Origin of the sequence: Bacillus sp. AFS015802, from assembly GCF_002561455.1 — a bacterium.
Taxonomy (GTDB): domain Bacteria; phylum Bacillota; class Bacilli; order Bacillales; family Bacillaceae_B; genus Rossellomorea.
Map to the genome: position 1 here is coordinate 1 of NZ_NTUP01000003.1, position 115,343 is coordinate 115,343.

Sequence of the window (115,343 nt, forward strand, 5' to 3'; positions counted from 1 at the left end):
GAAAATTAAAAAAGGTGAATTTGAGCACCCTCAAATTCACCTTTTTTCTATTAGAGACTAGTTTTGTCCCAGCCTCTTTCGCTTTTTTTATCTATCAGTTTTTGAAGATCGTTTCTAATTCTTTCATGTCCCTTGTCTCGGAAAGGGCGACCATTAATTTAATTCTTGCCTTCTGTCCATTCAAACCGTTTGAGAAGATGACCCCATTCTCCTTCAATTGTTTCCCTCCGCCGGAATATCCGTAGATGTCCTGCACGATCCCGTTGAAGCATCTGGAAACCAATACGACCGGTATATTTGCTTTTAGAAGCTCATCGATGCCTGTCACTGTTTCCGGGGGAAGATTCCCTTGACCCAATGCTTCAATAACCACCCCATCGTACTGAAGGTCCTTTATGGCCCTCAGTAAGCCTGAATCCATTCCGGCATATGCTTTGATAAGTGTCACTCTTTTAGATATGTCGCACACTTGGTAGTGCTCGGTAGAGGTCGGCTGGTGATGGAAGAGGACCCCTCTTTTCGTCACGATCCCGATCGGTCCGTACTGTGGACTCTGAAAAGTGGATACATTGCTTGTATGGGTTTTGGTGACATTTTTCGCTGAATGGATTTCGTCGTTCAGGACGACTAAAACCCCTTTGTTCTTGGACTTTTCATCCGCTGCGACCCGGACGGAGGAAATCAGGTTATATAAACCGTCCGCACCGATCTCATTGCTTGATCTCATCGCACCCGTCACCACGACGGAAACGGGAAGGGTGAGGGTCAAGTCCAGAAAATACGCCGTTTCTTCCAGTGTATCTGTCCCGTGGGTGATGACGACCCCATGAAATGCCTTTTCGTTGAAATTTTCTTCAATGATTTCTTTAAGCTGCTGCATATGTTCCGGCGTAATATGAGGAGAAGGCAGATGGAATGCTTCCACAACCCTCAGGTTCGCGACATTCGAAACGATGGACGTCTGAACAGAGAGCGGATTTTCCTTTCCTGGTGTTACGGCTCCTGTTTGTTCGTCTTCCATCATCGAGATGGTGCCGCCAGTATGTATGACTAAAATATCTTTCTTCATCATTCATTCCTCCAACCATTTAAATTCCTATTTCCAATCCTACATTAACATGATACGATTAAGAAAACCGAAAGAAAAGAGGACTTTTTTATGCTGGTGATTTTATCAGCGGGTATAGCACCAGGATTAGCATTGCTAAGTTACTTTTATCTACGTGATCAATATGAGGCAGAACCCATTACCCTAGTGTTTAAAACGTTTATGTACGGGGCCCTTATCACATTTCCGATCATGTTTTTACAATATGTCCTGGAAGTCGAAGGGATCATTGATTCCAATTGGTCCACGGCCTTCATTTCCTCAGGATTCCTAGAAGAATTCTTTAAGTGGTTTATTTTGATGTTTGCGATCTTCCAACACGTCGATTTTAACGAACCGTATGATGGGATTGTCTACGGAGCCGGTGTATCATTGGGATTTGCGACAGTTGAAAATATTTTATACTTGATTGCCAATGGTGTTGAGCATGCATTCGGCAGGGCGATACTCCCGGTTTCAAGTCATGCCCTCTTCGGTGTCATCATGGGCTACTATCTGGGAAAGGCTAAGTTCTCCTCGAAAGAAGAACGGCATAAATGGCTTTTTCTTGCCATATCACTGCCTATCCTGTTACACGGTACCTATAACTATATTTTCCTCGCAGAGAAAAACTGGATCTACTATATGGTTCCGTTTATGTTTTTCCTGTGGTGGCTGGGGTTAAAGAAAGTAAAAAGTGCCCACAAACTTACAGAGAAGAAGTACAAAACCGGATTAAAGAAAGAGGTCATTTAAAGGCGCTCCCCGTGGTGACGTCTTTTATATTGAACCTGTAATGAAGCAAAAACCCCGCCATGGCGGGGTTTTTAGTTCATTTATAAGCGGCTGCAAGATCAGTTTTAGGGGCTTCTTTCCGCTTCACTTCGTCAATTTTGTTCACAAACATCTGGAAGACTTTTCGTTTTTCGTCCAAGTCGCGTATGTATTCCTTCAGTTCACTATACTTCTCTTCAAATGGCTTATGATACATTTCACGGATGCTTTCAATGATCTCTTCGTTCACTGTGGATTGGATGACTTGCTTTGTGATTCCGTACTTATAGGAATAGACCTTCAATTCTTTCTTTACATCTTCATAATCACTATTGATCTGGTCCAATACCTCAGAAATATCCTCTTTCCATTCGTCCAGAGATTTTGCTAAATAATCCTCCATCGTGACCCTCCCGTTTGAATTTTATGAATGATCTATCACTCCATTATAACCCTCCTTGTTTACATCCCTTTTGCTGAGACATTACAGTGTGGTATCAGAAGGGCTTCACTTAAGTGGGGCTTTTTTAACGTTTTCATATTTTTATCATTCCACTTGTATAAAATGGGAGCCTCTACAAAAACTAGAGTTAATGTTAATTGAAGATATGGAGGTTAAAGCATTATGAATAGTCGTTTCAAATGGGTTTATACTTCAGTCGTCATGGTGCTTATGTGTTCTCTCTTTATGATTTCTTCTGACGGGGAGAAAGCAGACGCTTTTACAAATCAGGTGATACAGCATGGCGCAACGGGTGAGGATGTCATCGAACTTCAATCCAGGCTTCAATATATCGGCTATTATAACGGTGATATTGATGGAGTGTTCGGATGGGGGACCTATTGGGCACTCCGCAACTTTCAATATGAGTTCGGGCTTCCAATCGATGGCCTTGCAGGTGCGAAAACAAAAGAAAAACTCGTCAAGGCATCAAAGTACAATAAGGAATTTGTGAAAAATCAAATCGAAAAAGGCAATGACTTTAGCCATTATGGCGGAACGGATTTAAATAAACAAAAGGGATCGACAGGTGGAGGAGGGGGAAAAGGCACTTCTCAAAATAATCCAGCCCCAAAACCGGCACCGTCCAAGCCTACTGCAGTGAATACACCAAACGGTTTCTCTCAAAATGACATCCAGCTGATGGCTAATGCTGTCTATGGTGAGGCCCGTGGTGAACCGTATGAGGGACAAGTCGCTGTTGCCGCAGTCATTCTTAATCGGATAGACAGCTCAGCTTTTCCAAATACGGCGGCAGGGGTGATCTTTGAACCTGGAGCTTTTACGGCCGTGGCTGATGGCCAGATCTGGCTGACGCCAAATGAAAGGGCGAAAGAAGCGGTTTTAGATGCTATAAATGGCTGGGATCCGTCATCCAGTGCCCTATATTACTTTAATCCTGTGACGGCAACAAGCAAGTGGATATGGTCGCGTCCACAAATCAAGAAGATTGGAAAACACATATTCTGTAGTTAAGAGGTGAAGAAAATTGCTACGTGTCATTCTAATTACGGTGCTCGTCCTTGGTGTAGCAGGAACCGCTTTTTGGGGGTACCAGGAACATCAGGAGAAAAATGCGATACTAATCAATGCGGAAAATAACTATCAGAGAGCGTTCCATGAGTTAACCTATCAGGTGGACCTGCTTCATGACAAAATCGGGACGACGCTTGCCATGAACTCAAGAAAATCATTGTCACCGGCCCTTGCCGACGTGTGGAGATTGACTTCACAGGCACACAGTGACGTAGGTCAGCTTCCCCTTACCCTCCTGCCGTTTAATAAAACGGAGGAATTCCTAAGCAATATCGGTGATTTCAGTTATCGTGTTGCCGTAAGGGACTTAGACAAGAATCCATTGACGGATAAAGAATACAAGTCATTGGAAAACCTGTATAAACAAAGTGCAGATATCCAGAATCAGCTGAGGAAAGTGCAGCATCTTGTCATGGAGAACAATTTGCGGTGGATGGATGTAGAGCTTGCTCTGGCATCAGGAAATGAACAGGCCGATAATACGATCATCGATGGCTTTAAAACCGTCGAGAAAAATGTATCGGGCTACGATGAGGCGAATTTTGGAACGACCACCTTCGTCAACACAGAGAAAAAAGATCAAAACTTCAAGAAGTTAAAAGGAAAAGAGATTTCCAAAGAGGAAGCAGTCAAGATTTTACGCAAGTATTCGGGGATCCCTAAATCAAAGGATGCGAAAGTATCGAAAAGCGGGAAAGGCTCCGATTATAAATTCTATAGTGTCTCGATCGGAAATGGGAATACAGAAGCGAGTATGGATGTCACGCAAAAAGGCGGATATCCGATCTGGTATATCAATAATCGTGAAATCAAGGAAGCAAAAATCAGCTTGAACCAAGCGGCGGATAAAGCGACGGCTTTCCTAAAGGAAAATAACTTCCAGAAGCTCGAGATGTTTGAGAGTGCCCAGTATGATAAAATCGGTATTTTCACATATGTGACAGTCCTGGATGGAGTGAGGATTTATCCTGATTCAGTCAAAATAAAAGTAGCACTCGACAATGGACAGATTGTAGGGTTTGCCGCGGAAGAATACTTAAAGAATAATCACCAAAGAGAAATCCCTAAAGCTTCCATTACAAAAGCAAAAGCGAAAGAAACGACGAACCCGAATCTGAAAGTGATGGAAGAGCGTCTGGCTGTGATCGTGAACGATTTGAACGAAGAAGTGCTGTGTTATGAATTCTTAGGGATGCTGGGTAAGGATACCTATAGAATATTCGTCAATGCAAACACAGGGGAAGAAGAAAAAGTGGAGAGGCTCAAAAATGCAGAGCCCATTTATGAAGAAGTCGTATGACATTGAGGGAGGGACCTCCGCATTCGGAGGTCCCTCCCTCTCTTCTTATTGGAAAATTCAGAATCAAGGTAAAAAGGTATGGAAAGGTGGGGGATCTCGTGACATAATATAGATACATAATATGGGAAAGTGGGAATTTCGAACTATGATAAAAGCAGGTACCACATTGCAATTGGAACCTATACATAATGAAACATTTGATAAATATAGATGCAGGGTGGTCGAGTTTTCCCATGAAGGGATTTATATTGATTACCCCATTCATACCAAAACGGAAAAAGCCATTTTTTTAATAGATGGTACACAGCTGAAGGCGAGCTTCACTATTAATGAGCAAACGGTCCTGATGTTTGAAACGGAAGTGATGGGTCGGAAATTATCCAAGATTCCGATGATCCATCTGCATTATCCCGGGGATGAAGGATTGGTAAAAGTTCAAAGGAGGCAGTTTGTCCGTGTTGAGGCCACTACGGATATCTCATTGAAGATCGATGATCATTTTTATCCGACCATCACCGAAGATCTCAGTGCAGGAGGCTGTGCCGTCGTGGTGAGGAAAGGGATGGAACTGAAAAGTGGATTAAAGCTGACAACAATCATCGTACTGCCAACGCAAACTGGAGAATGCCAGTATGCTGAGATTGAAGGAAGGGTGATACGCGTCTGGGAGAAGGAACATAAACAGATTGCAAGCATCGAGTTTGTTCACTTATCTGAAAATCAGAGACAACTTATTTTAAGGTATTGTTTTGAAAGGCAGCTCGAGCTTAGAAAAAAAGGATTACTTGAATAAAATGTAAAAATATACACATACTTTTTCTTAGAACGGAAAAAGGGTGATCCAGGTGAAAACGGTAGAACGAATCTTAATTAAATTAGCCATCATGCACTTTATATTATTAATTGCGGTCCAGTTTGTATTTCATCAATTGAATATCCTTCCTGAACTTCATAAAATCGTTTTCTATGAAGGGGTGGATAAAATGGAATACAGTGAAATTGTAGAAACCATTTCTCGTAGAGCAGGAGATTGATACCTGCTCTATTTTTCTTGAAGGCCTTTTTTCTCGGAAGAACATCCTTAAAGAAAGAATCTATAAACGAAAACGGAGATTTATGTTAAAATGGGAAAGAAAATTATTAGGAAATTAAGTAGGTGGATGAATTGAAAAAATTAAGAATTGCGATCGATGGTCCTGCTGCAGCAGGGAAAAGTACTGTTGCAAAAATAGTGGCAGGAAAATTATCTTATCTTTATATTGATACCGGGGCGATGTACCGCTCTTTAACGTATAAAGCTTTGACCAATAACGTAGACTTGCATAATGAAAGTGAATTGAATCATTTATTATCAGAAACGACAATCGAACTTGAACCTTCTGAAGAGGGCCAGCTGGTTTTCCTGGACGGGAAAGATGTAACGGACGAAATCCGCCAGGCTTCTGTGACCAATTCAGTGTCCCATGTAGCCGTTCACTCCCGGGTAAGGGAAGAAATGGTAAAGAGGCAGCAATTACTTGCAAAAGAAGGCGCTGTGGTGATGGACGGAAGGGATATCGGTACCCATGTTATTCCGGATGCCGAAATCAAGGTATTCTTACTTGCAAGTGTGGATGAAAGGGCCCAAAGGAGACATGAAGAGAACCTCTCAAAGGGATACCCGACTGATCTGGAACAATTAAAAGAAGAAATTGCCCGCCGCGACAAAATTGATTCAGAAAGAGAAATCGCTCCTCTAAAAAAAGCCGGGGATGCAACGGAAATAGACACCACTTCCCTGTCCATATCAGAAGTAGTGGATCAAATTATGATGTTAGTAGAAAGGAAAGGTTAAAGTGAACCTATATACCTTTGCCAGAGGTCTCGTAAAGTCGGTTCTTTCACCTTTATACAGAATAGAGGTAAAAGGGTTGGAACATTTCCCTAAAGACGACGGAGTCCTGCTTTGTTCCAACCATATTGATAATCTGGATCCACCGGTTGTCGGGATTTCAGCACCAAGACCCGTGTCCTTCATGGCTAAAGAAGAGCTGTTCAGCGTGCCTGTATTAGGAAAACTTCTGCCGGATTTACGCGCTTTCCCGGTGAAAAGGGGAATGAGTGACCGGGAAGCACTCCGAAAGGGATTGCAGGTCCTGAAACAGGGCGATGTTTTAGGATTGTTTCCAGAGGGTACAAGAAGTAAGACAGGGCAAATCGGCAAGGGATTGGCAGGTGCCGGCTTCTTTGCACTCCGCTCTGAAGCTTACGTTGTTCCCTGTGCCATCATCGGGCCATACAAGCCATTTAAGAAATTGAAGGTTGTTTTCGGGGCACCAATCCCGATGGAAAGTATTCGTGAAGAAAGATTAAATGCGGAGAAAACAACGGAAATCATTATGCAGCATATCGAAAAACTGATACTTGAGCATCAATAATATAAGGTTTCCCGCTTGACAAAAAGTAGTATTTATTAGAAGTTAGTAGAAAGAATATTTTAAATTGCGAAGTCTCACAATAATCAAAATCTTTGCAGTCATGGATTAAGGAGGAGTACATAATGGAAGACATGAATGGAATTGAAGTGAAAAATCTTGAAATTGGTGAAAAAGTGAAGGGGACAGTCACTAAGGTTGAAGAAAAACAAGTCTTAGTCGACGTTCAAGATAGTAAAGTGGATGGCATCATTCCAATTAGTGAACTCTCAAGCCTTCATATCGAAAAAGCTTCTGATGTAGTCAGTGAAGGGGATGTACTTGAGTTAATCGTGACAAAAGTGGAAGAAGAACTTCTTGTTCTTTCCAAGCGTAAAGTGGATGCTGAAAAGGCATGGGAAGAAATGAAGGTCCGCTTTGAAAATGGCGACGTCTTCGAAGCCGAAGTGAAAGATGTTGTCAAAGGCGGTCTTGTAGTCGATCTTGGAGTAAGAGGGTTTGTTCCCGCATCTTTAGTCGAAGATTATTATGTCGAGGATTTCTCGGACTATAAGGATAAAACATTAACGTTTAAAATCGTTGAACTGGATCAGGAGAAGAACCGTTTGATCCTTTCCCATCGTGCAGTAGTAGAAGCAGAAAAGCAGCAACAAAAGAAACAGCTGCTGACAGATATCGAGTCAGGTGCCGTTCTTGAGGGCACCGTTCAGCGCATTACGGATTTCGGCGCATTTGTGGATATTGGTGGGGTAGATGGGCTGGTCCACATTTCCCAACTCTCACATGAACATGTAGAAAAGCCTTCTGACGTAGTAACAGAGGGACAGAAAGTACAGGTGAAGGTACTGAGTGTCGATCGTGACAACGAACGTATCTCTTTATCCATTAAAGAAACACTTCCTGGACCTTGGAGTGATATTTCCGAGAAGGCTCCTAAAGGCAGCGTGCTGGACGGGGTCGTAAAACGCCTGGTATCTTACGGTGCATTTGTAGAAGTATTACCTGGTGTTGAAGGACTTGTTCATATCTCTCAAATTTCACACAAACATATCGGTACTCCACACGAGGTGCTCTCTGAGAACCAGGACGTGAAAGTGAAGGTACTCGACGTGAACGAAAACGAACAACGCTTATCTTTAAGCATCAAGGCTCTTGAAGAAAAAGAGGAAGAAGTAACGGATTACGAAATGCCTGAAGAAAGTACCGGCTTCCAATTAGGCGAAATGATTGGAGACAAACTAAAAGATCTTAAGTAATGGTGATGAATTGTGACGAGAGCTCAAAGAAAGCAAGACCATATTAATTATGCTTTATCAACCGGTCAACAGCGAAAGACGGGTTTCGATGAAGTGGCTTTTGTCCACCAAAGCTTACCAAATATAGCAGTAGATGAGACTCATCTGCAGACTGAAATTGGCGAACTTAAATGGAGTTCGCCAATTTTCATAAATGCTATGACTGGTGGTGGTGGAGAGACCACTTCGAAAATCAATGAAGAATTATCGACCCTTTCCAGGGAAACGGGCCTTGCCATTGCTGTAGGATCCCAAATGTCGGCTCTGAAAGACCCTGCTGAACGTAAAACGTATGAAATCGTCCGGAAATACAACCCGAATGGTATGGTTTTCGGGAATTTAGGCAGTGAGGCTACGGTCCAGCAGGCAAGGGATGCCGTTGAAATGATCGAGGCGAACGCCCTGCAAATTCATTTGAATGTGATTCAGGAATTGACCATGCCTGAAGGAGACCGAGACTTCAGGGGGGCTTTGGACAGGATCATGGAGATTGCTGACGGGATTTCAGTACCTGTCATTGTGAAGGAGACAGGGTTTGGTATCAGTAGTGAGGTTGCTGAATCCTTATCCCACTCAAATATTTCTGCCATCGATGCAGGGGGATTTGGCGGGACGAACTTCTCGAAAATCGAAAATCAACGACGAAAACGGATGTTGGATTTTTTTGATGATTGGGGCATCCCAACGGCCATCTCGATTGCTGAGAGTCATGCTGCGTCCTTGAAGCCTATCCTTGCTTCAGGTGGTATCCAGAACAGTTTAGATATCATTAAGTCCCTCGGCTTAGGGGCTTCGGCTGTCGGGATGGCCGGCGTCATTCTTAAACAGCTTCTCGAATCGGGTCTTGAGGATACCATTGAAGAAGTGAATCAGATTCATACCGACATACGGTTTTTGATGAGTGCACTAGGGTGCAGACGGATTGAAGATCTTCATCGCGTACCAATGGTCTTATCTGGCCACGTATATCATTGGCTGGACGTTAGAGGGTTGAATCCCGGAAGATATAGCACCAGAACGCTTGATTAGTCAAAAAAGAACGAATTCTCAGATTTGAGGATTCGTTCTTTTTTTGTTGTATGATTTGTGTTTGATTGTGAACTAGTGTTACTTCTTTCCTTTTTCCGGTCCTTCCACGCTTGTTGCTCCGTTGTAATGCATGCCCTGGTCCCGGTCTGATTCTACTCGTTTGCTTTGTTTCAGCTTTTTTTCTTGACGGTCTTTACCCATTCGAAAACACCTCCCTTCTTTATTTTTTCTTTGAAAAGTTTATTCATACATGAATGAGATACATAAAGATTTTCCATAATGTAGATAATAGGAGGGAGAGATTGTCGGGTGGATGGAATTTTATATTTATGGTTGCTCTGGGGGATCTGGATTTATACAACGTTTCTGTTGAGAAAGTCCCATCCTGATCGTTATCGTTATGCCTTTATGAGTTTGGTGCTCATTTGTGTATTTCCATATGGAATAAAGTTCGGCACTGTGGAGGTAGCACTGCCGGTTATCGTACTTGCACTCATTTGTATTCTTTACATAAGGAATTTTGCTTTGAGAGAAAAGTTATACATGCTCATCGCTGTTCTCACGATGGGAATGCTTTATGCAGGCATTGGATGCCTTTCGATTTATGATCCGGTCCTCATGTTTATGAATCGGGATATCATCATTTCTTTGTCGTTCGTTCTCGTCAGTATTCTGTTCTATAGTCATTCTTCCCTTTACAGGCTCCGCGTCATCGCGATTCTTGGAAGTAGTGTGGTTGGTGATATTTTTCTGAGTATTCCTTTGAATAAGATTGGTTTTTCCTATGCCATTGGAAGTCCTGCATACCTGGATATCCTGGCTTTGTCCGTCGGGCTGCTACTTGTCATCAAGATACTGGGAGAATTAAATCAGATCGTAAATCTTAAATCACAAACAAATAAGGGGGAAATGAGAAATCTATGAATGTGTATGTGTATCCGGTGATCTTTGGCGTGGTTGTGGGGACCTTGACGAGAATTTATATGCTCCGCACAGACTATCGCCAATATCCAACTTATCTGCACGGAAAGATTATCCATATTGCCCTTGGGTTCATTGCGGCAGGGCTAGGTACCATCGCCATTCCGGCATTGCTTGAGGAGAATTTTACGGCGATTACATTCTTGACCGTTGCGGCCTCACAGTTTCGGGATGTGAGGAATATGGAGAGAAACACTTTGACAGAGCTGGATGCTTATGAACTCGTCCCAAGAGGGGCTACATACATTGAGGGGATTGCCGTTGCCTTTGAAAGCCGTAATTACTTAGTCATCTTCACCTCTCTTCTTGCCACGATCGCCTACATCGTCATTAATATATATGCGGCTATATTGATCAGCGCGATCTGTATGGTATTGGCTCATAAACTGATGGCCGGCGGACGATTAAAGGACATTGTTGACATTGAATATGTGAAGCCGCGTTTTGACGGAGCGGGTTTATATGTTGATAATATTTACATCATGAATATAGGTTTGAAAGTAAGGCAGGAGGAGATCTTACGGTATGGGATGGGGTTCATCCTTTCGCCTAAATCCTTCGATGCCAGGTCGACGCTCGCCAACCTGGGGCAAAGACAGGCTATTTTACATGATATGTCTACCTCCCTGGGGATCTTTAAAGACTCGGGGACACCTGCATTGACTCCACTTGCCAAGAGAGATTTAGATGATGGCAGGATCGGGGTTTTCGTCCTTCCACAGCGTAAGGATGTAGAAAAGGCGATCGCCATCCTTGGGCAGGTTCCGACCCTGGAAAATGCGATAAGGATGCCGTCTGAGTCGAAAGCGAATCAGAAGGGGAGTAAATTGAAATGAGTACAACCATACAAAAATTCATCCTTGCAACGGTGACGACCACACCTGAAAAAGTACCGGCTGGAACAAGCGTCTTTTATTGTAAAACAGATGAAGAATTACAAAAAATATGTGCGAACCTGGAGGCAATTCTTGATGGGATTGCCCACGAAATCGATGATGGACTTTTCATCATTGTAAAACACTGATTGCCAGTTGATTCGTTTATTGATAAAATAGTAAAGTTAGGGGGGACTGTCCCATAAGGAAATACCTTAAGGGCCAGTCCTTCTTATGCATAGCTCAGGTTAGATTGAAAGGCTTAAAAAGAGGAAATGTAAGAACAGGACAACTTCTTACAGAAAGGGTGAATAATGTGACTAAACCAGTAGTAGCAATCGTAGGGCGTCCGAACGTCGGAAAGTCCACGATCTTTAATAGAATTGTTGGAGAAAGAATATCCATAGTTGAAGATGTACCTGGTGTAACAAGAGACCGTATATATAGTTCTGCAGAGTGGCTGACGCATGAATTCAATATCATCGACACAGGGGGGATCGAACTTGGGAACGAACCCTTCCTGGACCAGATCAGACAACAGGCTGAAATTGCGATAGATGAAGCCGATGTCATCGTCTTCTTGACAAATGGCCGTGAAGGCGTCACAGCGGCTGATGAAATCGTCGCCAAGATTCTTTATCGTTCCAAGAAACCGGTCGTTCTCGGCATTAATAAGATCGATAACCCGGAAATGAGAGAAATGATTTATGATTTCTATTCATTGGGATTTGGCGAGCCGTTTCCGATTTCGGGTTCACATGGACTTGGTTTGGGGGATCTTCTCGACGAGGTCGTCAAGAACTTCAAACATGAAGAGGAAGAGGAATATGCCGAAGATGTGATCAAATTTTCTTTGATCGGTCGCCCGAACGTAGGAAAATCGTCTCTGGTAAATGCTTTGTTAGGGGAAGACCGAGTCATCGTCAGTAATGTAGCTGGGACGACAAGGGACGCAATCGACTCCACTTACACGTATGATGGACAGGACTATGTCATCATTGACACAGCCGGTATGAGGAAAAAAGGGAAAGTGTACGAAACGACTGAAAAATATAGTGTGCTTAGAGCCCTCAGAGCCATTGAGCGTTCAGATGTCGTCCTTTCCGTCATTGACGGTGAAGAGGGTATCATTGAGCAGGATAAGAAGATCGCGGGATATGCCCACGATGCCGGCCGTGCTGTGGTGATTGTCGTGAATAAGTGGGATGCCGTGGATAAAGATGAGAAGACCATGAACAAATGGGAAAAGAATATCCGCGAACATTTTCAATTCCTTGACTATGCTCCGATTGTTTTCCTATCCGCAAAAACAAAGAAACGCATTCATACACTGCTTCCGATCATCAATACGGCAAGTGAAAACCATGCCATGCGTGTTCAATCCAGCGTGTTGAACGAGGTGGTCATGGATGCGGTTGCAATGAATCCCACACCGACGGATAATGGTAAGAGACTCCGGATTTACTACGCGACACAAGTGGCTGTCAAGCCTCCTACTTTCGTCGTGTTCGTAAATGACCCTGAATTGATGCACTTCTCTTACGAACGATTCTTGGAGAATAGAATTCGTGATGCATTTGGATTTGAAGGAACCCCTATTCGTATTATTGCCCGTGCTAGAAAATAATAAGGTGGGTGTAAAAAATGAAAAGTTCAAAAAACGTAACGGTAGTTGGTGCAGGCAGCTGGGGTACGGCTCTTGCGATGGTGCTTGCTGATAATGGTTTGGAAGTCAGGCTTTGGGGCCACAAGAAAGAACAAATCGATGAAATCAACTCTAAGCATACCAATCAAAAGTATTTGAAAGAGATCGAGCTCCCTGAAACCATCATAGGGTATCACGACCTTGGTGAGTCTTTGGATGGCGTTGAAACGATTATTCTGGCTGTCCCTACGAAAGCAATCCGCGGGGTCCTGGGACAAATCCAGGAGGTGCAGCGGGCACCCTTGACCGTTGTTCATGTGAGTAAGGGAATCGAACCAGATTCCCTCCTCAGGATTTCTGAAATGATCGAAGATGAAATGTCACCTGAGAATTTACATACAGTAGTGGTGCTGTCAGGACCGAGTCACGCCGAAGAAGTGAGCTTAAGGCACCCTACGACTGTAACCGTTTCTTCCAAGGATATGAAAGCGGCAGAAGAGGTTCAGGATCTGTTCATGAACATGAATTTCCGTGTATATACAAACCCTGATATGCTAGGTGTTGAAATCGGCGGGGCACTGAAGAATATCATCGCCCTTGCTGCAGGGATTACAGACGGTTTGGGGTATGGAGATAATGCTAAAGCGGCTCTTATCACGCGTGGGCTTGCCGAAATCGCCCGATTGGGAACCAAGATGGGGGCCAATCCGTTAACGTTTTCAGGCTTGACGGGTATCGGTGACCTCATCGTGACGTGTACAAGTGTCCATTCAAGAAACTGGAGAGCCGGGAACATGCTCGGTAAGGGTCATAACCTTGATGAGGTTCTGGCCAACATGGGTATGGTAGTGGAAGGGGTACGCACGACGAAAGCGGCCCACCAGCTGGCTGAGAAGTATGAAGTAAATATGCCGATTACGGATGCCCTTTACGATGTTCTTTTTAATAAAGTAGAAGCGAAAGAAGCGGTTGACCATTTAATGGGTCGTGTGAAAACGAATGAAATGGAAGACCTTGTGAATATACTTGGAGAACGTTTGACCTGATCCTGAATCGTAAATGGGAATTTTTGATAAAAGCAGAATTAATCCTCAATTTATAGGCATTCGAGGATGCGAACACTGCTCCTCCTGCATACACTGTCATGAATATATACAGCTTTGCCTATGGATGGGTAGGTCTCCTTTTTTAGAGCTGCTCGAGTATTTCGACGTCTCGGATGTTGAAATACTTGAGTGGCTTTTTTTGATTTTTCACTGGAAGAGGGAAAAAAACCTCCCTGCCGTTTATAACAGATTCTTGAACAACCAATCTTTTCTATTCTTTCGTGAAAATCTTATGATATAATACATTCGATAACAGGAGGGATGTACTTTGGATTCAATGATGAAGATGTGGATTTCGTTTGCTTCAATGGGATTCATGTTTTTTGCCATATTGACGATTTATTTCAGCAGGTATAAGATTAAGCAGAAATTCCTGCGTTTTGTCACAGCTTTCTTGGCATACATAATGATGATTGCTGGTGGACTCATGATGATTTATATAGTATTAAGCGGACCGACCAATTAGGATCCGCCCGATTGAAAGGACGTTTTAGATTGAAGCGCATAAGTGTAACAGCATTTCTTCTTATAGTTACGATGAGTATTCTTTCCGGTTGCATGTATCCGAAGGAAGAGTTGAGCCAAAATCAGATCCCTTATGAAACCCAGGTGAAGGCTGTACAAGAGGCAGTGGAAACCTATCAGAAGGACAACAGCGGACTGCTGCCAATTAAGACACGGGACCAGGATACCCCCATTTATCAGAAATATCCGATTGATTTCAGAAAATTGTCCCCCAGATACTTACCCGAAATCCCGGGCAATGCCTTTGAAAATGGCGGGATCTTTCAATATGTCCTGGTGAATGTGGAAGAAAAGCCCGAAGTCAAGATATTCGATCTTCGATTGGCTGAACAAATCAGGGAATTGAAGATCAGGATTCAAGCTCAAGATTATCCTCCGTTTAAAAAGGAAGTAGCAAACAATGTCTATACGCTGAACTATAAGGAGCTTGGCTATGATGATGAAGTCTATGTGAACAGCCCTTACTCCAATAAAAATCTTCCCCTCGTCATTAATGGGGACGGTGACATTTTTGTGGACTACTCAATGGACTTATATGAAACACTTACATCCAGTGATAAAGAATTTAAAAAAGGTGAAGATATCAGGGAAATACTTGTGAAGGACACATTTTTTGTTCCTGCGTATTCTTTGCCATATACGGTCGATGAAAATAACGAACCTGTCTTTATGACAAAATAGGCATAACCCTTTTCTTGCAAAATATATTGTAAGGGAAGGGTTATTATTTTTATGTCATCCTTTATAGGGTTATTTCATCAAAACAAATGATCATAAATGCTTAAGACATAATAAATTTTTCACTTTTAATCATAAGGGGGGAAAAAAAGCATATTAATAGTCATAAGTCATTGGGACAACATCATAACTATAGAATGTGAGACACAGAATACACGGATGAAACATCCCTGGAATATAAGATGGGAGGGAATCTCTTGGAAAGAGTCGATCTATTTAAAGACATTGCCGAAAGAACAGGCGGAGATATCTATTTAGGTGTGGTAGGAGCAGTTAGAACAGGAAAATCAACATTCATCAAGAAGTTCATGGAACTTGTCGTCCTTCCTAACATCGCAAGTGAATCAGAACGTGCAAGGGCGCAGGATGAGCTGCCTCAAAGTGCGGCAGGCAGGACCATCATGACGACTGAACCGAAATTTGTTCCGAATCAAGCCATCTCCGTTCACGTCGATGAAGGTCTCGAAGTGAATATTAGATTGGTAGATTGTGTGGGATATACGGTCCCGGGTGCCAAGGGATATGAGGATGAAAATGGGCCCAGGATGATCAATACACCATGGTATGAAGAGCCTATCCCGTTCCATGAAGCAGCCGAGATCGGCACGCGGAAAGTGATTCAGGAACACTCCACGATCGGAGTGGTTGTCACGACGGACGGCTCTATCGGGGAAATCGGCAGGGGGGACTACATTGAGGCGGAAGAACGGGTCATCGAGGAACTGAAAGAAGTAGGTAAGCCATTTATCATGGTCATCAACTCGGCAAGGCCTCATGCCCCTGAGACGGAAGACCTGAGAGTGAAGCTTCAAGATAAGTATGATATCCCGGTACTCGCCATGAGTGTGGAGAGCATGAGGGATTCGGATGTTCTCAATGTTCTGAGAGAAGCATTATTTGAATTCCCGGTACTTGAAGTGAATGTCAATCTTCCTAGCTGGGTAATGGTACTGAAAGAAGAGCATTGGTTAAGACAGAACTATCAGGAAGCTGTGAAAGAAACAGTGAAGGATATTAAGCGCCTCCGGGATGTGGACCGGGTTGTCCATTATTTCAGTGAGTTTGATCATATCGAACGTGCAGGGCTTGCCGGTATCGACATGGGTCAGGGGATAGCTGAAATCGACCTGTACGCTCCTGATGAACTGTATGATGAAGTCCTGAAAGAGATTGTAGGGGTGGAAATCCGCGGGAAAGATCATCTCCTGGAATTGATGCAGGATTTCGCTCATGCAAAAGCCGAATATGATCAAATCTCCGATGCCCTCAGAATGGTGAAGCAGACAGGATATGGCATCGCTGCCCCATCATTGAATGATATGAGCCTGGATGAACCTGAAATCATCAGACAGGGCGCAAGATTCGGCGTCAGCCTGAAAGCAGTGGCTCCATCGATACACATGATCAAAGTGGATGTACAGTCAAAGTTCGAACCGATCATCGGTACAGAAAAACAGAGCGAAGAACTGGTGCGCTACTTAATGCAGGATTTCGAAGATGACCCGCTGTCCATATGGAACTCCGATATTTTCGGGAGAAGCTTAAGTTCCATCGTCAGAGAGGGGATACAGGCGAAACTATCCTTAATGCCAGAGAATGCACGGTATAAGCTTAAGGATACGTTGGAAAGAATCATTAACGAAGGCTCCGGTGGTTTGATCGCCATTATTTTATAAGTATCTTTTGACCTTCTTAGGAGGGTCTTTTTTTATTTGGCTTCTTTGAAATGGTTTTATTTTTTTTAGCTCTGGATGGTAGATGGAAGAAGCTTGCACTTTGTATATTTATGAATTTTAAGTGGGGAAGATAAAAGCAAGGAAACGAACGGATAAGCTATGAACCGTTGATATATATAGGTTCATGAGGTGGAAACTTCAAGGGATATCCATTCTGGAAGATATGCATACAGGATGAAAAAGTGGTGTCGATGTTTAAGGGATTCCAAGGTTGGGAAGTAAGATAGAGTAGCTTGCAGGTGAGGGTAGAAGTTGCAGTCAACAAGAAGAAGTGATAAGTTGAATAGAGCGCAGGGATAAAGGGATCTGAGGGGAGTCTATTACATTTGTGTTTCAAATAAGAAAAGATTCCCATTATTTCTTGATTTGTTCTTGCTAAGGTCAATCTATTGTGATAATCTTTTAACAGAATTGTTGTTGAATATTGATTCATCAACGTTTTCAAGCGTTTTTTCTATACTTCATGTATAGAATTCGCTAAAGTTGTTTACTAATGATATTAAAGAAAATGAATCATGACTGAGACATTTCCTTGGGAGGAGGTGAATGGCATGAACAAGACAGAACTAATCAATGCTGTTGCAGAAGCTGCTGAGCTATCTAAGAAGGACGCTACAAAAGCGGTTGACGCTGTTTTCGATACAATTCAAGATTCACTTGCAAACGGTGATAAAGTACAATTAATCGGATTCGGTAACTTCGAAGTACGTGAGCGTGCAGCCCGTAAAGGTCGCAACCCACAAACAGGTGAAGAGATCGAAATCTCAGCAAGCAAAGTACCTGCTTTCAAACCAGGTAAAGCGCTTAAAGAAGCTGTAAAATAATTACATACTTTGAGCGTAACAAGAAGGTCGCATATTAATGCGGCCTTTTTTTGTTCACCAATAGTATAGGATGTTCTCCTTGAAAATATGTAAGAAATCTTCTTCTTTAAACGATTGATTGATATGATTAAAAAAACTTCCAAAGCACTAGTCTTTGATGACATTATGGGCTTGTGCTAATATTAACAATGTTACTATTTCTTTAAGTTATTATAGGAGGACAACATTATGGCACAAGTCAATCATGGCCAAATAGAAGAAGCAGTTCGATTAATATTAGAAGCTATTGGAGAGAATCCTAATAGAGAAGGTTTATTAGATACGCCAAAGCGCGTGGCGAAAATGTACGCAGAAGTGTTTTCAGGGCTCGATCACGATCCAAAAGAATACTTTGAAACGATATTCAGTGAAGAACACGAAGAGCTTGTGCTTGTGAAAGATATTCCATTTTACTCAATGTGTGAGCATCATCTGGTTCCTTTTTACGGCAAAGCACATGTAGCTTATATTCCAAGAGATGGCCGTGTGGCCGGATTAAGTAAACTTGCTAGAGCGGTTGAGTCCGTAGCTAAACGCCCTCAGCTTCAAGAAAGAATCACTTCCACGGTGGCGGACACCATCATGGAAACCCTCCTGCCCCACGGTGTCATGGTGGTCGTGGAAGCGGAGCATATGTGTATGACAATGAGGGGTGTGAAGAAGCCGGGCTCAAGTACAGTGACTACAGCTGTAAGAGGTACGTTCAAAGAAGACGCTCAGGCACGCAGTGAAGTTCTTTCTTTTATAAAGAATTAGGAGTGACGACTGATGAATTCGAATGATTATATTGTCATTAAAGCGATTGAAGATGGTGTGAATGTGATCGGGCTGACAAGAGGAACCGACACCCGGTTTCATCATTCTGAGAAACTGGATAAAGGTGAAGTCATGATCGCCCAATTCACAGATCATACATCTGCAATTAAAGTAAGAGGGAAAGCGACAATCGTCACCAGTTACGGCGAGGTTGAAAGTGATAACAAAAAATAATCCTCTATTCTAAATTTTGCTCATAGAGAAGAATAATGGTGGGACGGACCAAGAAGTTTTCGGCTTCGTGGTCGTCCCATTTGTTATAATCAGCTTAACGGGATAAGACTCATGCTCCCTTTTGTGGAGAATTTTATGGTATAATACCTAATGCTGAAATTTTTAGACCGATACATAGTAGAAATGGGGATTAAAGGGTATGAAATTCATTGATTGTAACCATCAAGCGAATATCATTCATCAATACATAGAAGAGCAGTTGCATCACTCCTATCTGAAGGAATACATTGATCAACCGTATATTGACCGGGACCGGATCTATTTTCTGCTCCTGCCTTTCGTGAGCGAAGGACGGGCGATGAGTAAAGAAGCGGTGCAGTGGATCTCAACTGCCATGTTATTGCAGATAGCCCTTGATACCCATGAAAAGGTTACAATATCCGAGCGTGATCCCTTAAAGGAAAGACAGCTGACCGTACTGGCAGGGGTATACTTTAGCAGCCTTTATTATAAGATCCTCGCAGAAACGAATGATGTGGAACTCATTTCGAATCTGGCGAAAGCAATTAAAGAAATCAACGAAAGCAAGATTTCCATATACAAGGATGAACATAAAGATCTTGATGAACTAATGAAAAGATTAAAAACAAGAGAGTCGGCAATTGTGTCCAACTTCTTTCGTTTCTTCAAAGACGATCAATGGATCGAGATCGTTGAAGAGGCTTTGCTCTACAAGAAACTGGTTCAGGAGAGAAACAGCCTTGGGCATTCGCGGAATACGAGCTTTATAAAGGCATTGTCATCGCTTTCGATCCAAAACGATCAGGAAGGGCCTGTCTTACACTTAACCAAAGATGAGGCCGGACGCCTGCTACTTCAAATCGATGAACTCATTGAAGGGACAAAGAGAAGGGTCCAGGCGCAGTTAGAGACCATCGAACCGGTCACGCCCTATTTTAAGAAGCTTATCGTAGAGCTGTTACCTTATGTAGAGCCTGAACCAATGACCAAACTATACGCGGAAGAAGGGTAAAACGACATGCAGCAGTCGAAAGAACAAAAAGTCCATGGAGTATTTGAAAAAATTTATTCCAATTATGATAAGATGAACTCGGTAATCAGTTTTCAACAGCATAAAAAGTGGAGAAAGGATACCATGAAGCATATGAATGTGAAGCCTGGTTCCAAGGCTCTTGACGTGTGCTGCGGAACCGCGGACTGGACATTGGCCATAGGAGATGAAGTCGGTGAATCGGGAAGTGTCGTGGGACTTGACTTCAGCCAAAACATGCTTTCGATCGGTAAAGAGAAAGTAAAACACAGAAACAATATCGAACTGATCCATGGGAATGCAATGGAGCTTCCTTTCGACGATAATTCATTCGACTATGTGACGATCGGCTTCGGTTTACGAAATGTGCCTGACTATCTCCATGTTCTTAAGGAAATGAACCGCGTGCTGAAACCTGGCGGGATGGCGGTTTGCCTTGAAACCTCTCAACCGACCATGATTGGGTTCAAGCAGATGTATTACGCATATTTCAGGTTCGTGATGCCTCTATTCGGAAAGATCTTTGCGAAGAGCTTTAACGAATATTCCTGGCTTCAGGAGTCTGCCAGGGATTTTCCAGGGATGAAGGAGCTTGCAGGGATGTTCGAAGAAGCGGGCTTTAAAGATATACATGTAAAGCCATACAGTGGCGGGGTTGCCGCTATGCACTCCGGCAGGAAGTAAGAAATTCGTAAATTAGGTGGAAAAACTATGAAGCTAAACAGGATGTATTCGTTTCTGAAAACGGATATAGATGAAATAGAAAAGGAACTGGAAGTGGCAATCGAGTCAGAATCAGAGCTTCTGCAAGAAGCGTCCCTTCACCTTCTTCAAGCAGGCGGGAAGAGGATCCGGCCGGTATTTGTATTGCTGTCTGCAAAGTTTGGACAATATGATATCAATATTGTGAAAAATGTGGCGGTGGCATTGGAACTGATGCATATGGCTTCCCTCGTTCACGACGATGTAATCGATGATGCTGAGCTGAGAAGAGGCAAACCTACGATTAAAGCCCAATGGGATAATCGGATTGCCATGTATACAGGGGATTATATCTTTGCCCGGGCTCTTGAATATATGACCTCTATAAAAGTTCCTGAAGCTCATCAGATTTTATCACATACGCTGGTGGAATTATGTAAGGGTGAAATCGCCCAGATCGAAGATAAGTATCGATTTGACCAAAATCTGCGGAACTACCTTTTACGGATCAAAAGGAAAACAGCTCTACTTATTGCTGTAAGCTGCCAGCTGGGTGCCATTTCTTCCGGCGCGCCTGAAGAGATCCACCGGCGACTGTACCGATTTGGTTATAATGTGGGGATGAGCTTTCAGATCACGGATGATATATTGGATCTTACAGCAAGTGAGGAAGAACTGGGAAAACCTGCGGGCAGTGACTTATGGCAGGGGAATATCACCCTTCCGATTCTATACGCCATGGAAAACCCGGATCTGAAAACCAAGATCGAAAAAGTGACGGAATATACCACCCCCGAAGAAATGAAAGATGTCATATCTTCCATCCTTGAAACAGATGCCATCGAAAGGTCCCATGAACTCAGTAGAATGTACCTGGATAGAGCGCTGAAAGATCTGGATCATCTTCCCTATAACCGGGTGAAGAAAACCCTTAAGAATATTGCAAACTTTATCGGGAAGAGAAAATATTAAGAAAATTTAAAATGGAAACGTTGCCAAAACCCCCAATCAGTGTTACTATTTTCGTGGGATGTCCATATGAGTTCCATACATACATATTTTAGGAGTGGGGAAGATGGAAAAGACATTTTTAATGGTTAAGCCGGACGGCGTACAAAGAGGGTTAATCGGTGATATCGTATCACGTTTTGAAAAAAAGGGCTTTCAATTAGTCGGTGCCAAGCTTATGAGCATCTCAAACGAGCTTGCTGAAGAACATTATGGCGAGCACAAAGAAAGACCATTTTTTGGGGAGTTGGTTGACTTCATCACTTCCGGACCTGTATTTGCAATGGTGTGGCAAGGGGAAAATGTCATCACGACAGCTCGTGGAATGATGGGTGCGACAAATCCTAAGGATGCTGCCCTTGGTACAATCCGCGGTGATTTCGGTCTGACAGTCGGTAAGAACATTATCCACGGATCTGACTCTGCTGAAAGCGCTGTAAGAGAGATCGGCTTGTTTTTCAAAGAGGAAGAACTAGTTGAATATTCTAAGTTAATGAATGAGTGGGTTTACTAAGATACTTAAGTCATTGATGTTTTAGAAGCAGGCCGTGATGATCGGCTTGCTTTTTTCTATGTGATTAGGGCTTAACTTTTTCACTGAATGTACGATATAGTTAATATACCTTTATTGCAGTAAAGAGAGTGTGGATCCTTATGTCAACTGATTATAATGAATTTATACAAGGAATCAAACGGAAAACGGGAATAGACCTCTCCCTTTATAAAGAAGCACAGATGAAGAGGAGATTAACCGCCCTTTATGAAAAAAAGGGATACGGAAGTTTTCAGGAGTTCTTTAGTGCTTTGAACCGTGACAGAGAAGAAATGGAAGAATTCCTCGATCGGATGACGATCAACGTTTCGGAATTTTTTCGAAACTACAAACGTTGGGAAGTACTGGAGACAAAAATTCTCCCAAGGCTCCTCAAGGGGAATGGCTCATTTAAAGTATGGAGCGCAGCATGTTCCACGGGTGAGGAACCTTACACCCTAGCCATGATGCTGTCAAAGTACATTCCTCTCAGTAAAGGGGCCATCACCGCAACAGACATCGATAAAAATGCTCTTCAACGCGCGAGGAACGGTGTTTATCCGGAACGGTCTTTAGCTGAAATCCCGCAGGAATTGAAGAAAACCTATTTTACCCATGAGGGATCACTGTTTAAATTGAATGACGATGTGAAAAGAACCGTTACCTTCAAACAGCAAAACCTGCTCTCGGATCCATTCGAAGGGAAATACGACCTCATCGTATGCAGAAATGTGCTGATTTATTTTACAGAAGAGGCCAAAAACCTTTTGTACAAAAAATTCAACGCATCATTAAAACCCGGCGGCGTCCTCTTTGTCGGCAGTACAGAACAAATCTTCAACCCCTCCCAACACGGCTTCGAAACCGAAGATACATTCTTCTACAAAAAAATATAAACAATGACGATGTCAATCTGCATATGTGGAATAACTGCTTCTTCTTAAAGGGAAAGAAGTAGTGAACTCTCAAAATATGACGGATTCACATCGTTTTTTATTCAAAAACTTTTTTCTCTAAAAGTTGTACTGGCTTTACAATCAGTCATATAAAGTGAAATTATCCTTTAGGATGAGTGATAGGGTTAAGATTAAGTTCGTTCCTTTCCGCTCTACAATCATGACTTTAGATTTTATTCATTATTCCAAAAGTAATATAAGCATGTGAAGTTAATATTCATTTTGGGTTTCATTTCCCCTTATAAGTCAATGGGTCTATCACATAAAACAAGAATTTTATCCTAAGACTTTTTCAAAAGATCGAGAAATTCTGTTTCTAATTAGAATTCTCTTTGTTTTTTTAGCTCTGTCACGAAAATCTCTTAAAGGTGGTGAGGGGAACTGCGTAGACTCCTGCGGAAAAACGGGCGTGCTGAGACCCCGGAAGCGAAGCTGAGGAGGCTCGGCCGAACGTCCGCGGAAAGCGGAGCAGTTCCCCTCACCATCCAGCACTCACTGATTGACAGAGCCATGGCGGAACATATTTAAAAACCACCATTTCTTACAAAAAAGACTTTATTTAGGAAAATAGAATATTAAAAAATTTTTTAAACGTAAGGACTAGGAAAGAATATAAATTCTATGTTATATTGGTACATAATTCTTTAACGAGTTGAAGGGGGAAAGTAAATGAGATACTTAACATCCGGAGAATCACACGGACCACAGTTGACGACCATCATAGAAGGGCTTCCTGCTGGAATGCCCCTTGAAGCAGAAGATATAAACGAGAACCTGGCAAGACGGCAAAAAGGCTACGGACGTGGACGGAGAATGCAGATTGAAAAGGACCGTGCCTCAATCGTCGGCGGGGTGAGACATGGGCATACCCTGGGGTCTCCTTTAGGGCTCGTCGTAGAGAACAAAGACTGGACTCACTGGACGAAGGTGATGGGCATAGAACCCCTAACAGAGGGCGAAGAAGAAGAAGTGAAAAGAAAGATTTCAAGACCAAGACCAGGCCATGCGGATCTTGTGGGTGGAATGAAATATGGACATCGAGACCTGAGGAATGTGCTGGAGCGTTCCTCTGCAAGGGAGACGACTGTAAGAGTGGCAGCAGGTGCCGTTGCCAAAAAACTGTTGAAGCTATTGGATATTGAAGTGGTCGGCCATGTTCTCGAAATCGGAGGCATTAAAGCCGAGAAACTTCATTATGAAACCATAAATGAACTGAGGGAGATCACTGAAGAATCTCCTGTCCGCTGCCTGGATGAAGAAGCAGCACAGAAAATGATGAACCTGATTGATGAAGCGAAGCAAAATGGGGATTCCATAGGCGGCGTAGTGGAAGTCATCGTGGAAGGGATGCCTTCGGGAGTTGGAAGTTATGTTCACTATGACCGTAAGCTGGATGCGAAAATTGCCATGGCGGTGATGAGTATCAATGCATTCAAGGGTGTAGAATTCGGCTTGGGCTTTGAGATGGCCAGGAAGCCCGGAAGTGAAGTACATGATGAAATAGCGTGGAGTGAAGAGCAAGGGTACTACCGGAAAACGAATCGTTTAGGCGGTTTTGAAGGCGGTATGACAACAGGGATGCCGATCCGTGTCAAAGGAGTCATGAAGCCAATCCCTACCTTATATAAGCCTCTTCAGAGCGTGGACATTGAAACGAAGGAACCATTTAAAGCAAGCATCGAGAGATCGGATAGCTGTGCGGTGCCGGCTGCCAGTGTAGTAGCAGAAGCCGTAGTCGCATGGGAACTGGCCTCTAGTATAGTGGAACAATTCAACAGTGATCAGTTTGAAAGACTTCGTGAGGATATCAACAGGCAGCGTCAGGATTCAAAGGAGTACTGATGAAATGAAACAGGTGACCATTCAAACTGCTTCCAAGACATATGAAGTGAAAATTGGAGTGGACATGACGAAGGAGATTGTTTCGTTTATCAAGGAGTCATTTCCGGGGGTATCGAAGGTATGGGTCATTGCCGATGAATCGGTATACAAGCTTCATGGAGGAGCCTTCCAAGAGGCTCTCAGACAATCCTTTGACGTAACCACTTATCAAGCTCCTAAAGGGGAAAGGGCAAAAAGCTTTTCCGTCTATGAAGACGCGATAACCCACGGCCTCAAGCACCATGTGGACCGCAAGTCCCTTGTGGTTGCCTTTGGTGGAGGTGCCATTGGTGATCTTGCAGGATTTGTCGCATCCACTTATATGAGGGGGATCCCTTTCATCAGCGTTCCGACAACGATCCTCGCCCATGACAGTGCAGTTGGAGGCAAAGTGGCGATCAATCATCCACTAGGGAAAAATATGGTAGGTCAGTTTTATCAGCCGGAAGGCGTATTCTTTGAATTGAATTATTTTTCCAGCTTGCCTAAAATGGAAGTGCTGTCTGGTTTCTCTGAAGTGATCAAGCATGCCTTCTTATCGGACCATGGTTTTTTGAACGATCTCATGCATTCTTTCCGGTCCGCCGAAAACCTCGATGAGGAATTTTTGACGGATTGCTTGATTCGGGGCATACAGGTCAAAGGGCAAATTGTATCAAAGGATGAAAGGGAGTCAAATATCCGGGCTTTCCTGAATTTTGGACATACATATGGACACGCGGTTGAAAGTGCCAGCGGCTATGGTAACCGCACTCACGGGGAATCAGTCATGATCGGGATGGTCTATGCTTTATTTCTCAGTGAACGGTACACGGGCCTCTCATTTGATCTGGAGGCGTTCATCGGCTGGGTCAAGTCTCTGGGTTACAATCTAAAGGTGCCGTCCCATATCAGCTTTGATGTATTATATGAGGGGATGAAGCGTGATAAGAAATCCCTTAACGGCAATCCGGTTTTCGTGCTGTTGAAGGATATCGGTGTACCCGTGATGTCAGACATAACAGCGGAGGATTTAAAACGGGCGGATGAATATATTCGACAGGTGTAAATCCAGGCTATTAAGACAGGGGATCCGTCAGAAAAATGAGAGGAAAGGGAGAGTGGAAGAATGATCAGGGGAATTCGAGGTGCAACTACGGCAGATGGTGATAATGAAAAGGACATTCTCCTTTCAACCGAAAGTCTCTTAAAAGAAATGATTTTACATAATGATTTGAAGGCGGAAAATGTCGCATCGGTTTTTATTTCTGCCACACGGGATATTACCAGCGTATTTCCGGCGAAAGCGTTAAGAAGGTTTAAAGAATGGAAATATGTCCCTGTTATGTGCATGCAAGAGTTGGAGGTTCCTCATGGACTTCCTCTGTGCATCAGGGTGATGATTCACTATAATACCTCAACACCCCAGAGTGACATCCAACATATTTATATGAAAAATGCGATAAGTCTTCGTCCTGATTTAAAGAAGGTCTAACATGGTTTAATGTCATGAAAACGATTGAAAGGAAGTTAAACATGAAGTGGAAATCCCAGATTCAAAGTCTGAAAGCATACCAGCCTGGAAAAACGATGGATGATGTAAAAGAGTTATTCAACCTGGAAAAAGTGGTGAAGCTTGCATCCAATGAAAATCCCTTTGGATGCTCTAAAAAAGTCGAAACGTATCTGAAAACGAATGCCCTTTCTCATGCGATTTATCCTGACGGTTATGCAAAGGAATTACGGATGAAGGTGGCAGATCACTTGTCGGTGGAACCTGGACAGCTGCTGTTTGGGAACGGCTCTGATGAAGTGATTGAAATCATTTCACGGGCTTTATTGGACAGGGGGAAAAGCACGGTGATGGCAACGCCGACCTTCCCTCAATATAAGCATAATGCCATCGTTGAAGGAGCAGAGATCCGGGAGGTCCCCCTGGACTCTCTGGGAAGGCATCAATTACCCAAAATGCTTGAAGCAATCGATGAAACGACTACGATCGTTTGGCTCTGTTCCCCGAATAATCCAACAGGTGAATATATTCGTAGCGGGGAACTCATTTCCTTCTTGGATGCTGTGCCCTCTCATGTCCTTGTCGTACTGGACGAAGCGTATTATGAATATGTCGTCGCAGAGGATTATTACGATGCATTGGAATTATTGAAATCATATCCTCAGCTATTGATCACCCGCACTTTTTCTAAAGCGTATGGCTTGGCTGGATTCAGAGTGGGGTTCGGCATCGGCAGCAAAGAAGTGATAGGGAAATTGGAGCCGATCCGTGAACCTTTCAATAATAATACATTGGCCCAAGGTGCAGCTGCAGCGGCCATCGAAGATCAGGCTTTCATTGAGGAATGCAGGGAACATAATCGCAAAGGGCTGCTGCAGTATTATCGTTTCTGTGAGGCACACGGTCTCGATTACATGCCGTCACAGGCAAACTTTGTATTAATCGACTTCGGTGTGAGTGGAGACGAGGTGTTCCAATATTTGATGAGCAAGGGGTACATCGTCCGTTCAGGGGAAGCCCTGGGATACCCTAACTGTGTGAGGGTCACGGTTGGATCACATGAACAAAATGAAGAGGTCATCGACAGAATGAAGGAGTTCCTTGCCCTTCAAGAACGTGTGTGATAGGCGGTCGGATGGGCATTCAGCCCTTTCCGGCTTTCTTTTTTAATTAAGAGGTTGGAGGGACAACTATGAATGGTACAGTATTGATTATTGGAATGGGGTTGATCGGGGGGTCCCTGGCCCTTTGTATTAAAAAGGAACATCCCCATGCTAAAATCATTGGTCATGATGTGAATCCTAAAGAATTGAGGCTGGCGAGATCACTTGGGGTCATCGATGAAATGTCCCTTACTTTGCAGTCTGCTGCCGAACAGGCGGATCTTATCATTATTTCTACCCCTGTGTTCCAAACAGAAAAGATCATCTCGCAATTTGAATCATTTTCCCTGAAAGAAACGGTTTTGATCACGGATACAGGCAGTACGAAGGAACGGATCATGAAACGCTCGGAATCTCTCGCGGGAAATGGGATCCAATTCATCGGGGGCCATCCCATGGCAGGCTCTCATAAGAGCGGGGTGGCCGCGGCAAAAGAGATCTTATTTGAAAATGCCTTTTACATGCTTACTCCCGGTGTGGGTGCCACTGAAGAAAATGTAAAGAGGCTTCAGTATTGGCTGGAAGGGACACATGCCAAGTTCTTGATCGTGGAACCGAAGGAACATGATGAACTTACGGGCATCATCAGTCATTTTCCCCATATCGTTGCAGCCTCCCTGGTTCATCAGGCTAAGATCTCTTCAGGGGGACATCCTTATTTGAGAAGGCTTGCTGCAGGAGGTTTTCGGGATATCACGCGGATCGCTTCATCCAATCCGACGATGTGGAAAGACATCACCATGCAGAATAGGCTTGTCCTGCTTTCCCTTATGGAAGAGTGGAAAGCTGAGATGGATGAGGTCGCGTCCCTTATAGAAATGAATGATCCACAGAAAATATTCGACTATTTCAATGAAGCAAAGAAATTCAGGGATGATCTCCCAATGCTTGAAAAAGGGGCCATCCCTTCTTTCTATGATTTATTTGTGGATGTACCGGATTATCCTGGGGTGATCTCTGAGGTAACCGGTTATCTTGCAGAGGAAAAGATCAGTTTGACGAATATCAGGATCATGGAAACGAGAGAAGATATTTACGGGGTATTAGTGATCAGCTTTCAAACATTGGAAGATAGAGAAAGAGCTATACAATGCTTAAGAAAACAGACAAACTATGAATTATTCTTAGGATGAAGGGTGATGCAGATGGAAACGAAGAAAAGGTTGTCAAATCCGAACAAGGGCCTTAATGGAGAACTTCAAGTACCGGGGGACAAATCGATTTCGCACCGCTCCATTATGTTTGGATCGGTTGCTGTAGGCAGGACGGTCATACATAACTTTCTTATGGGAGAGGATTGTTTAAGCACCATTTCCTGCTTTCGTAAATTAGGCGTCGAGATTGAGGTCTCGGAAGGGGAAGTCATCGTACAGGGTAAGGGCTGGGAACACTTGAAAGAGCCCGTTGAAATCCTGGATGTAGGAAATTCAGGGACGACGACCCGTCTCATCATGGGAATACTGGCAGGAAGACCGTTTCATTCGGTTTTGATTGGTGATTCCTCGATCGCCAAACGGCCTATGAAGAGGGTGACAGACCCGCTGAAGCAATTCGGTGCAGAGATAGATGGCCGTTCTAAAGGGAATTTCACGCCATTATCCATTAGGGGTGGAAACCTGAAAGGGATCCATTATTCATTGCCCGTCGCCAGTGCCCAGGTTAAATCCGCCATTATATTGGCTGGACTTCAGGCTGAGGGAACGACTGAAATCGTCGAGCGCGAGCAGACGAGGAACCATACAGAAAAAATGATTATTGAGTTTGGCGGCAAGATTGAAAAGGAAGGGGACACCATTAAGGTAAGAGGAGGGCAAGTGTTGAAAGGAACGGAAATCTATGTTCCTGGAGATATTTCATCGGCAGCCTTTTTTATGGTGGCGGCAGCCATCGTCCCTGATAGTAAAGTCCTGTTGAAGAATGTGGGACTGAACGAAACGCGGATTGGTATTGTGGAAGTGATGAAGAAGATGGGGGCATCCATAGAGATCGTGGAACACACCCGGGAAGGGGAACCGATCGGGGATATCCTGGTTCAATCTTCGGATCTTTCAGGGATTGAAATCGGAGGGGAGCTGATCCCTTCTTTGATCGATGAGATTCCGGTCATTGCCCTTTTAGCCACTCAAGCGAGTGGAAAGACCGTCATCAAGGACGCAGAGGAATTAAAGGTGAAGGAAACAAATCGCATCGATGCCGTCGTGAAGGAACTTGGAAAGCTTGGGGCAACAATACAAGGTACGGACGACGGAATGATCATTGAGGGGAAAACCCCTCTACATGGTGGAGAGGTCCATTCATGGGGAGATCATCGGATCGGGATGACGCTCTCGGTGGCCTCGTTGGTGACAGACTCTGAAGTATTCTTGGAGGATGCAGATGCAGTGAAGATTTCGTATCCGGATTTCTTCGAGCATATCGATCGGCTGTTGTCGTAATAATAGTAAGGTTTTCTTTTAAGGGAGGTGCTTGGACTGATGATGGTCCATGCATCTCTCCTTTTTGTGAGTGGCTGTCATGAATCCGTCACCTCCTTCATAGCTTGTCTATAAAGGAAGGTGATGACCGATTGAGCACGTATATCATTGAAAATGCAAATTGGATGAAGGATACCAAATTGACTCACACTTCACTGTTGATCAAAGACGGAAGGATTTCAGCCATCAGGGATAGCTTTAAATACTATCGGTACATGAAGATGGATGTTTCGAGATTCGTGATGACACCGGGACATGTCATGTGTGATTTAGAGGTGCCTGAAGGAAGCGATTTTATCTCAATCAAGAAGAATTACCTTGACCGATTTATAAATAAAGGCTGTACGACAGTGTTGACGGCATTTTCAATACGGTATGAATATGAATTCCTGAATAATTTACATGCACGGAAAACCTCTTTGGTAAACTGCCCCCTTGATTACACAATCGGTTTAAAAACATCACCGACCCTGATCACCCCGGACATCATTCGATCATGCAAGCGTCATAAAGTTCCCGTCATCTGGATCGATATGGATGATGCGGATTTATTTAAAGACATTTCCTGGGGATGGATCAAAGGATTACTGTATGATTACCCTATTACTTTTGTCCCTTTTTTTACGACAAACATAGACAATAAAACCAAAATGAAGCATCTTAAAATATGGCAGAATTCGATGGAAAGCGAGAGGATTCCGCATATTCCATATGAAATGCCTCAAAGAGAACCGCTGAATTTAGAGATATTGAAGAAAATTGGGATATATCCCCTTAGAGGAAATTTTTTGGTGGGCGGAGAAATAAGTTATAACCTCTATATGAAACCTGAAGGTGAAACGGGTACTGAGCCATTATCATTTCATTGTGATCACTATGTGCTAAAATGTACTATGAACAAAGGGAAATATCATTATGTAAATAATAGAGGTCATTTTTATCCTGGAGCTGGTGAAGAATTGATCATTCAAACACCGGGATATTTTACTTAACTGAATACAAGCTTTTTATAGAAAGGGATTGACCATGTCATACGCTGAACAAATGTTATCTTCTTTAGAAGAAGGAAATTTAGAAGAAGCAAAGAAACAATATAATCAAGTGCTCAAGTTTGGAAGCCATGAAGAAAAATTTAGTCTGGCGGAAGAATTGCATCATCTGGGCTTTCTCGAAGAAACGAAAGAGCTCTACACGAATCTCCTTCACTATTATCCGGGTGAGGGTGAACTCCTCATTGAACTGGCTGAGGTGCTGGTGGAAATGGATAAAGAAGAAGAAGCAATCGAGACGCTTGCAGAATTGGATGAGGAAGACCCCATCTATCCAAGGGCCTTGCTTCTACTCGCAGACCTGTACCAAATGCAGGGGTTGTTTGAAGTGAGTGAACAAAAGCTTCTGCAAGCCAAGAAGATATTACCCGATGAGCCCGTCATCGATTTCGGATTAGGGGAATTGTATTCCGAGACGGGCAGGTTCCTGGAAGCGATCAGGCATTATCAGATTCTCATCCAGAAGGGAACGACCGAACTTGGCGGGACCAATGTCCATCAGAGACTGGCAGAAGCCTATAGTGTCGGGGGAGCATTTGAAGAAGCCTTGACGCACTACGAAAAGGCACTGCAAGACCATCTTGAAATCAATACCCTGTTCGGCTATGCCTTTACGGCCTATCAGGCTGGATTCTACGAGAAAGCGATCGAGAAATTTGTTTCCGTCAAGGAACTGGATCCGGAATATCACTCCGTATATTTATTATTGGCCAAGTCCTATGAACGTGAAGAGAAGCTTCAAGAGAGCCTGGAAACCGTTCAAGAGGGAGTAAAACAGGATGAGTACAACAAGGAGCTGAATCTGTTCGGTGGGAAAGTCTCACTTAAGCTCGGCCTTGAAAAAGAAGCGGAAGCCTTTCTTCGCGAGGCATTGGCCCTTGACCCCGGCTATGTGGAGGCAGCCCTGACAATCAACAAGTTGTTCTTTACACAGGACCGGTATGACGATGTCCTGGAAATCGCCCAGATGCTGAAAGTCGAAGGGGAAGAAGAGCCTCAGGTCAACTGGGATCTTGCAAAGGCCTATGAAGGGCTTGAACAATATAATCATGCATTAAAACAATACCGTATTGCATATACTTATTTTAAGAATCATCAAGAGTTTTTACTAGAGTTCGGACAATTTCTAGTAGAAGAAGGACTCAGGGGGGAAGCAGTAGAAGTATATAAACACCTGATTGAAATGGATCCTTCAAACGATGAATGGCAGGACCTCATTGAAAGATTACAAGACTGATCGACGTCGGTGTAGTATAGGGACTTTCTGGTGCATAAGGATATAAGTACACCTTAGAATTCTTAACGTGACTGTACATTATGGTAAAAGAAAAACGGACCTTATTAAAAAAGGATTCTGCAGAGGAGGGAAACCCATGACCACCCCTGTTTCTGTCAACGAGAAGAAAGAATTTATCCGCTGGTTTTTGAACCGATATCAATTAAAGCGAAGAGAATGTGTGTGGATCTTGAATTATCTCATGAGTCATGATCAACTAATGAAAAAGGTTCACTTTGTGGAGGAATCCCAATACTGTCCAAGAGGATTGGTGATGTCTACCCATTGTGTCGAAGATGTCCCATTCCGCTTCTACAAAGAGAATATCATGACAACGGACGCAGAAAAGTCATTTCATGATATCCGATTGAACAAGGATGAAGATATTTACATCCAGCTTAATTTCAGTAAGGCCAATTCAAGTTATCAATTTGCTGCCGTACTGGAAGAAAATCCGTTCATGCCGAAATATTTATTAATCAACGAAAAAGACAGACTGGTAGCAGAACAGTTTCTGAAAGACAGCCTGCAGACCTTCCAAAGGGACCGACTGCTTAAAGCCATCGATCAAGCGCTGGATACCGGTGACCAAAAGGCATTCAAGAAACTGACCAAAGAATTGAATAGTCTGACCTGACGAGTCGAATGAAGAGAAACATCCTCTCTTCATTCGATTTTTTTATTGTCTTTCTTTAGATAGTTAGAATGATAATGGAGCATACTATGACGGAGGCTCTTTTCGTACGCTGAACCGACTTGCCCCTGAAGAATCGTCATCATGGAGTTATTTCAATGGGGGAACAATGTATTGAGCAAACACGATCATATTAAAAAGTGAAATCGCTTTATAAGGGATGATATAAAGTGATATGATGGGAAGTGAAAAATGAAGGAAAAGTGAGGGTTAAGAATGAATTGGAACGTAAAGGATATTGAAGTGTTTGAGGCTGAAAAGGCATACATAGATACGGCTGTCATCCCGGTTGTCCCTGTTGATTTCGGGAAGGATATAAGAGTCTCGGCCGCACAATCAGAATTTATCAATCTACTCACCCTGCATCTTGAAAGACAGTTCAAGGGAAGGATGATGATGACGCCGCCATTTACGTACAGCATGTCATCTTCCGCGGAGGGCAGCGCATCAAGACTATCCCGATGGGCAGAAGAATTAACAGACAGCGGCGTGAAGCATATCTTCTTTTTAACCTCGGACAGCGGGTGGAAAAAGGTCGAGGATGAGCTGGGTGACCGGTTGATCTGGGTCCCATCCATCCCCCTTGAGAATCTGGATGAACAGTATAAGCATTCAATCATGGAAGACCAGGTGAAACAGCTGTTGAATGTGATTGTACAAAAATGGCAAAAAAATTCATAAAAACTTCACATTGTTTCCATCTTTTAGATACGAGAGTTATTGACCTTGTATAGAGTTTAATATATCATAGTTATGTCCTAGTTTTATATTTGTGCGAAATATGTCCGACGGACTTACCTTACGATAGAGGGGGGAAAAGGATGAGCAAACATCGTGTATCTAGACGTCAATTCCTTAACTATACACTTACGGGTGTAGGCGGTTTCATGGCGGCGGGAATGCTAATGCCGATGGTTCGCTTTGCGGTGGATCCAGTTTTAAAAACGGAAGCTGCCGGAGATTTTAGAGCGACTAAGCAAAAGGTTTCAGAATTAACGAATGAACCAGTACGTGTCGATTTCTCTTATGAGCAAAAAGATGCGTGGTACACATCAGAAGTGACACAGACCGCTTGGGTTTATAAAAACAAAGAAGGCAAGATCATTGCTCTTTCACCGGTTTGTAAACACCTTGGTTGTACAGTTAACTGGAATGGGAATCCGGATCATAAAGAAATGTTCTATTGCCCATGTCATGGTGGAATGTATCACAAGAATGGTGAGAATGTACCCGGTACACCACCGACAGCACCGTTGGATTCATATCCAACAAAAGAAAAAGACGGAATTCTTTATCTTGGACAACCAGAACCAAATAAATTTGTTAAGTAAGGGGGCGTAATCTGTGCTGAACAAAATCTATGATTGGGTTGACGAGCGTTTAGACATTACGCCTTTGTGGCGCGATATCGCGGATCACGAAGTACCTGAGCATGTAAACCCGGCGCATCACTTTTCTGCGTTTGTTTATTGCTTCGGAGGATTGACATTCTTCGTAACCGTCATTCAAATTTTATCCGGAATGTTCTTAACGATGTACTATGTTCCAGATATTAAAAACGCTTGGGAATCTGTGTATTATCTTCAAAATGAAGTTGCATTTGGACAAATTGTCCGTGGAATGCATCACTGGGGAGCTAGTTTGGTTATCGTAATGATGTTTTTACATACACTACGCGTCTTCTTCCAAGGTGCATACAAAAAACCTCGTGAATTGAACTGGGTTGTCGGGGTTCTTATTTTCTTCGTTATGTTAGGGCTTGGCTTCACCGGTTATTTACTGCCGTGGGATATGAAAGCGCTATTCGCGACGAAAGTAGGTCTTGAAATCGCAGGGGCGACTCCATTTATCGGAGATCAGGTGAAAATGTTATTAGCGGGTGATGCTCATATCGTCGGGGCACAAACTCTGACTCGATTCTTCGCTATTCACGTATTCTTCCTGCCTGCCGCTTTACTTGGATTGATGGGAGCTCACTTCCTGATGATCCGTAAGCAAGGTATTTCCGGACCACTATAAGAAACATTGTAAAATGATTAACCTAATAAAAGGAGGGGGACACTATGCATCGAGGAAAAGGGATGAAGTTTGTAGGGGACTCCCGGGTTCCTGCAGACAGAAAGCCGAATATACCGAAAGACTATTCGGAGTTCCCTGGTAAAACAGAAGCTTTCTGGCCGAACTTCTTGCTGAAAGAATGGCTGGTTGGAGCTGTTTTCCTTATCGGTTTTCTATGTTTGACGGTTGCTCATCCATCGCCGTTAGAACGTATTGCCGATCCGACGGATACTGGATATATTCCATTACCTGACTGGTATTTCTTATTCTTATACCAATTACTTAAGTACACATATGCATCTGGACCTTATAATGTCATCGGAGCGTTCGTTATTCCTGGAATCGCCTTTGGGGCCCTTTTACTGGCGCCATTCATCGATAAAGGACCGGAACGTCGTCCAACTAAACGTCCTTTTGCAGTAGGATTCATGTTATTGGCATTAGCAGCTACGTACTTCCTGACTTGGGAATCCGTTGCGACCCATGACTGGGAAGCGGCTAAGGAACAAGGGAAGATCCGTGCTGAAGTCGATATCGATAAAGAATCTGAAGGGTACAAAATCTTTGCTGACCAGAAGAATGGCTGTATCAACTGTCATGGTGAAAATCTGCAAGGTGGAGCAGGTCCTTCCTTAATCGGAACGGGTCTTGCACCTGAAGAAATTGCAAAAATCGCTAAAAACGGTAAACCACCAGGCATGCCTGCCGGTTTATTTAAAGGGACAGATGAAGAGCTGAAGAAGCTTTCCGAGTTCATCGCTGGTTTAGAAGAATAGGTTCAATAAAAAAGGCCGGCTTATGTCGGCCTTTTTTCTACTTGAAAGTGAGGTGCCACGCTTGCTCTGGATCATGACTATCTTGAGAAATAAGACGTTTTTATGGTTGCTGCTGATTGTGAACTTATTCGGCACCATTTATGGATACATATGGTATATTCCTCAATTGCGAAATACCCCTTCGCAATTTTTATTGTTTGTTCCTGACAGCCCGACAGCCAGTTTGTTTTTTTGCTTTGTGTTGATTGCATTTATCCTGAATCGCAATTGGCCGCTGTTCGAAGTGCTCGCGATCATCACCCTGTTTAAGTATGGTGTCTGGGCAGTTGTCATGAACCTGTTGACCCTTTGGGTGTCGGGTGATCTGCCTTGGGAGGGATATATGCTGATGGCTTCACACGGTGCCATGGCCGTTCAAGGGATACTTTATTCCTCTTTTTATCGGGTGAAGTTGTGGCATATCATCGTCGGTGCCCTATGGACAGTGCACAATGATATCATCGATTATGTATACATGCAGTTTCCCGTCTATTCAAGGCTGTATATGTATATTCAACATATCGGATATTTTACGTTCTGGCTAAGTATCGTATCCATCGCCATCGCTTATTATTTCACTCAAAAAACAAAGCGGGCGTCGATCCAATTCAAGTTCGACTGATTTAGTGGTCTACTCTTGTCCACCCCCTCATAAACTTTATTAGTAGTTTTAGGGGGGACAAGTATGAAATATATACAATTTTTTATCACGCTTTTCTTATTTCTCATTTTAGTACCTCAACCACTAATCGCAGTCGAGTCGACGTCTCCGATGAACGAGCTGGATGACATTTCAGATCAGGCCTTGCAAATGACAAAGGCTGGCAGATATGAAGAAGCCAAACATCTGTTGGTTTACTTCTCGGATGAATTTGCCTCTTTGAGTGCCCAACGGTCCTTCTCAATGGATGAGCTTAGAATACTCACCATCTCACATAATCTCGCGGTGGAAAGGATCAATCAAACATCTGCGGACCTTGAACAGAAGGTGAATGCGGTTACTACGTTCCGACTGGTGATGGATGCTTTAAACAGCAAGCATCAGCCATTGTGGGTTGAAATGGAAGACCCGATCATGGAAGCTTTCAATGGTGTAAAGGTCGCTGCGGAAAATGGCAACGCAGATGACTACCATGCGACGTTGAATGTATTTTTGTCAAAATATAATATCATTCAACCGAGTATCAAATTAGATATCCCGGTTGAGCGTTCCCAATCACTGGATGCCAGAATTTCTTACTTGGATCATTACCGCCAGGATGTGCTGGAGGGAGGGGAGACGATGAGTGAATTGACCGCCTTGGAAACAGATCTCCAAAAACTGTTTGAGAATATGACGGAAGATGAAGCGGACCCTTCCCTTTGGTGGGTCATCATTTCGACGGGCAGTATCATCGTTTCTACATTATCTTATGTAGGTTGGAGAAAATATAAGGGGCAGGGTGAAGTGAAAAAGTCAGAACGCCAAAAAAATTGACAGTGCGCTTTTACCGCTATAAAATTTAGGTATCTAAACATCTGGAGGTTTATACGATAATGGCAGGATTTTTAATTTACTTTTTACTCATTGCTCTTATTCCGATCGGAGCTCAGATGCGTGTAAAGAGTACCTTTAAGAAATATTCAAGAGTAGCAACCACTTCCGGCATGACCGGAAGGGAGATGGCCAGAAGGATTCTCGATGAAAATGGGCTGCACAACGTGAAGGTAGTGGAAGGCAGAGGGTTTCTGAGTGATCACTACAATCCGATGACCAAAACGGTCGCGTTGTCACCTGATAACTATCATGGACACTCGGTGGCGGGTGCCGCAGTGGCTGCCCATGAAGTCGGCCATGCGATTCAGGATGCCGAAAGCTATGCATTTCTCAGGTTCCGCCATGCCCTTGTGCCCGTAGCGAATATTGGCTCTAATATGTCATGGATCTTTCTGATGATCGGTATTTTCACTCAATTATCCGGGATGTTCCTGCTCGGTATCGTTTTGATGGCCGCAGGGGTTGTATTCCAATTGATCACTCTCCCCGTTGAATTCAATGCATCTTCACGGGCTATGAATCAAATCGTTTCACTCGGATTGATCCGTAACGAAGAGGAGCGGCACGCAAGGAAAGTGTTGAATGCAGCAGCAATGACATATGTAGCGGCTGCAGCAGTGGCGATCATCGAACTGTTGAGACTGATATTGATCTTCACCGGGATGAATGGTGATGACTGAGGATAGACGAAAGCAGCGGGACTCATGTTTGAGTCCCGCTGCTTTTTAAATTAGATGGATTTTATCTAGTCATGCAAAGGATTCTTGTCTGCATCGAGTGTGAATCCCTCTCCAAGCACATCGTGGACGACGGTGACGGATACGAAGGCGTGGGGATCGACGCTTGTAATGATATTTTTAAGCCGTACTATTTCATTTTTTCCGACAACACAGTAAAGAACTTCCCTATCCTGCTTCGTAAATGAGCCGTGGCCCCGTAATACGGTCACTCCCCGGTCCATTTTTTCATTGATGACAGCGGCGATTTCTTCATGACTTTCGGAAATGATCATGGCACCCCTGGCGGAATATGCCCCTTCCTGCATGAAGTCGATGACCCTTGCCGCCACAAATACGGCCACAAGCGTGTACATGGCTTCCCGGTATTCCAGATACGTAATGAGAGAAGCTCCGATGACGACGGCATCAAACATGAACATCGTCTTACCCATGCTCCACCCTATGTATTTATGGGCAAGTCTGGCGATGATATCGACGCCGCCTGTCGTACCGCCGTATCTGAAAATGATCCCTAGTCCGATCCCGATGAAGACACCAGCGAACAAAGCAGCAAGAAACAGGTCTCCTTCCAGGTTGATGGTCATTTGATACCGCTGGAAGATCCATAGGAATACTGAAAGAGCAACCGTTCCGATCACCGTATAATAGAAGGCTTTCTTTCCGAGAAGCTTCCATCCCAGGAAGAATAGGGGTATATTTAAGGCAAGGTTGGAGTATGACGGGTCAATATCAAATAAGAAATAAAGGATAAGCGTAATTCCCGTGAATCCACCTTCAGCCAGCTTATTTTGGATATTAAAATGAACAAGACCAAATGCAAATATAGCAGAACCTAATAAAATGAACAAAATATTTTTTAAGCGTAATCCCAACATCTGTGTTTCCCTCCTTTTATAGTATTATCCCGTTGACAGAGACATTATATAAGAAGAAAAACAAACTGGCAACGAAGAGTTATGAATTCAAACGTTATATTTGTCAAACGGGGAGGATTTAGCTAACATGATAGGAGATAATGAAGGAGTGAGGCTTCTTATGGATAAAGATAAAACGATGAACCAATTGCAAAAAGAAGTGGATCAATACATAAGTCAATTCAAAGAAGGGTATTTCAGCCCATTGGCCATGGTTGCACGCCTCACCGAGGAGCTTGGTGAACTGGCGAGAGAAGTGAATCATTACCATGGGGAAAAACCTAAAAAACGTACTGAAAAAGAAAATACGATCGAAGAGGAGCTGGGGGATCTGTTATTTGTGGTCATCTGTTTGGCCAATTCCCTGGATATCAGCCTTGAAGAGGCCCACAATACTGTAATGCATAAGTTTAATACAAGGGATAAAGATCGCTGGACGAGAATCGAAAGTGGGGATGAAGATGGAACAAATTAACGTCACGATTGCAGGACCAAGAGGAAGAATGGGGAGAGAAGCCGTTCAATTGGTGAAGGATACAGAACATTTCAATCTTCTTAGTGTGATCGATCACAAAGAGGAAGTGGATCTGGATGTCCCGGTGTATACGGATATCGAAGCGTGCTTTAAGGATCGCGCTCCCCATGTGTTGATCGACTTAACGACGCCTGAAGTCGGGTATCACCATACGAAAACGGCACTGGAATATGGGGTGAGACCCGTTGTCGGCACCACGGGTTTTTCAGCAGAGGAACTGAAAGAATTGAAGGAACTGTCAGAATCAAAATCCCTTGGATGCATCATTGCTCCCAATTTCGCGATTGGAGCCGTACTCATGATGAAATTCTCTCAAATGGCGGCAAAATACTTCGATGATGTGGAAATCATTGAACTGCATCACGATCAAAAGTTGGATGCCCCGTCTGGTACAGCAGTGAAAACGGCGGAAATGATCAGGGAAGTAAGGCAATCGAAGGAACAGGGGCATCCTCATGAAAAGGAAACACATGCTGGCGCAAGGGGAGCAAATGTAGATGGGATGCATATCCACAGTATTCGCCTTCCGGGACTCATTGCCCACCAGCAGGTGATGTTGGGAGCAGAGGGGCAGACATTGACGATACGTCATGATTCCTTTAACCGTGGAAGCTTCATGTCGGGGGTGAAAGTTTCCGTTGAGACGGTCATGAAACTGGACACATTGGTATACGGGCTTGAAAATATATTAGACTAAAGGGTGTGTACGATGAATATTGCACTGATTGCTCATGATAAGAAAAAAGATGACCTCATTCGTTTTGTACTGGCATACAAGTCGATCATAGAAAAACACTCCCTTTTCGCAACAGGAACGACGGGAAAAAGGATCGGGGAAGAAACGGGTTTACCGATTCACCGATTCCGTTCAGGTCCCCTTGGTGGCGATCAGGAAATAGGCTCTTATATTGCCAATAATAAAATGGATCTTATCCTTTTCTTCCGGGACCCCTTGACGGCCCAGCCGCATGAACCGGATGTATCGGCGTTGATCAGGCTTTGTGACGTGTATGCCGTTCCACTCGCGACCAATATGGGCGCTGCTGAAGTGCTGGTGAGAGGTCTCGACAGAGGGGACATTGCATGGCGGAGTATAGTCGGGGATAAGGAGGAGTAATGTGGATAACCAAATAGACATCCTTGCATTCGGTGCTCATGCCGACGATGTGGAAATCGGCATGGGAGGGACTCTCGCGAAATATGCTTCTGAAGGAAAGAAAATCGTCATTTGCGATATGACCGAGGCCGAGCTGTCTTCCAACGGTACGGTTTCACTGCGGAAAGAGGAAGCCTTGAGGGCAGCGGACATATTAGGGGCCGTGAAGAGAGTCACCCTTGATGTGCCCGATCGGGGAATTTACATAACGGACGAAAACATTCAGAAGGTCGTAAACGTGATCAGGATGTATAAGCCAAAAGCGATCTTTGCTCCTTATGATAAAGACCGCCATCCTGATCACGGGAATGCTTCCCGATTGGTCAAAGAGGGTTATTTCTCTGCGGGGATCCGTAAATTTCATTCGGGCAGCCCCATCCATAAAGCTGATCACCTATATTTTTATATGATCAACGGGTTTCACAAGCCTCAATTCGTAGTGGATATCGAACCATATATACACGTGAAGATTGACAGCTTGAAAGCGTATGGCAGTCAATTCACTCAAGGACCCGGCGGGGTGTCCACTCCTTTGACAGAAGGATACATAGAAGCGGTAGAAGCAAGGGAGCGAATGATGGGGAAGGAAGCCGGATTGCGCTATGCGGAAGGATTCTTTTCTTATAACACCCTTATCTTGCATCAAGACTTGTTAGGAGAATAATTGTATGAAATTGAAAATAGGCATTACCTGCTATCCTACAGTAGGAGGCTCTGGTGTCGTGGCAACGGAGCTTGGTAAATTATTGGCGGAAAGGGGTCATGAAATCCACTTCATCACCTCGAGCATCCCATTCAGATTGAACAAGATGTATCACAACATCTATTTTCATCAAGTGGAAGTCAGTCAATATTCAGTGTTTCAATATCCCCCATATGATCTGGCGCTGGCGAATAAAATGGCTGAGATAACAGAACGTGAAAATCTTGACATCCTCCATGTCCATTACGCCATTCCACATGCTGTCTGTGCCATTTTGGGCAAGCAAATGTCCGGGAGAGATGTGAAAATCGTCACCACCTTGCACGGGACCGATATTACGGTTCTCGGGTATGATCCGTCATTGACAAAGGCCATTCGTTTCGGCATCGAGAAGTCGGATGTCGTGACGGCGGTTTCTTCCGCTCTGGTGAAACAAACCCATGATTTGATCCAGCCGGATAAAGAAATACAAACGGTATATAATTTCATTGATGAGAGGGTATACAAAGCGGTGGATTCCCGTCATCTCAGGAAAGAATATGGAATCAAGGATCACGAAAAGGTCATCATCCACGTATCAAACTTCCGCGGGGTGAAAAGGGTGACCGATGTCGTCGCTTCCTTCAACCTGATCCAAAGAGAGATCCCTTCCAAGCTTCTTCTTGTAGGGGACGGACCTGAAATGACGGTCATATGCAAACAGGTAAGAGATCTCGGGATAGAGGATCGGGTCCTATTCCTTGGCAAACAGGATAACCTGGAAGAGCTCTATTCAATCAGCGATATCAAACTATTACTTTCAGAAAAAGAGAGCTTCGGGCTTGTTGCCCTCGAAGCGATGGCGTGCGGGGTTCCGAGCATCGGAACGAATATAGGAGGAATTCCCGAAGTGATCAAGGACGGATATAACGGCTTTATTTGTGAAGTCGGAAACATCAATCAGGTTGCCATGAAGTCACTGCAATTACTGAAGGATGAAAAACTTCACGGCGAATTATCAAAGAACGCCCTTCATACGGCACGGACGAAATTCCATTCGAGTAAAATCGTTGAACAATATGAACAAATCTATAAAGATATCTTGTGAAATGTCCGGTTTCCGTGTATAGGATTCAAGTAAGGCAGGTGTTATGAATGCTACCAACCATTTTCCAACAAGCGGTTCCCGTTTTAAGAAGGCTCGAAAAGGCAGGATACGAAGCCTATTTCGTAGGAGGCTCTGTCAGGGATCATATCCTTAAAAGGCTCATCAATGATGTGGATATCGCTACGTCTGCCTACCCCCAAGAGGTAAAAGAGATTTTCCATAAAACGGTCGATGTCGGCATCGAGCATGGAACAATCCTCGTATTGGAAGAGGGCAGAGAATATGAAATCACCACATTTCGCACCGAATCTGCCTATGCTGATTATAGAAGGCCTGATAAGGTGGAGTTTATCCGTTCACTTGAAGAGGATCTGAAGCGCCGTGATTTTACGATGAACAGCATGGCCATGGATGGGGACGGAAAGCTGATCGATCCCTTTCATGGCATGGAAGATATACATAAAAGATTGATCCGCACCGTGGGCTCACCGGAATCGAGGTTCTCGGAGGATGCCCTCAGGATGATGAGGGCAATCCGGTTTGTCAGTCAATTGGGATTCGGGCTCGAAACATCCACTTTTAATGCCATCAGGGAGCACGCGGGATTGCTTCAGCACATAGCAGTGGAAAGAAAAACGATGGAATTCGAAAAGATCCTGGCAGGTAACTGGAAACAAGAAGGACTGGATCTTCTTGCCCGTACCAGTCTGTATATCGAACTCCCAAATTTAAGAAGCCATAGAACAAAGCTTGAGGACATGGCAAAGCTTCCGGATTTGGGGGAGTTGAACAAGGATCAAGCATGGCTGCTTCTCCTGGATTATATCGAAGAAGACGATCCAAGGGATTTTCTGAAGAGCTGGAGACTTCCAGGCAATACAATCAAGGCACTCTCCAAAGAGCTTGATATCCTAAAGGAAAGAAAAGCACGAGGCTGGACAAAGGATTTACTATATCGTGCCGGTCTTAAAGCAGCCGTGAATGTTGAAAACGTCTATGGGGTCATGAAGACTTCCACACATTCTTCAGTTGAAGAAGTAATCGAACAGTACGATAAGCTTTCGATCACATCGAGGGAACAGCTTGATGTAACCGGCAGGGACTTAATGACATGGACGGGGCAAAAAGGAGGTCCATGGTTGAAAGAACGCTTGACAGAAATTGAATCGGCTATCATTCAGGAGACGATCCCCAATGATAAAGAAGAGATAAGGAGGTGGCTGAAAGCATGCAATCGACTATAAGGAAAAAAGTCCTGCAAGCGCTATTCGAGTCAGATCAAGAATTTTTATCAGGACAGGCCCTTGCGGATTATGCAGGTTGTTCAAGGACGGCGATCTGGAAACATATCGAAGAGCTTCGGAAGGAAGGTTTTGTTTTGGAAGCTGTGAGGAAGAAGGGCTACCGGATCATTGAAACCCCTGATGGTGTCACAGAAAGTAAAATACGTTTAGGCCTGAAAACGAAAACATTAGGGAATGTGATCCACTATGAAGAATCCGTTCCGAGTACTCAACGCATCGCTCATACTCTTGCAAGTAATGGAGCAGAAGAAGGTACGTTGGTCATTGCAGATGAACAGACCGCTGGAAGAGGCAGATTGATGAGGGAGTGGCATTCGTCAAAGGGCACGGGAATATGGATGAGCTTAATCTTAAAGCCGCATTTGCCTCCTCAAAAAGCCCCTCAATTCACCTTGATCGCAGCCGTGGCCGTTGTTCAGGCAATCGAGGAAGTGTCGGGGCTCCAGCCGCAAATCAAATGGCCTAATGATATCCTCATTGATGGAAAGAAAGTGACGGGAATCCTCACGGAACTTCAAGCGGAATCGGATAAAATCAACTCGATCATTATCGGGATCGGGATGAATGTCAACCAGACGAAGGATCATTTCCCTGACGAGATTCAAAAGATTGCAACGTCTCTTTCCATCGAGGAGGGAGAAACCTTATCACGATCCCGCATCGTCCAAAGGTTGCTGGAACGTATTGAGGCACTCTATTCTCTCTATATGAAGGAAGGGTTCACCCCGATCAAGCTATTATGGGAGAGCTATGCCGTCAGTATCGGGAAGAAGATCCGGGCAAGAACCATCAATGGTACCATTGAAGGCAGGGCCCTAGGAATCACGGATGAAGGAGTCTTGAAGATCGAAGACTCCGGTGGTACCATCCATCAGATTTATTCTGCAGATATTGAAGTAAACGTATAAATAAATTGGAGCGGAATGGGAGTGTAAAACCAATACTTCCATTCCGTTCTTTTGTGGTATAATCTTTAGTGGGCAGTATCCTTGGAACTGCACCTGTAAAAACGGACATTCAAACATTCAATACTATTTCTGCCTTGATCCATTATGGACTGGGACGGAGGGTCGAAACAATGATATCAAACACTTATGATCCTTCTGTCAATTTTTCAGAAGGTTTTTTTAGTTGGGTTATGAAAGTGCTTTCATTCCGTTTCGTCACCTCTGACTGAAAAGAAGGAGGATAATATGAAGCAAACGACGGATTTTCTCAAGATGAAGAATGAAAATGAAAAGATTACCATGATTACAGCGTATGATTTTCCAAGTGCCAAAATGGCCGAGGAAGCGGGAATCGATGTCATCCTGGTGGGGGACAGCCTGGGGATGGTCGTATTAGGCTATGACTCCACGGTACCCGTGACTGTAAGCGATATGATCCATCATACCAAAGCCGTCAAAAGAGGGGCTAAAAACACGTTTATCGTCACGGATATGCCGTTCATGTCGTACCATTTGTCGAGGGAAGAGACACTGAAGACGGCTGCCGATATCCTCCAGCTGGGCGGGGCCCACGCCGTCAAGGTCGAGGGGGCAGCCCACGTCATCGATCGAATTCAGGACCTTACAAGTGCCGGGATTCCGGTGGTCGCTCATTTAGGGCTGACTCCGCAATCCGCAGGTGTACTTGGGGGATATAAAGTACAGGGGAAAACGGCAGACACGGCAAAGAGATTACTCGACGACAGCATAAAATGTGAACAGGCAGGTGCCTTTGCCGTGGTGCTTGAATGTGTGCCGAAACAAATCGCCAAGGAAATCTCAGAAGCCTTAACGATTCCTACGATTGGTATAGGGGCCGGCATAGATACCGATGGGCAGGTTTTGGTTTTCCATGACCTTGTCACTTATGGGGTGGACCGGGTGCCTAAGTTTGTCAAACAATATGGAAATGCATCTGACATCATCCATGAAAGCATAAAGAGTTATATAGAAGAAGTGAAGGGTGAAAGCTTCCCGACAGATGACCATTCCTTTTCGATGCGGGATGAAGAGCTCCATGCCCTTTATGGCGGGTTGAAAAAATGAACGTCATAACCACTATAAATGATCTGCGACTGAATATAGATAACATGAAAAAAACGGGAACCACAATCGGATTCGTCCCTACGATGGGCTATCTGCATGAGGGGCACCTGACTCTGGCGAAAGAAGCAAGGGCCAACAATGAAATCGTCGTGATGAGTATCTTTGTGAATCCCCTGCAATTCGGACCGGACGAAGACTTTGATCGTTACCCCCGTGATGTTGAACGGGATACAGAGTTAGCAAGGATGGCGGGTGTTGATATCCTTTTCATTCCTGAAGCGGCTGATATGTACAGTGGCAAGCAATCGGTGACTTTGAGCGTAGAAGAACGTGTCGAGGTATTGTGCGGGAGGAAGAGGGAAGGTCATTTTGACGGTGTTGTAACGGTCCTGACTAAATTATTCCATCTCGTTCAGCCGTCCAGGGCCTATTTCGGCCTGAAGGATGCACAGCAGGTAGCAGTGGTGGAAGGCCTGGTAAGCGATTATTTCTTTCCTGTCGAAATTGTCAGGGTTCCGACCGTCCGGGAAGAGGATGGGCTGGCAAAAAGCTCGAGGAATGTCTATCTATCACAGAAAGAACGGTCAGAAGCCCCTTCTCTCTATCAGAGCCTGAAAGAAGCGGTTAAGTGTATAGAAGACGGAGAGCGGAGCCCGTCGGTCATTACCGATAAGGTCTCAAAGGACATTCAAAACTATACTTCCGGCACCATCGATTATGTGGAAGTGTATGCGTATCCTGAGCTGACGGAGCTTGAACGGCTACAAGGGGATGTCATCATCGCCCTCGCCGTTCAATTCCAACAAGCCAGATTGATTGATAATATAATCATCAGTGTAGAACCGGAGGAGGATTCAAATGTATAGAACGATGATGAGCGGTAAGATTCATAGAGCGACTGTCACAGAAGCGAACCTGGATTACGTGGGAAGCATTACCATCGACCAGGATATACTGGATGCTGTCGGAATGATGGCAAATGAAAAGGTTCAGATTGTCAACAACAACAACGGTGCCCGACTGGAAACCTATATCATACCGGGCGAAAGGGGCAGCGGCGTCATCTGTTTGAACGGAGCAGCTGCACGCCTCGTGCAAAAAGGTGATATCGTCATTATCATTTCGTACAAACTGGTAGCAGAAGAGATGGTTCATGACCATATCCCGAAAGTGGCCATCATGGGAGAAAATAACCGGGTGATTGACATGATTGGAACAGAACCTGAAGCGACAATACTATAAGGGATGGGCAAGTCTTCTAACTCGGGAATAGGAGACTTGCTTTTTTGTTTATGGTACACTTATTTAGAAAATCATAAGAGTAGGATCTAAATAAAGGCAGTGAATAACATGTACCCATTTAAACTGGTTGTCATAGACTTGGAAACAACAGGAAATTCTCCGAAAAAAGGAGAAAAAATCATTCAACTATCAGCGGTCATTATCGAAGGCGGTAAGATCATCGATCAATTCACGTCATTTGTATCGCCCGGAAAGCCCATTCCTGCATTCATCGAGGAATTAACGGGGATCAATGATGACATGGTGAAGGATGCACCGGCCTTTCATGAAATTGCCCCGAAAATTCTTGAACTATTGGATCATGGCGTCTTTGTGGCCCATAACGTACAATTCGATCTTTCATTTCTTCAAGCAGAGCTGGAAGAAGCAGGATATAACCCATTCACGGGACCTGCCTTTGATACAGTGGAACTCGCGAAGGTGGCCTTACCATCGGCAGACAGCTTCAAACTGTCGGAGCTTTCCAATTCATTGGAGTTAAGTCATGTAAGACCACATCAGGCTGACAGTGATGCTTATGTGACAGCTGAAATTCTTCTATATTTTATCGAAGAACTTTCAAAGCTCCCATTGGTCACCCTTGAAAAGCTTCACAAGCTTTCGAAACACTTAAAGAGTGATCTTGATTTGTTGTTTGATAGCATAGTGACAGAGAAACAGAAGCACGTCGAGGATCTCTCACCAGAGTTAGAGGTGTACAGGGGGATCGCCCTTCGAAAGAAAAGCGCGCCGCTGAACCAGGATCCATCCGATGGGGACCCCCATTTTAAAGAGCCGGATATTGAGGCACACCTGGCTCACCATGTACCTTTCTATGAAAAAAGAGAGCAGCAAATGAAAATGATGAATGAGATCTCCCGGGCCTTTCATGAATGTCAGCACGTAGTCATCGAAGCGGGTACCGGGGTTGGAAAGTCACTTGGCTACTTATGGCCCGCCGTCATGTTTAGTAAGAGTACAGGTGAAAAAGTGGTCATCAGTACATATACCATTCAATTACAAGAGCAACTCCTCCATAAAGAAATCAAATTATTGGAGAAGATCAGCCCGACCCCCTTCAGGACCGTTCTCCTGAAGGGTAAGAATCACTACATAAACCTGTTCAAATTCGAGCAGTCCCTCAGGGAGGATGAGTCCCAATACGATGTGGTTCTGACAAAGATGCAGATCCTGGTATGGCTGACACGGACCGAATCGGGGGACATGGATGAATTGAACCTCACTTCAGGCGGGCAACTGTTCTGGAATCGTTTAAAACACGACGGCTGGCACCTGGCTCATACAAAAGACCCGTGGGTCTCGAAGGATTTCTATCTTTCAGCCAGAAAGAGTGCCCAGGAAGCGGATATCATCATCACGAATCACTCCATGCTCTTAACGGATATGGTGAGGGAAAGCAGCATGCTTCCTTCCTATGATTATTTAGTGATCGATGAGGCTCATCATCTGGAAAAGTCAGCAAGACAGCATCTCGGCGTGGTCATGGATTATCTCTCCATTAAATTCAGCACGTCACAATTAGGGACTCTGGACCACAAGCAGCTGTTTTATCGTCTGGAGCAGCTTACTTCCAGTCACTCGGTCGAGTTGGATATACATCCCTTCGAATTGGATAGAACCATTGGACAGTTTTATATGGATCTGGAAGAAGCCATTTCAGTATTGACCAGTGTTTTCTATAAAAAGGCCAAAAAGAGAACAGGGATACAAAAAATCCAGCTGCGCATTACCGACGACATGAAAAAGAGCAGTTATTGGCAGCCTGTCATCATGTCGATGGAACGTGTGATCTCAGGAATGAAGTTTGTGGAAAGAGAGTTCCAGCGGGTGCTGGGTACAATCAAGGAAAAGAAAATCAAACTCCTTGATAAAGAAAAAGCCCTGATTGAAGAATTTTACAGCTTTTTGGTGGATTGGACTGAATTACGAACAAATTTCCAAACGGTATTCTTAAAGGACATGAACAATCACGTTCTCTGGCTTGATGGGGACACGAGGTCTTTACCTAACAGTCTTTCCATCCAGGCTCAACCCATTACCGTCGATGGGAATCTGCAGGACGAGATTTTCGCCAAAAAGAAAAGTGTGGTGCTGACATCTGCCACCCTGACCGTGAGTGGATCTTTCAATTATTTCTTGAACGAGATTGGCCTTATCGATAAGGGTGTAAAACAGCTGCAGCTTACCTCCCCTTTTGATTATCATGAGGTTTCAAGGCTTTTCGTCCCGACGGATGTACCTGAAATACAGCAGGTTCATAACGAAGAATATATCGAGGCCATCAGCTCCCATCTAATAGGGGTCGCACAGGCGACAAAAGGTCGGATGCTCATTTTATTCACGTCCTATGATATGTTAAGGAAAACGTATGAACTCATGAAAGAAAGTGGTTTATTGGAAGAATATGTGTTGATGGCACAGGGGATCACTTCAGGGAGCCGTACACGGTTGACAAAGAACTTCCAACGCTTCGATAAGGCGATTTTATTCGGTACGAGCAGCTTCTGGGAAGGGGTGGACATTCCGGGTGAGGACCTGTCCTGCCTTGCCATGGTGAGGCTTCCGTTTTCCCCGCCGGACGAGCCTGTCAATCAGGCGAAATCGGATATCCTGAAAGCACAAGGGAAGAACCCGTTTTCTTCACACTCCTTACCGGAAGCGATCATCCGCTTCAAGCAAGGGGTGGGAAGGCTGATCAGAAGAAGCAGTGACCGCGGAATCGTGATTGTGTATGACCGGAGAGTGATGACGACCAGGTACGGCAAAGCTTTCTTACAATCGATTCCTTCCATGGAAGTCAAAGAAGGCGATCTGTTTGATTTGGTTTCATGGATCGAAGACTGGCTTTGAATCCGTTTAAACTTCAGTGATAAAATCTCCTCATTGACACAACCTAGAGAGTAGATGTGAAACTGGAGGATTGTAAATGAGAGTGATTCTATCGGCCATGCTGTCCTTTCTTCTGGTCCATTCGACTGCCTATGGAATGAAAATCCCCCGGGTGGATTTACATGTGTCCCAGGAGGAATATGCGATCAGCTTCCTACCTGTTCAAAATGGGGAGGTCGCTGTCCTTCATCTGGCGTCGGGGGACCATTATATGATCAATACGGGACCTTTTAAGGACCGCAATCAACTTTATTATTATTTCAATCAACTGCATATAAACAACATAAAGGGTTTAGTCATCACCGAGAAAAGCGAAGTGGATGAGAGGATGATGGCTGAATTGGTGAAAAGGTTCAGCATAGAAGAAATCGTGGTGGGGAAATGCTTGGCACCATCTATGCCGAAACAACTTTCCCCAATCATCCACACCATCCAGGAGGACCAGACCTACCAGTTTACCGATGAATTAGCCATGAGGGCAATCCATGACGGAAATGAAAAAAGGGAAGGGTTGGACTTTTCCATTACCTTCTTTCACCATCGCTTTCTCTGGCTGAGCTCGCAGTCACCACATTCCGAAGGGGTCCTGCTTACCAAACCCCTGAAAAATGTCAACATCGTTAAAGTGCCGGTCCATTCCAAATCAGAAAGCATGTCCCACCGGCTGTTGGAACATGTTGACCCTCAAACCGCCATTCTATACCGCTCTAAAGAAAAGCTTCTTAACGGTGATATGCTTGAGGCGATCAACGAAGCATGGATCGACCTTTACTTGACCGGTCAACATGGGTTGATTGCAGTGAAGTTTAACAAGAGGAACTACGAGGTGCTGACATTTGATCAGGAAGATGGTGTGTTCAAGGACGAAGGATAACAGATGGAAGGCTGACAAGTGAGCCTTCCGTCTTGTAGATTCACTCGTTTTTATGATAACCCCTACCATGGTGGCCCCTTATGTTGTTATAATATGTGTAGAGTTTTTAACTCTCAAGTAAGGTAGCAGACAAAAGGAGGAGCAACATGGAAAGTCGAATTGAAATTCTTTCCACCGTCAGGATTGAATATACGGATAACTTATATAAAGTGGTAGATACACTAAATAGAACCTTAAAAAAAGATGATTATATGTTTGGTTTAGCTTTAGATCCGGAAGATCAAAATCAAGCAGTATTAACAATTTATCGTACATAAAGAGTGATTGTAATGAAAAAATGGATAACCATAATTGTATCATTGATCATCGTCATTGGAATAACCCTATCAGTCCTATTGTATCAATTTTCCCGGAATCCCCTCGATCATCAGGCAGAGAAAGCCTTGAAGAGGGTGGAAGATGAAACATCTATCGTTAACGTCCAGGACACGAGCATTTATAATGGCTCCAAATCCTATGTGGTCGTCACGGGTGAAAATGAACAAAATGAGAAGCTTGTGGCATGGGTACCCAATCAAAAAGGAAAAATAATTGAAAAAAAATGGGCTGATGGCATTACAAAAGATCAGGCTGTCAATAAACTAAAGGATGAAAAGAAACCGAAAGAATTGTTATCCGTCCGTTTAGGATATGAATCCGTCGGGCCGGTATGGGAAATGACCTACTTAGATCAACAGGACAATTTAAACTATTATTATCTGCTGTTTTCGACTGGGGAATGGTGGAGAAAAATTGAAAATTTATGATCAGGGGGAACACGTCAATGAAATTCACATTAGCGGATAGAGTCAGTGCTTTAACACCATCGACGACTTTAGCGATCACGGCTAAAGCGAAAGAAATGAAGTCACAGGGAATCGATGTGATCGGTTTAGGTGCAGGCGAACCTGACTTTAATACACCCGAACACATCATCCAGGCTGCTTATGAGTCCATGACGGAAGGGCACACGAAATATACTCCCTCCGGTGGAATGGCCAAACTGAAAGAAGCAGTCATCCATAAGTTTGAAACCGATCAGAACCTGTCGTATAAACCATCGGAGATCATCGTGACCAGTGGTGCCAAGCATGCCCTATATACATTGTTTCAAGTCCTTTTAAACGAAGGGGATGAAGTAATCATCCCTACTCCTTACTGGGTCAGCTATCCTGAGCAAGTGAAGCTTGCAGGGGGAAATCCGGTAATTGTTGAAGGGAAAGAAGAGAATGAGTACAAAATCACTCCACAACAGCTGGAAGCATCCGTCACGTCGAAAACCAAAGCAGTGATCCTGAACACACCGAGTAATCCTACAGGCATGCTATATTCACGTGAAGAGCTTCAGGCGATCGGTGATGTTTGCTTAGAAAAGGGCATTATGATCGTATCAGATGAAATTTATGAAAAGCTGGTGTATGGAGGGAACACCCATACGTCAATTGCTCAGTTATCCCCGGAACTGAAAGAACAAACGATCGTGATTAACGGGGTATCCAAATCCCATTCCATGACGGGATGGAGAATCGGATATGCGGCAGGGAACGAAGCGGTCATTAAAGCCATGGCCAACCTTGCCAGTCATTCCACCTCAAACCCAACGACAACCTCACAATACGGGGCGGTTGCTGCCTATTTAGGGGATCAACAACCTGTAGAGGAAATGAGACAGGCATTTGAAGAGCGCTTAAACATTGTGATTGATAAAGTCAACAATATCCCGGGATTTCATTGCCTGAAGCCTCAAGGTGCCTTTTATCTGTTCCCGAATGTGTCGGAAGCGGCAAAGACAACGGGCTACAACAATGTAGATGAGTTCACCAAAGCCCTTTTGGAAGAGGCGAAGGTAGCCGTGATTCCAGGCTCCGGTTTCGGTTCGGAACAAAATATCCGCCTTTCTTATGCCACTAGCCTTGATGCGCTTGAGAAAGCAATCGGGCGCATACACGAATTCGTGGTCAATAAAAGCAAGTAATGGAGGGTTGCAGACCGTATGCCGGTCTGCTTTTTCCTTAAAATCATCTCGTTTTGCTCTATCTATTGCGACGGGATAATGGTAAATGTATAATAAAGGACGATACATAAGCGTCTTTAGTTTTTTTGGAGGGAAAAAATCGTGAAAACTACTATATCTCAAGTAAGTAAGTTTGTCGGCGAAGAAGTAACCATCGGTGCATGGCTTGCCAACAAACGTTCAAGTGGAAAAATTGCCTTTCTTCAGCTTCGTGACGGTACAGGCTTCATTCAAGGTGTCGTAGTCAAAAGTGAAGTGGAAGAGGAAATCTTCCAGAAAGCAAAATCATTAACACAAGAAACATCCCTGTATGTGACAGGAACGGTTTCTGAAGATTCCCGTTCACCGTTTGGATACGAACTGCAGGTGAAGAGCGTGGAGGTCATCCATGAAGCGGTGGATTATCCGATCACACCAAAGGAGCATGGGACAGAATTTTTAATGGACCATCGTCACCTTTGGCTTCGTTCACGCAAACAGCATGCCGTGATGAAAGTGCGTAACGAAATCATCCGAGCTACATATGAATTCTTCAATCAGGAAGGATTTGTGAAGGTGGATCCTCCGATTCTTACTGGAAGTGCCCCGGAAGGAACGACTGAATTATTTGCCACTAAATACTTCGAAGAGGATGCATATCTTTCCCAAAGCGGTCAGCTTTATATGGAAGCGGCAGCCATGGCATTAGGGAAAGTATTTTCTTTCGGACCTACATTCAGGGCAGAAAAGTCGAAGACCCGCCGTCATCTAATCGAATTCTGGATGATCGAGCCTGAAATGGCATTCTATGATTTCAAGGATAATCTGGAAGTTCAGGAGCAATATGTTTCTTATATCGTTCAATCGGTACTGGAGAATTGCAAGCTTGAATTGGACCGCTTGGGGAGAGATACATCCAAACTTGAGCAAATCAAAGCACCATTCCCACGCATCACGTATGACGATGCCCTGAAATTATTGCATGAAAAAGGCTTTGATGACATCGAGTGGGGAGATGACTTCGGTGCCCCGCACGAGACAGCCATCGCTGAAAGCTACGACAAGCCGGTATTCATCACCCATTACCCGACTTCTCTAAAACCTTTCTACATGCAGCCGGATCCGGATCGTGATGATGTGGTATTATGTGCTGACTTAATCGCTCCGGAAGGATATGGAGAGATCATCGGCGGTTCAGAGCGTATCCATGACGCAGAATTGATGAAGAAGCGCATTGAAGAGCATGAACTTGCTACAGACGCATACAAATGGTACCTGGAACTAAGAGAATATGGATCTGTTCCTCATTCAGGATTCGGCCTTGGACTTGAAAGAACAGTAGCCTGGATCAGCGGAGTGGAACACGTAAGGGAAACCATCCCATTCCCACGCCTGTTGAACCGTCTGTATCCTTAATTACACTGAACCTAGAGCTGGCTGGATTGCTTAAGAGCATTCCAGCCGGTTCTTTTCTTTTATTACTGTCGTTAGAATCTTAATTTAGAGCCTAAGGGGTTTTAGCTAATGTGAGAACCACTTCTCGTTTTGATTTCAAATTCTTATAACATCCTGGTTTTCGAGTTTGACATTCTGTGCAAAGCGATCTCTTTTAGTTAGGTTTATAATTTGACAGTCAGTATGTAGAAGCACAGAGTGGAGCGGAAAGGAACGGTCGATGTTTTACACTAAACTTTGAAATAAACAATTCATGAGATCTTTTGTTTTTCCAACTTTCTTCTAATCCATAACCATGTCCACATATATTGAATCATGATATACTAATGAGTGAGGTGTGCTGAATATGGATTATAAACGTTTAATGGTGTCCTGGATCGAAGAGGGGACACTCAACATTCCGCAATTATTGTTATCAAATTATCATACACTTGGCTTGAATGAATCAGAATTTGTACTGCTTTTGCATATTTATGGCCATTTGGAAAAGGGAAACCATTTCCCGACCCCGGAAGAACTCTCACAGCCCATGAGCATTTCCAGTGAGTTTTGTTCATCCCTATTACGAAAGCTCATTCAACAGCAATTTTTATCAATTGAAGAAGGTTCATCTGCAGATGGTATTTTATTCGAGAAATACTCTCTTAACCCTCTATGGGAAAAGATGGCCGAATTCGTGATACAGGATACCAAAATGCAACAGATGCAGCAATCAATGGAGGAAGAGGCGGATATCTATACGACATTCGAACAGGAATTCGGTCGGCCTCTTTCTCCACTGGAGTGCGAGACACTGGCCATGTGGCTGGATCAGGATGATCACAACGCGATTATCATCAAAGCGGCATTGAGAGAAGCAGTCATTTCCGGTAAGCTGAATTTCAGATACATTGACCGGATTTTATTTGAATGGAAGAAAAATGGTGTGAAAACCATTGAGGATGCACGAAGCCAAAGCCAGCGCTTCAGATCTCATCAGAAACCTGCTGCTGCCAGTGAAGCTTCTTCCCCAAAACGAAAATCAGTACCGTTTTATAATTGGCTTGAGCAATAAAATGATGAAAGGGGACTGACTCTCGAAACGCTTCGAGGTTGGTCCCTTTATTTTTTGAAAAAAATCATTCTTTTGGCTGGAGGTAGTAAGATTCATGCTGAATAAAATACAAATACAGATTTGCCTGGATGAAATGAGAGAAATGTTCCCTGATGCACACTGTGAACTACGTCATGAAAATCCTTTCGAACTGGTCATCGCTGTCCTTCTATCGGCACAGTGTACGGACGTTCTTGTCAATAAAGTCACAAAAGGCCTATTTGAGAAATATAAAAGACCCGAGGACTATTTGGAAGTCACGTTGGAAGAGCTGCAGCAGGATATACGCTCTATTGGCCTGTATCGGAACAAAGCCAAAAATATCCGGAAATTATGTGAGATCCTTCTCACCGAGTACGGAGGAGAAGTGCCTGAGAGTCATGAAGATTTAGTTAAGCTTCCGGGTGTGGGAAGAAAGACGGCCAACGTAGTGGTTTCCGTTGCCTTCGGAGAACCGGCGCTTGCTGTCGATACCCACGTAGAACGTGTCAGTAAAAGATTGGGGATCTGCAGATGGAAAGACAGCGTATTGGAAGTGGAAAAGACTTTAATGAAGAAGATCCCAAGAGAAGAATGGTCCGAAACTCATCACCGTCTCATTTTCTTTGGACGCTATCATTGTAAGGCTCAATCTCCTCAATGCGAGGTTTGTCCTTTAGTGGACTTGTGCAGGGAAGGACAAAAGAGATTGAAGAAAAAGGGCAGCATATGACCGGGGCTGTATTGAATCTCCCAACAGAGCTGAGAGATCCTTTTTTCTTTACCGATGAAAAGGTGAAGATGGGATCTCAAATCGTACCTTCTAATCCTTACTTTGCTTTTGAGATCCTTTTTTACAGTGGCGCGCGCCTGCATTCTCTTCCTTGGTTGGTGCAAGGGCAATGGATTGATGACATAGTAGGGGGCTGGAGGGAAGAAGAAGTATATCTAAAAAGTTTATTCAAAAGCCGATCAAAAGAAACGACGTTAGCCATGAAAAAGGGGATTGCCCAGTTTTATATGTTCTTGTTCTGGAGTAATAACCAGCCCGTTAATCTGGAAAATTGGGGGTCAAAAGTTGACCGTCTTCCCGTTAAGCCTGTAAATGCCGTGGAACGATTGACCTTCATCAGGGAAAATGCCTCACTCTTTCATTCCTATATCCAACTGGCTCAACTTTTTGAGGAACAACATAAACAATATGCCAAATTCCTGGCGTTGAATCAAGCAGCAAAAAAATAAGGCAACGAGAGAATTCTCTCGTTGCCTTATTCTTATTCTTGGTTTCGTCTGGTTTCTGATTGAGTAGCAGGCGTGCCTGTGCCGTCCCCGGTACCAGTACCGGTTCCAGTACCAGTACCAGTGCCATCTCCGGTTCCAGTGCCATCTCCTGTGGTTCCACCATCCCCGGTTCCAGTATCACCGCCTGTTCCTCCGTCTCCAGTACCGTCTCCTTCAGATGGAGGAGTGGTACCATCATCCTCACCAGTAGTACCACCATCATTGCCTTGGTCATTCCCGTTACCTTGGCCGTTACCATTGCCTTGGTCATTCCCGTTATCTTGACCTTGACCTTCTCCATTGTTGGATCCGTTGTCTTCTTCCGGTGTCCCTTCATCCTTTTTATCCGCTTTTACATCGACGCTGACGGATGCAGGGTTACTTCGTTGATCACCCGAAATGGCAACGACTTCAAAGGTGAAGGTGCCTTCTGAAGTGATGTTTTCGACATTTAATCCCTTTTTATCGGTAGTCGTCAACACTTGTTTCGCTTCACCATTGATGGAAACCGAAACTTCGAATTGGACGTCTTTCGATTTACCATAGTCCCAAGAAAGGGTGATGGTTTGATCTTTTTTATTAAATTTACCTTTCAGTTTCGTTGGTGCATCGATTTTATCGAATTGTTGAGACACCTTGGAAGGTTCCGTTCCTTTAACGAAAAGCTCCGTAATGATTCTGTCATCCGGCGTGTATTCACTTGGCAGTCTCGCAGGATCGCTTCCAAGTTCCACTTTTGATTCCACGACGCTGTCAGGCTTTTTGAAGTCTGGTGTATCTGCACCATCGTGAACATAGCTCATCAAGTCACTGACAATGTATTGAGCGACATGGCGGTCAGTAGGGGAAAGCGGGATGGATTGGGTCTTATACCCGGTCCAAACGGCTGCGGTATAATTTGTCGTATAGCCAACAAACCATGAGTCAGGTGCGCCAGATTTAGCGATACCGTACTGTTCCCGTTCTTTTTGAGAATAGTTCGTCGTACCCGATTTCCCTGCCATCGGTAATCCCGGCACTTTAGCGTATTTACCAGTACCTTGTGGGTGGTCGATGACGCTTTTCAGCATATCTGAAATCATATATGCCGTGTATTCCTTCATGGCAGGTTCTGGTTTACTTTCATTCTTAATCTCTGTTTCACCGTCGCGCAGGACGACTTTCGTTACAGTATGAGGCTTATTATACACACCTTCGTTACCGAAGGCAGCATACGCACCGGCCATTTGTACCGAGTTCACACCAGGTGATACCCCGCCGATGGATGCAGATTCGTAGTAATGATCAAACTTCAGACCAAGACCATTGACGAAATCCGCCGCCTTCTCCGCTCCAACCGCCTGGAAGGCTTTTAAAGCGGTAATATTCCTGGAATCCCAAAGTCCTTCACGGATGGTGATGGGGCCTTTGAATTGGCCGTCATAGTTATTGATTTCCGTGCCGTTTGAGTATTCATAAGGTTCATCTTTTAGAATATGATAGGTTGACCATTTTAAATGTTCAATGGCAGGGGCATAATCAAGTAAAGGCTTTATGGTCGATCCAGGCTGACGTTTGGAGTCGATGGCATAGTTGAATCCTCGCTTCACTTCCGGATCCTGTTCCCTGCCTCCTCCAATGGCCCTGATTTCACCCGTTTTCGTATCCATCAGAGTGACACCTGCCTGCATTGGCTCTTCAGCATTTTCCGGATAGCTGAAGCTTGTGTTTTCACCTGCCAGGATTTCCTCCAACCGTTTTTGGGCATCCGGGTCAACTGTTGTGTAAACCTTTAGACCATCAGAGAATAAGTTGTAATCACCCATTTTCTGCACTTCATCTATCACTGCATCTACAAATGCAGGAAATTTATCTCCGTTTTTCTTTTCCACTTCTTCAGCTGATACCAGTCCTTTTGTAACAGGAATGGCTTGTGCTGCCTCTTTTTCTTTTTCCGTAATTTTACCGTGCTGTGCCATTAGAGACAGTACGATATTACGTCTCTTCTCTGCACTCTCAGGGTGCTTAAGAGGGTTATAATTGTTCGGGCTTTGAGGAAGTCCCGCAATCATAGCGGCTTCGTGCAGTTTGATATCTTTTATGTCTTTGCCGTAATAATGATCGGCGGCCGTCGCCATCCCGTTGATACCATCAGACATATAGACCTTATTAAAGTACATCTCAAAGATTTCTTCTTTTGTATACTCCTGCTCAAGCTTCAGGGCAAGCCATGCTTCCTGGGCTTTTCTCTTCAAGGTTTTCTCAGGGCTTAAAAATGAGCCCTTGATGACTTGCTGTGTAATCGTAGAGGCACCCTCTGAACCGAAACCGCCAGTCACATTGGCAATGACGGCCCCGCCTAAACGAATCAGGTCAATTCCGTTATGTTTATAGAATCGATTATCTTCTGTTGCAATGACCGCGTCCTGCATGACCTGAGGGATGTCATCGAAATTAGCGTACTCCCGTTTTTCTTTCCCTACTGTTGTGATCAGATCTCCATTCATGTCATAAATTTCCGAAGCGATCGGATCCTTCAATAGCTTTTCGTCGAGCTTCGGTGCACTTGATGCATAATAAGCAAACAACCCTGCACCTGCGAGCATGCCGATGATTCCAATGATAAATAATGATATAATGACGCGCTTAACCATTGAGCCTTTTTTCTTGCTCTTAGTGGATTTGGACTTCTGTTGGGCCAGGCGTTTTTCTTCCCTTGACTTATATTGACCAGCCATATTGTTTCCTCACTTTCAATCTTCTGTGTTTTTAGTATTGTCTAAGATTAAAAATATACTACTGATTATGAGATAAAATATAGATTAACTCATTTTTCTTAAACTAAAAATATAACTGATGGACTATTTTTAAATAATCAACCCTGGGATGGAGTCCTAACGGAATGGAAAAACCTTTCTCTTCCATTTCCTCCCGCTTGATTGATTTTCTCCCGCCAGCTTCCATACGGTCCCAGTAAAGCCTCAGGGCTTCATAGGGGAGCAGGAACACCTCTTCTGAAACCGAAAACCTTATGAGTACGAAGGTAATGCCTTCTTGTGTATGAACGTTTTCCATGTGATGAATCTGGTGTTCATGAAAATTTTGAAGGGGAAAAGATGTCTTGTTTTTCGTTTCCTTCGCTTCAAAATCGATATACCGTCCCTTGTAGACCCCGTTGTAGTCTGTCGTTGAAGGCTGCTTAAAATACGCTTCCTTAATGACAGCGGCACTCCTTGAAGGATAGTGAACATCCACTATTTGGACCGGGGTGGGTTTTTTGTGAATAACCGCTTTTTGAAACGTCAAATAATATTGGTTCGTTTCATTAATATCTTCTTCCAGTGTCATCCCTCTGTTGCTGTACGATATTTGTTTCGGTTTTGCCTTTGTTTTTTTTGAGGGTAATGTCGCTTCCACATATTTCTTTCCATTGGGATAATGGAATTTCATGGCAATTCACCTCGCAGACTAATCTATATCATAACAGAAACCACTCCATTTTGTGTGAATAATTGTTTACAAATCTCCTCATTCTAGGACTAGCGGAGAAAGGGGGATAAAAGGGATGAAAAAAATCAGCAATACTTATCGCTTTTTACCCTATATACCTGAACCTAAACGTAGAAATGAATGGATTAATGATGTAAATCAACTGGTGAAGAGATACAATGCGGATAACGTATCTCGTACGAACGCTTATCAAGCATTTTTTCTCCTACATCCTGAGATAAAGTGGTCGTTTCTGGCTGCTATGGTGTCTCGGAACGCAGGTTGGAATATGACCGATTTGAAGGGCGATATCTTCTCCAAGCTTTTAAGTCCCGAGACATGTGAAATTCTTTTTATGACATATGAAAGGGCGAATTGGAGTATTTTCCAGGATGCCTTCCCGCAACTCCTTCTCTATCATTATTCGACGATCTATAAGAAGAAAATGTTTCACTTGTTCAAAGACTTTCACATTTCGAGTTTTATGGAGGAGGAATGGAACCGGTTCTGGGAAGAGGGGGATGAGAGGCGATTGGCACAGTCACTCATCATTAATGAACAGCACCTTATACAGGGTCCGGTCATTGAACAGGATCTTTATAAGAGAAAGGTGTTCGGTACCGTCCTTTTCTTTATAGAGGATCACCTGCATTTCAGTTCCGTGCTTTTTCCTACGCTACACGGAGAACTTTATGGGGCAAGTGTACACGGCTTTCGGGATGTGGGGAATAGAATCAAGCTGGGTAACACGTTATTCGAAATTTTATTTCACCCTGAGTACCATCGTTTTTTCCTTGAGTATGCTCAAAATGTCGAGCATACGGGTTCAAGAAGTGATTATGAAACATATTGCCGCAGTGTACAAGGTACACGTACACCCATTCTTCAACAGGCCTACGATGTGATTACCCACGATTGGAATGATCATAGGGATTGGTCGCTGGATAGTAAGATCCAAGAGGAGTGGTATACCAAGCAGGATCTCCCGGGGGATGTCATCATGACTGATTGGTTTTTCAATAAGCAAAGGCAGCTTGAGAAGCTGGCAGCCGTAAAAGAAACTGTTAAAGGGATTTGGCCGGGGGGAAGGAAAAAGAAGGGGCGGACATTTTGAAAATGACTGCCCCTTCTTTTTAATATGCGGTGTTGAAGGCCTTTTGGGATTTCCCAGTTTTTCTTGTCGGGTCTGACCAAGCCGCCTCCGCTTTCTTATCAGTCCAGCTCCGGCGGCTAGACCCTCGAGGTCATAAGTCAGGAACACCAAAAAGGCAAAGAGCGCCTTTCCGGTGTTCCCGCCTTATGCTTGTTGGGTCTGAACGAGCCGCCTCCGCTTTCTTATTAGTCCAGCTCCGGCGGCTAGACCCTCGAGGTCATAAGTCAGGAACACCAAAAAGGCAAAGGGCGCCTTTCCGGTGTTCCCGCCTTATGCTTGTCGGGTCTGAACGAGCCGCCTCCGCTTTCTTAGGTCGCTGGTCTGTTTTCGCCTTCGAGTTTAGGGTTGCCTTTTGATGCTTTGGTTTCGGCTGGTTGTTTTTTGGTTTGTTTGTTATTTTGATTTTTCATTGTGAACCACCTCCACCCATAGTATTTTGGGTTTTTGCTTGTTTTATTCAGGAACTGTCGAAACGTCATTGTCGGAATGTCCTTTTTGCACTTTCTTTGACGAAACGCTTCTAGTTTTGTCAGGGGGGGAGGGAAAGGGCTATGAACGGAGAAATACTGTATTAATCCAAAAAAAAGGTGGGAGGATTCACATGCTTCCAAAACAAGATATTATGTTAAAGTTAGCCGAAATCGAAGAAAGCCTCAATCAATTGGAACAAAGCCTGCATGATCGAATTTCAGTTGAAGAGCAAGATGGATTGAGTATGCTATCGGATCAAATACAGAAAATGGACGGTCATTTAAGCTCCTTGGAGAGAACAACGGGTTCGAAAACGGTTCTTATGAATAATAGAGAAAAGTCCTACGTCCTGCAAAAACTTGAATTATCCTTCAAGACATCTTAAACTGGCTTTATAAGAAAGTAGCGTATGCTGCTTTTATTTTTTGTCTAGATTTTTGCATGGAGGGCTTTTTTTGAAAGAATTGAAACAAGTAACGGAAGATCTTCTCGTACTGGTCGAGAAGATGATGAATGAATATAAAAACAGGCGCGAATCGGGTGAAAAAGGGGATTTTTACACCGAGGTAAAACCTTTTGCAGATGAAGTGAAAATGAAAAATGATTCATGGAAGGAGCTTTCCATGGCCTGGATCAAGGATTATAGGCCGAAGCACCTTCATTTACTTCAAATCATGAACACCTTCGACAACATTGAAATGTTATCGGTCCATTGCTTTTTTCCCGAGTCCAGTTACAACCGGTTCATCAGTCATTATCAGTCTGTCTCGTACGTTCTGGGGACTCAGATCGATGACCTGAAAGAAAAATAAGAGGCTGCCACCCGGCAGCCTCTTTCTTATGGAGTTGAAATGGCATTTTCTTCTGCTGAATTGATTTGTTTCGCTAACTCTTTGTAGTGATGAAAAGAAATCTCATTAGAAATATAAAGTTTTTTGGCCAGTGTAAGAAGTTCTTGTTGGTCGGTTGCCTGATATTGTTTACTGCTTTCATATCGTTTCAACAATTCATTTAGGTCCATCCTGATTCCTCCCAATACTCATATTTCATAGAAATGATGTTAGCTTCGCATCTACATTCATCCTATCATAGAAAACCCTTTCTTTAAGTTGTAAGAATAGTGTAACTTCCGACATTCTTCTTATTGGATTGTCGAAAGATCTTTATGGGTTCTATCACCATTTTTCAGCTTGAAACATAAAGTGTAGTAACCATGAACAGTAGGGGGGCTAAGTATGAATTCTTCACCTTATTCGAGACAGATGCGATATCAACCATATCCTTATTACCATTCTCAGCCTGGGAATATGGGGCCGATGATGAACTTTCCTGTACAGGGGATGAGACCACCGAATTATGGACCATTTCCACCCAATTACTTACCGCAGCACGATGGTCCTTATTCCGGTGCCGGGAATCAGGTGAACCAATATCAGCAGATGAATCCATATTTTGATAATCCTCTTCAACAGAAAGAATACAATCCATATCAAATGAAGGCAATGGAACAGCAGTCCTATGCTAATCCGTATCCGAAAGCATCCTTTATGGCGAAACCTTCATCAGGTGGGGTAAGCGGCATCATGAATTCCTTTAAGTCGCAGGACGGCTCGTTGGATTTCAATAAAATGATGAATACAACAGGGCAAATGATGGGGGCCATCAATCAAGTATCTTCTCTGGTAAAAGGGTTAGGCGGAATATTTAAGTTTTAGACGAAAAAGGAGCTGCGCAATTTCGCAGCTCCTTTTTCCATCAATCAATCTGTATTCTCTTTCCGGACTCCTTGTTCACTTTCACTGTTAATAAACCATCTTTATAAGAAGCTTTCACATTCTTTTCATTCACAACCCTTGGAAAGGGAACGGTCCTGCTGCTTTTTCTCATCGATTGTTTCCTTTTGATGGTCTGATGCTGTTCATTTTCTTCAGAGTATACTTCCTTATGGGTCACTGAGATCGTGATGTACTGGGGGAACACATCGAGTTGTATTTGTTCTTTGTTTACACCGGGAAGTTCTGCTGTGACAAGATAATGATCATCGGTTTCAGTCAGTTCTACCGGGAATGAACCAAAAGGGTTAGCGGAAGATGTAAAGAATTCATCGATACTTTGTAACATTCCCTTCATCGGTCTTTCGTGAAAGAACTCATTCATGGAATGTATCAGGTCTCCAAAACCATTTTTGTTTGAATCCTTGGACATGGGTATGCTCCTTTCAGGCAAACGTATTCATACTAGTGTATGGTATCCGGATGAAAATGTGCCTTTGCTCCATATGTAAAAATAAAAGGGGATGGGGGGCAGTCACTCTACTTATCGCTCCTTTTTGGAAAGGATGAATATGGAAAAGTGCTGTTTTTACTTTAGTTTCGAACATAGATTCGGTAAAATGAGTAGGAGAGGTGATAGACATGTTTAAGAAAAACAACCTTCAACAATTGATAGAGCATTTTAAGAGAGACGAAGATTTCAATAAACAGATTATTCATTGGCATACCATTGATGAAAAACCGGCACAATTGGTAGACCTGCCAAATGAAATAGATGAAAGAATCAAAAAAGCCTTACAGAAAAGAGGGGTGGAAAAGCTTTATACCCATCAAAGCTCAGCGTTTCGACTGGCAATGCAGGGGCAAAGCTTCACGGCCGTCACGCCAACCGCGTCAGGGAAGACGCTTTGCTACAATCTCCCCGTCCTTCAAACGATCATGGACAATCCGGATTCACGTGCACTCTATATCTTCCCTACCAAGGCACTTGCCCAGGATCAGAAGAGCGAGCTGAATGAGATCATTTCTGAGGCGGAGGTTGCCATCAACAGCTATACATATGACGGGGATACATCTGCCAATATCCGTCAAAAGGTGAGGAAAACGGGTCATATTGTCATCACAAACCCGGATATGCTGCACTCAGCGATTCTTCCTCATCACACCAAGTGGGTGTCGCTGTTCGAGAATCTTAAATACGTCATTATCGATGAACTTCATATTTATAGAGGAGTGTTTGGGTCCCATGTCAGTAATGTGGTCAGAAGACTGAAACGGATCTGTGAATTCTACGGTGCTTCACCTGTTTTCATCTGCACATCGGCAACGATTGCCAATCCAAAAGAACTGGCAGAGCATCTAACGGGATCAGAAATGAATCTGATCGATAATAATGGGGCTCCGAGTGCAAAGAAACACTTCGTATTCTATAATCCCCCGATTGTCAATAAACCGCTGAACATTCGACGAAGCGCAACCCTCGAGGTGAGGAGGATCGCAGGCGAGCTGTTAAAGAATAAGATCCAAACCATCATATTTGCGAGAAGCAGGGTCCGGGTGGAAATCATTCTTACGTATCTGCAGGAATTAGTGAAAAGTCAACTAGGTGCGAAATCCATCAGGGGTTACCGGGGAGGATATCTCCCTACCCAGCGGAGAGAAATTGAAAAGGGCTTAAGAAACGGTGAAATATACGGGGTTGTCAGTACAAACGCCCTGGAACTGGGTGTTGACATCGGCCAATTGCAGGTATGTATCATGACGGGCTATCCAGGGACGATTGCAAGTGCATGGCAGCAGGCAGGCAGAGCCGGAAGACGACATGGGGAATCTCTCGTCATCATGGTGGCAAGCTCAAGTCCGCTTGATCAATTCATCATCGAGCACCCTGATTATTTCTTTGAGCAAACCCCGGAAACGGCAAGGATCAATCCGGATAATTTAATCATCCTTATTGATCATATCAAATGCGCCGCCTATGAGTTGCCCTTCAGGGAAGGGGAACAATTTGGAGCACATGAAATTGAAGATATTTTGGAATTTCTGGTAGAAGAACGGGTCGTCCACAAAAATGGGGACAAGTGGTATTGGATGAACGATGTGTTTCCTGCCCATAACATCAGCCTTCGCTCGGCTTCTCAGGAAAATGTCATCATCATTGATCAAACGGATGTTTCATCCGTGAAAGTGATCGGGGAAATGGACCGTTTTTCTGCTATGACGTTACTGCATGATGAAGCCATCTATTTACATCAGGGGGTTCAGTTCCAAGTAGAGAAGCTGGATTGGGAAGAAAAGAAGGCATTTGTAAGGGAAGTCGATGTGGATTACTTTACCGATGCCAATCTCGCTGTACAATTAAGGGTATTGGAAACAGACAAAATGAGGGAATCAGAGATGTTCGATGTAGCGTTTGGGGACGTAACCGTTCAAGCAATGGCAACGATTTTCAAGAAAATAAAGTTTGATACTCATGAAAATATCGGATCAGGTCCCATTCATCTTCCTGAAGAGGAGCTGCACACGAGCTCCAGTTGGATTTCATTAAAGGACGCTGCCGCTTTCAGCCAGGAACGACTTGAAGAGGGACTTATCGGGGTTTCACAGAGCCTGAAATCGATCATCCCCTTATTTGTCATGTGTGACCCGAGCGATATTTTCGTTGTTCCCCAAATAAAGGCTGCCCATAATGAACTGCCTACCATCTTTATTTACGACCGCTACCCGGGCGGGATCGGGCTAAGTGAAAAAGTGTTCGAAGAAATAGAGAAGATTCTCCTTGAGACGTCTTCCATGATTGAACGATGTCCGTGTCAAAGCGGATGCCCTTCCTGCATCGGGATGGAGCATTCACTTGACACAGCCAAACTCGATTCATTAAAGCTTCTTCATCTTTTCCTCCAATAAATAATGGAAGGAGGGTACCAATATGTCTTTGAAAAATAAATTAACGAGAATGAAAAAGCATATCATCCGGGAAGATGGGACGGATATGCCGAAAGAACAGCCATCCGTGGAGCAGCAGGCCGAACTGCCATTTCTGGATGCATGGAAAGAAAATGGATCTACTCTGTATTTCATTGATGATGATTTCTGCCTGGTGAGGGAGAAGCGCTATCCAATCGATCATCAGCACGGAAATTATACGTTTAAGGATTTTATTAAAGCTGTAGATGCCTGGCAGGGGTTTAAAGGGCATCATCCCCTGTCATCCAAAGGGCTCAGTCATGAAGAAATGTTTTTTTTCGATACGGAAACAACGGGACTCGGTGGAGGGGTAGGGAATACGATCTTCCTCTTAGGGCATGGAAGGGTCACGGATAAAGAAGTGATTGTGACACAACACTTCCTTCCTCAGCCAGGAAGTGAAATTCCTTTATACCATAGTTTTTTAAGCAATGTGGATTACAATACGCTCGTTACGTACAACGGGAAAGCCTTTGATTGGCCCCAGGTCAAGACAAGGCACACCCTCATTAAAGATCATGTACCAAAGCTGCCTGCATTTGGCCATTTCGATCTTTATCACGGATCCAGAAGACTATTTAAGCATAAACTGGAATCCGTAAAGCTCATTAACGTCGAACGGAACATACTTGGATTTAATAGAGTGGATGATGTGCCCGGTTATCTGGCTCCTATGATTTATTTCGATTACATTGAGCGTAAAGACCCGGAAGGCATCTTCAAGGTGATGACCCATAATGAACTGGATATCCTATCGCTCATCACTCTCTATACCCACTTGACATCCCAACTGCTGGACATCCACGAACAGGCAACCGGGCAGGAACGATTTGAAGTTGGCAGGTGGCTGGAATATACGGGTAACAGGAAAATTGCCAAGGAGCGCTACAAGGGAATCATCAAAGAGGAAGAAGAGCCGAACTATGAGGCCGTACATCAGCTTGCTCTTCACTATAAAAGGGAGAAGCAGGAGGACAAGGCGATTGAGTTATGGGAAAGCATCCATGAAGAAGCATCTGTTTCAATTCGAAAAGCTGCCTTGCTGGAATTGGCTAAATTGTATGAACACAAAACGAAGGACTTGCAGCGTGCTCTAAAGATGTGCGCTCAACTTTTGAACCTGATGGAGAAAACGGAGAAAACAGACGGTAAGCATCTCAATCAATTAAGGAATTTGAATCACCGCATGGGTCGGATAGAGAGGAAAATAACAAAAATATAGTTTGTGTATCCCAAGGGGACAAAGGACGAAAATAAAGTAGTATGAAAGTGGTTCCATCTTCTTATTTTTATATTGAGAATTTTCTAAAGTAGATGTAAAATAATAAATTGTGTTGAAAATATTTAATATGAAGAAGGAATGATGAAAATGAACCGTGCTATTTTAATCTTGTTCTTTGTCGTCATTGGTTTAACAGCCTTTGTTTTTACCAATTATTCACAAAGTTTATATAGCTTGATGTAAGTCTTGCGAATTAATTTCCTAAAAATAGGTATTTGCATTAGTACATGTACCCTCTTCGCTTCATAGGCTATTAGTGTAACAACTAAGAGATGAAAGGAGAGCGTTACGATGTATTGTAGACCAAGACCTAATCAAGTACTTCCTGCTGTTATGCATCCGACTAAATGTTGTGTGAATCAAAACATGACAACTTATGAGGTGCCTCATATTCACCCGAGTCACACGACAAATGTGAATAATGTTATGTATCAGCATAAACATTACTTCCCGCATACAGAATCACAAGTGGACAGTGTTTCTCATCAGCAGTTTAATTGTGGTGGCGGACCAGGAGGACCTCAAGGCCCAGGCGGCCCGGGATTCGGACCAGGATTCGGACCTCGTCCAAGACCACCTTTCGGACCATACGGATTTGGGAGATAATCTAACGAACGAATGATTTCAGAGGGATGCCTCTATGAGACTGGGCTGAGTGATGCACTGCCTTTAAAGCTGTATCACTCAGCTGAAGTGTAAAGTCTTTTTGGAGCCATCCCTTTTTTATATGATGTGGTATGGGATCATAAAATCCAGGTCTCTAAATCCACAAAATATGTTACAATAGAGTGCATAGAATTAGGGTACACTAAGATATAATGATAAACGATAGTATCCAAAGTTTGCTAAAGGGGTTTTCCATGTGGGGAATGTTGCATGCGTTACTGGATATAAATCCTTTGAACTGGGAATTTTCAAGCAGGATGACAAAGCAGTTTATTACATAAAGCAGGCCCTGAAGAAAGAACTGGTATCCCTCCTGGATGAAGGACTGGAGTGGGTGCTCATCAGTGGACAGCTGGGCATAGAGCTCTGGGGGGCAGAAGTCGTGTTTGAGCTTCAGGAGGAATACCCGGATCTCAAACTGGCCGTCTTAACTCCTTTTGTTTCTCAAGAGGAGAAGTGGAATGATCAGAATAAAGAATATTATGAACTGATCCTGTCGCAAGCTGATTTTGTTGAGACCATTTCGAAAGATCCCTATAAGAGCCCGCAACAGTTCCGCAATAAGAATCAACTATTTTTACACAAAAGCCAATCATTAGTGATACTTTATGATGAAGAAAAAGAAGGTTCGCCCAAATATTTTTATGAAGAAGCCAAGAGGAAGAAAGAATCGGATCCTTCTTTCGACATCAGGGCCATCAGCTTCCATGATCTGCAGTGGATCGTGGAGGAAGAACAGTGGAAAAGTGACTGAAGAAACCCGATTTAAAGATTTTGGATCACTCAGGGTAAGAAATACGTTTGACAAAATGATGGTTATTTGAAAAAATGATAGTGATAACTATAGAGGTGAATAGAATGATCTCAGATAAAGTGAAACTAACGGCAAAGGATATTCTCGAAAAAGAGTTCAAAAGTGGAATGCGGGGATATAAGCCGGAAGACGTGGATAAATTCTTAGACTTGATTATTAAAGATTATGAAACCTTTCATCAGGAAATAGAAGATTTGCAGCAGGAAAATCTGCGCCTGAAGAAGCAGGCAGAGGGTGCTTTGAAGCAACAGCGTTCAGCGGCTCCGCCCCAGCAGACCGGAACCACGAATTTCGATATTTTAAAGCGTTTATCTAATTTAGAGAAACACGTTTTTGGTAACAAATTATACGACTGATATTTCCAGTTGAATTATTGGGAGAATTACCGTATAATTAGGTATTGCTGATCCTTAATGGTGTTTGGGTAATCGCTGCAACGATTCGTTGTAGAGGAAAGTCCATGCTCGCACGGTGCTGAGATGCACGTAGTGTTCGTGCCTAGCCAATTCATAAGCTAGGGCAGTCCAACCCGGGCTGACGGCAGGGAAAACACCTACGTCCTTTACGGATATGGTGTGACTACTTTGAAAGTGCCACAGTGACGAAGTCCTGTTAGAAATGGCAGGAGTGGAACGAGGTAAACCCCACGAGCGAGAAACCCAAATTTGGTAGGGGAATCCTCTCGGAGGAATTGAACGAAGAGAGGGACAAAGGAATTTCCTTTGTAGATAGATGATTACCACCCGAGTACGAGACGAACAGTCGCCTGCAGTACAACGGAACAAAACATGGCTTACAGAACACTATTACGGGATAAGAGCAATATGGAATGAATAATGCAAGTGACTGATACATGCAGGTAATGCACTGCTCTTTTGTATCAGTCCTTTTTATTTTACAGCAAACAGGACCATACTATTGATAGAGGGATATTTATGAACGGGGTGACAAATATGGGTACATATACATTGATCGCAACGGCAGCGATGGGTTTGGAATCGATCGTTGCCAAAGAAGTGAAGGAATTGGGATATGACTGTCAGGTTGAAAACGGGAAGGTCATCTTCAGAGGCGACGAAACGGCCATTGCACGGGCCAATATGTGGTTGAGGACAGCAGACAGAATCAAAATCCTCGTGGGGGAATTTAAAGCCTATTCCTTCGATGAATTATTCGAGAACACGAAGAAGCTTCCCTGGGAGGATTTCCTCCCTGTAGATGCGGAGTTTCCCGTACAGGGGAAATCGGTTAAATCAAAACTGTACAGCGTTCCTGACTGTCAGGCCATTGTGAAAAAAGCGATCGTGGAACGACTGCGAACGGCTTACAAGCGAACGTCGTGGCTTGAAGAAACCGGTCCTCTGTTTAAAATTGAGGTGGCCATCCATAAAGACGTGGCAAGCATCACCCTGGATACGAGTGGTCAGGGCCTTCATAAAAGAGGGTATAGAATCGGACAAGGTGAAGCTCCTTTAAAGGAAACGCTGGCAGCGGCCCTGATCCAATTAACGACTTGGAACCCGGACCGGCCGTTTGTGGATCCGTTCTGCGGCTCCGGCACCATTGCCATCGAAGCTGCACTGATCGGGCAAAATATCGCTCCTGGTTTCAATCGTGAATTTTTGTCAGAAGAGTGGCCGTTGATGCCTGATGACGTGTGGGAGAAAACGCGTTTGGAAGCCGAGGATCTAGCGAACTATGACCAGCCCCTGGAAATTCTCGGTACGGACATCGATCACCGCATGATTGACGTCTCCAAAGAGAATGCCTTGGAAGCAGGACTTGGCGAACTGGTGAAATTCAAGCAGATGCAAGTCCGTGACTTTACATCAGAATTGGAATACGGCATCATTGTCGGGAACCCTCCATATGGTGAACGGTTAGGCGAACGGAAAGAGGTAGAGAAAATGTATAAGGAGATGGGACAGGCATTTGAAAAACTGGATACATGGTCTGTATACATGCTGACTTCCCATGAAAACTTTGAACAATGCTACGGAAAACAAGCCACAAAGAAACGAAAATTGTTCAATGGCTTCATCCGGACAGACTATTATCAATACTTCGGGCCGCGTCCTCCCAGAAACTGATCTTTTGGGAATCGATGAAAAAAGTTGATGAAGTTTAGAATAACCCTTTCACTTCCTGCGTATAATAGTTCTATCATTTTTAGGGGAGTGAATAGGATGGATCATTCTTCCATCGATTTCCACAAAATCTATCAGGCTTTACACAGCTCCATCTCTTCTATATCGGGTGAAGAAGGAGCAGGGGCAGACCTGCATGAGGCTGCGAAAAATCTGGATCAGGCATTTCAATATGAATTGCTGAGAAAAAAGAGAATATACGACTGAGTGCAATCCTCGAAAGACCAGGGACATCCATACAAATGGTAGACTCACCCTTTGTATGGATAGTCTCTTTTCTTTTGGTTGTGGAATGCATCCATTTTAAATGAAGTTCATGAGATGAAATATAGATTTATCCCTTTTCAATAGGAAAGAATTCTAGTAAATTAGAAATATTGTGTCAAAACGCAGGAGGTCCACATGAGAAAAAAATTACCATTTGAACTTACCAAGGAGCAATCCTTCTATGAAGCATTATCCGATTGGGTAGGTGATGTTTTTTATGATCTATTGCCTGAAAAGGGATTCGATTTAAGGGACGAACAGGTTTTCATGGCCTTTCAGCTCAATCAAGCTTATAAGAATAAGCAGGTCATGTTCGCAGAAGCGGGTGTAGGGACGGGGAAAACCCTTGTCTATCTTTTATACGCCCTATCTTATGCAAGGTATACGGGTAAGCCTGCCATCATTGCCTGTGCCGATGAAACCCTCATCGAACAGATTGTCAAGAAAGAAGGGGACATAGAGAAGCTTGAAAATGCCCTGGATCTTAACATTGACGTACGTTTGGCGAAGTCGAGGGAGCAATATCTTTGCATCAAAAAATTAGAAGAAAATGTTTCTCAAAATGAAGCCTATCAGGACATGTGGGAGGAGTTGCCGGGCTTCGTCCATGATAGTTCCTCCATGAGAAGCTTCAGTCATTACGGAGATCGTAAGGAATACGCCGGGTTGTCAGATGAAGAATGGAAACAGGTAGGCTGGGACTCCCTTCAGGACTGTATGTCCTGCGCCTATCGCCATCGCTGCGGCCTTACGCTTCACCGTGAGCATTACCGGAATGCGGCTGACTTGATCATCTGTTCCCATGATTTTTATATGGAGCATATCTGGACGAAAGACAGCAGAAAACGGGAAGGACAGCTTCCACTTCTGCCGGAAGCAAGCTCTGTTGTATTTGATGAAGGTCATCTATTGGAATTTGCTTCACAGAAAGCGATGACTTACCGGATGAGGATGGAAACACTGGAAGGCCTGTTAGAGAAGCTTTCTTCATCGGATATGAGGGAAGAGACCCTTTATATCATTGAAGATATCATGCTCGACAATGAAAAGTGGTTCGGTCTCCTCGAAAGGGCGTCCAAAGGGGAGTCGGGCTCAAATAGACAATACATCATCCGTTCAGAAGCGATCTTACAACAGGGAAGGGCTCTAACGGAGAAAATCGAAAATCTTTTGAATGAGCTCGTTTTCGAATCAGAAATGTATGTGATGGATGATTATCTTTTAAAGGTAGTGGAAGAATATCTGGAGCAGATCCAATATTCGTTGAAACTGTTTTTAGATGATGAAAAAGGAATCTACTGGCTGGAAACAACCGAGGAAGAACACACCTTTGTGGTGATGCCGAGATTGGTCGAGGAAATACTCCGGGAACACGTCTTTTCTCAACAGATCCCATTTATTTTTTCATCGGCGACCCTTTCCTATAATGGGGACTTTTCTTATGTGTCTCAATCGCTGGGGATTGAAAAATATGAAAAATTTTCAGTGGAATCACCTTATGAATATGAGGATATGATGAAAGCGCATATTCCCTCTTTGGATTCCGGTGTCCATTCGAAAAATCAATATGTGTGGGATAAATTACAGAATAATCAAGGGAAATCATTGATTCTTTTTACATCCAAGGATGAGATGAACGCCTTTAGGTCCTATCAGATTCAACAGGCGGAACAAAACTGGAGTGTCATCTATGAAGGTGACCGGGAGATCAGTGATACAGTTGAACAGTTCCAGCAGGAAACGTCTACAGTCCTTTGTTCCTATCACCTATGGGAAGGATTGGACGTGCCCGGGGAGTCCCTTTCACAAGTGATCATTTACTCACTTCCGTTCCCGCCAAAAGATCCCGTCTTTGACGCCAAACGAAAGCATGCCACCCGTTCCGTGGAAGAGGTGGATCTTCCTTACATGATCCTTCGCTTGAGACAGGGTATCGGACGTCTGATTCGGACAAGTGAAGACAAAGGGAGCATCCACGTTCTATTGAAGGATGACGAAACCTCATATAGAGAATTAGTAGAGTCCGTCCTGCCCGTTGGAATCGAAGTGTTGAACGCATAAAAGAGTGAACTGAAACCGCCTGAATGGGCGGTTTTTTAGTGGTTTCTCTAAGGATGAGCTTACATTTGTGTTCGATAAAAAATGGAGTGAACCCGGGTAACAAACTGGTCATAGTCGATAATAAGATGGCCAATGTCGATAATATACGGTCCGCGTCTTCAATCAGAACACCCTCGCCTATCAATCTTTCTGGACCCTAGTTCCCAGAAAAATATGATAAAATAGATTGAATGTTAAAAAAAAGGGGGATTTTTTAGAATGAAAGAATCAGTTATAGAGACAAAAGAACAATTTCATGATTATGTAAAAAAAATGTCTGCATACAACGAAGCACTTGGTTTGATGTTCTGGGATTTACGGACCGGCGCGCCTAAGAATGGAGCAGAACAGCGATCAGAAGTCATCGGGATGCTTTCATCTGAGCTGTTTGAAATGTCTACTTCCAATGAAATGGCCGCTTATTTAGCGAAACTATCTCCAGAGATGGATCAATTGGATGAAATAACACAGAAACTATTAGAAGAGTGTCAAAAAGAATATGATCGAAATAAAAAAATTCCCGCTTCAGAATACAGGGAGTATGTGGTGCTTCAGTCGAAAGCTGAAGGTGTCTGGGAAGAAGCGAAAGAGAAAGCCGATTTCGACTTGTTCAAGCCCTATTTAGAAAAACTTGTGGCATTCACGAAACGCTTCATTGAGTATTGGGGATACGGAAAGAACAAATATGATACGTTACTCGATATGTATGAGCCTGGTGTAACGGTAGAAGTATTAGATAGGGTATTTGGTGATCTTCGGGATCAAATCGTCCCACTGGTACATAAGATTTCAGAATCGGAAAATAAGCCGCATACCGACTTCCTTTTCGAATCCTTTCCGAAAAATAAACAAAAGGATTTCAGTTTGAAGGTCCTTGAGCAAATGGGGTACGATTTCAATTCAGGCAGACTGGATGAAACGGTGCACCCATTTGCGATTGGTTTAAACCCGGGGGATGTAAGGGTAACAACTAAATATGACGAAAAGGATTGGAGGACAGCCGTCTTCGGAACGATCCATGAAGGCGGACATGCCCTGTATGAACAAAACATTTCAAAAGACCTCGTGGGCACACCTCTATGTACGGGCACATCGATGGGTATCCATGAATCACAATCTTTATTCTATGAGAATTTTGTTGGAAGGGATTATGGCTTCTGGAAAAAGAATTATCCGTTATTGAAGGAGCATTCATCCGGACAGTTTGATTCCGTGGAACTGGACGATTTCTACCGGGCGATTAATGAATCCAAACCTTCTTTGATCCGGATCGAAGCCGATGAATTAACGTACGCCCTCCATATCATCATCCGATATGAAATCGAAAAGGGGTTATTTAATGATGAAATCGAAGTGAAGGATCTACCAAAAATCTGGAACCGGAAATATGAGGAGTACTTAGGTATCCGCCCTTCACATAACGGTGAAGGCGTCCTCCAGGATGTCCATTGGGCCGGTGGAAGCTTCGGTTACTTTCCGTCATACGCATTGGGATATATGTATGCTGCGCAGTTCAAGCGTGCGATGCTAGAAGGTCTGCCTCACTATGACGATTTGTTGGAAAAAGGGGATCTTGCCCCTGTAAGAGAATGGTTGACAACGAACGTACATCAGTGGGGAAAAATGAAAAAACCGCTGGAAATCATCAGGGAAGTGACTGGAGAGGGGCTTAATGCCCAATACTTGGCCGATTATTTAAAGGAGAAGTATTCGAAGGTATATTCCTTGAATTAACCTATATATTGGAGGCAAAATCATGGAAATCAATGTAGCATCACTAGAGGATAAATTGCTTGTTGGAATAGGCTGGACAGGTCCATATGGAAGAGGTTCCGAGATCCCGAGATTATTTACCAAGTTTCAACAGATGATCCCATCCATTCACCACATCAATGGAGATGAATGCATCTATGCACCTTTCCATGACAGGGCCACTGACTTCACGTATTATTGTACCGTTGAAGTTGATCGGGTGGAGAAGCTGCCACCGGGATTAGTGGAGCTTTCACTCCCTGCCGGCGAGTATGCCCATGCCCTTTATGAAGGCTTATCGACTGAGGTGGAGCAGGCCTATTTTGCCATCTTTAACTGGATCAAAGAAAACGGGTTTGAGAAAGACTACTCCAGACTGAGTGTCGAGAAGTATCTTTCCCAAGATAGGGAAATCAACGAAACGGAAGATAAGAGGAAATTAGAGCTGTATGTTCCGATTAAACAGAAATAGAAAGGAGGCTGCTTNNAAGCAGCCTCCTTTCTATTTTCTGGGGGCTTGAGCAAGCCTCTCCGCTTTTCAATAACGCCGAAAAGGCAAAGGGCGCCTTTCCGGCATTCTCTTCTTATGCTTGTCGCCTTTTTGCAAGCCCCTCAGCTTTTTTTACCACATTTTATAACCTTTAGACGCTGGGGGGGCGTTTTGGATCATGTCGATGAATGGGACGGTGTAGGCGACCAGAATGAGTGCCGCTAAAATCGTCAGCCAAATTTTCCAGTTTTCGAGGGCCATCGGTGTTCTCTCGGCTGTCTCTGCCTTTTCTCCTACTGGAAATTCTTCCTCTCCCTTTGGCGCGAAGAAAGCCAAATTGATAAAGATATATAGAACCAGAATGATACCGATGAAAAGAATTGTTCCCCCTACGGCCTGTGCGATTTGATAAGGAATCCAGTCAAGGGCCTGGGGCGCATCTCCATAGGTGGAGAAAGAAGATCGTCTCGGGGCACCAAGTAGTCCCACTGCATGCATGGCGCCTGACATGATACTCATTCCCACAGACCATACAATGGCCTGCACGATGGCCAATTTGTTCATGGCTTTCGTTAAGACTCGCCCCGTTAGATGAGGGACAAGCCAATAAGAAATTCCGAAGAAAGTCAGTACGACTGAAGTAGCCAATGTTAAGTGAAAGTGCCCTGTCACCCAAATCGTATTATGCACCACTTGATTCATCTGGTTGGAGGCATTGATCAAGCCTCCTGCACCGGCAGGAATGAAAGCGACCATCCCGATGAACGGTACGGTAAAGCGGGCATCTCCCCAAGGAAGCTTCTTAAACCATCCGAATAACCCGGTCGCCCCTTTGGATCTCCCGTACATCTCAAAGGTAGCAAACAATGAGAACGCCGTCATAAGGGAAGGGATCACCACCATGAACGTCAGGACTACCTGCAGGAATTTCCAATAGGCATCAATTCCCGGCTCCACTAATTGGTGATGAAAGCCGACTGGAATCGAGAAGAGAAGGAACAGGATAAAAGACAGCCGTGCCAAGGAATCGGAAAAGATTTTCCCCCCGATGATTTTGGGAATGATCACGTACCATGCCATGTAAGCCGGCAGCAGCCAGAAATACACGAGAGGATGACCGAAATACCAGAATAATGTACGGCTGACAAGAACGTCGACCCTGTCCACCAAACCAAGGGACCAGGGGAGGAGCTGGAATAGAACGGTGCCTGCTACCCCGATGGTGGCGACGATCCATAAGACGGTGTTAATGACAGCCATGAAGGTTAACAGTGGGCTCGGTTGTCCCGGATGTTCTTTCCTCCAGCTCATGTATTTCATGATCATCCCAGCCCCGCCGAGCCAACTGCCGACTACTACGAAGGTTAGGCCCAAGTAAAAGATCCAGTGTGCCATGAGTGGGGCATAGAATGTATAAAGGACCGTTGCTTCATTTAGCAGGATCATGACTGCAGCCATGATGGTACCGAGAAGCATGACCCAGAATCCCAACCATCCCATGAAGCGGGATTTTACGGAGTAAGTCCCGGAAGTCCGGGAAATGGCAGCATGCTGGAAGCCGAGGATAAAGAACGTCGTCAGTACTAATCCGAGTAATACGCCGTGAACAGTCAAAACTTGATAATATCCAATCCCAGCAGGCAACGTGAATCTGCCTGACCGGACCAGAACCTGCAACAGCCCTGCCAATCCGCCTAGTGCCAGTGCAGCAAATCCAACATAGATATGGGCCATGGCGAGTGACGCATCTTTCTTATCGATTCTCACAAATGGTTTCATCTAGTCCACCACCTTTATCATAGATTTCATCGTGTGATGCCCGACACCACAATATTCATTACATACAATGAGGAACTCTCCGGTCTTATCAAGTGTTGTTGTGTACTCGCTGACAAACCCCGGTTCAAGCATCATGTTGATATTGGTTCCTGCCACTTCAAACCCGTGAACGACGTCTTTGGTAGTGGCGGTGATCTTCAGTGTAGAGCCCTTGGGGATTTCAATTTCCCCTGGGGTATAAAGGAAAGCAGAAGCAACAAATACCAGCTCATAATCCCAGTCCTTACCCTCCACTTTCTTTAGTCCCGGTTCGTTAAACGGGGCAATTTTGTCAACCTGCTCCGGATTGACGTAAGCCTTCGCGCTTGGGGGCTGATGACCCTGGTGAAAAGCGCTGATTCCCAAGATGATTAAAAATAAAATAAGAGACCCTGTACCTAACGTTAACCACCATTTCTCATAGCGGTGCATATGCATGATCCAACACTCCTTCAATTAAAAACGATTCAGAAATAGTATGAATACCCCAAGCCATGTAAGGACTAAAAAACCGCCTAAAAATAATACGGAAGTAAAGGTACCTTTTAAAGAGTTCGTTTCCTCCGACTTGACTTCTGTTTCTTGCCGTAATTCCGGTTTTCCCATTCCTCTCATTCCTTCCATCAATGGATGACTGATTTGATACCTCTATCATAAGCGGCTCAAGTATAAGAATCTGTGATAAATGTCACACAAAGAGGGGGAGTTTGTGAAAAAAATGTGAAGTGATGGGAAAATGGGCCATCTGTTGTGTTCATTTGTCTATGGGTTATGCATAGGTTGTAGGTATGAGGGAAGGAGACGATTGAATGGAAAAGTATTATTGTAAACAATGCTGCCAGATCTTTTCTTGTAAAATGGATTGTCCTCAATGCCAACTGCCGGTAGAAGCGAAGATTCACATCCAGGTCCATCATCAGCAGGGGAAAAAAGATCATCGGTGAGACTTTCGGGTGCTCTCTGTGCTAATATAGAGAAGATTCAAATTACAGATAAGGTGGTGGGGAAATTGTTTGTTCCTTCATTTTCATTAAAGGATAAATTAGCTGTGGTCACTGGTGCTGGCCGGGGAATCGGACGTGCCCTCAGTATTGGGTTAGCGGAAGCCGGGGCCGATGTGGTCCTGTTAGCAAGAACAAGGGAAGATCTCGAGGAAACAGCCGGTGAAATAAAGAAACTTGGAAGGAAAGCGCATATCCTCCCAACAGATGTGACATCACGTGAAGACATCAGAAAAGCGATAGCCTACATAGAAGATCATGACTTATCCATCGATATCCTGATAAATAACGCAGGAATGAACATCCGTTCGGCAGCCCTCGAGGTGACCGATGACGAATGGGAAAAAATCATGGATACGAATTTGAAATCTGCCTTTATGATGAGTCAGGAAGCAGGCAACCATATGAAAGAGAGGAACCGGGGGAAAATAATCAATATTGCCTCTGTCGCTGGCCACGTAGCCCTCAGGACAGGTGTGGTTTATGCTTCCACGAAAGCAGCCATGATTCAAATGACGAAGGTATTAGCCATGGAATGGGGAAAATACAATATTAATGTAAACAGCATCGGGCCATGGTATTTCAAAACACCATTAACCAGGGAGCTCTTACAAAATGAGGAGTATGTGAATGATATACTGGCGGTGACGCCACTGAAAAGGATCGGGGAGCTGGATGAATTAGTCGGGCCTGCCGTGTTCCTTTCATCGGATGCTTCAAACTATGTGACGGGACAAACCCTTTTTGTAGACGGCGGGATGACGATTCACGGATTTTGATTTCCGATTATATTAAAGGCTAACCTTACGTCAAGGTTAGCCTTTTTGTTTATTCTCTATTCAATCATCAAAATGACTAAGAATTCGCCCACATGTTCAATGGAAATCGGCAGTTTTAAAGCTTTGTCGAAGCCATACATTTTGGATTGCCCCACAATGACCGTCGGCGGTGTGATGTCCAGTGAATGGCCGCCCCCCGCGAGAAGTGTGGCGAGATTACCCGCAATCATATTCCCGAGTTCGCCCGCAAAAGATTCAAGCATGGCACCATCAAGTGGCATTCCGAACATGGATGCGCCGAGACCCTGAAAGCTGGCTTCTTCTCCATCAATGATCATTCTTCCCCGCACATCTCCTGTGAATCCGATAAGCACGCCGATTTTATGCTGACTGAACGGCTCTGCCAGCAATGAGGGCTTTGAAACGGTAACACTCAAGGGTATGACCCCTTTAATCGCTTCTACTGAACTATTAAGTATATCTGTGACACTTTTCGTTAAAATCATGTCGTATCCTCCAGTATTTTGTCAGTATCATCATACCATATTACCTATGAGGAAAGGATGATATTTAGCTCTTCTATTCATACTAAAGTACTATTTTGTGGTGAGTGCTTTTAAATAGAAACAAAACATCATCCGGCATACATGTTTTATTTCTTTATGGAAAACCTATCCTTACATGGAAGTGTAAGGAGTGGACATCTAATGCCGAAAATACTCTCAGTAGAAACGGAAATACCACCAGTGAAAATCACACAGAATGAAGCGGCGGAATTTGCGAAACAATTGTTTTCTTCGAGTTTCAGGGATATAAGCCGTTTGATCAATGTGTTTCAAAATGGTGAAATAGACAGTCGTTATTTTGTGAAGGATCTGGAGTGGTTTTCCAAGGATCATTCCTTTCAGGAAAAGAACGACGAATTTATCCATCATGCGGTTGACTTGGGAAGTAAAGTGGTCGACAAATGCCTTTCCCGTCACCAACTCACATTGGAAGAAATCGACGCCATCATAACCATCTCAACATCTGGTCTTTCCACCCCGAGTCTTGAAGCCAGAATCATGAATCAGCTGCCATTTTCTCCACATGTAAAACGAATTCCGATCTGGGGACTGGGGTGTGCAGGAGGAGCGAGCGGATTATCAAGGGCTTACGAATACTGTTTAGCTTTCCCGGGCGCAAATGTTCTCGTTCTCTCCATCGAATTGTGTTCATTGACCTTTCAACACGGAGACCGATCAAAGAGTAACTTGATCGGGACCTCGCTTTTCGCAGATGGTGTGGCATGTGCCCTTGTCTGTGGGGATGATAGTCCTCTCATAAAAGGGATCACAGAGCCATTGCCTGCGATCGTTGCCACCCAATCCACGCTGCTTGAAGACTCATTGGATGTGATGGGGTGGGAAGTGAAGGAAAACGGGTTGTATGTCGTATTTTCCAAGGACATCCCGACGCTGGTGAAAAATTGGCTTCGTCCGAATGTTGAAGGGTTCATTCATTCGAATGGGATAGAGCTTGGGGATATTAAGCATTTCGTCGCCCATCCCGGAGGAAAGAAAGTGATTGAAGCGTATAGGGAGTCTCTGGGGATGGATGAAAGCATGACAACCGAATCCATGAAGGTGTTGAAGGAGTACGGCAATATGTCTTCCGTCACGATTCTTTATGTGCTCAAACAATTCATGGATAAAGGCTGTGAGCATGGAGATATAGGACTCGGAACGGCTCTGGGTCCGGGATTCAGTTCAGAACTCCTATTGATGAGGTGGGAATGATGCTCTACTTTATCCTGTTTTTCTCGGTATTGCTGGTACAAAGACTTGTGGAGCTTTACATTGCAAGATCGAATGAAAAGTGGATGAAACAGCAGGGTGCAAAGGAATATGGACAGGCCCATTATAAGATGATGGTGGGCATCCACATCGCGTTTTTCATTTCCCTGCTCATTGAAGGAGGGATCTTTCACTCCGGGGTCAATCCCTACTGGCCGTTTTTACTTGGTGGGTTTATCCTCACACAGCTCGGAAGGATATGGGCGATCGCTTCTCTTGGGAAGTATTGGAATACCAAGATCATCGTACTCCCGGATGCCGAAGTCGTGGCCAAGGGTCCTTATAAACATTTGAAACACCCAAATTATTTGATTGTGACACTGGAATTTCTAATTGTTCCGTTACTTTTTAACGCCTATTGGACTCTGTTCATCTTTGCGTTATTAAATCAATTCATTCTTTCCATCCGCATCCCTCTTGAGGAACACGCCCTGAAGAAAGAGACGGATTATAATAAGGTCCACGTCAATACCAGAGTGTGGATTCCCCTATTCAAAAAAGAAAAATGATTTTCTTATTGAAAATGATTATCAATTTTGATAAGATTCTAATTGAAGATGAAAATTATTCTCAGGACGTAATTTACAAAAGGGTGGGGACAAAAATGGTATGGTTTTTGATATTGTTTACTGTAACAGCGTACGTCTTCATGATGAAATATGTTTTATCCAATGTAATGAAGAATCCGGCACAACGGAAGAACATATCTTCATACCAGGCGAACTCTAAATCATTTGTCCATTCAAATCTGATAGCAACCGATACAACACGATAGATAAACCAAGCCTTTCTTCTTTGGAAGAGGGCTTTTTATTTTGTCTTTTTCCTTCATCTTGTCCTCTGCATATACTGGAATTATTCGAAGAGTCCCCTTTTGGTATGATTTCATAGAGAATTTGGATGAAATACGATAAAATAAAAACGTTATCATTCTTCTTAAGAGCAGAAAGGAAATAGACTATGAGTCAGATTGAACATACAAGCACCCAATTACATAATACGATAAAAGAACTGACAGCTTATTACGACATCTTCCTTCAAAACGGCGATGAAGAGCGGGCTGCCAAGGTGGAACGATTGGCTGAAAAACTGAACAAACATGAATTGATCCTTGCTTTTTGCGGCCATTTTTCCGCTGGTAAGTCCACGATGATCAACCGCTTGATGGGGGAAGACATCCTTCCATCCAGTCCGATTCCAACCAGTGCGAACTTAGTGAAGGTTCATCATGCCCCAACGGATTTCGCGAAAATTCATTATCACGAATCCCGGCCCCTATACTTTAAGGCGCCGTATGACTTCGAGACCATAAAGGAATTTTGTAAAAATGGGGAAGATGTCTACTCGGTGGAGATCGGGCGTATGAGGAGTGAGGTACCTGAAGGCGTGTCCGTTTTGGATACACCAGGCGTCGATAGTACGGATGACGCCCACAGGCTTTCAACTGAATCGGCCATCCATCTCGCTGATGCCGTCTTTTATGTGATGGATTATAACCATGTCCAATCACAGGTGAATTTTGAATTCACCAGGGAAATGGTCCGTCATGGTGTGAAATTGTATCTGATTGTCAATCAGATTGACAAGCATCAAGAGGAAGAACTGGCATTCACCGATTTCAAAGAAAGTGTCAAAAACTCCTTCGCCTCGTGGGGCGTTGTACCGGATGGGACGTTTTTCACAAGCTTGAAAAATCCGGACCACCCCTACAATGACCTTAGGAAATTAGAAGCACTCATCGAAGAACATGTCGGAAACAAAGACGGCCTTATTGAAGCTTCCGCCGTTTCAGCTATATCTCAACTCCGTTCAGAACATGAGAAATGGTATGAGGAAGAGCTCGGCAAAATCGAGGATAAAGCGGGGAAGATTCTTACAAATGAAGAATGGGAGAGTAAAGAGACCATCCTTCAAAAAGAACAAAAGCTGATGGATTCCCTCGCGAAGAGTAATGTCAAAGCGATAAAGAATCAATTCGAGGAAGAACGAAGGGAAATCCTCAAGAATGCCTATTTAATGCCTTTTGAAACAAGAGAGTTAGCAAAGGACTTCTTGGAAAGCAGGCAACCGGACTTCAAAGTCGGCTTTCTCTTCTCGAAGCAAAAGACAGAAGAAGAAAAAGCATTGAGACTCCAAAAATTTAAAGAGGATATCAACACCCGGATCGAATCTCAATTGGAATGGCACCTGAAGACCCTCGGGAAAAATATGGTCAAGGAATACATCCCGGCATCAGATCAACGTCTGGAATGGGATCGATTGACCCTTGAAGTCGATGACCGCTTCCTGGTAAATCTGATTAAACAAGGGGCCGGCGTCACGGGTGACTATGTACTGCAATACTGTGACGATCTTTCAGAAGAGTTAAAAAAGATGGCAAGAAATAAGACAAATGGGTTGATGGAAGTTCTGCTTACGGAAATGGAAAACTCATCGACTAAGGAACAATCAGCCATGGAAGATGAATTAAAGGAGATTCAACAGAAAACAGGCATCATTTATCAATGGAATTTACTCGAGGAAGAGAAAAAGGAACAGCTTCGAAAATTAATGAATGTGGAGATTGAACCAAAGCAGGCTGACAGGGTTATCTCCCAGTGGACGGTAAAGTGGAAAGAGAGGGAAGAAGACTATACACTTGCTTCTGACACGGTCCTTGAAGAGAAAGAGGGTAAGGGACGCCGCCAGGAGATGGATTCTCAAGCCTCCACTCAGCGGGAGGAAACGTCTTCATCCATGGAAGAAGTCATACATCGATTAGACAGGATGGCCACAGTGTTCAAGAAGTACAAAGGCTTCAACAAAATGGCGGAACTATTGGAAGGCAAGAAAGACCGTCTCGCCAATCAATCCTTTACCATCGCCTTATTCGGCGCTTTTAGTGCCGGGAAATCATCTTTTGCCAATGCCCTTTTAGGGAAAAAGGTGCTTCCTGTGAGCCCGAATCCTACAACTGCATCCATCAATCGAATCAAACCTGTTTCTGAAGATGGTGAGCACGAAACCGCCCATGTTCAGATCAAAACCTCTGAACAGCTATTTTCAGACATCAATCATTCGCTCTCATTCTTTAATCGGAGCGTGGAATCCCTGGACGAGGCAATGAAACTGATTCCTTCTTTAACAAGTGAAGGAAACGGGAAAGAAAATGTCCATCTCTCTTTCCTTCACGCTTTTCTGAAAGGATACCCCGCATTTAAAGAAAGTCTCGGCAAAACCAAAACGGCCGACCTTGAAGAATATAGGGGATTTGTAGCCGATGAGGAAAAGGCGTGCTTCGTAGAGTCCATCGATCTCTATTTCGATTGTGAAATGACAAGACAGGGAATCACCCTCGTAGATACACCGGGAGCGGATTCCATCAATGCACGCCATACCGGTGTGGCCTTTGAATATATCAAGAATGCCGATGCCATCCTTTTCGTGACCTATTATAATCATGCATTTGCCAAGGCCGACAGGGAATTCCTTATCCAATTGGGCCGTGTGAAGGACACCTTTGAACTGGATAAGATGTTTTTCGTCGTCAACGCCATCGACCTTGCCAGTGACCAAGAAGAGAAACATGATGTCCTTGAATATGTGGAGGGGCAGTTGATCCAATATGGGATCCGCTTTCCCAGGATATTCGGGGTATCCTCCCTTCAGGCACTAAAAGAGTCAGATTCTCATAAATCAGGCATCGGTGCATTCAAGAAGGAATTCCAAACCTTTATACAGAATGAATTAGTGAGTATGAGTATAGATTCCGGCCTTAGCGAGTGGGATAGAGGGTTGCGTCGTTTTCAACAATATTTGCATTCCGCTTCAAGTGACAAGACGTATAAACAAGCGCGCAAAGAGGAGCTTATGGAAAGAAAGTCCGAGGTTCTCACCCTTATCGATGCACAATCTAGAGAGCCCCTTACAGTGGAGATGCGGCAGGAATTAAAGGAGCTTATCTATTATGTGAAGCAACGAGTCTTCTTCCGGGTGTCTGATTTCTATAAAGAAGCATTTCATTCGGGATTGTTTCTGCAGTATCCATCCCAATCACAGGCAATCCGTGAGGGGTTGAAAGAATTCTTATCGAGTATCGGTTTTGATCTGGCACAAGAAATGCGGGCAACCTCCCTTCGGATTCAGCAGTTCATTCAAAAACAGCTCAGAGAGCAATGGAAAGCGTTAGAAGAAAAAATGCAGCAGGTCGAACAGGAACTTGTACTATCCCCACTCGAAAATGAAAATGGCAGCACCATTGAATTTGAGAACGCATTCGCCCAAACGGAACTGCGACCGTTCGAAGAAGCCTTTTCAACATTCAAGAATCCAAAGCAATTCTTTGAAAAAGGCGGGAAAAAGGTGGTCCAGGAAAATTTGGAATCCTTGCTTCAGGAACCTGCCGACCGCTATCTGTCAGAAGAGCAGGAACGTTTGGATCGTTGGGGACAAAGGTATGTAGAAGCTGAATTTAAGACGTTTAAAGAAGAATTGCGAAGTCAAGTGCTTGAACAGATCACGTCCAATCTGGAGGCTCTCGAGACGGTACAGGATCTGGAACAATTAAAGCGGGATTTAGAACAGCTCGAACAAGCATAAAGAAGAGAAGGAGGACAATGACTGTGAATCCTTATCATTGCTGTGCCACATGCATTCATTTTCGAGGGTTGAAGACGGATCAGAAGACTGCCTATTTCTGCTCGAGACTGGGCTATGAAACCAAAACGACGTATCAATTTTCCTGTTGGGAACCGAAGGAGCAAGTGGTGAAATTGATGAAGAAGAGGGGGATGATATCATGAGTGTGTTGGTAGAGGTCGATTGGCTTAGGGAACATATCCATGATTTCAATGTACGTATCATCGATTGCCGTTTTTCTTTGGGGAATCCGAAAGATGGGCGGGAACGATACAATCATAGCCATATTCCGGGCGCTGTCTTTTTTGACCTTGAAAAGGATTTATCCGGGTATGCGAAAAAGCACGGGGGACGCCACCCCCTCCCGAATATGAAGAATTTCCTGCGTAAAGTCGAGGACGCCGGAATCGACAATCAAACCATCATCGTAATCTATGATGAAAAGGAAGAGGCATTTGCTGGCAGATGCTGGTGGTTATTCCATTATATCGGACATGAGAACGTCTATATATTAAACGGGGGGTTTGCGGCTTGGAAGAAGGCTTCAGGAAAGACCGAATCGACCGTTCCCATATACCCTTCAAAAAGCTTTCGTCCAAACTTCAATGAAGGGATTGTTGCCTCTTTGGATGAGGTGAGGGCCATTGCAAACGGGGAAAGGAATACTCCATTGATCGACTCACGGAGCAGGGAACGATTCACAGGTCGCGAAGAACCGATCGACCGTATACCGGGCCATATACCTCGTGCCATCAATCATCCGTGGACGGATGGTGTGAAGGAAGGTTACTTCATCGGAGGGGACGAGCAGAAAAAACGGTTCGAAGAGCTGAAAAAAGACGATCCCATCATCGTATATTGTGGATCCGGTGTGACAGCCACCCCAAACTTCATCTCCCTTAAGGAAGCTGGATTTACCAATGTGAAACTATATGCAGGAAGCTACAGCGATTGGATTTCCTATGAAGATCACAAGGTGGAGAAAGAATAATGATGGAAGGCTAATTGGAAAGGGTTCATCACTTTTCCAATTAGCTTTTTATGCTTATATGTTATACTTTACAAAGTATACGGAACGAAATGAACGGACAAGGAGTGGATCAATTGGAAAATAAAAACGAACATTTATTATTGATAGATGGCATGGCATTACTATTTCGATCTTTTTTTGCAACGGCTGTAACGGGCCAGTTCATGATGAATTCAAAAGGTCTCCCGACTAATGGGGTGCAGGGGTTCATGAAACATTTACTGATGGCGGCGGATCATGTACAGCCCACCCATATCATCGTGTGTTGGGACATGGGGAGTCAAACCTTCCGTAATGAAGTGTTCAACGACTATAAGTCGAATCGAAACGCCCCACCGGTGGAATTGATTCCGCAGTTTGATCTTGCCAAAGAGGTGGCAGAAGGGTTCAATCTTTCCAATGTGGGTGTGGTAGGCTATGAAGCAGACGATTGTATCGGCACTCTGGCAAAGCTGCATCAACCCGAGCGGAAAGTTTCTGTTCTGAGCGGCGATCAGGATCTGCTGCAGCTTCTTGATGACAATATTGAAATCATGCTGCTGAAAAAAGGGTTTGGGAATTATCAAACCTATACGAAGGACATTTTTTTAGAAGAAAGGGGCATTACCCCTCAACAATTCATCGACGTGAAAGCATTGATGGGCGATACAAGTGACGGATATCCCGGGGTAAAAGGGATCGGGGAGAAAACAGCCTTGAAGCTGATCCAACAATATGAGGATATTTCCGGTATCCTTGCTAATCTGCACGAATTGACCCCATCCCAACGTAAGAAGATTGAAGAAGACCTGGACATGCTGCATGTATCAAGGAAACTGGCTGAAATTCACTGTGAAGTGCCATTGACGGTTTCCATTCAAGAAGCCAGATGGAATAACGTTTCACATGATACGCTTTCCCTTGTGGACGAGCTCGAATTAAAAGTTCTTAGACGGTTTTTGGCAGGGTCGAATGTGATGATGGCTTCCAGCTAAACATTGAAGTGTCAGGGATCGCCCCTGACACTTTTTTAGTGTGAATCATTTTTTATTCGTTTTTTTAGCGGTATTTTCCAATGTGCTCTTAGGCTCCATCGCGAATTCAGCATCCTGGGAAATTCCTTGCGGGTTTACGCTTTTTGCGCTTTTCCCTTTGTTTTGATTATTCCCTTTTGTCATTCCTTAACGCCTCCTTGAATGTGATCCTTATTATTTTGTCAATGTTTTATACAAATATCCCATGTACAGAGAATTTTAGGACAAACTACTGTAAGGGAGGTGTAAGGGTGAATAAAGGAATTGTAACCGCTTTGATCAGCATAGCTCTTGCCCAAGGGTTAAAGATCCCTCTGCATTTTTTGAAAAAGAAGGAATGGAAGCCTGAGCTGTTTTTCCAGACCGGGGGGATGCCAAGCTCCCACAGTGCGGGAGTGGCATCATTGACGACATTTATTGCGTTAAAGAGAGGGGTAAGGACAATCGATTTTGCTCTTTCCTTCATCTTTGGACTGATTGTCATGTACGATGCACAAGGGATACGCCGTCAAACCGGTGAATTGACCCTTAAAGTAAACAGCCTGGATGAACTCGTCCGGAAGGCGCATGAAAATGAAACCGTTGCCTTCGAAGAGAGAAAACCGAAGAGACTGAAAGAAATGCTTGGACATCAGCCCCAGGAAGTGGTGGGAGGCGCATTGCTCGGGTCCCTGCTTGGCTTCGTTGCTTTCTTGTTTTCCAAAAAGGATAGGCAAAAGAAGAAATTTTCTGTAAGATAAAAGAAGACAAAGTGGCGATAAGGTGAGGAGAAACATGAAAAAGACAACAGAAGAATTTCTCATAGATCTTGAAAATAAAGGATTCAAATTTCAAGAAGACGCAATTGGGTTCATCTATTTCGGCAAGAAATACACAGATGCCCCGGATGAACTGGTCAATAGTGCCATAGAAATCACATTAAAAGCACAGAAGCAATTTGACAGCAGTTTCTACATGTCCATATTAGAAAGACTTCATTCCCAGCAAATCGCATCCAGAAAAGATGCACTGAGGTGGATGGAAAAACAGGGATTGGCATAACCCTGGGACCATCAGAGAGGCATGTATCCTTTCTGATGGTCTTTTTTTATAGTGTTTGTAAAGCGCTTGTGGAATTTTGATTAAGGCGAAATCAGAATGGAGGTATCCCTTTTAATTCAGATGGATTGCTTTACGTGCCAGCTCATCTGCCGCTTTATTTTCTTTACTTGGTATCCACTTTACGAAGAAAAGGTTTATTTGTTTCGTCATGTTCAATATTTCATCGAGCAACAGTTTATATTGTCCATTCCGTACAAATTCCTTCTCGATCGCATGAACGACTGCCTGAGAATCACTTCGCAGCCACACGGTATCAGCTTGTTTTTCCAAGCAGATTTCAAGAGCTTTCTTACAGGCAAGAAATTCGGCTTCATGATTATCCATGATCCCCAGAGGTATGGAGTGCTTTTCCACTTCACCATTATGTTTAATGAAAATACCGGCACCGCTTGGACCAGGATTTCCGGCACTTGCGCCATCAATATTGACTTCTAACAACTACAATCACCTCGAAACCATTATCAATATACATATAGTAGCACAGATAAGAACCATTTTTGGAGAATTATTGATTATTCACCTTAATAGCCTTACTTCCCAAAATAAATGCCGGGTGTTATGATTCACCCGGCTTAAATGATCATCCCGTATTTTTCGGGAATCGTTTTGCGATATAGCCAAATGGGGTATCCATGAGAGAGATGACCCATTTGAGGAGATAGGTGGTTATGAAAATTTCGAACCATACATCCAATGGGTATTCGCCCAAAAAGGCGATGCTTGTGAAGACGAGTGTATCCAATAATTGACTCACCATCGTACTCCCATTGTTGCGGATCCAAAATTGGCCATCTGTCGGAAATTTCTTCTTCAAATACGTAAAGATATACACATCCGTCAATTGACTAACGAGATAGGCGGCAAGGCTCCCAAGGGCGATCCGTGGGATGATTCCAAAGATTGTGGCAAGAGACTCCTGGGAGAAATCGTCAGGGTGTGGTTGAAATATGAGTACCAGCTGCATAATAATAGTCATAACGATCAACGTGAAGAATCCAAGCCAAACCGCTTTCTGGGCATCTTTTTTCCCATACTTTTCGTTCAGGATATCCGTTACCAAAAAGGCGGTGCCGTACATGGCATTTCCCAAAGTAGCTGTCAGCCCGAAGATCTCAATCGTTTTGACGACATGTAGATTTGCAAGTATCGTGGAAATCCCGATCCATACAAAGAGGCCGGTACGTCCAAACATTCGATAGATGATCAGTAAGCATGAAAATGTAATGAGGACGAAAACCAGTCCGAACCATATATTAAACATAATAAGTCCTCCTAATGTTCAAAGATGAAATGAAACAATAGTCCTCATTATACAAAGAAAAATGATTTTGAACAATAAAATGGAGAAAACGGAGTGAATGACGATGGAAATGAAGATCAAATTTAATTATAAAAGCAAGACTTCTTCCGATATAGTGTTTGAATCCGGCTATTTTCCACGGAAAGAAACATTGATCCATGTGGATGATCTGATGAAAACAGGAAGGGTGCAAGATCTTGAGATCATAGATGAAATGGGAAATTCCTGGACCAGGAAGGAATTCATCAAACTGAATCAGGAGTTGGAAAAGGAACCTGAAAACATCGTGGTGTTCTTTGACGGAGGATTCGAAAAGGAGACGAATCATGCGGGTACCGGGGTCGTCATTTATTACGATAAGGGCGGGGAATCATTTCGAATCAGGAAAAATGACCTCCTCGAGGGGATTGAAAATAATAATGAAGCAGAATATGCTGCCTTACATATCGCCCTCGGCCTGCTTGATGAAATCGGGGTGAAAAATGTTCCTTGTACGATCAAGGGGGACTCCCAGGTAGTCATGAAACAACTGGGGGGAGAATGGCCCTGCTATGAAGAAGTGTTAAGCAAATGGCTCGACCGGATCGAAGCGCTGCTCAAAAAGCTGGGGCTGAAACCCGATCTGGTCGTCCTGAACAGGAAAGACAATAAAGAAGCCGACAAGCTCGCCAACCAGGCTCTTGAAGGCACCAAGGTACACAGTAATAAACGATTAGAATAATTTCTCCCTGTATTATATACTCTATTAATAACAGCGAACATTGCCTGATAAATCTAGGAGTGATTTCATGAATCGAAAAGAAGTGGTGGATAGAGTGGATGAACTCATTGACACCTACTGTAACGACTGCTTACTTAAAGCACACTTTCGGAAAGAGTTCGGCAAAACCTTTGCTCACCGCTTTTGCATAGAACAATGCACCATAGGCGAACAAATCCGACAGTACGGAGAGCGATTGAATAAGAACGATACTCATCAAACATAAAAGGCAGCCACGAGTGGCTGCCTTCTATGCTTGATCTATTGGTTTGTACGATTATAATTTAACTACGTTTGCTGCTTGTGGTCCGCGATTTCCTTCCACTACATCGAAAGAAACTTCTTGACCTTCTTCTAATGATTTGAATCCTTCACCTTGAATCGCTGAGAAGTGTACGAATACATCGTCTCCACCTTCAACTTCGATGAATCCAAAACCTTTTTCGTTGTTGAACCATTTTACTTTACCATTTTGCATGTTAGAATCCTCCTAAATCGTTCAAGCACGTTTGTGCCTCTGGAAAATAGTTTTCACGAAATGAATGACTTTCATGGCTTGACAATAAGCATAAAAATCATACAATTCAATGATGTCTTAACTATACAATATGACGATTTTCGAGTCAACATTCGTCATTTTTTTATGAAAATGTGTTTCTCGATTTCATTTTTTCGATGAATAGGGAGAGGCTTGGCGTTCGTTGTGCGGGTTGTATTCATTCGGTAGTTATAGTAAACTTTTAATGATATTTATGGGAATTTGGAGGGTAAAAGATGCCTACACCAAGTATGGAAGATTATATCGAACAGATTTATATGTTAATTGAGAACAAAGGTTATGCCAGAGTATCGGATATAGCGGAAGCTTTATCTGTCCACCCCTCCTCAGTTACCAAAATGGTGCAGAAGTTAGATAAGGACGATTATCTTATTTATGAGAAATACCGCGGGCTCGTTCTGACTCCAAAGGGAAACAAAGTAGGAAAGCGTTTAGTATATAGACATGAATTATTAGAGCAATTCCTTCGTGTCATTGGAGTGAAAGAAGAGAATATCTACGAAGACGTGGAAGGAATCGAACACCATCTCAGCTGGGATTCCATTGATCGTATCGGGGATCTCGTTCAGTTCTTTGATGAAGAAAAGGACCGGGTGGAAGACCTCAGGACCATTCAAAATCGCAGCGAATAACATTACTTTCTCACATGCTGACAGAAAATGACGCACACGGTAAAAGGACTTTCATAGTAGATGAAAGTCCTTTTTACATGGGTGGTATGACCTTTAGAATATGGAAGGATAGTCGTTAAAGCTTCCATCCTGAACTGAAAGACTGGATAACTCCGCTTCTCCCCATTCGTTTTCATTGAGTGTGACGCCCTGAAGTAAACCTTCGGAAGCTTCCAATACGGCTTTCCGGTAGGAGATGATACGGCCGGAAGATGTTTGAAAGCTTATAATGTCTCCTTGATAATTCCGCTGGACCTTAGAAATTTCCTCCATATAGATTCACCCTTCCTGATTAAAATATAGAAATAGTATGGACCAATCGGAAGGAAAACATAATCTAAAGGGAATAGGTTTACATAATAATATTATTTGTTTTATATCTCTGATATCGTTTCACCATAAAAGAAGGATTTCAGAGGATGGATTGAGAATAGAGAACAGAATAGAAAAAATGTTGAGGTGTACATATGAAAAGTTCAGAATGGCATACCAGTGCCAAAACCCGTTGGGAAGATAATGCAGATCATTGGCATTCAAAGAGTGTCGATATGTGGACAGCTGGAAGCAGAAAGGCCGTCATCCCTTTTTTTGTTAAATATATAGGCGATGCACGGACTGTTGCGGACCTGGGGTGTGGCGACGGATATGGATCTTATCTTCTGTATGAAAAAGGATTTGCTGTCACAGGGATGGATTTCTCGAAAAAGATGGTGGAGATCGCGAAGAAGCAGGAAAGGGGAAACTTGTCATTTGTTCAAGGAGACTTGCGCTCTCTTCCCTTCCAGGATGAGCAATTTGATGCGGTCATGGCGATAAACTCAGTAGAATGGACGGAATATCCGCTTCATACATTGAACGAGATTGAAAGGGTAGTGGATAAGGATGGATATATTTGTATCGGTCTCTTAGGACCTACTGCTCACCCCAGGGAGAATGCCTATCCCCGTCTTCATGGAGAAGAGGCAATATGTAATACGATGATGCCTTGGGAATTGGAAATGCTGGCACGTGATAAAGGATGGAAGAAGATCGGGGAAGACTGGGTATACAAAAAAGGTGTGAAGCCTTCATTGACAGATCCGCTTTCAAATGAATTGAAACAGGCTTTGACGTTTATGACGCTGTTTATGTTTCAGAAATAAAGCAAATGATCGGTCCTCAGTGGATCGATCATTTCTCCTTGTCCGTCAACCCTCCCTTCCTCTTTGAAGCTTATCAATACTACTCTTATAGTCATGACGAAGAATGTCCTGTACGATCGATGTGCATGCATGTTCTTTGTAGACAGAATATACTTTTCCTGATAATGAATCTCTGGTATTTTTATCATATAAACAACGATACAGGTTTTGCAGGAAGTCATCCTGGGTTACATAAGATAGTGCCGCCCCCTGCCTCAGAAAGTAGTTGGCATTCTCATTTTCCTGACCGGGAGCCGGCTTGAAAATGATGGTCGGTAGCTTAAATGACGCTGCTTCTGTTAAAGAGAGGGCACCGGACTTTGTCACTAAACAATCTGTTAGTGAGTATAGTTTCTCGATCCGAGACACATATCCAAAAATATGGACATTAGGGCTTTTGATCGTTTTCTTCAGATAGGAATAGAGCTGCTCATTCCTCCCACATACAACGGCGGCCTGGATGCGGGGGTCTTTTGATAAAGTAGCCAGAATCGGCTCGACATTGGGGATCAATCCGAGACCGCCCCCCATCAATGTCACGGTTTTCCGGGTCTTTGAAAGACCGAATGATGCATAATGTTTTTCTTTCGTGTACCGGAATCCTGTTCTGACAGGTAAGCCGCTCACAACGATTTTGCTCTTTTCCACACCGAAAGAAAGCAGGGTTCTTTTCACATGATCACTTGCCACATAATATTTCTCAATCATGGGATGAATCCACAGCGGGTGCGCGCAATAATCAGTGATAACGGTATATGTAGGGATGTTAAAGGAAGAGCGCAGGCGTAAATATGGTGCTGCATGAAGCGGGAAAGTCGTTATAATGAAGGATGGTGAATAGGTTTCGACTAGTTTCAACAGCCTTTTCTTTCCAAGGTGCTGATAAAAATAACTTAACCCTTTTGAGGAAAGTTTGTCGGTTCCATAATAAAAGGCTTTGTAAAAAGGAGTACCTAATTTAGAATGACCCTTTTTCAATAAACTCTGGGCTAAAGAGTGAATGGCGGGGTAGGCTTCCCCGTATAAGTCACAAATGTACACGAGATGACCTTGTCTTTTGAACGTCTCAGCAAGGGTTATGGCCGTCTGTACATGTCCTTCACCAAAATGTGCGGTCAAAATGAGAATGGGCTTTTCGTGTTTCAATTGAATTCCCCCGATCAATGGCAGATTCAAGCAAAAGAATTGATTTATAGTGTAAAATAGAGAAACACTATAATGTAAGATTACAAACAGATTGTAAATGCAGTTTAAGGATAAACATTCTTTTTTGTAAAAATTGTACTCACACGGTGTTGACCGTTCAGTAAATACGAAACCAAGAAGGTGATTCTCTTGACAACGACGAAGAAGAAAGTGAAATCGGATATTGAGATCGCTCAGCAATCAACGCTGATGCCGATCAATGATATTGCCGCACGTATCGGTCTCAACCAGGATGACATGGAGCTATACGGCAAATACAAAGGGAAAATATCCTATGAAGCGATACATAAACTAAATGACCGTCCCCACGGGAAGCTGATTCTTGTCACTTCGATCAACCCGACCCCTGCCGGTGAAGGTAAGTCCACTGTGACTGTGGGCCTTGGGGATGCTTTAAACCGGCTGAATAAAAACGCGATGATTGCCATGAGGGAGCCTTCACTGGGTCCGACGATGGGAATCAAGGGAGGGGCCACAGGGGGAGGATACTCGCAGGTTCTCCCCATGGAAGATATCAACCTCCATTTCACAGGGGATATCCATGCCATATCCACAGCCAACAATGCTTTGTCCGCACTGCTGGATAATCATATTCATCAAGGAAACGAGTTGAACATCGACCAGAGAAGAGTGGTGTGGAAGCGCGCAGTCGATATGAATGACCGTGCACTACGACAAATCATCGTCGGCCTGGGTGGCCCGGTTCAAGGGGTGCCACGGGAGGACGGGTTTGATATAACGGTCGCATCAGAGATCATGGCTGTTCTATGTTTATCCCATAGTATAGGTGAATTAAAACAAAAACTGGGCCGTATGGTCGTCGCTTATAACTCGTCAAGACAGCCGGTAACCGTTAGAGACCTTGGAGCGGAAGGAGCATTGACTTTATTGCTGAAGGATGCACTGAAGCCTAATCTCGTGCAGACCATCGAGCATTCACCTGCCCTTATCCACGGAGGGCCATTTGCGAATATTGCACACGGATGCAATAGCGTCATGGCAACAAAGACAGCTTTGAAGCTTGCAGATTATGTGGTGACTGAATCTGGATTCGGCGCAGACTTAGGAGCGGAAAAATTCCTCAATATCAAGTCCCGGGCTGCAGACATAGCCCCTGATGCCATTGTTCTTGTTGCCACCATCCGTGCCTTGAAAATGCATGGCGGTCAACCGAAGAAGGACCTTCAAACCGAGGATATTCAAGCACTTGAAAAGGGCTTGTCGAATTTAAGGAAGCACATGGATACATTGGAGCAATTCAATGTTCCTTATGTCATTGCCGTCAACCGGTTCATCACAGACAGTGATAGGGAAATCGCCTCGTTGATCAAGTGGTGTGAAAATCAGGATGCAAAAGTATCACTGACCGATGTCTGGGCGAAAGGCGGGGAAGGTGGAATCGATTTAGCAGAGAAGGTATTACATGAGATAGAAAAGAACCAGAAGGTATTTTCGCCTCTTTATGAGCTCTCTGAATCCCTTCAAACGAAAATCGAGACCATTGCGAAGAAAGTATACGGGGCAAGTAAAATAGAATACACGGTTAAAGCAAGAAAACAGCTGAAGGAATTTGAAGAACATGGCTGGGGCGATCTGCCCGTCTGTATGGCCAAGACACAGTACTCCCTCTCTGATGACCCGGCAAAACTCGGTCGACCGGAGAATTTCACCATCACGATACGGGAGCTGAAGCCGAAGATCGGGGCTGGATTCATCGTTGCCCTGACAGGAGAAGTGATGACGATGCCGGGACTTCCGAAAAAACCGGCTGCATTCGGGATGGATGTAGATGAAGAAGGCCGGGCAATCGGACTGTTTTAATCACTTTAAAGGGAAGGGGAGAAGGATATGTTTGACCCGACAGCCTTTGATAACTTAAAGGTAATCTTTGAAGGGGCGGTCTACGATCTTGATTTGACAGGGGATATTCAAATACTCGACCGCAAGGACTTGTTTGATTTCGCCCATTATGAACGCTGTTATCAAATTCGATATTCACTGCCTTATCATAAATCACTTTCGATAGAGTTTCACCTGAAGGCGGATATGGGCCATTTCCTGGCAGAAAGAAAGATGATGACCGAAAAGAATACGGCAGGTGCTGACATCGTCATCGTCTATAAAGGCGATGAAAAGCTGCATCTTAGCCGACAGTTCCTGGAAGAAGCCTGGGGTAATGATAAGTATTGGGAATGGAAAGAAGTGAACTCTTCTATGAAACCCACTTCCTATGAAGGAATCTTAACCTTTAATCGGGTGATCACAGAGGAAATGGTGGATGATGTACTTCAGATGATCTCTTTCACTGTTGAGACACTCCGAGAGCTTGAGCGAAAGGACTTCTAGTAGGGAAAAGAGTTCATATATATAGAAAAAAGGGGATTTCACAATGAGAATAGCATGGGTTACAGATAGCACAGCATTTGTTCCAAATGGTTCGAAGAGTGGGGAAAACGACATATATGTTGTTCCGATGAGCATACTGTTTGGGGAGCGTGAGTATCAGGACGGCATAGACTTGTCTCCGGAAGAATTGTTTGCGAAGTTAAGGGAGGAAAAGGTTGAAGTGAAAACCTCCCAGCCTTCGATCGGTACGTTCAAGGAATTATTCGAACAATTGGCAAGGGACTATGACTATATCTTTTCCATCCATGTGTCGTCTCATTTCAGCGGGACCTATTCCTCTGCCCATCAGGCTGCAGAGCTATTAAAGGATACGATTCCGAACATCATTTGCATCGATTCAAAAATTCTGTCCAACCCTTTGACAGAATTGATTCAATATGGACAACGTTTAGTGAAAGAAGGAAAAGAACCGCTGCGAATAAAGGAAGCGATTGAGCATAAGATTACTTCCTGTGAGACGTACGTGATGGTAGGGAGTCTTGAACAGCTTCATAAAAGTGGAAGGATGGGTGGTCTGTCATTCTTCCTGGGAAGCGTTCTGAAAATAAAGCCCATGCTTTCCATTGAAGATGGTAAGCTTGAAGTGAAGGACAAGGTAAGAAGTATAAAAAAGGGCTTAGACAGCATGATCCGGCGGCTGGATCTCGCTCTCGCCGAGAGGACGATTGCGAAAGTCTCTGTATTGCACGGGTTAAATCGGGAAGAGGCCATGGATTGGATGGAACAGTTGCAAGAGATGTATCCCCAAATTGAATTTGGGGCATACCCTTTGGGAGCAGTGATCGGCGTGCATGCAGGTGAGAACACCATCGGTATAAGCTGGTTTGCGGAAAACGAATGAAATGGACAAAAAAAGGAGTGATGTGATGAATCAGGCATCCACTCCTTTTTATTCTGATAAAAGAATATCTTTGGTACAATGGAAGAGAAGGTGGAAATATGGAGCGAAAAGAACTGGACCAAATCATCGATTATTTAAAAACTGAATACATAGGTGAATCGACGGGCCATGATTGGTATCATTTAGACCGGGTGAGGAAACAGGCGCTTAGAATTGCAAGGGAAGAACAGGTTTCCCGTACATATATCATTGAACTGGCCTCATTGCTTCACGATGTGCCGGACGATAAGTTCGTGGAAGAAGAAGAAGGAAAGAAAAAGCTGGATCATATACTTTCCGGCCTTTCAATCAATGAAAGTGATAAAGCGTTATTGAAATCAATCATCTATTCCATATCCTATAAGGGCGGTCATGAAGCAGAATTGACGACGATCGAAGCGAAAATTGTAAGAGACGCCGATCGCCTGGATGCCATGGGGGCCATCGGGATCGCCAGGACGTTTGCTTATGGAGGCAGAAAAGGCAGATCAATGTACAATCCGGATTTTCAGGTAAGGGCCGAAATGACCCTGGAGGAATATAGAAATGGGGATAGTTCCAGTATCCATCATTTTCATGAGAAATTACTGAAGCTGAAAGACTTGATGTGTACGGAAACGGGCAGGGCCATGGCAGAAGAACGCCATGACTTCATGCTCCGGTTTCTAGAGCAATTTAATAAAGAATGGACTGGTCAAGAATGAGAATGCTAACAGCTGAGAATCTTTCCAAAACCTATGGAGAGAAAACTCTGTTCCAAGATATATCCTTTTCCATTACGGAAAAAGAAAGAGTCGGACTGATCGGAGTGAACGGTACGGGTAAATCAAGTCTGTTGAAACTGATCGCAGGGATGGAAGAATATGATAGCGGAGAACTTTCAAAGCCGAACGACTACCATATTGCCTATCTTCAACAGGAACCTGCCTTTGATGGTGAGCTGACAGTACTCCAACAAGTATTTCGTGGTGAAGCCAAGGTCATACAGGCGATGAGGGACTATGAAACAACCCTTCTGGAGATGGAGAAGAATCCTGAGAACCCCAAGGTGCAGGATGAATTATTCGAAGCTCAAAAACAAATGGATATCCTTAATGCCTGGGACGCAAGCGCGAATGCAAAAGCCATCTTAACCAAGCTTGGCATCCATGATTTCGGGAAGAGAATGAAAGAACTATCCGGCGGGCAAAAAAAGCGGGTGGCACTGGCCGGCGTCCTCATTGAAACGCCGGACCTGCTTATATTGGACGAACCGACCAACCATTTGGATTATCAATCCATCAAGTGGCTGGAGGACTACCTGGGGAAGTATAATGGATCAGTGTTACTCGTGACGCATGATCGTTATTTCCTTGATAGGGTCACGAATCGAATCTTTGAATTGGATGGCGGCACCCTGTACTCCTACAAAGGAAATTATGCATCTTTTATTGAAGCTAAAGCTTCCCGGGAAGAAGTCGAACGCCAATTATCCGAAAAACAGCAAAATCTATACCGGAGAGAGCTTGCATGGATGAGGAGGGGGGCAAAAGCCCGTACTACGAAACAAAAGGCCCGCATCCAGCGATTCGAACACTTGGAGGATACAATGTCCTCTGGCCCGTCTAATGGACAGGTTGACATGGCGATTGGGGGCAACCGTTTGGGCAAACAGGTTTTTGAATTCAAGAACGCGTCAAAACAATTTGAAGACAAGCAGATACTAAACGGGTTCTCTTTTCTGATCAAGCCGAAAGACCGTATCGGGATAGTCGGGAAGAACGGAAGCGGTAAATCGACCTTCCTTAATCTCCTTGCAGGTACGGATGAGCTTACCAGAGGTGAATTGATCAAAGGACAGACCGTTAAGATCGCTTACTACACCCAGGGCCATGAAGAACTTGATGAAAATATGCGCATGATTGAATATATAAGAGAAGCGGGAGAATATATAACCACGGAGAAAGGGGAACAAATTTCCGTCACGTCGATGCTTGAGAGATTCCTTTTTCCAATGAGCACACACGGTACGTTGATCCGGAAGCTTTCCGGCGGTGAAAAACGAAGACTCTTCCTTTTGAAACTGTTAATGTCAAAGCCAAACGTACTTTTGCTGGATGAGCCTACCAACGATTTGGATACCGAGACCCTCACCGTGCTTGAAGATTATATCAATGAATTTTCAGGTGTAGTGATCACCGTTTCCCATGACCGCTACTTTCTGGACAAAACCGCAGAGCAGCTGCTTGTATTTAATGGGGACGCCCGGATTGATTTCTATTTCGGCGAGTATACGGAGTACCTGGAAAAGAATGAAGCGAAAAGTAAGAAACAGGTGACAGAGCCGGATAAAGAGTCCATACCCTTTAAAGAAGTGAAGGAGAAAGAGAAAAAAAGGCTCTCTTATATGGAAAAAAGAGAGTGGGATGAAATTGAAGATAAGATGGCAGGAATTGAAGCAAAAATAGAAGAAGCGGATGCCGAGCTCCAAAAAGTCGGCAGCAACTTCGAACGGGCACAAGAGTTGATGAAGGAAAGCGAACAGCTCAACGAAGAACTGGAAAGACTCATTGAGAGGTGGACCTATCTCTCTGAATTTGCCGAATAAGTCTCTTTCTTTAAGGCAACAAGGATACTGTGTTAAGATGGAAGGTAATTGAACAGTTTAGAGAAAGGGGTAACAGTCTTGAGGATTTTATCAATTGAACCTACTCCAAGTCCGAATACGATGAAAGTTCTTCTCGATCAGGAAATGAAGGCCGGGAAGAACAACAACTATAAAAAAGGTGAAGCGGAGGGAGCTCCTCCCGTCATCAAAGAGATCCTCGCCATCGAAGGTGTGAAAGGGGTTTACCATGTTGCCGACTTCCTGGCCGTCGAACGGAATGCTAAATTTGATTGGCAGGAGCTTCTGCCACAAGTGAGAAAAGCATTTGGAGAAGAGGCTGCTGTAGAGGAAAGTGAATCTCAAATGGAAGAACATTTTGGTGAAGTGAATGTCAGCGTGCAAATGTTCAAAGGCATTCCCATGCAGGTAAAGGTGATGGATGGAGAACAAGAAAAGAGATTTTCCCTCACGGCTCCATTTCTTGAAGCGATTGCCGAAGCCCAGAAGGAAGGGGATAACGTTGTCCTTCTAAGAAAGTGGAAAGAGTACGGCATCCGGTACGGGGACCTGGATGAGATTGGTCACAATGTGACAGAAGAATTAATAGCGGCCTACCCTTCTGAAAGACTTGCATCCCTCGTCGGGGAAGCGCAGGAAGCAACCGATTCCAAGGGACCACTCATCTACAAGAAGAAACAAAAGGTGACCGTCTCTGACTTTGAAGCACCGGACTGGCAAACAAGATACCAGAAGCTGGATGCGATGGAGGATCCGACTCTGGATGACTTACCTCTCCTGGAGAAAGCATTGGAGGATGAGAAAGTATCCATCCGCCGATTGGCTGTTGTGTATCTTGGAATGATTGAAGACGCTAAAGTCCTTCCGTTGCTGTACAAGGGGTTGCATGATAAATCAGTTTCTGTGAGAAGGACGGCTGGAGACTGTCTTTCTGATTTAGGATTTGCTGAAGCCATGCCGGAAATGGTCCTTGCCTTGAAGGATAAGAGTAAGCTGGTTAGATGGCGTGCGGCCATGTTCCTTTATGAATTGGGAGATGAATCTGCATTACAAGGTTTAAAAGAAGCGGAAAATGACCCTGAATTCGAAGTGAAGCTACAGGTGAAAATGGCCATTGAACGGATAGAAGGCGGCGAAGAAGCGAAAGGATCGGTTTGGAAACAGATGACAGAAGCGCGCCACCAATAATAAATGAAAGGATTGATGAAAGATGTCTATGGCATATGAAGAATATATGAGACAGTTGGTTACTCCGATGAGACAGGAATTGACACAAGCAGGTTTTAAAGAGCTGGGTACAGAAGAGGAAGTCGTGAATTTCATGGAGAACAGCGAAGGAACGACCCTGGTTGTCGTGAACTCCGTATGCGGGTGTGCTGCGGGTCTTGCAAGACCTGCGGCCACTCAATCCGTCATGAATAATGAAAAAACCCCTGACCATCTTGTAACGGTATTTGCAGGACAGGATAAGGAAGCGACGGCCAAAATGAGGGAGTATTTCCAAGGATATGAACCTTCTTCCCCATCCATGGCTTTGCTTAAAGGGAAGGAAGTCGTTCACTTCATCCCTAGAGAAGAAATCGAAGATCACGACATTTCCTCCATCATTTCGAACCTGGTGACAGCATTTAACGAGAACTGCTAGATATACGGAAAAAGGGACGGGTGAGATCATCCGTTCCTTTTTTGTGGTAGGATAATGAAATGATAGAAAAATGAACAGTCAAAGGAGAATCATGAACGTGTTTGTCACGACCTGTGGGAGAGCAAATCAGAATGTAATAGCAAAAGCGCAACAGGCAGCCGATGTCCTCTCTATTCCATACATTCCGAGGAAAAAACGATCGATTCGCCATCATATGGAAAGCGTTGATCAGGACTGCCTGGTCATCGGTAAAGAACGACTTGAACTTCATACCAGGGAAGAGAATAGCGAGCCGTTCTTTTTTCACCCCAATTCAGCCTCCTTTAGAATAAAAAGGCTCATGCGGGGAGAGAAAGATCCGCTCATAGAAGCGGCAGACCTAAAGGAAGGGATGAGCTTTCTGGACTGCACCCTCGGGCTTGCCTCAGATAGCATCATCGCGAGTCATATTGTGGGTGACAACGGGAGAGTAACGGGTATCGAAGCGAATAAATATATTGCCCATATCCTTCTTCATGGACTTCAGGATTGGGTGTCCCCACTACCAGAATTAAATAATGCAATGAAACGGATCACCCTCATCAATGGAGAATTTCAGGAAGAATTAAAGAAGATAGAAGATGATGCATTTGATGTCGTTTACATCGATCCAATGTTTGAAGAGGCATTGAATGATTCTCATGGAATCAATCCAATCAGGCAGTGGGCAAGTTATACAGGGGTCACCAAAGAAGGAATAAATGAAGCGAAAAGAGTGGCCAAAAGGCGGGTCGTTTTAAAAGAACACTATCAATCATCCCTATTTGAAGAAATGGGCTTCGACGCAGTGAAAAGACCATCGGCCAAATTTCATTTCGGGGTGATCCGGTTATAAAAGGACGGAATAAAAATAGACAGGCATCTTCAGCCTGTCCGGTTTTTTTCTTATTAATCGGTGAATCCCAGTACAATAAAATAACCCAATAGAAGTATGTATCCGATATTGATCATAATTCCAGTATCCATTTAGTTATCCTCCTTACAAATTATCCTCATTAATATACTACCACATAAAGATTTTTATATCCTACAAAAAAATGAAACCTTTTTCACTTTTTATTCGTAAGAAGTAGTATAATAATAGACGTATTACATAGGAAAGGACGTTATCTATGTCGATCTGGCTCAAGAAATCGTTTTTTATACTATTATCCATCCTGACTTTTGGACTTGTTTCTCCATCGCAAGCCTTTCTGAATGAAGATAATCATGCCCTTGCAAAGAATAATGGCAAGCCCTCGTCCGTGGAATCAACTCCCGAGGAAGCACGGGAAGAAGAGACTGTCATATCCCATGATGTATTTATAGAAACGATGCTGGCACAAGCCGAGAAAAATGCCTACGAAAAATTCGGGACCAGGATAAAGCCCGTCATAGAAGATGAATTCAAATCGTTGATCCTTCCAAAAATCGAAAAAGCGATCGCTGATACAGCGGCAGAGTTTCCAGAAGAAGATTTAACGTCACTGACCATCTCAGAAGTACCTCAATATGCCAAAACTGAAAAGATCTTTCATATCTATGACGAGCGATCCGGTGAAGATGTCATCCGTTTTCATGTAAGAAAGGATCATCCGCCAATGGATGGCTATTATTTCAATTTTCACTATCATACGGTGCATGACCGATTCCAAGCTCACCATGAACTTGGAAGCATTTATTGGGATAAAAACACTCCTCCGCAATGGATGAGCGTATCCTGAGCTAACATAAATATAATCAAACAAAGCAAGTACGTGGATGAGCGTGCTTGTTTTTTTGTGTCGGGCCTGACCAAGCCGCCTCCGCTTTAGTGTCATCCAGCTCCGGCGGCTAGTCCCTCGAGGTCATAAGCCTTGAACACCAAAAAGGCAAAAACCGCCTTTAGAGCAATCCTGCCTTATGCTTGTCGGGTCAGAGCGAGCCGCCTCCGCTTTAGTTATTGGAAATAATCTCTCCTAAAAACGACACCTATCATTATGGTAAAATAGTATTATACGTTAATCTTCTAGTGGAAAGGAGGAAATAGGAGTGAAGCGCACCTTCATCATCCTTGGGATTTCGATCACTCTCTTCATCTTATGGACTCACACACAAGCTGACTACAATGGAACCCTCTTAAAGCATTCTCCCCTTAAAACCCACTTGGACCTTCAATCAGGAAATGAATTGGAAAATATGATTCTATTACCCGAATCAACGTTTGATCAGGAAGAGGCCATGGAAATGATTAAGCGATTGGACCATATTCCTACACCTCTCCTCAAATCCACTGAAGCGAAGGAAATTAAAATACGATTATTCCAAAAAAAATTAACCGATTTTTCTACAACAAGTCACTTGAAAGGAGTCACCCCCAGAGGGTACACTAATAAAAGTATCACATGGGATGATGTCCCTGGAATAGGTGGTTCAAAGCTTGTATTAGTTAAGATCGGTCAAAGTGAAAAAGGGAAGGGGCATAATTCATACAATTTAGAGCTTCATGAGCTCGCCCACAGCATCGACCGCTATGTCTTAACGGATCTATATTATGATTTGGAATTCTTACCCCTTTGGAAAAGGGAAGCACCACGGTTATTCCCGGGGGAACCTTATTTCCTTCATTACAAAGAAGAATATTTTGCTGAAACATTTGCTATGTATTACCTGAATTCCGAAACTAGGAATCTACTAAAGCAAAAGGCACCGGCAACATATCGATTTTTTAACGAACTATAAACTTATAAAAAGGTGTGGTCAATGTGAAACAGTATCTGGATTTGTGCAAACACGTACTGGAAAATGGGACAAAGAAGGAAGATCGGACGGGTACGGGAACAATCAGCACGTTCGGTTATCAGATGCGATTTGATTTACAGGAAGGCTTTCCCCTTCTAACCACGAAAAAACTTCATGTGAAATCCATCATCCATGAACTTCTCTGGTTCTTAAAAGGAGATACCAACGTTGCCTATCTTCAGGAAAATGGCGTCCGCATCTGGAATGAATGGGCGGATGAAAATGGTGAATTGGGCCCCGTATACGGACATCAATGGAGGTCATGGTCAGGTGCGAACGGTGAAACCATCGACCAGATCACGAATCTCATCGATACAATTAAACACAATCCCGACTCAAGACGGATGATCGTCAGCGCATGGAATGTTGCCGATGTCGATCATATGGCGCTGCCTCCCTGTCACTGCCTGTTCCAATTCTACGTAGCGGATGGGAAGTTATCCTGTCAATTATACCAACGCTCTGCCGATGTATTCCTTGGGGTACCATTCAATATAGCTTCTTATGCGCTGTTAACCATGATGGTGGCCCAGGCTTGTGATTTAGAAGCCGGTGAGTTTGTCCATACATTCGGTGACGTGCATATCTATCAGAACCACCTTGATCAAGTAAACTTGCAGCTTTCAAGGGAACCTAAAGCGCTGCCGAAGCTGACCATCAATCCTGAAGTCAAAGACATCTTCGGTTTCAGCTTTGAAGACTTCAAACTGGAAGGCTATGAACCCCATCCACATATCAAAGGAGTCGTGAGTGTATGATTTCGTTTATATGGGCAATGGATCGGAATCATCTGATCGGGAAAGATAATGGACTTCCATGGAGGTTGCCGGAGGATTTGAAATTTTTCAAGAAGACGACGAATGGGCATGGGGTCGTCATGGGAAGAAAGACGTTCGACTCCATCGGCAAGCCGCTTCCGAATCGGGAAAATGTGATTTTGACCCGAAATACAGGTTTTCAGCCGGAAGGATGTCTCGTTCTCCACTCGGTGGATGAGGTCCTTGAATGGTCGGAAGCAAGACAGTCCGAAGTTTTTGTCATGGGGGGAAGAGAAATCTATAAGCAGTTCATTCCCCACGTTGAGAAGCTTTATGTCACTCATATACATCATGAATTTGAAGGGGACACGACCATGCCCTCCATCCCATGGGAGGAATTCACCTGCATTTCCTCTGAAAAGGGTGTAAAGGATGAGAAGAATCCTTACGATTATGAATTTAAAATCTATGCGAGAAATAGACGATAAATTCAGGGGGATGCTGCTTAGAGAATGAGCGGCATCGCCCTGATTTTTTTATAGTCCATCCCAAAGGGGTCCTGTATAATAAGAAAAGGAGTTTCAAGGAGGATAAGACAGTGTTTAGAATGATATATGTATTGAGTTATATGGGGATCTACCTTCTTTATAGTATCCCGACTCTTCGCAAGGTGAAGAAACTGGGCGGTCACATGCCTGTTGAAGAACGGGACAAAATAGTTCATGCTCTGCCTAAAAGATGGTCGAGGGGGATCATGAAACGAACCGGAAGTCATGTTCATACCAAGGGTCAGGAGTACATTCCAGAAGGGCCGGTCCTGTTCGTCTCGAATCATGCAGGGGATTTTGACGTCCCTGTCCTGCTGGGTTCCATTCCAAAACCTTTTGGATTCATCTCCAAGATGGAAGTGAAGAAACTGCCTATCATAAGTGATTGGATGGAGATGATTTCATGTGTCTTCATTGATCGTAAAAACCGGAGACAGGCAGTGCAGTCGATTCGTGAGGGGGGAATGGTGTTGAAAAAAGGGCACTCCCTGCTTATATTTCCTGAAGGGACCAGAAACAAAGGGCAAGCGATGAAGGAATTCAAGACCGGCGGCATCCGAATGGCGAAGGAGGCAGGTGTTCCGATTGTGCCGGTTGTCATAAAGGGGACGGCAGATATGTTTGAGAATCAACGCCGCGGAATCAAACCCTGCGACATATATGTCGAGATCCTTCCGTCACTTTCTTCCGCGTATGTGGCCGATAGGGACGTAAAAGAGTTATCTATGGAGGTTCAAGGAATCATTCAGGGTTCATTGGATCAAATGAAAAATGCATCCTAATAAAAAGGTCCAGCCATTGGCTGGACCTTTTTTATCGGGATCTTAGACATAGAACAGGATACAGAAATACATAAAGCTGCTTCCGGCAAGAACGAAAAGGTGCCAGATTGCGTGATTGTATGGGAGCTTGTTCCACACGTAGAAGATGGCGCCGATGGAATACATGATCCCCCCCGTCAAGAGAAGTCCGAATCCGGCAGCGGTCAAACTCGCATACAGTGGTTTAATCGCAATGATCACAAGCCAGCCCATCACAAGGTAGAAAAGGGTGGATACCACCTGATAGCGTTGAACAAAGTAACACTTGAATACAATTCCCACAATGGCAAGACCCCACACGATTCCGAACAAGGTCCATCCGAGCGCTCCTCTTACACTGACAAGCATAAAGGGTGTATAGGTTCCTGCAATCAGGACATAAATAGCCGAATGATCCAATACCGCAAAAAGATTTTTCACCTTTGATGGCTTAAAACTGTGCAGGAGGGTAGAAAAAAGGTATAGGAGAATCATGGAAGCCCCAAATATAGAAAAGCTGACAATATGCCAAGCGGAGCCTTCATGAACGGCGAAAATGATCAACATCACTAATGCCGGTATGCTCAAAATCAATCCGATGCCATGAGTAATGGCGTTTGCAACTTCTTCTTTCCAATTGGAAAAATCGAAATCATATGTCAAAGAAATCTCATCCTTTCTAAGATCATCTCATTGACTGCGTAACGAGTGATTAGTATATATTCATGATAATCCTCTTTCCGGTATTGTGCAATCATTAACGTAGTAAAGGGCTGACGTATTACGTTTGGATTCGCGTATAGAATGGTGTATATTTCTAATAAAAGAAACGACGAAGAGGTGGCAGATATGTGCGGTAGATTTTCCTTGACGACCCCTTTAGAAGAATTGGTGAAACAATACTTGATTGATGAATTTGTGGAAGAGTGGCAGCCGAGATACAATATTGCTCCTTCTCAGAGTATCCTTTCCCTTATTTCCCACAATGGTAAGCGGAGGGCAGGGACCATAACGTGGGGACTTGTCCCTCATTGGGCAGAGCTCTCGAAGTGGAAACCATTGATTAATGCGCGAAGTGAAACGCTCCTTGACAAACCGAGTTTTAAATCCCTTGTACACTCAAGGAGAATGGTGATCTTTGCCGATGGCTTTTATGAGTGGAAGAAGGAGAACTCCGCTAAGGTTCCGGTAAGATTTCAATTAAAAAATGAAGCGCCATTTGTATTTGCGGGACTATGGGACAGGAACGGGGAGGTCACCACGTCGACAATCCTTACCACAGAAGCCAATTCTCTGGTAGGAGACGTCCATGAAAGAATGCCGGTGATGCTCACAAACCGTGAAGATATCGAAAAGTGGCTTAATACTGAGGAATATTCCTTTGAACAGGCTGCTTCCATTTTAAAGCCACTTACGCCTGAAAGAATGAAAGGATATCAAGTTTCGTCCATCGTAAACTCTCCTAAGCATGATACATCGGAATGCATTGTCCCCGTTTAATAAGAAATGTAAAAAAATATTCGCACTTTTGCACGATTTGACATTTTACGCGCACGTAAATAGGGTATAATATAAGCATAAACGGGTGAAAAAGAGGATTGATACTTTGCTGACAAAAACCATCGAGTTCAAATCAAAGTATGGACGGAAGGTCAAAATCTCAGAAGTTCCTGTATTGCAGAAAGATAGCCCGCTCTTCCTAAGGGTAAATCTTAGGCTGAATCAATTCATCACTAAAGTCATCAATCAAAATGAGCCTAGGACCATCTTCAGCTTTAGAGAACATTTAAAGAGAACGACGAAATGGTCAGAGTACGAAGAAATCTATCAATCAGCAGAATTGAAGAATAATGCATAATTATTTTCGGGGTTCTGGTCCTTTCGCGTGAAGGTTGCGCAGGATCAGCCCTTTTTATATGAGTTCCCTTATGAAGAATGTGGGTCTCCCTCATTTACACAAGGATTCAGTTGGGGTTAAATGCTGACTATCTATTTAAATCCCCGGCATTTAACGATATAATACTTATGATATGGTAGATAGGATGTGGCAAAATTGACCAAAATTAAGATTGTAACAGACTCGACAGTAGATTTATCGGATGACATTGTAAAAGAATTGGATATTCATGTGGTTCCTCTGTCCATTTCCATTGATGGAGAAACATACTTAGATAGAGTAGATCTTTCGCCTTTAAGCTTTATTGAGAAAATGAAGGCTTCGAGGGAATTGCCGAAAAGTTCTCAACCTCCGGCAGGGTCGTTTGTTGAACTTTATGATGAATTAGGGAAAGACGGTTCTAACGTTTTATCCATACATATGACAGGTAATATGAGCGGGACCGTTCGCTCGGCAGAGTCTGCTGCAGACATGTCGACAGCAGATGTGACCGTTGTGGATTCGCGTTTTATCTCCAAGGGATTGGGTTTTCAGGTGATTGAAGCGGCAAAGCTCGCTAAAGAAGGAAAGTCCATGGAAGAAATCCTTGCATCCATCGAAGAGATCCGTTCAAACACAAAGCTGTTTGTCGTCGTGGACACACTTGAAAATCTTGTGAAAGGCGGGAGGATCGGAAAAGGCCGTGCCATGATTGGTTCCCTGCTCAATATCAAGCCGATCGCCTCATTAGAAGGAGCAGAGTATACTCCTGTTGCGAAAGTTCGAAGCCATTCACAGGTAGTGAAGTACTTAACTTCACAGTTCGTGGATGACGTGAAAGGAAAGACCGTCCGCGGAGTAGGGCTCGTACACGCCGATGGACTGAATCTTGCGCAGAACCTGAAAGCCAAAATCATAGAAAAAACGGGGTACGATCAAATCGAAATCGCTCCGACGACACCGATTATCAGCACGCACACGGGTATCGGTGCGATCGGTTTTATGTACTATACAGATTGATGACAGAAAGACGAAAGGGAATAAATCCTTTTCGTCTTTTTTGCCTTCATAAAAAATAGACAGCAGGACAAGCCTGCTGTCTTATGAAGGCATCGGTGTAGGTGTTGGCTTTGCATAACCTTCTTTATATTGCTCATCGATAAAAGTCCTGATTTGTTTGATGGATTCACCATTTTTATATTTCACGATGGATTCCGCTGCAATTTTTAAGCAAAGTTCACATCTGGTTCCGTGGTCATCCCAAACGACCTTATCTCCCTCGGTTTTATAAACGAAGCAATTAAGGTTGCTTTCGTGTCCGGCAGAATCTCCGCATCCACAGTAGCAGGGAATATATTTTAGCAGGTCGGGATTTTTAGCGGCGGATGAATAGATGAGTTTCATATTATCATCCTTACCGTCAAGAAAAGAGGGAAGGATTTCAACAGAATCCGTTTCCTCTCGGATATCCCCATTTGCCGCAGTATGATTATGATCATGTTGGGCTTCTTCCTTTTGTTCACTCGAACAACCGGCAAGGATCCCTAGTAAACTGATCACAAGCGTGAAATACAATAAAAGATTTTTCTTCATATCATTCACCTTTCGTTTTGGCTGTATAGTCATTGTACCAATTAAGTGTATGCGGGTTTGTACCAATTCTTGATGATTTTATGAATATTGTTGCGACCTCATAACCGCATCCATCATATCATAGAAATATAATAGATAAGAAGTGCTTACTCATGAAACGGTAACCGGAAGCTTCCTTATTATCCATATGCATGATCATAGGCGAAAGGGAGTGTCTGTCATTGTCTGCCAAGAAAAAAGTATTGGTGTTTTCAGATTTTGGAATCGATGATATCGTTGCGGTCCTGTATGCTTATTATAGCGATACGATCGAAATCGTCGGGATTGTATCGGATTATGGAAATGTTTCCAGAGAAGATGCACTGAAAAATGTGAAATACCTGCAAAGCATAACCGGGATAACGAATATCCCGGTGATCGGTGGAGCGGTTTCAGGGTTGACCGGCACACAGCCACTATTCTATCCCGAGGTTCATGGGGTGGCAGGTCTCGGGCCGATCACTCCTGAAGGGATTGAATTTAATCCTTCTGACATCAGTGAGAATTTCTATGAGGTCAAGCAACTCATTGACCAATATGCCGGAGAAATATATATATACTCTGCAGGTCGATTAACCTCTTTGGCCACGGCCTTTGTTTTATATCCCGAAACGATGAAAAAAGTGAAAGAGTTTTATGTGATGGGCGGGGCATTCAACGTTCCGGGAAATGTTACCCCGTCGGCAGAAGCCAATTTCTATGGAGATCCTTACGCTGCCAATATCTTGATTCAGCTTGCACCGAAGAAAATACACCTCATCCCGCTGGATGTTACAATGTATGCACTCATTACCCCTCTCATGATCGATCAGCTGCATGAATTCTATGTGAAATCAGGTGATAAGGTCGGAATGATCATCAAACCGATGGTGGATTATTACTATGAGTTTTACAAGAAGACTTACCCTGATATATCTGGAAGCCCCCTACATGATTTGCTCGCTATGTGGGCCCTGGCCGATGGGGACAAAATGGTGTTCGAGGAAGTGCCGATCCGTGTGGCCGTCAATACTGGCTGCACTTTTGGCCAAAGCATCGGGGATTTTAGGAAGTCTTCAGAGAAAGCACCGTGGCCCGTTCATAAAATCGCGAAACAATTCCATTATGGTGAATTCATTACTGAAGTATTTGCGACCTTGCAATCAGGTCCGAGCAGATAGGGATCATTCCTAAACAAGGTTGACCGCTTGATGAGTGTATGGATGTTTTACCAGGGTATAACCGTGATATAATACTATGTAAAGAGTAAGCGAGGTGACGTATATGAAAAAAATAACCGTTCTCATGCTCGCTTTTGTTTTTTTTCTGTCGGGATGTTCGTTAGAAGATGCTGCTGATCATATTACAAGGGAAGTATCCAACTGGGATAAAGAAATGCCCAATGAAACATTTCTGCCGAAGAACTTAAAGGTGGTTTCAATAGGGGATTCACTGACTCAAGGTGTGGGTGACAGTACAAAAAATGGCGGGTATGTCCCATATTTGGAAAAAAGCCTGGAGTCATTGGACGGGATTAAGGATGCCCAGTTTCATAACTATGGAGTCAGGGGAAACCGTACAGATCAATTATTAAAAAGACTGAAGAAGGAAGATGTGAAAGCATCCATCCAGGAGTCAGATTTAGTGATGATCACCATCGGTGGAAACGATGTGATGAAAATTTTCCGTGAAAATTTATCACACTTGAAGTTAGAGGTATTTCAGGAGGAAAAACGGCAATATGAACTCCGGTTACAAGAAATCATTGAAACGATCAGACAATATAACCCGGAAGCCGGCATCGTGCTGGTAGGTTTGTACAATCCATTTAACACTTGGTTTTCAGATATCGATGAGGTCAATCAAGTGATCCAGACATGGAACGAAGCAAGCAGGCAGGTACTGTCGGGGTATGATAAGACACTATTTGTGAAGATCGAGGATTTATTCATTGATGCAGGAGATACCTTATTATATGAAGATTACTTTCATCCTAACGATGAGGGGTACAAATTGATCGCAGATCGAATGTTTACGGATTTGGCAAACGGGAAAACATTAGCTGTATTGACAGATAAAAGAGATACTGGTGAGGAAGAGGAGCAGCCGTCATGAAGAACAAATGGAAGGTAGGATTTTTTGTCCTTTTAGGTATGATCATCCTGGGATTCGTCATCATCGTGTCCATGATCTTTATGCCTGTAAAGGATGATGCCCTGCCTAAGGACAATCAAAATACCAATCAACAAGTAGGGTTCAATGTAGAGACCAACAAAAAGGACTTAAATCTCATTATTGAACACTATATTGAAGAAGAAGGAATGAAGGGACCGGTGGATTACGACGTTCAGCTCAAGGATGATGTTGAACTTCTCGGCTCCGTCCCAGTCTTCACTTCAAACCTGGACTTTAAGCTGGATTTCGAACCGAAGGCGCTTGAAAATGGTGACATTCTCTTGAAGCAGAAATCCATCTCAGTAGGTTCACTGAATCTTCCGGTTTCCTATGTCCTAAAGGTGATCAGGGATTCGTATAATTTCCCTGACTGGGTGAAAATCCAACCCAATGATGAATTGATTTACGTTTCACTGCAGGACATGAAGTTGAAAAGCGATATTAAAGTACGGGCAAATGAATTCAACCTGAAGGAAGATGATATTTCATTCAGATTGCTGGTTCCTGTGGACCGTGCCCAATAAAGAAAAGGTGACTTCCATGGAGAAGTCACCTTTTTCTTTGGAACAGCTCTTTTTTGGTCGAAGAAATTACCCTTTTAGTAGGAGTGCTTCCAGTTCAGGGGTTCCGTTTGCCAATCCGACGGCTACGATCGTATAGGCTTGATTAGGGCTCAGTTTCACATTCGGAACGCTTAACACACTGTTTTTACTTCCGGCGACCCGGGCCTCGAGATTAACGGTCATCGGGGTTAATCCGAGATAATCGGTCGCTTGTTTGAAGGAGATATCCGGGAATATGACATCCCCGCCTTTTACTGCGATATCAACGGCCGGGGCGTCAGGAGAAAGGTGAATGAATTTCACCTTTGTTTCTCCCGTAGGGACAGTCGGGTCGTCGAGATATGGAAGCAATTGCATTTTATTCAGTGTCCCTACTGCTGCAAGGGTATATATTTTTCCTGGATCGATTTTTACTTTTTTACTAATGACAGTCGTCACACTTGTTCCTGCTGGATATACATCAATATGATACTTACCGGCAGGTAGTGTTAAGTAGTCGCTTACATCTTTGAAGGCTACATCCCGCAGTACACGATTACCATTTACATATACATCAACATTCGGTGCATCAGGGACGGCGTGTAACACGCGTACATAAGATGGCTGGGTGGAGGTTGTCATGTCAGCCCGCTGCGCCTGCATGGCAAGCCTCATATACTTAAGATGCTTCTGATAATAATGCACGTGCATGGATGGATCAGTATATTTATAATAACCGGATAATAAGTCATACATCGCCGCTTTCGTTAAATAATCATGTTGGCTCATCCGTATCTCTCCCTTTTCTGTATTAACACAATAGAATATGCCGGAAAGGAAAAATGGTGAAAGGACCTATTTTTTCAAAAATCAAAAATATGCCTTGCAATCGAGATGAAAATATTGGATAATGAAGGTACTAATTGAGAAAGTGGGTGATGTCATATGAACCTATCATTAATGGAGCTAACGTCTAATGTAAATACGCAGCATATTGGTTCTTCACGTCAACTCACTTTATACGGGATGATTTAATTTTTCATTTTTATTTCTTCTACAATGAAAAATCCGTTGATGTGGGGAACCACGCAATGGATTTTTTATTTTTGGGAGGAAACAAGGTGAATAATAGAGAAACAGTTTTTGAAATGATGAACCACCTGACAGAAGATGGCCATATATTGGGAAGGGTCGTGACCGAGCAAAGGGGTGCCTTTATGGTCATGACAAAAACAGGCGAAGTACTGAGTAAGATTTCCGGAAAGCTCAGATTTGAAACCGTCCAGCGAGAAGATCTTCCCGCCGTAGGGGACTGGGTCCACCTAAGCGGGGAAGGGGCCATCATTGAAAAAGTATTGCCGCGTACCAGTAAATTTTCAAGAAAAAAAGCAGGAAATGAAGCAGAAGAGCAGATTATTGCAACGAATATCGACACTGTATTCATCCTTTCTTCATTAAATGATGACTTGAACCATAAACGGATGGAGCGCTATCTGCTTCTCTGCTGGGAAAGCGGGG

Annotated in this window: 128 protein-coding genes and 1 other RNA gene (1 of these 129 running past the window's edge); 109 read left to right on the forward strand and 20 right to left on the reverse strand. The window is 43.8% G+C overall.

The annotated features are described in order from the left end of the window. Positions 1-94 precede the first annotated feature (94 nt). Positions 95-1,072 (reverse strand): asparaginase, encoded by a 978-nt coding sequence (locus tag CN378_RS01510; RefSeq protein ID WP_098350175.1) that lies wholly within the window; start codon positions 1,070-1,072, stop codon positions 95-97. An 87-nt stretch (positions 1,073-1,159) separates the two neighbouring features. Between CN378_RS01510 and prsW the strand changes: the two genes are divergently transcribed. Next, positions 1,160-1,843, forward strand: coding sequence for a glutamic-type intramembrane protease PrsW (prsW, locus tag CN378_RS01515; protein ID WP_098350176.1), 684 nt, complete (start codon positions 1,160-1,162; stop codon positions 1,841-1,843). A gap of 76 nt (positions 1,844-1,919) precedes the next feature. Here prsW and CN378_RS01520 read toward each other — a convergent pair whose 3' ends face one another. Continuing rightward, the gene (locus CN378_RS01520) at positions 1,920-2,264 is read right to left on the reverse strand and encodes a hypothetical protein (protein ID WP_098350177.1); all 345 of its coding nucleotides are present in this window, start codon (positions 2,262-2,264) and stop codon (positions 1,920-1,922) included. 261 nt (positions 2,265-2,525) lie between these two features. Here CN378_RS01520 and sleB point away from each other — a divergent pair, with 261 nt between their 5' ends. From sleB to fni, 8 genes are all read left to right on the forward strand, one after another. Further along, positions 2,526-3,338 (forward strand): spore cortex-lytic enzyme, encoded by an 813-nt coding sequence (gene sleB / locus CN378_RS01525; protein WP_257140966.1) that lies wholly within the window; start codon positions 2,526-2,528, stop codon positions 3,336-3,338. A 13-nt stretch (positions 3,339-3,351) separates the two neighbouring features. Then, complete coding sequence (ypeB, locus tag CN378_RS01530; protein ID WP_098350179.1) at positions 3,352-4,698, forward strand: germination protein YpeB; 1,347 nt, start codon at positions 3,352-3,354, stop codon at positions 4,696-4,698. 166 nt (positions 4,699-4,864) lie between these two features. Continuing rightward, positions 4,865-5,491 (forward strand): flagellar brake protein, encoded by a 627-nt coding sequence (locus tag CN378_RS01535; protein ID WP_257140961.1) that lies wholly within the window; start codon positions 4,865-4,867, stop codon positions 5,489-5,491. 52 nt (positions 5,492-5,543) lie between these two features. Next, on the forward strand, positions 5,544-5,732 hold the full coding sequence (locus tag CN378_RS01540) for a YpfB family protein (protein WP_098350180.1): 189 nt from the start codon (positions 5,544-5,546) through the stop codon (positions 5,730-5,732). 131 nt (positions 5,733-5,863) lie between these two features. Continuing rightward, positions 5,864-6,532, forward strand: a complete 669-nt coding sequence (cmk, locus tag CN378_RS01545) for a (d)CMP kinase (protein ID WP_483295038.1) — start codon at positions 5,864-5,866, stop codon at positions 6,530-6,532. Position 6,533: 1 nt separating this feature from the next. Continuing rightward, the gene (locus CN378_RS01550; RefSeq protein ID WP_098350182.1) at positions 6,534-7,115 is read left to right on the forward strand and encodes a lysophospholipid acyltransferase family protein; all 582 of its coding nucleotides are present in this window, start codon (positions 6,534-6,536) and stop codon (positions 7,113-7,115) included. A gap of 119 nt (positions 7,116-7,234) precedes the next feature. Further along, positions 7,235-8,368 carry a 30S ribosomal protein S1 gene (rpsA, locus tag CN378_RS01555; protein WP_098350332.1) on the forward strand — a complete coding sequence of 378 codons (1,134 nt, stop codon included), beginning with the start codon at positions 7,235-7,237 and terminating at the stop codon, positions 8,366-8,368. A 12-nt stretch (positions 8,369-8,380) separates the two neighbouring features. Next, a complete protein-coding gene (fni, locus tag CN378_RS01560) occupies positions 8,381-9,436 on the forward strand; it encodes a type 2 isopentenyl-diphosphate Delta-isomerase (protein ID WP_098350183.1) in 1,056 nt (351 codons plus the stop codon). 78 nt (positions 9,437-9,514) lie between these two features. Here the strand turns inward: fni and CN378_RS01565 are convergent, their stop codons facing one another. Then, positions 9,515-9,637 (reverse strand): YpzI family protein, encoded by a 123-nt coding sequence (locus CN378_RS01565; protein WP_098350184.1) that lies wholly within the window; start codon positions 9,635-9,637, stop codon positions 9,515-9,517. A 108-nt stretch (positions 9,638-9,745) separates the two neighbouring features. Here CN378_RS01565 and CN378_RS01570 point away from each other — a divergent pair, with 108 nt between their 5' ends. The 32 genes from CN378_RS01570 (at position 9,746) to CN378_RS01725 (ending at position 38,263) form a co-directional block, all read left to right on the forward strand. Beyond that, complete coding sequence (locus CN378_RS01570) at positions 9,746-10,360, forward strand: YphA family membrane protein (protein ID WP_098350185.1); 615 nt, start codon at positions 9,746-9,748, stop codon at positions 10,358-10,360. Beyond that, entirely contained in the window at positions 10,357-11,253 is an 897-nt protein-coding gene (locus CN378_RS01575) for a YIEGIA family protein (RefSeq protein ID WP_098350186.1), read from the forward strand. Before CN378_RS01570 ends, CN378_RS01575 begins: the two co-directional genes overlap by 4 nt. Further along, a complete protein-coding gene (locus tag CN378_RS01580; RefSeq protein ID WP_098350187.1) occupies positions 11,250-11,441 on the forward strand; it encodes a capping complex subunit for YIEGIA in 192 nt (63 codons plus the stop codon). The genes CN378_RS01575 and CN378_RS01580 overlap by 4 nt, the downstream gene beginning before the upstream one ends. A 167-nt stretch (positions 11,442-11,608) precedes the next feature. Then, entirely contained in the window at positions 11,609-12,919 is a 1,311-nt protein-coding gene (gene der / locus CN378_RS01585; RefSeq protein ID WP_098350188.1) for a ribosome biogenesis GTPase Der, read from the forward strand. Positions 12,920-12,936: 17 nt separating this feature from the next. Beyond that, positions 12,937-13,983 (forward strand): NAD(P)H-dependent glycerol-3-phosphate dehydrogenase, encoded by a 1,047-nt coding sequence (locus CN378_RS01590; RefSeq protein ID WP_098350189.1) that lies wholly within the window; start codon positions 12,937-12,939, stop codon positions 13,981-13,983. Between the two features lie 337 nt (positions 13,984-14,320). Further along, positions 14,321-14,509: a DUF2768 domain-containing protein gene (locus CN378_RS01595; protein WP_098350333.1), complete on the forward strand. Its 189-nt coding sequence runs from the start codon at positions 14,321-14,323 to the stop codon at positions 14,507-14,509. A gap of 71 nt (positions 14,510-14,580) precedes the next feature. Continuing rightward, positions 14,581-15,249, forward strand: coding sequence for a hypothetical protein (locus CN378_RS01600; protein ID WP_483295043.1), 669 nt, complete (start codon positions 14,581-14,583; stop codon positions 15,247-15,249). Between the two features lie 254 nt (positions 15,250-15,503). After that, entirely contained in the window at positions 15,504-16,982 is a 1,479-nt protein-coding gene (spoIVA, locus tag CN378_RS01605; RefSeq protein WP_034758333.1) for a stage IV sporulation protein A, read from the forward strand. Positions 16,983-17,593: 611 nt separating this feature from the next. Continuing rightward, positions 17,594-17,866: an HU family DNA-binding protein gene (locus tag CN378_RS01610; protein ID WP_169213765.1), complete on the forward strand. Its 273-nt coding sequence runs from the start codon at positions 17,594-17,596 to the stop codon at positions 17,864-17,866. Positions 17,867-18,094: 228 nt separating this feature from the next. After that, entirely contained in the window at positions 18,095-18,661 is a 567-nt protein-coding gene (folE, locus tag CN378_RS01615) for a GTP cyclohydrolase I FolE (protein WP_098350192.1), read from the forward strand. A gap of 12 nt (positions 18,662-18,673) precedes the next feature. Beyond that, positions 18,674-18,895, forward strand: coding sequence for a trp RNA-binding attenuation protein MtrB (gene mtrB / locus CN378_RS01620; protein WP_034758340.1), 222 nt, complete (start codon positions 18,674-18,676; stop codon positions 18,893-18,895). Positions 18,896-19,094: 199 nt separating this feature from the next. Further along, entirely contained in the window at positions 19,095-19,928 is an 834-nt protein-coding gene (locus CN378_RS01625; protein ID WP_098350193.1) for a heptaprenyl diphosphate synthase component 1, read from the forward strand. Positions 19,929-19,934: 6 nt separating this feature from the next. After that, a complete protein-coding gene (locus tag CN378_RS01630) occupies positions 19,935-20,630 on the forward strand; it encodes a demethylmenaquinone methyltransferase (RefSeq protein WP_098350194.1) in 696 nt (231 codons plus the stop codon). Positions 20,631-20,657: 27 nt separating this feature from the next. Then, a complete protein-coding gene (gene hepT / locus CN378_RS01635) occupies positions 20,658-21,620 on the forward strand; it encodes a heptaprenyl diphosphate synthase component II (RefSeq protein ID WP_098350195.1) in 963 nt (320 codons plus the stop codon). A gap of 103 nt (positions 21,621-21,723) precedes the next feature. After that, positions 21,724-22,170, forward strand: coding sequence for a nucleoside-diphosphate kinase (ndk, locus tag CN378_RS01640; RefSeq protein ID WP_034758349.1), 447 nt, complete (start codon positions 21,724-21,726; stop codon positions 22,168-22,170). A gap of 140 nt (positions 22,171-22,310) precedes the next feature. Further along, a complete protein-coding gene (locus CN378_RS01645) occupies positions 22,311-23,084 on the forward strand; it encodes a CheR family methyltransferase (RefSeq protein WP_098350196.1) in 774 nt (257 codons plus the stop codon). Between the two features lie 729 nt (positions 23,085-23,813). Then, positions 23,814-24,986: a chorismate synthase gene (gene aroC / locus CN378_RS01650; protein ID WP_098350197.1), complete on the forward strand. Its 1,173-nt coding sequence runs from the start codon at positions 23,814-23,816 to the stop codon at positions 24,984-24,986. A gap of 4 nt (positions 24,987-24,990) precedes the next feature. Then, positions 24,991-26,073: a 3-dehydroquinate synthase gene (gene aroB, locus CN378_RS01655; RefSeq protein WP_098350198.1), complete on the forward strand. Its 1,083-nt coding sequence runs from the start codon at positions 24,991-24,993 to the stop codon at positions 26,071-26,073. A 60-nt stretch (positions 26,074-26,133) separates the two neighbouring features. Next, entirely contained in the window at positions 26,134-26,499 is a 366-nt protein-coding gene (aroH, locus tag CN378_RS01660; RefSeq protein ID WP_098350199.1) for a chorismate mutase, read from the forward strand. A 41-nt stretch (positions 26,500-26,540) separates the two neighbouring features. Further along, complete coding sequence (gene hisC / locus CN378_RS01665) at positions 26,541-27,641, forward strand: histidinol-phosphate transaminase (protein WP_098350200.1); 1,101 nt, start codon at positions 26,541-26,543, stop codon at positions 27,639-27,641. A gap of 68 nt (positions 27,642-27,709) precedes the next feature. Further along, positions 27,710-28,813, forward strand: coding sequence for a prephenate dehydrogenase (locus tag CN378_RS01670; protein WP_098350201.1), 1,104 nt, complete (start codon positions 27,710-27,712; stop codon positions 28,811-28,813). Positions 28,814-28,825: 12 nt separating this feature from the next. Beyond that, the gene (gene aroA / locus CN378_RS01675) at positions 28,826-30,115 is read left to right on the forward strand and encodes a 3-phosphoshikimate 1-carboxyvinyltransferase (protein WP_098350334.1); all 1,290 of its coding nucleotides are present in this window, start codon (positions 28,826-28,828) and stop codon (positions 30,113-30,115) included. 131 nt (positions 30,116-30,246) lie between these two features. After that, the gene (locus CN378_RS01680) at positions 30,247-31,146 is read left to right on the forward strand and encodes a hypothetical protein (RefSeq protein WP_098350202.1); all 900 of its coding nucleotides are present in this window, start codon (positions 30,247-30,249) and stop codon (positions 31,144-31,146) included. A 34-nt stretch (positions 31,147-31,180) separates the two neighbouring features. Further along, on the forward strand, positions 31,181-32,440 hold the full coding sequence (locus CN378_RS01685; protein WP_098350203.1) for a tetratricopeptide repeat protein: 1,260 nt from the start codon (positions 31,181-31,183) through the stop codon (positions 32,438-32,440). Positions 32,441-32,576: 136 nt separating this feature from the next. Then, complete coding sequence (locus tag CN378_RS01690; RefSeq protein ID WP_098350204.1) at positions 32,577-33,116, forward strand: ReoY family proteolytic degradation factor; 540 nt, start codon at positions 32,577-32,579, stop codon at positions 33,114-33,116. Positions 33,117-33,389: 273 nt separating this feature from the next. Then, positions 33,390-33,854, forward strand: a complete 465-nt coding sequence (locus CN378_RS01695; RefSeq protein ID WP_098350205.1) for a YpiF family protein — start codon at positions 33,390-33,392, stop codon at positions 33,852-33,854. A gap of 140 nt (positions 33,855-33,994) precedes the next feature. Then, positions 33,995-34,504, forward strand: coding sequence for a QcrA and Rieske domain-containing protein (locus CN378_RS01700; RefSeq protein WP_098350206.1), 510 nt, complete (start codon positions 33,995-33,997; stop codon positions 34,502-34,504). A 13-nt stretch (positions 34,505-34,517) separates the two neighbouring features. Then, positions 34,518-35,192, forward strand: coding sequence for a menaquinol-cytochrome c reductase cytochrome b subunit (gene qcrB, locus CN378_RS01705; protein ID WP_032087896.1), 675 nt, complete (start codon positions 34,518-34,520; stop codon positions 35,190-35,192). Positions 35,193-35,236: 44 nt separating this feature from the next. After that, positions 35,237-36,007: a menaquinol-cytochrome c reductase cytochrome b/c subunit gene (locus tag CN378_RS01710; protein ID WP_098350207.1), complete on the forward strand. Its 771-nt coding sequence runs from the start codon at positions 35,237-35,239 to the stop codon at positions 36,005-36,007. Positions 36,008-36,068: 61 nt separating this feature from the next. After that, positions 36,069-36,668 carry a lipoprotein heptaprenylglyceryl N-acetyltransferase LhaT gene (gene lhaT / locus CN378_RS01715; protein WP_483295039.1) on the forward strand — a complete coding sequence of 200 codons (600 nt, stop codon included), beginning with the start codon at positions 36,069-36,071 and terminating at the stop codon, positions 36,666-36,668. Between the two features lie 63 nt (positions 36,669-36,731). Further along, positions 36,732-37,523 carry a sporulation protein YpjB gene (ypjB, locus tag CN378_RS01720; RefSeq protein WP_098350208.1) on the forward strand — a complete coding sequence of 264 codons (792 nt, stop codon included), beginning with the start codon at positions 36,732-36,734 and terminating at the stop codon, positions 37,521-37,523. A 59-nt stretch (positions 37,524-37,582) separates the two neighbouring features. Then, on the forward strand, positions 37,583-38,263 hold the full coding sequence (locus tag CN378_RS01725; protein WP_098350209.1) for a zinc metallopeptidase: 681 nt from the start codon (positions 37,583-37,585) through the stop codon (positions 38,261-38,263). Between the two features lie 65 nt (positions 38,264-38,328). Here the strand turns inward: CN378_RS01725 and CN378_RS01730 are convergent, their stop codons facing one another. Next, a complete protein-coding gene (locus CN378_RS01730; RefSeq protein WP_098350210.1) occupies positions 38,329-39,198 on the reverse strand; it encodes a YitT family protein in 870 nt (289 codons plus the stop codon). A gap of 160 nt (positions 39,199-39,358) precedes the next feature. On the opposite strand from CN378_RS01730, the gene CN378_RS01735 reads away from it, so the two are divergent. The 19 genes from CN378_RS01735 (at position 39,359) to CN378_RS01825 (ending at position 56,921) form a co-directional block, all read left to right on the forward strand. Continuing rightward, complete coding sequence (locus CN378_RS01735; protein WP_098350336.1) at positions 39,359-39,712, forward strand: nucleotide pyrophosphohydrolase; 354 nt, start codon at positions 39,359-39,361, stop codon at positions 39,710-39,712. Continuing rightward, a complete protein-coding gene (gene dapB, locus CN378_RS01740) occupies positions 39,699-40,469 on the forward strand; it encodes a 4-hydroxy-tetrahydrodipicolinate reductase (RefSeq protein WP_098350211.1) in 771 nt (256 codons plus the stop codon). Before CN378_RS01735 ends, dapB begins: the two co-directional genes overlap by 14 nt. 12 nt (positions 40,470-40,481) lie before the next feature. Then, positions 40,482-40,889, forward strand: a complete 408-nt coding sequence (mgsA, locus tag CN378_RS01745; protein WP_098350212.1) for a methylglyoxal synthase — start codon at positions 40,482-40,484, stop codon at positions 40,887-40,889. Position 40,890: 1 nt separating this feature from the next. Further along, positions 40,891-41,592, forward strand: a complete 702-nt coding sequence (bshB1, locus tag CN378_RS01750; RefSeq protein ID WP_098350213.1) for a bacillithiol biosynthesis deacetylase BshB1 — start codon at positions 40,891-40,893, stop codon at positions 41,590-41,592. Between the two features lie 4 nt (positions 41,593-41,596). After that, positions 41,597-42,718 carry an N-acetyl-alpha-D-glucosaminyl L-malate synthase BshA gene (bshA, locus tag CN378_RS01755; protein ID WP_098350214.1) on the forward strand — a complete coding sequence of 374 codons (1,122 nt, stop codon included), beginning with the start codon at positions 41,597-41,599 and terminating at the stop codon, positions 42,716-42,718. 47 nt (positions 42,719-42,765) lie between these two features. After that, entirely contained in the window at positions 42,766-43,962 is a 1,197-nt protein-coding gene (locus CN378_RS01760; RefSeq protein WP_098350215.1) for a CCA tRNA nucleotidyltransferase, read from the forward strand. After that, positions 43,947-44,930: a biotin--[acetyl-CoA-carboxylase] ligase gene (locus CN378_RS01765; protein ID WP_098350216.1), complete on the forward strand. Its 984-nt coding sequence runs from the start codon at positions 43,947-43,949 to the stop codon at positions 44,928-44,930. Before CN378_RS01760 ends, CN378_RS01765 begins: the two co-directional genes overlap by 16 nt. A 285-nt stretch (positions 44,931-45,215) precedes the next feature. Continuing rightward, entirely contained in the window at positions 45,216-46,055 is an 840-nt protein-coding gene (gene panB / locus CN378_RS01770) for a 3-methyl-2-oxobutanoate hydroxymethyltransferase (protein WP_098350217.1), read from the forward strand. Continuing rightward, on the forward strand, positions 46,052-46,921 hold the full coding sequence (gene panC, locus CN378_RS01775) for a pantoate--beta-alanine ligase (RefSeq protein WP_098350218.1): 870 nt from the start codon (positions 46,052-46,054) through the stop codon (positions 46,919-46,921). Before panB ends, panC begins: the two co-directional genes overlap by 4 nt. Next, a complete protein-coding gene (gene panD, locus CN378_RS01780; protein WP_098350219.1) occupies positions 46,914-47,297 on the forward strand; it encodes an aspartate 1-decarboxylase in 384 nt (127 codons plus the stop codon). Before panC ends, panD begins: the two co-directional genes overlap by 8 nt. Positions 47,298-47,405: 108 nt before the next feature. Next, entirely contained in the window at positions 47,406-50,207 is a 2,802-nt protein-coding gene (gene dinG, locus CN378_RS01785; RefSeq protein ID WP_098350220.1) for an ATP-dependent DNA helicase DinG, read from the forward strand. 76 nt (positions 50,208-50,283) lie between these two features. Next, positions 50,284-51,120, forward strand: coding sequence for a hypothetical protein (locus tag CN378_RS01790; RefSeq protein WP_098350221.1), 837 nt, complete (start codon positions 50,284-50,286; stop codon positions 51,118-51,120). 146 nt (positions 51,121-51,266) lie between these two features. After that, the gene (locus tag CN378_RS01795) at positions 51,267-51,437 is read left to right on the forward strand and encodes a YpmA family protein (RefSeq protein ID WP_082051082.1); all 171 of its coding nucleotides are present in this window, start codon (positions 51,267-51,269) and stop codon (positions 51,435-51,437) included. A 12-nt stretch (positions 51,438-51,449) separates the two neighbouring features. Then, positions 51,450-51,926, forward strand: a complete 477-nt coding sequence (locus CN378_RS01800; RefSeq protein ID WP_098350222.1) for a cell wall elongation regulator TseB-like domain-containing protein — start codon at positions 51,450-51,452, stop codon at positions 51,924-51,926. A gap of 17 nt (positions 51,927-51,943) precedes the next feature. Beyond that, the gene (locus CN378_RS01805; RefSeq protein WP_098350223.1) at positions 51,944-53,134 is read left to right on the forward strand and encodes a pyridoxal phosphate-dependent aminotransferase; all 1,191 of its coding nucleotides are present in this window, start codon (positions 51,944-51,946) and stop codon (positions 53,132-53,134) included. A 141-nt stretch (positions 53,135-53,275) separates the two neighbouring features. Further along, positions 53,276-54,568: an asparagine--tRNA ligase gene (gene asnS / locus CN378_RS01810; protein WP_179884763.1), complete on the forward strand. Its 1,293-nt coding sequence runs from the start codon at positions 53,276-53,278 to the stop codon at positions 54,566-54,568. Between the two features lie 385 nt (positions 54,569-54,953). After that, positions 54,954-55,661 carry a DnaD domain-containing protein gene (locus tag CN378_RS01815; protein ID WP_098350225.1) on the forward strand — a complete coding sequence of 236 codons (708 nt, stop codon included), beginning with the start codon at positions 54,954-54,956 and terminating at the stop codon, positions 55,659-55,661. Between the two features lie 94 nt (positions 55,662-55,755). Continuing rightward, positions 55,756-56,412 (forward strand): endonuclease III, encoded by a 657-nt coding sequence (gene nth / locus CN378_RS01820; protein WP_098350226.1) that lies wholly within the window; start codon positions 55,756-55,758, stop codon positions 56,410-56,412. Further along, entirely contained in the window at positions 56,409-56,921 is a 513-nt protein-coding gene (locus CN378_RS01825) for a YpoC family protein (RefSeq protein WP_098350227.1), read from the forward strand. Before nth ends, CN378_RS01825 begins: the two co-directional genes overlap by 4 nt. 32 nt (positions 56,922-56,953) lie before the next feature. On the opposite strand, the gene CN378_RS01830 is transcribed toward CN378_RS01825, so the two are convergent. Both CN378_RS01830 and recU read right to left on the reverse strand, forming a co-directional pair. Then, positions 56,954-59,677: a transglycosylase domain-containing protein gene (locus CN378_RS01830; protein WP_098350228.1), complete on the reverse strand. Its 2,724-nt coding sequence runs from the start codon at positions 59,675-59,677 to the stop codon at positions 56,954-56,956. Between the two features lie 103 nt (positions 59,678-59,780). Beyond that, positions 59,781-60,389, reverse strand: coding sequence for a Holliday junction resolvase RecU (gene recU / locus CN378_RS01835; RefSeq protein WP_098350229.1), 609 nt, complete (start codon positions 60,387-60,389; stop codon positions 59,781-59,783). Positions 60,390-60,504: 115 nt separating this feature from the next. Between recU and CN378_RS01840 the strand changes: the two genes are divergently transcribed. The 3 genes from CN378_RS01840 (at position 60,505) to CN378_RS01850 (ending at position 62,864) form a co-directional block, all read left to right on the forward strand. Then, positions 60,505-61,542 (forward strand): DUF2515 family protein, encoded by a 1,038-nt coding sequence (locus CN378_RS01840; protein ID WP_098350230.1) that lies wholly within the window; start codon positions 60,505-60,507, stop codon positions 61,540-61,542. 640 nt (positions 61,543-62,182) lie between these two features. Continuing rightward, positions 62,183-62,437 carry a hypothetical protein gene (locus tag CN378_RS01845; protein ID WP_098350231.1) on the forward strand — a complete coding sequence of 85 codons (255 nt, stop codon included), beginning with the start codon at positions 62,183-62,185 and terminating at the stop codon, positions 62,435-62,437. A 70-nt stretch (positions 62,438-62,507) separates the two neighbouring features. Next, positions 62,508-62,864 carry a YppE family protein gene (locus CN378_RS01850; protein WP_098350232.1) on the forward strand — a complete coding sequence of 119 codons (357 nt, stop codon included), beginning with the start codon at positions 62,508-62,510 and terminating at the stop codon, positions 62,862-62,864. Positions 62,865-62,890: 26 nt separating this feature from the next. Here the strand turns inward: CN378_RS01850 and yppF are convergent, their stop codons facing one another. After that, on the reverse strand, positions 62,891-63,073 hold the full coding sequence (gene yppF / locus CN378_RS01855) for a YppF family protein (protein WP_098350233.1): 183 nt from the start codon (positions 63,071-63,073) through the stop codon (positions 62,891-62,893). 214 nt (positions 63,074-63,287) lie between these two features. Between yppF and CN378_RS01860 the strand changes: the two genes are divergently transcribed. After that, positions 63,288-63,767, forward strand: coding sequence for a YppG family protein (locus tag CN378_RS01860; RefSeq protein WP_098350234.1), 480 nt, complete (start codon positions 63,288-63,290; stop codon positions 63,765-63,767). Positions 63,768-63,807: 40 nt separating this feature from the next. Here CN378_RS01860 and CN378_RS01865 read toward each other — a convergent pair whose 3' ends face one another. Beyond that, positions 63,808-64,257 (reverse strand): Hsp20/alpha crystallin family protein, encoded by a 450-nt coding sequence (locus CN378_RS01865; RefSeq protein ID WP_098350235.1) that lies wholly within the window; start codon positions 64,255-64,257, stop codon positions 63,808-63,810. A 209-nt stretch (positions 64,258-64,466) separates the two neighbouring features. Here CN378_RS01865 and CN378_RS01870 point away from each other — a divergent pair, with 209 nt between their 5' ends. The 11 genes from CN378_RS01870 to CN378_RS01915 all read left to right on the forward strand — a co-directional run bounded on the left by CN378_RS01870 (position 64,467) and on the right by CN378_RS01915 (position 76,291). Further along, positions 64,467-66,731, forward strand: a complete 2,265-nt coding sequence (locus CN378_RS01870; RefSeq protein ID WP_098350236.1) for a DEAD/DEAH box helicase — start codon at positions 64,467-64,469, stop codon at positions 66,729-66,731. Positions 66,732-66,753: 22 nt separating this feature from the next. Further along, positions 66,754-68,013 (forward strand): ribonuclease H-like domain-containing protein, encoded by a 1,260-nt coding sequence (locus CN378_RS01875; RefSeq protein ID WP_098350237.1) that lies wholly within the window; start codon positions 66,754-66,756, stop codon positions 68,011-68,013. Positions 68,014-68,364: 351 nt separating this feature from the next. Then, positions 68,365-68,679 carry a CotD family spore coat protein gene (locus CN378_RS01880; RefSeq protein ID WP_098350238.1) on the forward strand — a complete coding sequence of 105 codons (315 nt, stop codon included), beginning with the start codon at positions 68,365-68,367 and terminating at the stop codon, positions 68,677-68,679. 256 nt (positions 68,680-68,935) lie between these two features. Continuing rightward, a complete protein-coding gene (locus CN378_RS01885; RefSeq protein WP_098350239.1) occupies positions 68,936-69,493 on the forward strand; it encodes an SLOG family protein in 558 nt (185 codons plus the stop codon). 104 nt (positions 69,494-69,597) lie between these two features. After that, positions 69,598-69,909 (forward strand): cell division regulator GpsB, encoded by a 312-nt coding sequence (gpsB, locus tag CN378_RS01890; RefSeq protein WP_034758475.1) that lies wholly within the window; start codon positions 69,598-69,600, stop codon positions 69,907-69,909. A 60-nt stretch (positions 69,910-69,969) separates the two neighbouring features. Then, positions 69,970-70,354: RNase P RNA component class B (gene rnpB, locus CN378_RS01895), an RNA gene on the forward strand. Positions 70,355-70,506: 152 nt separating this feature from the next. After that, complete coding sequence (locus CN378_RS01900; protein WP_098350337.1) at positions 70,507-71,643, forward strand: THUMP domain-containing class I SAM-dependent RNA methyltransferase; 1,137 nt, start codon at positions 70,507-70,509, stop codon at positions 71,641-71,643. 96 nt (positions 71,644-71,739) lie between these two features. Continuing rightward, positions 71,740-71,907, forward strand: a complete 168-nt coding sequence (locus CN378_RS22450) for a hypothetical protein (RefSeq protein ID WP_179884764.1) — start codon at positions 71,740-71,742, stop codon at positions 71,905-71,907. Positions 71,908-72,102: 195 nt separating this feature from the next. Next, positions 72,103-74,028 (forward strand): ATP-dependent DNA helicase, encoded by a 1,926-nt coding sequence (locus CN378_RS01905; protein WP_098350240.1) that lies wholly within the window; start codon positions 72,103-72,105, stop codon positions 74,026-74,028. 258 nt (positions 74,029-74,286) lie between these two features. Beyond that, the gene (locus CN378_RS01910) at positions 74,287-75,801 is read left to right on the forward strand and encodes a carboxypeptidase M32 (protein ID WP_098350241.1); all 1,515 of its coding nucleotides are present in this window, start codon (positions 74,287-74,289) and stop codon (positions 75,799-75,801) included. Between the two features lie 22 nt (positions 75,802-75,823). Further along, the gene (locus tag CN378_RS01915) at positions 75,824-76,291 is read left to right on the forward strand and encodes a GyrI-like domain-containing protein (RefSeq protein WP_098350242.1); all 468 of its coding nucleotides are present in this window, start codon (positions 75,824-75,826) and stop codon (positions 76,289-76,291) included. Positions 76,292-76,441: 150 nt separating this feature from the next. Here the strand turns inward: CN378_RS01915 and CN378_RS01920 are convergent, their stop codons facing one another. Further along, positions 76,442-78,088, reverse strand: coding sequence for a b(o/a)3-type cytochrome-c oxidase subunit 1 (locus CN378_RS01920; RefSeq protein ID WP_098350243.1), 1,647 nt, complete (start codon positions 78,086-78,088; stop codon positions 76,442-76,444). Next, on the reverse strand, positions 78,089-78,565 hold the full coding sequence (locus CN378_RS01925; RefSeq protein WP_098350244.1) for a cytochrome c oxidase subunit II: 477 nt from the start codon (positions 78,563-78,565) through the stop codon (positions 78,089-78,091). A gap of 371 nt (positions 78,566-78,936) precedes the next feature. Between CN378_RS01925 and CN378_RS22820 the strand changes: the two genes are divergently transcribed. After that, entirely contained in the window at positions 78,937-79,071 is a 135-nt protein-coding gene (locus tag CN378_RS22820) for a hypothetical protein (RefSeq protein WP_257140962.1), read from the forward strand. 65 nt (positions 79,072-79,136) lie between these two features. Further along, positions 79,137-79,907: an SDR family NAD(P)-dependent oxidoreductase gene (locus tag CN378_RS01935; RefSeq protein ID WP_098350246.1), complete on the forward strand. Its 771-nt coding sequence runs from the start codon at positions 79,137-79,139 to the stop codon at positions 79,905-79,907. A 56-nt stretch (positions 79,908-79,963) separates the two neighbouring features. On the opposite strand, the gene CN378_RS01940 is transcribed toward CN378_RS01935, so the two are convergent. Beyond that, positions 79,964-80,413, reverse strand: a complete 450-nt coding sequence (locus CN378_RS01940) for a chemotaxis protein CheX (protein WP_098350247.1) — start codon at positions 80,411-80,413, stop codon at positions 79,964-79,966. Between the two features lie 201 nt (positions 80,414-80,614). On the opposite strand from CN378_RS01940, the gene CN378_RS01945 reads away from it, so the two are divergent. From CN378_RS01945 to CN378_RS01975, 6 genes are all read left to right on the forward strand, one after another. Next, positions 80,615-81,685: a type III polyketide synthase gene (locus CN378_RS01945; protein WP_098350248.1), complete on the forward strand. Its 1,071-nt coding sequence runs from the start codon at positions 80,615-80,617 to the stop codon at positions 81,683-81,685. Then, positions 81,685-82,251: an isoprenylcysteine carboxyl methyltransferase family protein gene (locus CN378_RS01950; protein ID WP_098350249.1), complete on the forward strand. Its 567-nt coding sequence runs from the start codon at positions 81,685-81,687 to the stop codon at positions 82,249-82,251. The genes CN378_RS01945 and CN378_RS01950 overlap by 1 nt, the downstream gene beginning before the upstream one ends. Before the next feature lie 451 nt (positions 82,252-82,702). Continuing rightward, entirely contained in the window at positions 82,703-86,320 is a 3,618-nt protein-coding gene (locus CN378_RS01960) for a dynamin family protein (protein WP_098350251.1), read from the forward strand. Between the two features lie 23 nt (positions 86,321-86,343). Beyond that, positions 86,344-86,523 carry a hypothetical protein gene (locus CN378_RS01965; protein ID WP_483295040.1) on the forward strand — a complete coding sequence of 60 codons (180 nt, stop codon included), beginning with the start codon at positions 86,344-86,346 and terminating at the stop codon, positions 86,521-86,523. 2 nt (positions 86,524-86,525) lie between these two features. Then, on the forward strand, positions 86,526-87,350 hold the full coding sequence (locus CN378_RS01970) for a sulfurtransferase (RefSeq protein WP_142323563.1): 825 nt from the start codon (positions 86,526-86,528) through the stop codon (positions 87,348-87,350). A gap of 113 nt (positions 87,351-87,463) precedes the next feature. Continuing rightward, the gene (locus CN378_RS01975; protein ID WP_257140963.1) at positions 87,464-88,363 is read left to right on the forward strand and encodes a 5'-3' exonuclease; all 900 of its coding nucleotides are present in this window, start codon (positions 87,464-87,466) and stop codon (positions 88,361-88,363) included. Positions 88,364-88,408: 45 nt separating this feature from the next. Here the strand turns inward: CN378_RS01975 and CN378_RS01980 are convergent, their stop codons facing one another. Beyond that, a complete protein-coding gene (locus CN378_RS01980) occupies positions 88,409-88,546 on the reverse strand; it encodes a small, acid-soluble spore protein L (protein ID WP_098350255.1) in 138 nt (45 codons plus the stop codon). Between the two features lie 107 nt (positions 88,547-88,653). Here CN378_RS01980 and CN378_RS01985 point away from each other — a divergent pair, with 107 nt between their 5' ends. Beyond that, positions 88,654-89,142: a divergent PAP2 family protein gene (locus CN378_RS01985; protein WP_098350256.1), complete on the forward strand. Its 489-nt coding sequence runs from the start codon at positions 88,654-88,656 to the stop codon at positions 89,140-89,142. Between the two features lie 34 nt (positions 89,143-89,176). Then, a complete protein-coding gene (locus tag CN378_RS01990; RefSeq protein ID WP_098350257.1) occupies positions 89,177-89,443 on the forward strand; it encodes a DUF6123 family protein in 267 nt (88 codons plus the stop codon). A 111-nt stretch (positions 89,444-89,554) separates the two neighbouring features. Here the strand turns inward: CN378_RS01990 and CN378_RS01995 are convergent, their stop codons facing one another. Beyond that, complete coding sequence (locus CN378_RS01995; protein ID WP_098350258.1) at positions 89,555-89,941, reverse strand: reverse transcriptase-like protein; 387 nt, start codon at positions 89,939-89,941, stop codon at positions 89,555-89,557. A gap of 142 nt (positions 89,942-90,083) precedes the next feature. Then, the gene (locus CN378_RS02000; RefSeq protein ID WP_098350259.1) at positions 90,084-90,764 is read right to left on the reverse strand and encodes a queuosine precursor transporter; all 681 of its coding nucleotides are present in this window, start codon (positions 90,762-90,764) and stop codon (positions 90,084-90,086) included. A 103-nt stretch (positions 90,765-90,867) separates the two neighbouring features. Here CN378_RS02000 and CN378_RS02005 point away from each other — a divergent pair, with 103 nt between their 5' ends. Together CN378_RS02005 and CN378_RS02010 are read left to right on the forward strand one after the other, a co-directional pair. Continuing rightward, positions 90,868-91,524: a reverse transcriptase-like protein gene (locus CN378_RS02005; RefSeq protein WP_098350338.1), complete on the forward strand. Its 657-nt coding sequence runs from the start codon at positions 90,868-90,870 to the stop codon at positions 91,522-91,524. Between the two features lie 67 nt (positions 91,525-91,591). Then, positions 91,592-91,789, forward strand: a complete 198-nt coding sequence (locus CN378_RS02010; RefSeq protein WP_098350260.1) for a zinc-finger domain-containing protein — start codon at positions 91,592-91,594, stop codon at positions 91,787-91,789. A gap of 51 nt (positions 91,790-91,840) precedes the next feature. Here CN378_RS02010 and cspD read toward each other — a convergent pair whose 3' ends face one another. Further along, positions 91,841-92,041, reverse strand: a complete 201-nt coding sequence (gene cspD, locus CN378_RS02015; protein WP_034758543.1) for a cold-shock protein CspD — start codon at positions 92,039-92,041, stop codon at positions 91,841-91,843. Between the two features lie 296 nt (positions 92,042-92,337). On the opposite strand from cspD, the gene mntR reads away from it, so the two are divergent. After that, entirely contained in the window at positions 92,338-92,754 is a 417-nt protein-coding gene (gene mntR / locus CN378_RS02020; protein WP_098350261.1) for a transcriptional regulator MntR, read from the forward strand. A 93-nt stretch (positions 92,755-92,847) separates the two neighbouring features. On the opposite strand, the gene CN378_RS02025 is transcribed toward mntR, so the two are convergent. Beyond that, a complete protein-coding gene (locus tag CN378_RS02025; protein ID WP_098350262.1) occupies positions 92,848-93,066 on the reverse strand; it encodes a DUF3892 domain-containing protein in 219 nt (72 codons plus the stop codon). 194 nt (positions 93,067-93,260) lie between these two features. Here CN378_RS02025 and CN378_RS02030 point away from each other — a divergent pair, with 194 nt between their 5' ends. Continuing rightward, the gene (locus CN378_RS02030; RefSeq protein ID WP_098350263.1) at positions 93,261-93,935 is read left to right on the forward strand and encodes a class I SAM-dependent methyltransferase; all 675 of its coding nucleotides are present in this window, start codon (positions 93,261-93,263) and stop codon (positions 93,933-93,935) included. A gap of 45 nt (positions 93,936-93,980) precedes the next feature. Here CN378_RS02030 and CN378_RS02035 read toward each other — a convergent pair whose 3' ends face one another. Then, positions 93,981-95,120, reverse strand: coding sequence for an MGDG synthase family glycosyltransferase (locus CN378_RS02035; RefSeq protein ID WP_179884765.1), 1,140 nt, complete (start codon positions 95,118-95,120; stop codon positions 93,981-93,983). Between the two features lie 189 nt (positions 95,121-95,309). Between CN378_RS02035 and CN378_RS02040 the strand changes: the two genes are divergently transcribed. The 13 genes from CN378_RS02040 to CN378_RS02100 all read left to right on the forward strand — a co-directional run bounded on the left by CN378_RS02040 (position 95,310) and on the right by CN378_RS02100 (position 107,603). After that, positions 95,310-97,001 (forward strand): formate--tetrahydrofolate ligase, encoded by a 1,692-nt coding sequence (locus tag CN378_RS02040; protein ID WP_098350265.1) that lies wholly within the window; start codon positions 95,310-95,312, stop codon positions 96,999-97,001. A gap of 27 nt (positions 97,002-97,028) precedes the next feature. After that, positions 97,029-97,526 (forward strand): hypothetical protein, encoded by a 498-nt coding sequence (locus CN378_RS02045; RefSeq protein WP_098350266.1) that lies wholly within the window; start codon positions 97,029-97,031, stop codon positions 97,524-97,526. 43 nt (positions 97,527-97,569) lie between these two features. Next, positions 97,570-98,427, forward strand: a complete 858-nt coding sequence (locus tag CN378_RS02050; RefSeq protein WP_098350267.1) for a DegV family protein — start codon at positions 97,570-97,572, stop codon at positions 98,425-98,427. Positions 98,428-98,525: 98 nt separating this feature from the next. Continuing rightward, complete coding sequence (locus CN378_RS02055; protein ID WP_098350268.1) at positions 98,526-99,170, forward strand: HD domain-containing protein; 645 nt, start codon at positions 98,526-98,528, stop codon at positions 99,168-99,170. Continuing rightward, positions 99,167-101,053: an ABC-F family ATP-binding cassette domain-containing protein gene (locus tag CN378_RS02060; RefSeq protein ID WP_098350269.1), complete on the forward strand. Its 1,887-nt coding sequence runs from the start codon at positions 99,167-99,169 to the stop codon at positions 101,051-101,053. The genes CN378_RS02055 and CN378_RS02060 overlap by 4 nt, the downstream gene beginning before the upstream one ends. A gap of 78 nt (positions 101,054-101,131) precedes the next feature. Next, positions 101,132-102,259, forward strand: coding sequence for a conserved virulence factor C family protein (locus CN378_RS02065; RefSeq protein WP_098350270.1), 1,128 nt, complete (start codon positions 101,132-101,134; stop codon positions 102,257-102,259). A 22-nt stretch (positions 102,260-102,281) separates the two neighbouring features. Continuing rightward, positions 102,282-102,716, forward strand: a complete 435-nt coding sequence (locus tag CN378_RS02070) for a BrxA/BrxB family bacilliredoxin (RefSeq protein WP_098350271.1) — start codon at positions 102,282-102,284, stop codon at positions 102,714-102,716. A 97-nt stretch (positions 102,717-102,813) separates the two neighbouring features. After that, a complete protein-coding gene (locus CN378_RS02075; protein ID WP_179884766.1) occupies positions 102,814-103,590 on the forward strand; it encodes a class I SAM-dependent methyltransferase in 777 nt (258 codons plus the stop codon). A 277-nt stretch (positions 103,591-103,867) separates the two neighbouring features. Beyond that, positions 103,868-104,458 carry a YpjP family protein gene (locus tag CN378_RS02080; RefSeq protein WP_098350273.1) on the forward strand — a complete coding sequence of 197 codons (591 nt, stop codon included), beginning with the start codon at positions 103,868-103,870 and terminating at the stop codon, positions 104,456-104,458. Positions 104,459-104,765: 307 nt separating this feature from the next. Then, positions 104,766-105,455 (forward strand): anthrax toxin lethal factor-related metalloendopeptidase, encoded by a 690-nt coding sequence (locus CN378_RS02085; protein ID WP_179884767.1) that lies wholly within the window; start codon positions 104,766-104,768, stop codon positions 105,453-105,455. Positions 105,456-105,478: 23 nt separating this feature from the next. After that, positions 105,479-106,273, forward strand: a complete 795-nt coding sequence (locus CN378_RS02090; protein ID WP_098350275.1) for a thymidylate synthase — start codon at positions 105,479-105,481, stop codon at positions 106,271-106,273. Next, complete coding sequence (locus CN378_RS02095) at positions 106,270-106,761, forward strand: dihydrofolate reductase (RefSeq protein WP_098350276.1); 492 nt, start codon at positions 106,270-106,272, stop codon at positions 106,759-106,761. Before CN378_RS02090 ends, CN378_RS02095 begins: the two co-directional genes overlap by 4 nt. Positions 106,762-106,880: 119 nt before the next feature. Next, positions 106,881-107,603 (forward strand): lysophospholipid acyltransferase family protein, encoded by a 723-nt coding sequence (locus CN378_RS02100; RefSeq protein WP_257140967.1) that lies wholly within the window; start codon positions 106,881-106,883, stop codon positions 107,601-107,603. A 42-nt stretch (positions 107,604-107,645) separates the two neighbouring features. Here CN378_RS02100 and trhA read toward each other — a convergent pair whose 3' ends face one another. Next, positions 107,646-108,284 (reverse strand): PAQR family membrane homeostasis protein TrhA, encoded by a 639-nt coding sequence (gene trhA, locus CN378_RS02105; protein ID WP_098350277.1) that lies wholly within the window; start codon positions 108,282-108,284, stop codon positions 107,646-107,648. A gap of 186 nt (positions 108,285-108,470) precedes the next feature. Between trhA and CN378_RS02110 the strand changes: the two genes are divergently transcribed. The 3 genes from CN378_RS02110 to CN378_RS02120 all read left to right on the forward strand — a co-directional run bounded on the left by CN378_RS02110 (position 108,471) and on the right by CN378_RS02120 (position 110,517). Next, a complete protein-coding gene (locus CN378_RS02110; RefSeq protein WP_098350278.1) occupies positions 108,471-109,121 on the forward strand; it encodes an SOS response-associated peptidase in 651 nt (216 codons plus the stop codon). A gap of 106 nt (positions 109,122-109,227) precedes the next feature. Beyond that, positions 109,228-109,479 carry a DUF2535 family protein gene (locus tag CN378_RS02115; protein ID WP_098350279.1) on the forward strand — a complete coding sequence of 84 codons (252 nt, stop codon included), beginning with the start codon at positions 109,228-109,230 and terminating at the stop codon, positions 109,477-109,479. A gap of 195 nt (positions 109,480-109,674) precedes the next feature. Next, positions 109,675-110,517 (forward strand): DegV family protein, encoded by an 843-nt coding sequence (locus tag CN378_RS02120; protein ID WP_098350280.1) that lies wholly within the window; start codon positions 109,675-109,677, stop codon positions 110,515-110,517. Between the two features lie 81 nt (positions 110,518-110,598). Here the strand turns inward: CN378_RS02120 and CN378_RS02125 are convergent, their stop codons facing one another. After that, positions 110,599-111,090 carry a PCYCGC motif-containing (lipo)protein gene (locus tag CN378_RS02125; RefSeq protein ID WP_098350281.1) on the reverse strand — a complete coding sequence of 164 codons (492 nt, stop codon included), beginning with the start codon at positions 111,088-111,090 and terminating at the stop codon, positions 110,599-110,601. A gap of 221 nt (positions 111,091-111,311) precedes the next feature. Between CN378_RS02125 and CN378_RS02130 the strand changes: the two genes are divergently transcribed. From CN378_RS02130 to CN378_RS02140, 3 genes are all read left to right on the forward strand, one after another. Continuing rightward, positions 111,312-112,289 (forward strand): nucleoside hydrolase, encoded by a 978-nt coding sequence (locus tag CN378_RS02130; protein WP_257140964.1) that lies wholly within the window; start codon positions 111,312-111,314, stop codon positions 112,287-112,289. Between the two features lie 103 nt (positions 112,290-112,392). Beyond that, positions 112,393-113,223, forward strand: coding sequence for an SGNH/GDSL hydrolase family protein (locus CN378_RS02135; protein ID WP_098350283.1), 831 nt, complete (start codon positions 112,393-112,395; stop codon positions 113,221-113,223). Then, positions 113,220-113,807: a YpmS family protein gene (locus CN378_RS02140; protein ID WP_098350284.1), complete on the forward strand. Its 588-nt coding sequence runs from the start codon at positions 113,220-113,222 to the stop codon at positions 113,805-113,807. Before CN378_RS02135 ends, CN378_RS02140 begins: the two co-directional genes overlap by 4 nt. Positions 113,808-113,873: 66 nt before the next feature. Here CN378_RS02140 and CN378_RS02145 read toward each other — a convergent pair whose 3' ends face one another. Beyond that, positions 113,874-114,614, reverse strand: a complete 741-nt coding sequence (locus CN378_RS02145; RefSeq protein ID WP_098350285.1) for a DUF4397 domain-containing protein — start codon at positions 114,612-114,614, stop codon at positions 113,874-113,876. Between the two features lie 332 nt (positions 114,615-114,946). Here CN378_RS02145 and rsgA point away from each other — a divergent pair, with 332 nt between their 5' ends. Continuing rightward, positions 114,947-115,343, forward strand: the beginning of a protein-coding gene (gene rsgA, locus CN378_RS02150; protein ID WP_257140965.1) for a ribosome small subunit-dependent GTPase A. It continues 632 nt past the right edge of the window; the window shows 397 of its 1,029 coding nt (coding positions 1-397); the start codon lies at positions 114,947-114,949; the stop codon falls past the right edge of the window.

Coding starts and splice junctions, on each gene's coding strand:
- CN378_RS01510 (WP_098350175.1), bottom strand. CDS start 1,072: ATGATGAAGAAAGATATTTTAGTCATACATACTGGCGGCACCATCTCG.
- prsW (WP_098350176.1), top strand. CDS start 1,160: ATGCTGGTGATTTTATCAGCGGGTATAGCACCAGGATTAGCATTGCTA.
- CN378_RS01520 (WP_098350177.1), bottom strand. CDS start 2,264: ATGGAGGATTATTTAGCAAAATCTCTGGACGAATGGAAAGAGGATATT.
- sleB (WP_257140966.1), top strand. CDS start 2,526: ATGGTGCTTATGTGTTCTCTCTTTATGATTTCTTCTGACGGGGAGAAA.
- CN378_RS01565 (WP_098350184.1), bottom strand. CDS start 9,637: ATGGGTAAAGACCGTCAAGAAAAAAAGCTGAAACAAAGCAAACGAGTA.
- CN378_RS01575 (WP_098350186.1), top strand. CDS start 10,357: ATGAATGTGTATGTGTATCCGGTGATCTTTGGCGTGGTTGTGGGGACC.
- CN378_RS01580 (WP_098350187.1), top strand. CDS start 11,250: ATGAGTACAACCATACAAAAATTCATCCTTGCAACGGTGACGACCACA.
- CN378_RS01590 (WP_098350189.1), top strand. CDS start 12,937: ATGAAAAGTTCAAAAAACGTAACGGTAGTTGGTGCAGGCAGCTGGGGT.
- CN378_RS01595 (WP_098350333.1), top strand. CDS start 14,321: ATGATGAAGATGTGGATTTCGTTTGCTTCAATGGGATTCATGTTTTTT.
- CN378_RS01600 (WP_483295043.1), top strand. CDS start 14,581: ATGAGTATTCTTTCCGGTTGCATGTATCCGAAGGAAGAGTTGAGCCAA.
- CN378_RS01610 (WP_169213765.1), top strand. CDS start 17,594: ATGAACAAGACAGAACTAATCAATGCTGTTGCAGAAGCTGCTGAGCTA.
- folE (WP_098350192.1), top strand. CDS start 18,095: ATGGCACAAGTCAATCATGGCCAAATAGAAGAAGCAGTTCGATTAATA.
- mtrB (WP_034758340.1), top strand. CDS start 18,674: ATGAATTCGAATGATTATATTGTCATTAAAGCGATTGAAGATGGTGTG.
- CN378_RS01625 (WP_098350193.1), top strand. CDS start 19,095: ATGAAATTCATTGATTGTAACCATCAAGCGAATATCATTCATCAATAC.
- CN378_RS01630 (WP_098350194.1), top strand. CDS start 19,935: ATGCAGCAGTCGAAAGAACAAAAAGTCCATGGAGTATTTGAAAAAATT.
- hepT (WP_098350195.1), top strand. CDS start 20,658: ATGAAGCTAAACAGGATGTATTCGTTTCTGAAAACGGATATAGATGAA.
- ndk (WP_034758349.1), top strand. CDS start 21,724: ATGGAAAAGACATTTTTAATGGTTAAGCCGGACGGCGTACAAAGAGGG.
- CN378_RS01645 (WP_098350196.1), top strand. CDS start 22,311: ATGTCAACTGATTATAATGAATTTATACAAGGAATCAAACGGAAAACG.
- aroC (WP_098350197.1), top strand. CDS start 23,814: ATGAGATACTTAACATCCGGAGAATCACACGGACCACAGTTGACGACC.
- aroB (WP_098350198.1), top strand. CDS start 24,991: ATGAAACAGGTGACCATTCAAACTGCTTCCAAGACATATGAAGTGAAA.
- aroH (WP_098350199.1), top strand. CDS start 26,134: ATGATCAGGGGAATTCGAGGTGCAACTACGGCAGATGGTGATAATGAA.
- hisC (WP_098350200.1), top strand. CDS start 26,541: ATGAAGTGGAAATCCCAGATTCAAAGTCTGAAAGCATACCAGCCTGGA.
- CN378_RS01670 (WP_098350201.1), top strand. CDS start 27,710: ATGAATGGTACAGTATTGATTATTGGAATGGGGTTGATCGGGGGGTCC.
- aroA (WP_098350334.1), top strand. CDS start 28,826: ATGGAAACGAAGAAAAGGTTGTCAAATCCGAACAAGGGCCTTAATGGA.
- CN378_RS01685 (WP_098350203.1), top strand. CDS start 31,181: ATGTCATACGCTGAACAAATGTTATCTTCTTTAGAAGAAGGAAATTTA.
- CN378_RS01690 (WP_098350204.1), top strand. CDS start 32,577: ATGACCACCCCTGTTTCTGTCAACGAGAAGAAAGAATTTATCCGCTGG.
- CN378_RS01695 (WP_098350205.1), top strand. CDS start 33,390: ATGAATTGGAACGTAAAGGATATTGAAGTGTTTGAGGCTGAAAAGGCA.
- CN378_RS01700 (WP_098350206.1), top strand. CDS start 33,995: ATGAGCAAACATCGTGTATCTAGACGTCAATTCCTTAACTATACACTT.
- CN378_RS01710 (WP_098350207.1), top strand. CDS start 35,237: ATGCATCGAGGAAAAGGGATGAAGTTTGTAGGGGACTCCCGGGTTCCT.
- ypjB (WP_098350208.1), top strand. CDS start 36,732: ATGAAATATATACAATTTTTTATCACGCTTTTCTTATTTCTCATTTTA.
- CN378_RS01725 (WP_098350209.1), top strand. CDS start 37,583: ATGGCAGGATTTTTAATTTACTTTTTACTCATTGCTCTTATTCCGATC.
- CN378_RS01730 (WP_098350210.1), bottom strand. CDS start 39,198: ATGTTGGGATTACGCTTAAAAAATATTTTGTTCATTTTATTAGGTTCT.
- CN378_RS01735 (WP_098350336.1), top strand. CDS start 39,359: ATGGATAAAGATAAAACGATGAACCAATTGCAAAAAGAAGTGGATCAA.
- dapB (WP_098350211.1), top strand. CDS start 39,699: ATGGAACAAATTAACGTCACGATTGCAGGACCAAGAGGAAGAATGGGG.
- mgsA (WP_098350212.1), top strand. CDS start 40,482: ATGAATATTGCACTGATTGCTCATGATAAGAAAAAAGATGACCTCATT.
- bshA (WP_098350214.1), top strand. CDS start 41,597: ATGAAATTGAAAATAGGCATTACCTGCTATCCTACAGTAGGAGGCTCT.
- CN378_RS01760 (WP_098350215.1), top strand. CDS start 42,766: ATGCTACCAACCATTTTCCAACAAGCGGTTCCCGTTTTAAGAAGGCTC.
- CN378_RS01765 (WP_098350216.1), top strand. CDS start 43,947: ATGCAATCGACTATAAGGAAAAAAGTCCTGCAAGCGCTATTCGAGTCA.
- panB (WP_098350217.1), top strand. CDS start 45,216: ATGAAGCAAACGACGGATTTTCTCAAGATGAAGAATGAAAATGAAAAG.
- panC (WP_098350218.1), top strand. CDS start 46,052: ATGAACGTCATAACCACTATAAATGATCTGCGACTGAATATAGATAAC.
- panD (WP_098350219.1), top strand. CDS start 46,914: ATGTATAGAACGATGATGAGCGGTAAGATTCATAGAGCGACTGTCACA.
- dinG (WP_098350220.1), top strand. CDS start 47,406: ATGTACCCATTTAAACTGGTTGTCATAGACTTGGAAACAACAGGAAAT.
- CN378_RS01790 (WP_098350221.1), top strand. CDS start 50,284: ATGAGAGTGATTCTATCGGCCATGCTGTCCTTTCTTCTGGTCCATTCG.
- CN378_RS01795 (WP_082051082.1), top strand. CDS start 51,267: ATGGAAAGTCGAATTGAAATTCTTTCCACCGTCAGGATTGAATATACG.
- CN378_RS01800 (WP_098350222.1), top strand. CDS start 51,450: ATGAAAAAATGGATAACCATAATTGTATCATTGATCATCGTCATTGGA.
- CN378_RS01805 (WP_098350223.1), top strand. CDS start 51,944: ATGAAATTCACATTAGCGGATAGAGTCAGTGCTTTAACACCATCGACG.
- CN378_RS01815 (WP_098350225.1), top strand. CDS start 54,954: ATGGATTATAAACGTTTAATGGTGTCCTGGATCGAAGAGGGGACACTC.
- nth (WP_098350226.1), top strand. CDS start 55,756: ATGCTGAATAAAATACAAATACAGATTTGCCTGGATGAAATGAGAGAA.
- CN378_RS01825 (WP_098350227.1), top strand. CDS start 56,409: ATGACCGGGGCTGTATTGAATCTCCCAACAGAGCTGAGAGATCCTTTT.
- CN378_RS01830 (WP_098350228.1), bottom strand. CDS start 59,677: ATGGCTGGTCAATATAAGTCAAGGGAAGAAAAACGCCTGGCCCAACAG.
- recU (WP_098350229.1), bottom strand. CDS start 60,389: ATGAAATTCCATTATCCCAATGGAAAGAAATATGTGGAAGCGACATTA.
- CN378_RS01840 (WP_098350230.1), top strand. CDS start 60,505: ATGAAAAAAATCAGCAATACTTATCGCTTTTTACCCTATATACCTGAA.
- CN378_RS01845 (WP_098350231.1), top strand. CDS start 62,183: ATGCTTCCAAAACAAGATATTATGTTAAAGTTAGCCGAAATCGAAGAA.
- yppF (WP_098350233.1), bottom strand. CDS start 63,073: ATGGACCTAAATGAATTGTTGAAACGATATGAAAGCAGTAAACAATAT.
- CN378_RS01860 (WP_098350234.1), top strand. CDS start 63,288: ATGAATTCTTCACCTTATTCGAGACAGATGCGATATCAACCATATCCT.
- CN378_RS01865 (WP_098350235.1), bottom strand. CDS start 64,257: ATGTCCAAGGATTCAAACAAAAATGGTTTTGGAGACCTGATACATTCC.
- CN378_RS01870 (WP_098350236.1), top strand. CDS start 64,467: ATGTTTAAGAAAAACAACCTTCAACAATTGATAGAGCATTTTAAGAGA.
- CN378_RS01875 (WP_098350237.1), top strand. CDS start 66,754: ATGTCTTTGAAAAATAAATTAACGAGAATGAAAAAGCATATCATCCGG.
- CN378_RS01880 (WP_098350238.1), top strand. CDS start 68,365: ATGTATTGTAGACCAAGACCTAATCAAGTACTTCCTGCTGTTATGCAT.
- gpsB (WP_034758475.1), top strand. CDS start 69,598: ATGATCTCAGATAAAGTGAAACTAACGGCAAAGGATATTCTCGAAAAA.
- CN378_RS01900 (WP_098350337.1), top strand. CDS start 70,507: ATGGGTACATATACATTGATCGCAACGGCAGCGATGGGTTTGGAATCG.
- CN378_RS22450 (WP_179884764.1), top strand. CDS start 71,740: ATGGATCATTCTTCCATCGATTTCCACAAAATCTATCAGGCTTTACAC.
- CN378_RS01905 (WP_098350240.1), top strand. CDS start 72,103: ATGAGAAAAAAATTACCATTTGAACTTACCAAGGAGCAATCCTTCTAT.
- CN378_RS01910 (WP_098350241.1), top strand. CDS start 74,287: ATGAAAGAATCAGTTATAGAGACAAAAGAACAATTTCATGATTATGTA.
- CN378_RS01915 (WP_098350242.1), top strand. CDS start 75,824: ATGGAAATCAATGTAGCATCACTAGAGGATAAATTGCTTGTTGGAATA.
- CN378_RS01920 (WP_098350243.1), bottom strand. CDS start 78,088: ATGAAACCATTTGTGAGAATCGATAAGAAAGATGCGTCACTCGCCATG.
- CN378_RS01925 (WP_098350244.1), bottom strand. CDS start 78,565: ATGCATATGCACCGCTATGAGAAATGGTGGTTAACGTTAGGTACAGGG.
- CN378_RS22820 (WP_257140962.1), top strand. CDS start 78,937: ATGGAAAAGTATTATTGTAAACAATGCTGCCAGATCTTTTCTTGTAAA.
- CN378_RS01940 (WP_098350247.1), bottom strand. CDS start 80,413: ATGATTTTAACGAAAAGTGTCACAGATATACTTAATAGTTCAGTAGAA.
- CN378_RS01945 (WP_098350248.1), top strand. CDS start 80,615: ATGCCGAAAATACTCTCAGTAGAAACGGAAATACCACCAGTGAAAATC.
- CN378_RS01950 (WP_098350249.1), top strand. CDS start 81,685: ATGCTCTACTTTATCCTGTTTTTCTCGGTATTGCTGGTACAAAGACTT.
- CN378_RS01960 (WP_098350251.1), top strand. CDS start 82,703: ATGAGTCAGATTGAACATACAAGCACCCAATTACATAATACGATAAAA.
- CN378_RS01980 (WP_098350255.1), bottom strand. CDS start 88,546: ATGACAAAAGGGAATAATCAAAACAAAGGGAAAAGCGCAAAAAGCGTA.
- CN378_RS01990 (WP_098350257.1), top strand. CDS start 89,177: ATGAAAAAGACAACAGAAGAATTTCTCATAGATCTTGAAAATAAAGGA.
- CN378_RS02000 (WP_098350259.1), bottom strand. CDS start 90,764: ATGTTTAATATATGGTTCGGACTGGTTTTCGTCCTCATTACATTTTCA.
- CN378_RS02005 (WP_098350338.1), top strand. CDS start 90,868: ATGGAAATGAAGATCAAATTTAATTATAAAAGCAAGACTTCTTCCGAT.
- CN378_RS02010 (WP_098350260.1), top strand. CDS start 91,592: ATGAATCGAAAAGAAGTGGTGGATAGAGTGGATGAACTCATTGACACC.
- cspD (WP_034758543.1), bottom strand. CDS start 92,041: ATGCAAAATGGTAAAGTAAAATGGTTCAACAACGAAAAAGGTTTTGGA.
- mntR (WP_098350261.1), top strand. CDS start 92,338: ATGCCTACACCAAGTATGGAAGATTATATCGAACAGATTTATATGTTA.
- CN378_RS02025 (WP_098350262.1), bottom strand. CDS start 93,066: ATGGAGGAAATTTCTAAGGTCCAGCGGAATTATCAAGGAGACATTATA.
- CN378_RS02030 (WP_098350263.1), top strand. CDS start 93,261: ATGAAAAGTTCAGAATGGCATACCAGTGCCAAAACCCGTTGGGAAGAT.
- CN378_RS02045 (WP_098350266.1), top strand. CDS start 97,029: ATGTTTGACCCGACAGCCTTTGATAACTTAAAGGTAATCTTTGAAGGG.
- CN378_RS02050 (WP_098350267.1), top strand. CDS start 97,570: ATGAGAATAGCATGGGTTACAGATAGCACAGCATTTGTTCCAAATGGT.
- CN378_RS02055 (WP_098350268.1), top strand. CDS start 98,526: ATGGAGCGAAAAGAACTGGACCAAATCATCGATTATTTAAAAACTGAA.
- CN378_RS02060 (WP_098350269.1), top strand. CDS start 99,167: ATGAGAATGCTAACAGCTGAGAATCTTTCCAAAACCTATGGAGAGAAA.
- CN378_RS02070 (WP_098350271.1), top strand. CDS start 102,282: ATGTCTATGGCATATGAAGAATATATGAGACAGTTGGTTACTCCGATG.
- CN378_RS02080 (WP_098350273.1), top strand. CDS start 103,868: ATGTCGATCTGGCTCAAGAAATCGTTTTTTATACTATTATCCATCCTG.
- CN378_RS02095 (WP_098350276.1), top strand. CDS start 106,270: ATGATTTCGTTTATATGGGCAATGGATCGGAATCATCTGATCGGGAAA.
- CN378_RS02100 (WP_257140967.1), top strand. CDS start 106,881: ATGATATATGTATTGAGTTATATGGGGATCTACCTTCTTTATAGTATC.
- CN378_RS02110 (WP_098350278.1), top strand. CDS start 108,471: ATGTGCGGTAGATTTTCCTTGACGACCCCTTTAGAAGAATTGGTGAAA.
- CN378_RS02125 (WP_098350281.1), bottom strand. CDS start 111,090: ATGAAGAAAAATCTTTTATTGTATTTCACGCTTGTGATCAGTTTACTA.
- CN378_RS02135 (WP_098350283.1), top strand. CDS start 112,393: ATGAAAAAAATAACCGTTCTCATGCTCGCTTTTGTTTTTTTTCTGTCG.
- CN378_RS02140 (WP_098350284.1), top strand. CDS start 113,220: ATGAAGAACAAATGGAAGGTAGGATTTTTTGTCCTTTTAGGTATGATC.
- CN378_RS02145 (WP_098350285.1), bottom strand. CDS start 114,614: ATGAGCCAACATGATTATTTAACGAAAGCGGCGATGTATGACTTATTA.